Source organism: Mesorhizobium sp. LNHC252B00 (assembly GCF_000502955.1).
In the GTDB taxonomy this organism is placed as follows: Bacteria; Pseudomonadota; Alphaproteobacteria; order Rhizobiales; family Rhizobiaceae; genus Mesorhizobium.
This window is the reverse complement of record NZ_AYWO01000003.1, coordinates 457,007-565,370: the sequence shown is the minus strand read 5'-3', so window position 1 is coordinate 565,370 and position 108,364 is coordinate 457,007. Positions and strand designations below refer to the sequence as shown.

At 61.4% G+C, this 108,364-nt stretch carries 110 protein-coding genes, 3 tRNA genes and 9 pseudogenes (1 of these 122 only partly in view); 95 read left to right on the top strand and 27 right to left on the bottom strand.

The window, feature by feature from the left end; genetic code table 11:
* A partial coding sequence (locus X744_RS1000000174795; RefSeq protein WP_031259731.1) for a hypothetical protein occupies positions 1–418 on the bottom strand: 418 nt, incomplete at its 3' end.
* Between the two features lie 108 nt (positions 419–526).
* Here X744_RS1000000174795 and X744_RS162595 point away from each other — a divergent pair.
* On the top strand, positions 527–748 hold the full coding sequence (locus X744_RS162595; RefSeq protein ID WP_023757989.1) for a helix-turn-helix transcriptional regulator: 222 nt from the start codon (positions 527–529) through the stop codon (positions 746–748).
* A 225-nt stretch (positions 749–973) separates the two neighbouring features.
* Positions 974–4,786, top strand: coding sequence for an SIR2 family protein (locus X744_RS162600; protein WP_023757988.1), 3,813 nt, complete (start codon positions 974–976; stop codon positions 4,784–4,786).
* A 145-nt stretch (positions 4,787–4,931) separates the two neighbouring features.
* Here X744_RS162600 and X744_RS162605 read toward each other — a convergent pair.
* Positions 4,932–5,007: transfer RNA gene (locus X744_RS162605), tRNA-Thr, on the bottom strand.
* A gap of 153 nt (positions 5,008–5,160) precedes the next feature.
* On the opposite strand from X744_RS162605, the gene X744_RS1000000171630 reads away from it, so the two are divergent.
* Positions 5,161–5,328, top strand: a complete 168-nt coding sequence (locus X744_RS1000000171630) for a hypothetical protein (RefSeq protein WP_023757987.1) — start codon at positions 5,161–5,163, stop codon at positions 5,326–5,328.
* 241 nt (positions 5,329–5,569) lie between these two features.
* Positions 5,570–5,875 carry a BA14K family protein gene (locus X744_RS162610; RefSeq protein WP_023757986.1) on the top strand — a complete coding sequence of 102 codons (306 nt, stop codon included), beginning with the start codon at positions 5,570–5,572 and terminating at the stop codon, positions 5,873–5,875.
* Positions 5,876–5,946: 71 nt separating this feature from the next.
* On the opposite strand, the gene X744_RS162615 is transcribed toward X744_RS162610, so the two are convergent.
* On the bottom strand, positions 5,947–6,663 hold the full coding sequence (locus tag X744_RS162615) for an IclR family transcriptional regulator (protein WP_023757985.1): 717 nt from the start codon (positions 6,661–6,663) through the stop codon (positions 5,947–5,949).
* Positions 6,664–6,876: 213 nt separating this feature from the next.
* On the opposite strand from X744_RS162615, the pseudogene gcl reads away from it, so the two are divergent.
* From gcl to X744_RS162625, 3 genes and pseudogenes are all read left to right on the top strand, one after another.
* Positions 6,877–8,668: pseudogene (gene gcl / locus X744_RS01000000169360) on the top strand (glyoxylate carboligase).
* Positions 8,669–8,685: 17 nt separating this feature from the next.
* On the top strand, positions 8,686–9,483 hold the full coding sequence (gene otnI, locus X744_RS162620) for a 2-oxo-tetronate isomerase (protein WP_023757984.1): 798 nt from the start codon (positions 8,686–8,688) through the stop codon (positions 9,481–9,483).
* A gap of 144 nt (positions 9,484–9,627) precedes the next feature.
* Complete coding sequence (locus tag X744_RS162625; RefSeq protein ID WP_280948940.1) at positions 9,628–10,560, top strand: 2-hydroxy-3-oxopropionate reductase; 933 nt, start codon at positions 9,628–9,630, stop codon at positions 10,558–10,560.
* 119 nt (positions 10,561–10,679) lie between these two features.
* On the opposite strand, the gene rlmB is transcribed toward X744_RS162625, so the two are convergent.
* The gene (gene rlmB, locus X744_RS162630; RefSeq protein WP_023757982.1) at positions 10,680–11,528 is read right to left on the bottom strand and encodes a 23S rRNA (guanosine(2251)-2'-O)-methyltransferase RlmB; all 849 of its coding nucleotides are present in this window, start codon (positions 11,526–11,528) and stop codon (positions 10,680–10,682) included.
* A 198-nt stretch (positions 11,529–11,726) separates the two neighbouring features.
* On the opposite strand from rlmB, the gene X744_RS162635 reads away from it, so the two are divergent.
* A tRNA-Tyr gene (locus X744_RS162635) sits at positions 11,727–11,811 on the top strand.
* A gap of 88 nt (positions 11,812–11,899) precedes the next feature.
* Positions 11,900–11,973, top strand: a tRNA-Gly gene (locus tag X744_RS162640).
* A 1-nt stretch (position 11,974) separates the two neighbouring features.
* Here the strand turns inward: X744_RS162640 and X744_RS162645 are convergent.
* A complete protein-coding gene (locus X744_RS162645; RefSeq protein ID WP_156938487.1) occupies positions 11,975–12,739 on the bottom strand; it encodes a hypothetical protein in 765 nt (254 codons plus the stop codon).
* A gap of 172 nt (positions 12,740–12,911) precedes the next feature.
* On the opposite strand from X744_RS162645, the pseudogene X744_RS1000000171625 reads away from it, so the two are divergent.
* Positions 12,912–13,013, top strand: a pseudogene (locus X744_RS1000000171625) (GlsB/YeaQ/YmgE family stress response membrane protein); the annotation flags it as partial.
* An 8-nt stretch (positions 13,014–13,021) separates the two neighbouring features.
* On the opposite strand, the gene X744_RS162650 reads toward X744_RS1000000171625, so the two are convergent.
* Positions 13,022–13,909: a DMT family transporter gene (locus tag X744_RS162650; RefSeq protein WP_023757980.1), complete on the bottom strand. Its 888-nt coding sequence runs from the start codon at positions 13,907–13,909 to the stop codon at positions 13,022–13,024.
* 314 nt (positions 13,910–14,223) lie between these two features.
* On the opposite strand from X744_RS162650, the gene tuf reads away from it, so the two are divergent.
* The 31 genes and pseudogenes from tuf (at position 14,224) to X744_RS162790 (ending at position 34,398) form a co-directional block, all read left to right on the top strand.
* A complete protein-coding gene (tuf, locus tag X744_RS162655; RefSeq protein ID WP_198032182.1) occupies positions 14,224–15,579 on the top strand; it encodes an elongation factor Tu in 1,356 nt (451 codons plus the stop codon).
* 63 nt (positions 15,580–15,642) lie between these two features.
* A complete protein-coding gene (gene rpsJ, locus X744_RS162660; protein ID WP_010909272.1) occupies positions 15,643–15,951 on the top strand; it encodes a 30S ribosomal protein S10 in 309 nt (102 codons plus the stop codon).
* A gap of 61 nt (positions 15,952–16,012) precedes the next feature.
* The gene (gene rplC, locus X744_RS162665) at positions 16,013–16,735 is read left to right on the top strand and encodes a 50S ribosomal protein L3 (RefSeq protein ID WP_023757978.1); all 723 of its coding nucleotides are present in this window, start codon (positions 16,013–16,015) and stop codon (positions 16,733–16,735) included.
* Positions 16,735–17,355 (top strand): 50S ribosomal protein L4, encoded by a 621-nt coding sequence (gene rplD, locus X744_RS162670; protein WP_023757977.1) that lies wholly within the window; start codon positions 16,735–16,737, stop codon positions 17,353–17,355. The genes rplC and rplD overlap by 1 nt, the downstream gene beginning before the upstream one ends.
* Entirely contained in the window at positions 17,352–17,645 is a 294-nt protein-coding gene (locus X744_RS162675) for a 50S ribosomal protein L23 (RefSeq protein ID WP_023757976.1), read from the top strand. The genes rplD and X744_RS162675 overlap by 4 nt, the downstream gene beginning before the upstream one ends.
* A 23-nt stretch (positions 17,646–17,668) precedes the next feature.
* A pseudogene (gene rplB, locus X744_RS0136075) lies at positions 17,669–18,355 on the top strand (50S ribosomal protein L2); the annotation flags it as partial.
* Positions 18,341–18,604: a 30S ribosomal protein S19 gene (rpsS, locus tag X744_RS1000000174375; protein WP_198032189.1), complete on the top strand. Its 264-nt coding sequence runs from the start codon at positions 18,341–18,343 to the stop codon at positions 18,602–18,604. The pseudogene rplB and the gene rpsS, both read left to right, overlap by 15 nt.
* 2 nt (positions 18,605–18,606) lie before the next feature.
* Positions 18,607–18,996 carry a 50S ribosomal protein L22 gene (gene rplV, locus X744_RS162680; protein WP_006205462.1) on the top strand — a complete coding sequence of 130 codons (390 nt, stop codon included), beginning with the start codon at positions 18,607–18,609 and terminating at the stop codon, positions 18,994–18,996.
* Entirely contained in the window at positions 18,996–19,721 is a 726-nt protein-coding gene (rpsC, locus tag X744_RS162685; protein ID WP_023672753.1) for a 30S ribosomal protein S3, read from the top strand. The genes rplV and rpsC overlap by 1 nt, the downstream gene beginning before the upstream one ends.
* A 27-nt stretch (positions 19,722–19,748) precedes the next feature.
* Positions 19,749–20,162 carry a 50S ribosomal protein L16 gene (rplP, locus tag X744_RS162690; protein ID WP_013531427.1) on the top strand — a complete coding sequence of 138 codons (414 nt, stop codon included), beginning with the start codon at positions 19,749–19,751 and terminating at the stop codon, positions 20,160–20,162.
* A gap of 13 nt (positions 20,163–20,175) precedes the next feature.
* On the top strand, positions 20,176–20,376 hold the full coding sequence (gene rpmC, locus X744_RS162695; protein WP_006205459.1) for a 50S ribosomal protein L29: 201 nt from the start codon (positions 20,176–20,178) through the stop codon (positions 20,374–20,376).
* An 11-nt stretch (positions 20,377–20,387) separates the two neighbouring features.
* Positions 20,388–20,627 (top strand): 30S ribosomal protein S17, encoded by a 240-nt coding sequence (gene rpsQ / locus X744_RS162700; RefSeq protein ID WP_010909280.1) that lies wholly within the window; start codon positions 20,388–20,390, stop codon positions 20,625–20,627.
* 83 nt (positions 20,628–20,710) lie between these two features.
* On the top strand, positions 20,711–21,079 hold the full coding sequence (gene rplN / locus X744_RS162705; RefSeq protein ID WP_006205457.1) for a 50S ribosomal protein L14: 369 nt from the start codon (positions 20,711–20,713) through the stop codon (positions 21,077–21,079).
* 12 nt (positions 21,080–21,091) lie between these two features.
* The gene (rplX, locus tag X744_RS162710; RefSeq protein WP_013531428.1) at positions 21,092–21,406 is read left to right on the top strand and encodes a 50S ribosomal protein L24; all 315 of its coding nucleotides are present in this window, start codon (positions 21,092–21,094) and stop codon (positions 21,404–21,406) included.
* Complete coding sequence (gene rplE, locus X744_RS162715) at positions 21,399–21,998, top strand: 50S ribosomal protein L5 (RefSeq protein WP_013531429.1); 600 nt, start codon at positions 21,399–21,401, stop codon at positions 21,996–21,998. Before rplX ends, rplE begins: the two co-directional genes overlap by 8 nt.
* 27 nt (positions 21,999–22,025) lie before the next feature.
* Entirely contained in the window at positions 22,026–22,331 is a 306-nt protein-coding gene (gene rpsN / locus X744_RS162720) for a 30S ribosomal protein S14 (RefSeq protein ID WP_010909282.1), read from the top strand.
* A 12-nt stretch (positions 22,332–22,343) separates the two neighbouring features.
* Positions 22,344–22,742: a 30S ribosomal protein S8 gene (rpsH, locus tag X744_RS162725; protein ID WP_013531431.1), complete on the top strand. Its 399-nt coding sequence runs from the start codon at positions 22,344–22,346 to the stop codon at positions 22,740–22,742.
* Positions 22,743–22,834: 92 nt separating this feature from the next.
* Complete coding sequence (rplF, locus tag X744_RS162730; protein ID WP_023757973.1) at positions 22,835–23,368, top strand: 50S ribosomal protein L6; 534 nt, start codon at positions 22,835–22,837, stop codon at positions 23,366–23,368.
* A 193-nt stretch (positions 23,369–23,561) separates the two neighbouring features.
* On the top strand, positions 23,562–23,921 hold the full coding sequence (rplR, locus tag X744_RS162735; RefSeq protein ID WP_023757972.1) for a 50S ribosomal protein L18: 360 nt from the start codon (positions 23,562–23,564) through the stop codon (positions 23,919–23,921).
* A gap of 78 nt (positions 23,922–23,999) precedes the next feature.
* On the top strand, positions 24,000–24,563 hold the full coding sequence (rpsE, locus tag X744_RS162740; RefSeq protein ID WP_006333394.1) for a 30S ribosomal protein S5: 564 nt from the start codon (positions 24,000–24,002) through the stop codon (positions 24,561–24,563).
* Positions 24,564–24,587: 24 nt separating this feature from the next.
* Positions 24,588–24,785 (top strand): 50S ribosomal protein L30, encoded by a 198-nt coding sequence (gene rpmD / locus X744_RS162745; RefSeq protein WP_006205449.1) that lies wholly within the window; start codon positions 24,588–24,590, stop codon positions 24,783–24,785.
* Positions 24,786–24,807: 22 nt separating this feature from the next.
* A complete protein-coding gene (gene rplO / locus X744_RS162750; RefSeq protein ID WP_023757971.1) occupies positions 24,808–25,281 on the top strand; it encodes a 50S ribosomal protein L15 in 474 nt (157 codons plus the stop codon).
* Positions 25,282–25,474: 193 nt separating this feature from the next.
* A complete protein-coding gene (secY, locus tag X744_RS162755) occupies positions 25,475–26,815 on the top strand; it encodes a preprotein translocase subunit SecY (protein WP_023757970.1) in 1,341 nt (446 codons plus the stop codon).
* Positions 26,812–27,408 (top strand): adenylate kinase, encoded by a 597-nt coding sequence (locus X744_RS162760; RefSeq protein ID WP_023757969.1) that lies wholly within the window; start codon positions 26,812–26,814, stop codon positions 27,406–27,408. The genes secY and X744_RS162760 overlap by 4 nt, the downstream gene beginning before the upstream one ends.
* A 207-nt stretch (positions 27,409–27,615) precedes the next feature.
* Complete coding sequence (rpsM, locus tag X744_RS162765; RefSeq protein WP_023757968.1) at positions 27,616–27,984, top strand: 30S ribosomal protein S13; 369 nt, start codon at positions 27,616–27,618, stop codon at positions 27,982–27,984.
* A gap of 132 nt (positions 27,985–28,116) precedes the next feature.
* Positions 28,117–28,506 (top strand): 30S ribosomal protein S11, encoded by a 390-nt coding sequence (rpsK, locus tag X744_RS162770; RefSeq protein WP_006205444.1) that lies wholly within the window; start codon positions 28,117–28,119, stop codon positions 28,504–28,506.
* A gap of 104 nt (positions 28,507–28,610) precedes the next feature.
* A pseudogene (locus tag X744_RS01000000169355) lies at positions 28,611–29,610 on the top strand (DNA-directed RNA polymerase subunit alpha).
* 104 nt (positions 29,611–29,714) lie between these two features.
* Entirely contained in the window at positions 29,715–30,146 is a 432-nt protein-coding gene (rplQ, locus tag X744_RS162775) for a 50S ribosomal protein L17 (RefSeq protein ID WP_023757967.1), read from the top strand.
* A 195-nt stretch (positions 30,147–30,341) separates the two neighbouring features.
* On the top strand, positions 30,342–31,829 hold the full coding sequence (locus tag X744_RS162780) for a Do family serine endopeptidase (RefSeq protein ID WP_023757966.1): 1,488 nt from the start codon (positions 30,342–30,344) through the stop codon (positions 31,827–31,829).
* Between the two features lie 47 nt (positions 31,830–31,876).
* A complete protein-coding gene (locus tag X744_RS162785; RefSeq protein ID WP_023757965.1) occupies positions 31,877–33,184 on the top strand; it encodes a replication-associated recombination protein A in 1,308 nt (435 codons plus the stop codon).
* 383 nt (positions 33,185–33,567) lie between these two features.
* Complete coding sequence (locus X744_RS162790; RefSeq protein ID WP_023757964.1) at positions 33,568–34,398, top strand: aspartyl/asparaginyl beta-hydroxylase domain-containing protein; 831 nt, start codon at positions 33,568–33,570, stop codon at positions 34,396–34,398.
* Between the two features lie 96 nt (positions 34,399–34,494).
* Here X744_RS162790 and tnpA read toward each other — a convergent pair.
* Positions 34,495–34,921, bottom strand: a pseudogene (gene tnpA / locus X744_RS01000000169350) (IS200/IS605 family transposase).
* Positions 34,922–35,240: 319 nt separating this feature from the next.
* On the opposite strand from tnpA, the gene X744_RS162795 reads away from it, so the two are divergent.
* From X744_RS162795 to X744_RS162820, 6 genes are all read left to right on the top strand, one after another.
* Positions 35,241–36,899 carry a hypothetical protein gene (locus tag X744_RS162795; protein ID WP_023757963.1) on the top strand — a complete coding sequence of 553 codons (1,659 nt, stop codon included), beginning with the start codon at positions 35,241–35,243 and terminating at the stop codon, positions 36,897–36,899.
* Between the two features lie 77 nt (positions 36,900–36,976).
* Positions 36,977–37,351 (top strand): fluoride efflux transporter CrcB, encoded by a 375-nt coding sequence (crcB, locus tag X744_RS162800; RefSeq protein ID WP_023757962.1) that lies wholly within the window; start codon positions 36,977–36,979, stop codon positions 37,349–37,351.
* Positions 37,352–37,413: 62 nt separating this feature from the next.
* Positions 37,414–38,394 (top strand): RluA family pseudouridine synthase, encoded by a 981-nt coding sequence (locus X744_RS162805; RefSeq protein ID WP_023757961.1) that lies wholly within the window; start codon positions 37,414–37,416, stop codon positions 38,392–38,394.
* A 62-nt stretch (positions 38,395–38,456) separates the two neighbouring features.
* Positions 38,457–39,329 carry a DMT family transporter gene (locus tag X744_RS162810; RefSeq protein ID WP_050589489.1) on the top strand — a complete coding sequence of 291 codons (873 nt, stop codon included), beginning with the start codon at positions 38,457–38,459 and terminating at the stop codon, positions 39,327–39,329.
* 11 nt (positions 39,330–39,340) lie between these two features.
* Positions 39,341–40,132, top strand: coding sequence for an ATP12 family chaperone protein (locus X744_RS162815; RefSeq protein ID WP_023757959.1), 792 nt, complete (start codon positions 39,341–39,343; stop codon positions 40,130–40,132).
* A gap of 195 nt (positions 40,133–40,327) precedes the next feature.
* Positions 40,328–42,217: an MFS transporter gene (locus X744_RS162820; protein WP_023757958.1), complete on the top strand. Its 1,890-nt coding sequence runs from the start codon at positions 40,328–40,330 to the stop codon at positions 42,215–42,217.
* Positions 42,218–42,297: 80 nt separating this feature from the next.
* Here the strand turns inward: X744_RS162820 and X744_RS162825 are convergent, their stop codons facing one another.
* Complete coding sequence (locus X744_RS162825; protein ID WP_023757957.1) at positions 42,298–42,495, bottom strand: DUF2735 domain-containing protein; 198 nt, start codon at positions 42,493–42,495, stop codon at positions 42,298–42,300.
* 315 nt (positions 42,496–42,810) lie between these two features.
* Here X744_RS162825 and X744_RS162830 point away from each other — a divergent pair, with 315 nt between their 5' ends.
* The gene (locus X744_RS162830) at positions 42,811–43,851 is read left to right on the top strand and encodes a glutamine synthetase beta-grasp domain-containing protein (RefSeq protein ID WP_023757956.1); all 1,041 of its coding nucleotides are present in this window, start codon (positions 42,811–42,813) and stop codon (positions 43,849–43,851) included.
* A gap of 1,063 nt (positions 43,852–44,914) precedes the next feature.
* On the opposite strand, the gene glnA is transcribed toward X744_RS162830, so the two are convergent.
* Both glnA and X744_RS162840 read right to left on the bottom strand, forming a co-directional pair.
* Positions 44,915–46,324 carry a type I glutamate--ammonia ligase gene (glnA, locus tag X744_RS162835; protein ID WP_023757955.1) on the bottom strand — a complete coding sequence of 470 codons (1,410 nt, stop codon included), beginning with the start codon at positions 46,322–46,324 and terminating at the stop codon, positions 44,915–44,917.
* A gap of 61 nt (positions 46,325–46,385) precedes the next feature.
* Positions 46,386–46,724 carry a P-II family nitrogen regulator gene (locus X744_RS162840; protein ID WP_006205430.1) on the bottom strand — a complete coding sequence of 113 codons (339 nt, stop codon included), beginning with the start codon at positions 46,722–46,724 and terminating at the stop codon, positions 46,386–46,388.
* A gap of 352 nt (positions 46,725–47,076) precedes the next feature.
* Between X744_RS162840 and X744_RS162845 the strand changes: the two genes are divergently transcribed.
* The gene (locus X744_RS162845; RefSeq protein ID WP_023757954.1) at positions 47,077–48,609 is read left to right on the top strand and encodes a bifunctional ADP-dependent NAD(P)H-hydrate dehydratase/NAD(P)H-hydrate epimerase; all 1,533 of its coding nucleotides are present in this window, start codon (positions 47,077–47,079) and stop codon (positions 48,607–48,609) included.
* 4 nt (positions 48,610–48,613) lie between these two features.
* Here X744_RS162845 and X744_RS162850 read toward each other — a convergent pair whose 3' ends face one another.
* Positions 48,614–50,146, bottom strand: coding sequence for an acyl-CoA carboxylase subunit beta (locus X744_RS162850; RefSeq protein WP_023757953.1), 1,533 nt, complete (start codon positions 50,144–50,146; stop codon positions 48,614–48,616).
* A gap of 407 nt (positions 50,147–50,553) precedes the next feature.
* Here X744_RS162850 and X744_RS162855 point away from each other — a divergent pair, with 407 nt between their 5' ends.
* Positions 50,554–51,969 (top strand): DEAD/DEAH box helicase, encoded by a 1,416-nt coding sequence (locus tag X744_RS162855; protein WP_023757951.1) that lies wholly within the window; start codon positions 50,554–50,556, stop codon positions 51,967–51,969.
* Between the two features lie 102 nt (positions 51,970–52,071).
* Here X744_RS162855 and X744_RS162860 read toward each other — a convergent pair whose 3' ends face one another.
* Positions 52,072–53,046, bottom strand: coding sequence for an alpha/beta fold hydrolase (locus tag X744_RS162860; RefSeq protein ID WP_023757950.1), 975 nt, complete (start codon positions 53,044–53,046; stop codon positions 52,072–52,074).
* Positions 53,047–53,126: 80 nt separating this feature from the next.
* On the bottom strand, positions 53,127–53,948 hold the full coding sequence (locus X744_RS162865; protein ID WP_023757949.1) for an SDR family oxidoreductase: 822 nt from the start codon (positions 53,946–53,948) through the stop codon (positions 53,127–53,129).
* A 227-nt stretch (positions 53,949–54,175) separates the two neighbouring features.
* On the opposite strand from X744_RS162865, the gene X744_RS162870 reads away from it, so the two are divergent.
* From X744_RS162870 to X744_RS1000000171620, 6 genes and pseudogenes are all read left to right on the top strand, one after another.
* On the top strand, positions 54,176–55,210 hold the full coding sequence (locus X744_RS162870; RefSeq protein ID WP_023757948.1) for a cysteine synthase A: 1,035 nt from the start codon (positions 54,176–54,178) through the stop codon (positions 55,208–55,210).
* Entirely contained in the window at positions 55,210–55,953 is a 744-nt protein-coding gene (locus tag X744_RS162875) for an alanyl-tRNA editing protein (RefSeq protein WP_023757947.1), read from the top strand. The genes X744_RS162870 and X744_RS162875 overlap by 1 nt, the downstream gene beginning before the upstream one ends.
* Positions 55,954–55,992: 39 nt before the next feature.
* Positions 55,993–56,844, top strand: a complete 852-nt coding sequence (gene sseA, locus X744_RS162880) for a 3-mercaptopyruvate sulfurtransferase (RefSeq protein ID WP_023757946.1) — start codon at positions 55,993–55,995, stop codon at positions 56,842–56,844.
* 5 nt (positions 56,845–56,849) lie between these two features.
* A pseudogene (locus X744_RS1000000176190) lies at positions 56,850–57,101 on the top strand (GNAT family N-acetyltransferase); the annotation flags it as partial.
* Positions 57,102–57,147: 46 nt separating this feature from the next.
* A complete protein-coding gene (locus tag X744_RS162890) occupies positions 57,148–57,660 on the top strand; it encodes a GNAT family N-acetyltransferase (RefSeq protein WP_198032188.1) in 513 nt (170 codons plus the stop codon).
* A gap of 282 nt (positions 57,661–57,942) precedes the next feature.
* Positions 57,943–58,233 (top strand): annotated as a pseudogene (locus tag X744_RS1000000171620) (DUF1203 domain-containing protein); the annotation flags it as partial.
* Positions 58,234–58,476: 243 nt separating this feature from the next.
* On the opposite strand, the gene ald reads toward X744_RS1000000171620, so the two are convergent.
* The gene (gene ald / locus X744_RS162900; protein ID WP_023757942.1) at positions 58,477–59,592 is read right to left on the bottom strand and encodes an alanine dehydrogenase; all 1,116 of its coding nucleotides are present in this window, start codon (positions 59,590–59,592) and stop codon (positions 58,477–58,479) included.
* Positions 59,593–59,751: 159 nt separating this feature from the next.
* On the opposite strand from ald, the gene X744_RS162905 reads away from it, so the two are divergent.
* Complete coding sequence (locus tag X744_RS162905; protein ID WP_013531467.1) at positions 59,752–60,225, top strand: Lrp/AsnC family transcriptional regulator; 474 nt, start codon at positions 59,752–59,754, stop codon at positions 60,223–60,225.
* A 140-nt stretch (positions 60,226–60,365) separates the two neighbouring features.
* Here the strand turns inward: X744_RS162905 and X744_RS162910 are convergent, their stop codons facing one another.
* A complete protein-coding gene (locus X744_RS162910; RefSeq protein WP_023757941.1) occupies positions 60,366–61,028 on the bottom strand; it encodes a 5-formyltetrahydrofolate cyclo-ligase in 663 nt (220 codons plus the stop codon).
* A gap of 166 nt (positions 61,029–61,194) precedes the next feature.
* On the opposite strand from X744_RS162910, the gene X744_RS162915 reads away from it, so the two are divergent.
* Positions 61,195–62,460 carry an NAD(P)/FAD-dependent oxidoreductase gene (locus tag X744_RS162915; protein ID WP_023757940.1) on the top strand — a complete coding sequence of 422 codons (1,266 nt, stop codon included), beginning with the start codon at positions 61,195–61,197 and terminating at the stop codon, positions 62,458–62,460.
* 210 nt (positions 62,461–62,670) lie between these two features.
* Positions 62,671–64,650, top strand: a complete 1,980-nt coding sequence (locus tag X744_RS162920) for a bifunctional 2',3'-cyclic-nucleotide 2'-phosphodiesterase/3'-nucleotidase (RefSeq protein ID WP_023757939.1) — start codon at positions 62,671–62,673, stop codon at positions 64,648–64,650.
* Positions 64,651–64,697: 47 nt separating this feature from the next.
* Here X744_RS162920 and X744_RS162925 read toward each other — a convergent pair whose 3' ends face one another.
* Positions 64,698–65,954 carry a cyclopropane-fatty-acyl-phospholipid synthase family protein gene (locus X744_RS162925; RefSeq protein ID WP_023757938.1) on the bottom strand — a complete coding sequence of 419 codons (1,257 nt, stop codon included), beginning with the start codon at positions 65,952–65,954 and terminating at the stop codon, positions 64,698–64,700.
* Positions 65,955–66,014: 60 nt separating this feature from the next.
* A complete protein-coding gene (locus X744_RS162930) occupies positions 66,015–66,263 on the bottom strand; it encodes a DUF1365 family protein (RefSeq protein WP_023757937.1) in 249 nt (82 codons plus the stop codon).
* A gap of 42 nt (positions 66,264–66,305) precedes the next feature.
* On the opposite strand from X744_RS162930, the gene X744_RS1000000175935 reads away from it, so the two are divergent.
* The 6 genes from X744_RS1000000175935 to X744_RS162955 all read left to right on the top strand — a co-directional run bounded on the left by X744_RS1000000175935 (position 66,306) and on the right by X744_RS162955 (position 69,385).
* Positions 66,306–66,440: a hypothetical protein gene (locus tag X744_RS1000000175935; RefSeq protein WP_023757936.1), complete on the top strand. Its 135-nt coding sequence runs from the start codon at positions 66,306–66,308 to the stop codon at positions 66,438–66,440.
* Positions 66,441–66,539: 99 nt separating this feature from the next.
* A complete protein-coding gene (locus X744_RS162935; protein ID WP_023757935.1) occupies positions 66,540–66,830 on the top strand; it encodes a Dabb family protein in 291 nt (96 codons plus the stop codon).
* A gap of 73 nt (positions 66,831–66,903) precedes the next feature.
* The gene (locus X744_RS162940; protein WP_023757934.1) at positions 66,904–67,794 is read left to right on the top strand and encodes a VOC family protein; all 891 of its coding nucleotides are present in this window, start codon (positions 66,904–66,906) and stop codon (positions 67,792–67,794) included.
* Complete coding sequence (gene kdsA, locus X744_RS162945; protein ID WP_031259712.1) at positions 67,791–68,636, top strand: 3-deoxy-8-phosphooctulonate synthase; 846 nt, start codon at positions 67,791–67,793, stop codon at positions 68,634–68,636. Before X744_RS162940 ends, kdsA begins: the two co-directional genes overlap by 4 nt.
* A 95-nt stretch (positions 68,637–68,731) precedes the next feature.
* Complete coding sequence (locus X744_RS162950) at positions 68,732–68,935, top strand: dodecin family protein (protein WP_023757932.1); 204 nt, start codon at positions 68,732–68,734, stop codon at positions 68,933–68,935.
* Between the two features lie 84 nt (positions 68,936–69,019).
* The gene (locus X744_RS162955) at positions 69,020–69,385 is read left to right on the top strand and encodes a PRC-barrel domain-containing protein (protein ID WP_023757931.1); all 366 of its coding nucleotides are present in this window, start codon (positions 69,020–69,022) and stop codon (positions 69,383–69,385) included.
* Between the two features lie 54 nt (positions 69,386–69,439).
* Here X744_RS162955 and X744_RS1000000174370 read toward each other — a convergent pair whose 3' ends face one another.
* Positions 69,440–69,769 (bottom strand): hypothetical protein, encoded by a 330-nt coding sequence (locus tag X744_RS1000000174370; RefSeq protein ID WP_198032190.1) that lies wholly within the window; start codon positions 69,767–69,769, stop codon positions 69,440–69,442.
* Between X744_RS1000000174370 and eno the strand changes: the two genes are divergently transcribed.
* From eno to X744_RS163000, 10 genes and pseudogenes are all read left to right on the top strand, one after another.
* Positions 69,759–71,033, top strand: a complete 1,275-nt coding sequence (eno, locus tag X744_RS162960; protein ID WP_023757929.1) for a phosphopyruvate hydratase — start codon at positions 69,759–69,761, stop codon at positions 71,031–71,033. The two genes, X744_RS1000000174370 and eno, sit on opposite strands and share 11 nt — an antisense overlap.
* Before the next feature lie 163 nt (positions 71,034–71,196).
* On the top strand, positions 71,197–71,520 hold the full coding sequence (locus X744_RS162965; RefSeq protein WP_023757928.1) for a septum formation initiator family protein: 324 nt from the start codon (positions 71,197–71,199) through the stop codon (positions 71,518–71,520).
* A gap of 194 nt (positions 71,521–71,714) precedes the next feature.
* A complete protein-coding gene (pdhA, locus tag X744_RS162970) occupies positions 71,715–72,752 on the top strand; it encodes a pyruvate dehydrogenase (acetyl-transferring) E1 component subunit alpha (protein ID WP_023757927.1) in 1,038 nt (345 codons plus the stop codon).
* A 15-nt stretch (positions 72,753–72,767) separates the two neighbouring features.
* Entirely contained in the window at positions 72,768–74,168 is a 1,401-nt protein-coding gene (locus tag X744_RS162975) for a pyruvate dehydrogenase complex E1 component subunit beta (protein ID WP_023757926.1), read from the top strand.
* Between the two features lie 18 nt (positions 74,169–74,186).
* Positions 74,187–75,356 (top strand): annotated as a pseudogene (locus X744_RS01000000169345) (biotin/lipoyl-containing protein).
* A gap of 137 nt (positions 75,357–75,493) precedes the next feature.
* The gene (locus X744_RS162980; RefSeq protein ID WP_023757925.1) at positions 75,494–76,129 is read left to right on the top strand and encodes an SGNH/GDSL hydrolase family protein; all 636 of its coding nucleotides are present in this window, start codon (positions 75,494–75,496) and stop codon (positions 76,127–76,129) included.
* Positions 76,130–76,144: 15 nt separating this feature from the next.
* Positions 76,145–77,608: a dihydrolipoyl dehydrogenase gene (gene lpdA, locus X744_RS162985; protein ID WP_023757924.1), complete on the top strand. Its 1,464-nt coding sequence runs from the start codon at positions 76,145–76,147 to the stop codon at positions 77,606–77,608.
* Between the two features lie 99 nt (positions 77,609–77,707).
* A complete protein-coding gene (locus X744_RS162990) occupies positions 77,708–77,965 on the top strand; it encodes a GlsB/YeaQ/YmgE family stress response membrane protein (protein WP_023757923.1) in 258 nt (85 codons plus the stop codon).
* Positions 77,966–78,103: 138 nt separating this feature from the next.
* On the top strand, positions 78,104–79,069 hold the full coding sequence (lipA, locus tag X744_RS162995; protein ID WP_023757922.1) for a lipoyl synthase: 966 nt from the start codon (positions 78,104–78,106) through the stop codon (positions 79,067–79,069).
* A gap of 113 nt (positions 79,070–79,182) precedes the next feature.
* A complete protein-coding gene (locus X744_RS163000) occupies positions 79,183–79,644 on the top strand; it encodes a type II toxin-antitoxin system RatA family toxin (RefSeq protein WP_023757921.1) in 462 nt (153 codons plus the stop codon).
* On the opposite strand, the gene X744_RS163005 is transcribed toward X744_RS163000, so the two are convergent.
* On the bottom strand, positions 79,620–80,129 hold the full coding sequence (locus tag X744_RS163005) for a CinA family protein (RefSeq protein ID WP_023757920.1): 510 nt from the start codon (positions 80,127–80,129) through the stop codon (positions 79,620–79,622). The two genes, X744_RS163000 and X744_RS163005, sit on opposite strands and share 25 nt — an antisense overlap.
* The gene (locus tag X744_RS163010; protein WP_023757919.1) at positions 80,126–81,355 is read right to left on the bottom strand and encodes a bifunctional 2-C-methyl-D-erythritol 4-phosphate cytidylyltransferase/2-C-methyl-D-erythritol 2,4-cyclodiphosphate synthase; all 1,230 of its coding nucleotides are present in this window, start codon (positions 81,353–81,355) and stop codon (positions 80,126–80,128) included. Before X744_RS163010 ends, X744_RS163005 begins: the two co-directional genes overlap by 4 nt.
* Before the next feature lie 245 nt (positions 81,356–81,600).
* On the opposite strand from X744_RS163010, the gene dusB reads away from it, so the two are divergent.
* The 8 genes and pseudogenes from dusB to hflX all read left to right on the top strand — a co-directional run bounded on the left by dusB (position 81,601) and on the right by hflX (position 91,813).
* A complete protein-coding gene (gene dusB, locus X744_RS163015) occupies positions 81,601–82,632 on the top strand; it encodes a tRNA dihydrouridine synthase DusB (protein ID WP_023757918.1) in 1,032 nt (343 codons plus the stop codon).
* Positions 82,629–83,771 carry a nitrogen regulation protein NR(II) gene (locus X744_RS163020; RefSeq protein WP_023757917.1) on the top strand — a complete coding sequence of 381 codons (1,143 nt, stop codon included), beginning with the start codon at positions 82,629–82,631 and terminating at the stop codon, positions 83,769–83,771. Before dusB ends, X744_RS163020 begins: the two co-directional genes overlap by 4 nt.
* Positions 83,768–85,228, top strand: coding sequence for a nitrogen regulation protein NR(I) (gene ntrC, locus X744_RS163025; protein WP_023757916.1), 1,461 nt, complete (start codon positions 83,768–83,770; stop codon positions 85,226–85,228). The genes X744_RS163020 and ntrC overlap by 4 nt, the downstream gene beginning before the upstream one ends.
* Positions 85,229–85,355: 127 nt before the next feature.
* Positions 85,356–87,717, top strand: a pseudogene (locus X744_RS01000000169340) (PAS domain-containing sensor histidine kinase).
* Entirely contained in the window at positions 87,707–89,068 is a 1,362-nt protein-coding gene (locus tag X744_RS163030) for a sigma-54 dependent transcriptional regulator (RefSeq protein ID WP_013895628.1), read from the top strand. Before X744_RS01000000169340 ends, X744_RS163030 begins: the two are co-directional and overlap by 11 nt.
* 98 nt (positions 89,069–89,166) lie before the next feature.
* Positions 89,167–90,030, top strand: coding sequence for a D-amino-acid transaminase (locus X744_RS163035; RefSeq protein ID WP_023757915.1), 864 nt, complete (start codon positions 89,167–89,169; stop codon positions 90,028–90,030).
* 145 nt (positions 90,031–90,175) lie between these two features.
* Positions 90,176–90,421, top strand: coding sequence for an RNA chaperone Hfq (gene hfq / locus X744_RS163040; protein WP_006202172.1), 246 nt, complete (start codon positions 90,176–90,178; stop codon positions 90,419–90,421).
* Positions 90,422–91,813, top strand: a complete 1,392-nt coding sequence (gene hflX / locus X744_RS163045; RefSeq protein WP_023757914.1) for a GTPase HflX — start codon at positions 90,422–90,424, stop codon at positions 91,811–91,813.
* 6 nt (positions 91,814–91,819) lie between these two features.
* On the opposite strand, the gene mazG is transcribed toward hflX, so the two are convergent.
* Positions 91,820–92,644, bottom strand: coding sequence for a nucleoside triphosphate pyrophosphohydrolase (gene mazG, locus X744_RS163050; RefSeq protein ID WP_023757913.1), 825 nt, complete (start codon positions 92,642–92,644; stop codon positions 91,820–91,822).
* A gap of 135 nt (positions 92,645–92,779) precedes the next feature.
* The gene (locus tag X744_RS163055; RefSeq protein ID WP_023757912.1) at positions 92,780–93,964 is read right to left on the bottom strand and encodes an amino acid aminotransferase; all 1,185 of its coding nucleotides are present in this window, start codon (positions 93,962–93,964) and stop codon (positions 92,780–92,782) included.
* Positions 93,965–94,150: 186 nt separating this feature from the next.
* Here X744_RS163055 and X744_RS163060 point away from each other — a divergent pair, with 186 nt between their 5' ends.
* The 11 genes from X744_RS163060 to X744_RS163110 all read left to right on the top strand — a co-directional run bounded on the left by X744_RS163060 (position 94,151) and on the right by X744_RS163110 (position 104,878).
* Entirely contained in the window at positions 94,151–94,672 is a 522-nt protein-coding gene (locus X744_RS163060; protein ID WP_245266452.1) for a sigma-70 family RNA polymerase sigma factor, read from the top strand.
* The gene (locus tag X744_RS163065) at positions 94,669–95,442 is read left to right on the top strand and encodes an anti-sigma factor (protein ID WP_023757910.1); all 774 of its coding nucleotides are present in this window, start codon (positions 94,669–94,671) and stop codon (positions 95,440–95,442) included. Before X744_RS163060 ends, X744_RS163065 begins: the two co-directional genes overlap by 4 nt.
* A 41-nt stretch (positions 95,443–95,483) precedes the next feature.
* Complete coding sequence (locus X744_RS163070) at positions 95,484–96,200, top strand: Bax inhibitor-1/YccA family protein (protein ID WP_023757909.1); 717 nt, start codon at positions 95,484–95,486, stop codon at positions 96,198–96,200.
* Positions 96,201–96,574: 374 nt separating this feature from the next.
* Positions 96,575–97,219 carry an AraC family transcriptional regulator gene (locus tag X744_RS163075; RefSeq protein WP_245266448.1) on the top strand — a complete coding sequence of 215 codons (645 nt, stop codon included), beginning with the start codon at positions 96,575–96,577 and terminating at the stop codon, positions 97,217–97,219.
* A 137-nt stretch (positions 97,220–97,356) separates the two neighbouring features.
* Positions 97,357–98,013, top strand: a complete 657-nt coding sequence (locus X744_RS163080) for a 2Fe-2S iron-sulfur cluster-binding protein (protein ID WP_023757907.1) — start codon at positions 97,357–97,359, stop codon at positions 98,011–98,013.
* 3 nt (positions 98,014–98,016) lie between these two features.
* Positions 98,017–99,006, top strand: coding sequence for a xanthine dehydrogenase family protein subunit M (locus X744_RS163085; protein WP_023757906.1), 990 nt, complete (start codon positions 98,017–98,019; stop codon positions 99,004–99,006).
* Between the two features lie 82 nt (positions 99,007–99,088).
* The gene (locus X744_RS163090; protein ID WP_023757905.1) at positions 99,089–99,559 is read left to right on the top strand and encodes a nuclear transport factor 2 family protein; all 471 of its coding nucleotides are present in this window, start codon (positions 99,089–99,091) and stop codon (positions 99,557–99,559) included.
* Between the two features lie 79 nt (positions 99,560–99,638).
* The gene (locus X744_RS163095; RefSeq protein ID WP_084025192.1) at positions 99,639–101,966 is read left to right on the top strand and encodes a xanthine dehydrogenase family protein molybdopterin-binding subunit; all 2,328 of its coding nucleotides are present in this window, start codon (positions 99,639–99,641) and stop codon (positions 101,964–101,966) included.
* Between the two features lie 98 nt (positions 101,967–102,064).
* The gene (locus X744_RS163100; RefSeq protein WP_023757903.1) at positions 102,065–102,937 is read left to right on the top strand and encodes an aldose 1-epimerase family protein; all 873 of its coding nucleotides are present in this window, start codon (positions 102,065–102,067) and stop codon (positions 102,935–102,937) included.
* A 389-nt stretch (positions 102,938–103,326) separates the two neighbouring features.
* Positions 103,327–104,136 (top strand): nucleotidyltransferase family protein, encoded by an 810-nt coding sequence (locus X744_RS163105; RefSeq protein WP_023757902.1) that lies wholly within the window; start codon positions 103,327–103,329, stop codon positions 104,134–104,136.
* Positions 104,129–104,878 carry a metallophosphoesterase gene (locus X744_RS163110; protein ID WP_023757901.1) on the top strand — a complete coding sequence of 250 codons (750 nt, stop codon included), beginning with the start codon at positions 104,129–104,131 and terminating at the stop codon, positions 104,876–104,878. Before X744_RS163105 ends, X744_RS163110 begins: the two co-directional genes overlap by 8 nt.
* 42 nt (positions 104,879–104,920) lie before the next feature.
* Here the strand turns inward: X744_RS163110 and X744_RS163115 are convergent, their stop codons facing one another.
* Positions 104,921–105,106: a hypothetical protein gene (locus X744_RS163115; RefSeq protein WP_023757900.1), complete on the bottom strand. Its 186-nt coding sequence runs from the start codon at positions 105,104–105,106 to the stop codon at positions 104,921–104,923.
* Between the two features lie 522 nt (positions 105,107–105,628).
* Here X744_RS163115 and X744_RS163120 point away from each other — a divergent pair.
* Positions 105,629–106,384, top strand: a complete 756-nt coding sequence (locus tag X744_RS163120; protein WP_023757899.1) for an NYN domain-containing protein — start codon at positions 105,629–105,631, stop codon at positions 106,382–106,384.
* A 50-nt stretch (positions 106,385–106,434) separates the two neighbouring features.
* On the opposite strand, the gene X744_RS163125 is transcribed toward X744_RS163120, so the two are convergent.
* The 4 genes from X744_RS163125 to X744_RS163140 all read right to left on the bottom strand — a co-directional run.
* Positions 106,435–106,641 carry a hypothetical protein gene (locus tag X744_RS163125; RefSeq protein WP_023757898.1) on the bottom strand — a complete coding sequence of 69 codons (207 nt, stop codon included), beginning with the start codon at positions 106,639–106,641 and terminating at the stop codon, positions 106,435–106,437.
* Between the two features lie 62 nt (positions 106,642–106,703).
* The gene (locus tag X744_RS163130) at positions 106,704–107,009 is read right to left on the bottom strand and encodes a DUF1236 domain-containing protein (RefSeq protein ID WP_023757897.1); all 306 of its coding nucleotides are present in this window, start codon (positions 107,007–107,009) and stop codon (positions 106,704–106,706) included.
* A 257-nt stretch (positions 107,010–107,266) separates the two neighbouring features.
* Complete coding sequence (locus X744_RS163135; protein WP_245266444.1) at positions 107,267–107,689, bottom strand: sarcosine oxidase subunit gamma family protein; 423 nt, start codon at positions 107,687–107,689, stop codon at positions 107,267–107,269.
* Positions 107,690–107,750: 61 nt separating this feature from the next.
* Positions 107,751–108,364, bottom strand: the end of a protein-coding gene (locus X744_RS163140; RefSeq protein WP_023757895.1) for a sarcosine oxidase subunit alpha family protein. The gene runs 2,341 nt beyond the window's last position; 614 of the gene's 2,955 nt are visible here — the last part of the coding sequence; its start codon lies beyond the right edge, outside the window; its stop codon occupies positions 107,751–107,753.

Sequence of the window (108,364 nt, the reverse complement as noted above, 5' to 3'; positions counted from 1 at the left end):
GTAAGGACGACCTTAAGAGCGCAGCCTCGCTACCGTGCCATGCTCGCGCAAGGCGGCCCTCGCCGGAGGCGTACAAAGCTGCGACAAAAAACAAACCAATTTGGGCCTGGTGCGAGAGAGACCAACCAAAAAGATACGAAACGGCGAGCACAAAGGCTGTCGCGACTATTACTCTTGGCGAGTGCTGTATGAGCGTTACGGGGAGCCTCAATAGGTCGATGACCAAATATGCTGCCCGAAAGACAAAGATCAAGAGGCTGGTGGTCGCCCCCGATCTTTCGCGTTGCCCTTGCGCCCACAGGGCAAACATCACTGCCTCAATGGCCGCCTTCTCGTCTGGCGTCTGCCTAGCGATGCCACTTGCCTGGAGGGCACCAATCAAGTTGCCGGACCGCATCTTTTCCGCGAATTCACTCATTCGACCACAAGCGACCCTTTGGGTGAGCCCCGGTTTCGAGCGGCTCAATCGCCCATTTTGTTCAGTATATCGAGGTGTATATTTTGATCAACTGGGTTCGTTTCCCGCATGGACCTGCGGGAAGTTCTTGCTGCAAATTTGCGCCGTCTTAGACATGCGAAAGGGCTGTCTCAGGACGATCTCGCCTATGAAGCGGAAGTTAGCCGGAGCTACCTGAGTCAGATCGAAAAAGGTAAGTACTACGCGAGCCTCAAGATCATTGAAAAGCTTGCATCGGTGCTCCAGGTCGAGGCCTGGGAACTTCTAAAAGCGCCAGTCAGAGAAAAATAGACGGGCCGAGTCGGCCGTGGCTGCGCGCGACGAAAGCTCTTAGGGCCGGAACTACTGCCGCCAAGGTGAGCGAGTCGGGCACTGTGCCGGATAGAGGCAGCTCCTTTCATGCTGGAGGAGTCGGGATAGTCCAGCGTCCCGCCGAGTCAGCTGTCGTCCAAATGGACTTTCTGTCTCCCGGCGAGTGCAGTATTGGTAGGCCACCTCACCTGAAGTTTGGACCCAATGCGCTTTATTGAAAATGGACCTAGTATCCCAGATTTGCTCCTTGAACGTCGTGATCAAGGACGAGTCGTATTCCTTTGTGGCGCCGGTGTTTCTTTTAATGCGGGGATGCCCACATTTGTCGGGTTAACTAAGCACGTAATCGATACGTTTGATCCGCCAAAAGGCTCCACTATTGCAAGTTCTTTCGAGCCTTGGGAGAATCTCGAATACCACGGCTCGAAGACCCCGCTCGATCAAATATTCCATCTCCTCCATCAAGAATATGGGCGGGAGGACGTCAATGCTTTGGTGGCCAAACGTCTTGCACAGGAGGCGCTTGGGGAGATTGAAAGTGTAGAACACAAGCTGATTGCTAGGATTTCATCCGATCAGGAAGGCAATCCTCAGATAGTGACAACCAATTTTGACCGGCTCTTCGAACGTGCAGCGGGCGTCGAAGTTAGAAAAATCTACGAACCGCCGGCCTTCCCTGACATCCGTATGGGCGTCCCGATCACAGGTGTGACCTACCTCCATGGGCGCCTTCAAGAACCAGGCGCTACGCACCATCCCTACGTGTTGAGTAGCGCCGATTTCGGGAGAGCATATCTATCGGAAGGGTGGGCGACGAGCTTTGTGCGTTCCCTGCTCGAAAGCTACACCGTCGTCCTCGTTGGTTACCAAGCCGAGGATCCGCCGGTTAAGTATCTACTTCAAGGACTGAACCACGATGGAATGTCCGACCGCTCCAACCTGTACGCGTTCGATAAAGGTTTAGCTGAAGAGATCGAAGCGAAATGGCGGGACCGGGGCGTTACTGCGATTGCTTACAACGATCACTCCGACCTCTGGAAATGCCTTGGGGCCTGGGCCGACCGGGCCAATGACCCCAGAGTGTGGCGTTCCAAGGTAGTTGATCTGGCAAGAAGAGGACCGAGAGAGGTTGCGTCCTACGAACGCGGTCAAGTTGCCCATCTGGTCCGAACCACGCCAGGTGCCCGCCTATTCGCCAGTGCAGACCCCTCTCCGCCAGCAGAGTGGCTCTGCGTTTTCGACGCCTTCCGTCGAACAGCGAGGAAAAGCAGCGGCTACGGTGATAGTGCAGAGACCTTTGACCCACTCGAAACGTATGGACTAGATGATGATCCGCCGCGACCGCCTGAGTCAGATCGGCAAGCTCATCAGTTGCATGATCACCTTCTGGAATGGCGTCGTGGCGATACCAATCCGCCAACCTTTCATCGACTTGCGGGCCGACAGATAGAAGGGTTCGAGGACATTCCTCCTCGGCTACTCCATCTTATGCGATGGATCATAAAACACTTGGACAGTCCCGTTACGGCTTGGTGGGCCGTGCGCCAGAACGGCCTACACCCCCGCTTTGCGGAGCAAATTCGCCGAGAGTTGCGACAACGAACGAATCTTCATCACGATGCCAGGAACAGCTGGAACCTCATAGTGGAATTTCAATCCGATCATCGAAACTTCGGGTGGGATGACGCCTGGTTTGAGCTGAAAGATCGCATCAACAATGAGGGTTGGAGCCCAAGCGTATTGCGGCAATTCGAAACATTAAGCGCACCTGTCCTTTCACGCGACTTGCCTTTTGGCATCGCTTTATCGAAGCCTCCGTTTGGCAATTGGGATGAAATTGGATCAACAGAGCTGACGAACTGGGCAGTCAAGTTTGCCGACACCCACGGAGAGCAGATCAAAATGCCGGACGAGGTGCTGTATCCAGTATTCCGGATTGCAGAAGGCCACCTCTTTCGAGCTTCGAGACTGTTGGAAGAGCTCGCCCGGACCTATTTCACCACTCCAACGTGTTACCCAAACCGAGAGATCGATGGCGAAGACCGGGACCGAGACGGTGACGCAAACTTCCGCCAGTTTCTTAGCTTGTTTGCTCGAATGCTTGAACATAGTCCGGGCTTGCTCCGAGCTCACGCCTTAAGCTGGCCAGTTAGCGACAAATCTCACTTCCGAAAGCTGAAGCTGTTCGCGTTGAATAATGTTGGTCTTTTCGGTGCAGACGAGGCTGCGGACGTCGTGCTCGGGCTCGAACAGGACCAGTTCTGGGACTTCGAAGTTCGTCGGGAACTCTTGTTTCTGATCCATGACCGATGGAAGGAATTCTCTTCAGTGAGCCGGCTAGCGTTGGCCGACCGCCTGCTTGAAGGACCGAACAAGGCGGCTCACTGGTCTGATAAAGAGTACCCAGAGATCAGAGATGAAATTGCTGCCCGCTACGCCAGGTGGTTGACTCTTCAAGGGCGGCAACTGTCCGTGCGACAGAACGAACGCCTTGACGAAATCATCTTGGCATTGCCTGATTGGCGCGAAGGGTCTGCATCGAGCATCGTAGCCGAAAACGGGGTCCATGCCGGCTTGGTTGGTACTGATGAGTCGCCCGATGCCGTGATCGACCTGCCGCTCAGCGAAATTGTGGAAAAGGCCGAGGCCGCTGTTCGACGCGATTTCGGGAGCTTTACGGAGAAACGCCCATTTACCGGTCTCGTAAAAACCAAGCCTAGAAAAGCGTTGGCGTCACTGTCCTTTACGGCGCGAAATGGTGTCTACCCAGAGACCTTGTGGTCCGCTCTGATCGGCGACTGGCCCGAAGATATCAGGCCTCGGCTCTATCGTATGTTCTTGAACCGACTAGGCCGGTTGCCGGAGGTGAGTATACGAGAGCTTCGGCACACTCTTGGCAGATGGCTTGAAGATAAGTTCATTAAGGCGTTTGAGTTTGATGCCGATCTCGCCTGGAAGATTTTTGATCATATCGTTGATGGCCTTGTTTCTGACGGAGGCCTAGCCACAGCGAGCGGGATGGGAGCGACGCGTGTTGGAAACGAAATCATCCACAATTCCCGACGGACATACAGCCATGCCTTAAACGGGCCGATTGGCAAGGCATCTCAAGGGCTGTTTCGCGCCTTAAACTCGCTGAAGCGTTTGCAAGGACAAGGATTGCCGGACGAGTTCAAGTCGCGGATCGAACGCTTGCTTGTCGCACCTAGAGAGGGAAGTGATCATGCTGTTGCCATGGTGGCTTACCGGATAGGCTGGCTTCACTATCTCGACCCGGCTTGGGTCATGGGCCGGATAATACCCTGGTTCAAGCTCGAACATCCTTCAGCGGAGCCAGCGTGGAATGCGTTTCTGTCTGCGGCACGATTTCCACCCTCGGAAATTGGGGTGCAGTTGAAACCAATGCTCCTTCAACTATTTCCGACCATCTATCAATGGAGTTGGGATACGCATCTTGCCGAAATCGCTGCGCAGATGGTGGTAGAACTAGGTGTATTCCAACGTCACGAGCCCTATGGACTGGATCAACGCGAAGCTCGCCATTGCATACGAAACATGGACGACCGTAGTCGTCAGCATTCAGTTTTCCGACTTAGACAAATCGGCAAGCGGGACGAGGGAGGATGGCAAAACCACGTCATACCGTTTGTCGAAGAAGTTTGGCCACGTGAGCGAAAATTCCGGACTTCATCGTTGGTTTCGTCATGGATAAGTTTACTCGATGGCTCTGGAGATGATTTCCCAAAGATCTTGAAATCGGTGAGGCGCTTTTTGGTGCCTGTGGAGAACGATTTTCACCGGCTGTATCAATTTGCAAAGAAGGTAGGGGGCGAAGAGCCTCTGACGGTTAAGCATCCCGAGGCCGTTCTGGAGATGCTCGACGCCATCATTCCAAACAGCCCGGAAGCCGCTCCCAACGAGCTATCGCAGATACTTGATCTAATAGAGGACAAGGACTCTGCCCTTACCCGCGATCGCAGGTTCATGCGCCTGCTCGATCTGGTTGAAATGAAATAGCACCCCAAAAACAGCCGCAAGAAATATACGCCGTCGAGCGCTAGATATGCAGGAAATGACGCAATGGGTGTTCCCCTATCGCCTCCCGAACGCACGGGCTTCACCCAAGAATCAACGAATGTGCCTTCTAAATTATTGATTTTGCTGGTGCCCCCGGACGGAATCGAACCGCCGACCTTCGGTTTACAAAACCGCTGCTCTACCAGCTGAGCTACAAGGGCACGGCGCTCCGGTTAACATATTTGTTGCGCCAGTAAAGACAAAACTCCGTTTGCCCGGCATGTGATGTGGGCCGTCGGGGAGGGCATCGTGAAAACCGCCGGATTGTTTCCTACATATGGAAACGTTGCAATCGCTTCGAGCAGGGGTGTGGCATGATCAGATTTGTCATCATTCTCCCGATCATCTTCGTAGCCTGGATGCTGCTGGTGAAGATCATCAACGATGTGAAGAAGGCCAATGTCGACTGGGTTGGCGTCACCACCATCATCGGCTTCATCGCGCTCGCCTTCTGGCTTCGCCACGTCACGGGCATGGGGTGAGTAGGGATTAGCCACGAATAGGCACCGCCGGCGAAGCTACCGATCTCCCTAGCAAAGAGCACCATCGTCAACGTCCTCGCCGATCTCTGCGGGCCGAACTGGCTGCCAGCACGACCACGGCCCAAGCGAACCAAGCCGTTCCAGAAAAATCGAAAAAAGATTCGAACCTTTTTCCTTGCCGCAGCGACAGATGATCAAGAGGCGGATGGATCGCCTCGGTCAACGAAGCAAGGAGATCGTCATGTTCACGCGCACACTCGTTTCCGGCGTCATCGCCACCGCCGTCGCCGCCAGCACGCTGCTCGGCACCGTTCAGCCCTCGGCGGCCCACAACCATCACAACCGCGACATCGGTATCGGCATCGCCGCAGGCGTTGGCGGTTTCGTGCTGGGCAGCCTGCTCTCCCAGCAGCCCCGTACCGTTTATGTCGACGAAGACGGCGGCTCATGGCATGTCCGCCGCTGCTACGATCGTTACGCAAGCTACGACGTCGACTCCGACACCTATATCGGCCACGACGGCTATCGTCACTACTGCCGGCTCTGAGAGGAGGTGGCGTTCCAATCAGCTGAAAAGAGGGGCGCCCCACCGCCTCTCTTTTCGCTGTTCGTATGATCTCAGGCCGAGCTGACGCCGCCGATCATCCTGGTCACCTCGGCCGCGGCATCGCGCACCAGCGGGCCGATTTCGGCCAGCCGCTCCGGCGTCACCCGCACGGTCGGCCCGGAGACCGAAACGCCGCCGATCGGCTCGCCGAATTCGTTGAAGATGGCGGCCGCCACGCAGCGCATGCCGGGGTGCCGCTCCTCGTCGTCGACCGACCAGCCGCGCAGCTTGATTCGTGCCAGATCGTGGGCGAGGGCGGAGATGTCGGACAGCGTCTTGTCGGTGAAGCGCTGCAGCCCTGCCTTGCGCAGGATAGTTCCGACGCGCTCCGGCTCGAGATGCGCCAGCACCGCNTCCTCGGCGACGCCGAGATTGGCGGTCTCGCCGGTTCTCTCCATCAGCTCCTGCATGACGATACGGGCGCGGTCGACCAGCTTGCGACGGCGCAGGAAGGCCGCGCCCATGCGATAGGTCTCGACGCCGATCGACCACAACTGGTCGCTTGTATCGAATTCGACCATGCCGTGGTTTTGCAGCGTCGTCAGCATGCGGTAGGCGGTCGACGCGGCCAAGCCGCTCTGCGCCGATATCTCGCTCAACGACAGGCCGCTGCCCTCCGCGACGATGGCCAGGATACGCAACGCCCGATCGAGCGACTGCACCGAAGCCTCCGATGGTCCGTTGAAAGCGCGCGGGCGGCCGCGCTGGCGTTTCTCTGTTGTTTCCATGTCGCCATTCTCGCCGATTTCGCCAAACACACAATGAAAAACTTTTTCACTCGGTCGGATGGATGCGTTTCTGGAAAACAGAAAATCCAATAAAATCAAGATATAGTCGCAGTTTTCTAGAAATGAAAAAATATTCTGAAAAAATTGAAAAATAGCTGGCTTGCTGGCATCCTTGGCCAATCCAACAATGACAAACCCTGTGGAGGGCTGGAAATGGCCAGGATGCGCGCTGTCGATGCCGCGGTTCTCGTTCTCGAAAAGGAAGGTATTTCCTGCGCTTTCGGCGTGCCGGGCGCGGCGATCAATCCGTTCTATTCGGCGATGAAGGCGAGGGGCACCATCCGCCATGTGCTTGCCCGTCACGTCGAGGCCGCCTCGCACATGGCGGAGGGCTATACCCGCGCCAAGGCTGGCAATATCGGCCTGTGCATTGGCACCTCGGGCCCGGCCGGCACCGACATGATCACCGGGCTCTATTCGGCCGCGGCTGATTCCATTCCGATCCTGTGTATTACCGGTCAGGCGCCACGCGCGCGCCTGAACAAGGAGGATTTCCAGGCAGTCGACATATCAGCCATCGCCGCACCGGTCGCGAAATGGGCGGTCACCGTCATGGAGCCCTATCTGGTGCCCATGGTGCTGCAGAAGGCCTTCCACCTGATGCGCTCGTCGCGACCGGGCCCGGTGCTGATCGACCTGCCGGTCGATGTTCAGCTGGCCGAGATAGAGTTCGACATCGATGCCTATGAGCCGTTGACGCCGTTCAAACCGGTCATGACGCGCGCGCAGGCCGAAAAGGCGCTGACGATGCTCAACGCGGCCGAGAGGCCGCTGATCGTCGCCGGCGGTGGGATCATCAACGCCGATGCGTCTGATCTGCTCATCGAATTCGCCGAAATCTCGGGCGTTCCGGTCATCCCGACGCTGATGGGCTGGGGCGCGATCCCGGACGACCACCGGCTGATGGCCGGCATGTGCGGCCTGCAGACCTCGCACCGTTATGGCAATGCGACGATGCTGGAGGCCGACTTCGTCTTCGGCATCGGCAACCGCTGGGCCAACCGTCACACCGGCTCGGTCGATGTCTACACCAAGGGAAAAAAGTTCATCCATGTCGATATCGAGCCGACGCAGATCGGCCGAGTCTTCGCGCCGGACCTCGGCGTCGTGTCGGATGCAGGTGCGGCTCTGAAGATGCTGCTTGACGTTGCCACCGAGTGGAAGACGGCAGGCAGACTGCGCGACTGGTCCGGCTGGGCCAAGGAATGCCAGGCCCGNCCAGGCCCGCAAGAAGACGATGAAGCGCAAGACGCATTTCGACCAAGTGCCGCTGAAGCCGCAGCGCGTCTACGAGGAGATGAACAAGGCGTTTGGCCGCGACGTCACCTATGTCACCACGATCGGCCTGTCGCAGATCGCCGGCGCGCAGTTCCTGCATGTCTACAAGCCGCGCAACTGGATCAATTGCGGCCAGGCCGGCCCGCTCGGCTGGACCTTGCCGGCAGCCCTTGGCGTTCGCGCCGCCGATCCCGACCGCACCATCGTCGCGCTGTCTGGCGACTATGATTTCCAGTTCATGATCGAGGAACTGGCGGTCGGCGCGCAGCACAAATTGCCCTATCTCCATGTCGTCGTGAACAACGCCTATCTCGGCTTGATCCGCCAGGCGCAGCGCGGTTTTTCGATGGATTTCGAGGTCAGTCTCGCCTTCGAGAACATCAACCGATCAGGTGATCCGGAAGCTGGCTATGGCGTCGACCACGTTGCGGTTGCAGAGGCGATGGGCTGCAAGGCGGTCAGGGTGCGCAAGCCCGAGGAATTTGCCGCCGCCTTCAAGGAGGCGCAGCGGCTGATGAAAGAACACCAGGTTCCGGTCGTGCTCGAATTCATCCTCGAACGCGTCACGAACGTCTCCATGGGCACCGAGATCGACAAGATCACCGAATTCGAGGACCTTGCCGAGCATCAGGAAGATGCGCCCACGGCGATCGTGATGTTGGATTGAGAAGAAGGACAAGACGAATGCCACGGTTTTCAGCCAATCTGTCGATGCTCTTTGGCGAACATGACTTCCTCGACCGTTTCGATGCGGCCGCCCGCGCCGGCTTCAAGGGCGTCGAATATATCGGCCCGTATGACCATGCGCCCGAAATCGTCGCTGCCCGGCTGAAGAAGAACGGCCTGACCCAGGTGCTGTTCAACCTGCCGGCGGGCGACTGGGGCAAGGGCGAGCGCGGCATTGCCGCATTGCCGGACCGCGTGCCGGAATTCCGCCAGGGCATCGCCAAGGCGGTCGCCTATGCGCAAGCGCTTGGCTGCCAGCAGGTCAACTGCCTGGCAGGCATCGCGCCGGCGGGCGCCGACCGCAAGGTGCTGGAGGATGTCTTTGCCGAAAATCTCGCCTTCGCGGCGGAGAAGCTGGAACAGGCTGGCATCAGGCTGCTGATCGAGCCGATCAACACGCGCGACATTCCGGGTTTCTTCCTCACACACTCGGAACAGGCGCTGGCGCTGATCGATCGTATCGGGTCGAAGAACCTGTTCCTGCAATACGACATCTATCACATGCAGATCATGGAGGGGGATCTCGCCCGTACAATCGAGGCTAATCTCAGCCGCATCGCGCATATCCAGCTTGCGGACAATCCCGGCCGTCACGAGCCGGGGACGGGCGAGATCAACTATCCCTTCCTCTACGAGCACATCGACCGCATCGGCTATTCCGGCTGGATCGGGGCGGAATACAAGCCGAAGGCCGGCACGGAAGCTGGGTTGGGATGGTTCAGGGAATTGAGCGGGAAGGGGAGCGCGGCGGCGTAAGCACTAGAGGCCCCCTCATCCGGCCGCTGCGCGGCCACCTTCTCCCCGGTGGGGAGAAGAGACAGGCACCGCCGTTGGCGACCTCTTCTCCCCTCGGGGAGAAGGTGGCCCGAAGGGCCGGATGAGGGGGCGTTTCACACAGTCATTTGGAGAACCACAATGGAAACCATCGGTTTCATCGGCCTCGGCATCATGGGCGCGCCGATGGCTGGGCATCTGCTGGACGCCGGCTACGAGGTGATCGCCAGCGACCATCGCTCCAAGCCGCCTGCCGATCTCGTCGCCAAGGGCCTGAAGTCGGTCTCCGGCCATGCGGCCGTGGCCAAGGCTGCCGACATCATTATCCTGATGGTGCCCGACACCCCGCAGGTGGCCGACGTGCTGTTCGGCGACAATGGCGTCGCGTCGGGCCTGACGAAGGGCAAGCTGGTCATCGACATGAGCTCGATCTCGCCGATCGAGACCAAGGTTTTTGCCAAGAAGATCAACGGGCTGGGTTGCGACTATCTCGACGCGCCGGTCTCGGGCGGCGAGGTCGGGGCCAAGGCTGCGTCGCTGACCATTATGGTTGGTGGCGAGGAAAAGCCGTTCGAGCGCGCCAAACCAATCTTCGAGAAGATGGGCAAGAACATCACTTTGGTCGGCCCCAACGGCGTTGGCCAGACCACCAAGGTCGCCAACCAGATCGTCGTCGCGCTGACCATTGAAGCCGTCGCCGAAGCGCTTGTTTTTGCTTCAAAAGCCGGCGCCGATCCGGCCAAGGTCAGGCAGGCGCTGATGGGCGGGCTGGCGGCTTCGCGCATTCTGGAAGTGCATGGCGAGCGCATGGTCAAGCGCACCTTCGCGCCGGGCTTCCGCATCGAACTGCACCAGAAGGATTTGAACCTGGCGCTGGAGGGTGCGAAAGCGCTCGGCGTGTCGCTGCCCAACACCTCGACCACGCAGCAGCTGTTCAATTCCTGCGCGGCCAATGGCGGCGCCAGGGAAGATCATTCGGCCCTGGTCAGGGCGCTGGAGCGGATGGCGAATTTCGAGGTCGGCAGCGGAGCAGCCGAAACCAAGGGCAAAGCGGCATAGGTCAGGCGAGGGGCGGCGTAACGTTCCCAAGCCGCCAACTCTTTCCCGTCGAAGAGCGGGTTCCGGCGTCTGTCGCGAAAACCCGTTTCTTCGTTTCGAGATGTTTCTGCTGTTCTGGCTCAGGCGCGCTTCAAGAATGTCCGCGCCACGTAAAGGCTGATCGCCGCGGCATTGGATACGTTGAGCGAATGGATCGCGCCGGGCATGTCGAGCCGCGCCAGCGTCGTCACCGTCTCGCGCGTCTTCTGGCGCAGGCCCTTGCCCTCCGCACCCAGCACCAACGCTATCTTGTCACCGGCAAAGCTGGTTTCGAGTTCCGCCGGCCCGTCCGAATCGAGGCCGATGGTCTGAAAGCCGGCCTCGTGCAGTTGGCCGAGCGCGTCGGCGAGATTCTTCACCTCGATCTGGTCGATATGCTCCAGCGCGCCGGAGGCGGATTTCGCCAGCACGCCGGATTCCTGCGGGCTGTGACGAGCCGTGGTGATCAGCGCGCCGGCGCCGAAGGCGACTGCCGAGCGCATGATGGCGCCGACATTGTGCGGATCGGTGATCTGGTCGAGCACCAGCACCAGCTTGGCATCGCCAAGTGCATCAAGCCGCTTCGGTTTCAGCGGCTCGGCCTCGATCACCACGCCCTGGTGCACGGCGTCCGAGCCGGTGACCTTGTCGATGTCCCTGGGTTCGACCAGTTCCGTCTTGAAGGGCAGGGCGGCGAGATCGGCGATTTCGAGGCGCTCGGCCGCATTGCGCGTCACCAGCATCTTCCTGATCTTGCGGCGCGGGTTGTCGAGTGCCGCCCGCACCGTATGCAGGCCATAGAGCCGCACCAGGCCGTCCGCGGCATTTTCGCCCGGCGGAACCGGCTGTTTGGGCCTGAATGCCGGCGCGCCGCCGCTTTTCTCGTCGCGATAGGCGCGGCGCAGCTTGGCGTAATGGGTGTCTTTCGGGGTGTTGGTTTTATCGCTCATGGCTGGCTTCTATAGCGGTCTCCTCCGGTCAAGGATATGGCCCGTCGCCGCAGCCGGCGAACAGAAACGAAAAACCCTGGTTGCGCGGTTGACACCCAATGGGCTTGCCGCCATAAGGCGCTGCGCTGGTTTCGGAGAAGACATATCTCGGGTCCGGATTGGCGTGAATGCCTCGTTGCATGGCTCCGGCGGCAGACTGGAGAGGTGCCCGAGTGGTTAAAGGGGACGGACTGTAAATCCGTTAGCTTAGCTTACGTTGGTTCGAATCCAACCCTCTCCACCACTGCCGGCCCGGAAGCCCTGAAACGCGAAAGAATCGGACTGAAAAGTGCATGGCGCTTTTCGAGTGAATCCGGTACTTCAGGTAAGGCGCGGGTATAGCTCAGTGGTAGAGCAGCAGCCTTCCAAGCTGAATATGCGGGTTCGATTCCCGCTACCCGCTCCAGCTAGATTCCTGATGCCAACAACATCACGGCGGTTCCTACTTTGTAGAAGCCGTGCCAAAGCCCCACCACGCCGCCCCCAACGATCAGAATGAAGCCGAAATAGGCGTGCCATCTGTTAACTCGCTTCGGCGTCGCGATGGGTGGGTACTTTGCCCGTATCTCCAGGATTTCTTCCCGCAATTGCGGATCTAAGGGTAGATCATCGTATTGAATACGAAACTTCAGTCTCTTCATGCTACCAAGGATCACAGCCAGGGCTATCCAGGTCAGCACGGCAAGCCAGAGGCTGATGACGTAAAGCTGCGGATAAAGAACGTAAGGGCTGTTCAGGCAGGCTTCCGGAAAAGGCGTGCGGCGAATGAATGATCGTCTGCCCAAGCTTGCCAGCCACCATCCGTGATCAGTCGTTGCAAGGCCAACGAGGAATCCGGCCAAGAGCAACGAACCTCCGGCGATCCATAAGAATGATTTTCGGTTTTCATCATCCGTAATCGCCGCGAATGCGCACTTCCCTGCGATAGGCATCAGCAGCAGGGTAAAGACGATGGAATAAACCATCTGAGACATCACAATAGCGGAAAATGACGCCGAGCATCTTCCGAGATCTGCTGTAAGGCCGAATGATCGAGAAAACAACGTTGCGAATACGGGATCCGCCTGGGATAAAAATGCGTAGATGAAGGCGTGCAACATCAGGACCGTGGTGCCGGAAATGACAGAAGCCCGATGATTATCTCTAAACCTTAGTTCCCACACCGATTTCACGATTCATCACCACCTAAGTTGCCTTAAAGTGATGACATAAAACGGGTTAATCTAGTATTGCGCGACCAACGGTTGTCTTGCGCAACCAAGATTGCCGTTGCAAAGTGGATCTTGTGCGAGGCCGATCCCCCCATAGGAATAGGACGCATAAAAGTTGTCCCCCTATAGGTCAGGCGTCACCGGCCTCAACATCTACAGCCTGATCGTCGCAGTGATCGGAGCTGTGGTCGTTCTGTGGGCCTATCACCAGTTCAGCGCAAGGCGGACGCTTTAGGCGTCAGCCTACGCGACGACGGCCAGCCGGCGCTGGCGCTGATCCAGCGAGACGATGGTCAGTCCGCTGCCGACAACCAGCAGGATGCCGCAGATCGCCAGCGCGTTGGGGAATTGCCCGAACACCAGCAGGCCTGAAATCACCGCCCAGACGGTGAAGCAATAGTAGAACGGCGCCACGGCACTGGTCGGTCCGACGCGATAGGCCATGAAGATGAAGAAGTGGCCGAAGATCAGGAAAAATCCAGCACCTGCCATCAGCAGCAGGTGGTGCATCCCGGGCATCACCCAGCGCTCGGAAACCAGATGCGCGGCACCGGCGCCGATCAGCACCACCACGACGGCGGAAATCGCCACGATCATGCCCGGCACCTCGGCCGAGACCCGCCTGCCGGCAAGGTCGCGCGCGGCTGCCAACGCGGCGTTGCCGAGCGCCAGCAGGGCGTAGACCGAAATGCCTTGCATTGTCGGCTGCGCCACCATCAGCGCGCCGATGAAGCCGAGCCCGATCAGCGCCATGCGCCGGCCGCCGATCCGCTCGCCAAACAGGATCGAGGAGCCGACCAGCATCAAGAGCGGCGTGATCTGTCCAAGCGCGGTGGAATCGGCGATCTGCATGTTGGCGAGCGCCACGACATAGCAGAGGATCGCCGCCAGCTCGAGCAGGTTCCTGCGCAGCACATGGCCGTCGAAGATCAGCGGAATCTGCTTGCCGTAGCCCAGCGCGAACAACAGCGGGAAGCCCCAGAGCGCTGCCGCCGCACCGCGCAGAAACAGCACTTCATAGGACGGCAGGCCTGCCGTCGCGAGCTTCATCATCGTGTCGTTGACGAGATAAGATCCCGTCGAAACGATCATGAACAGCGGGCCACGGATGGAGGGCGGGATGAAATGCATCCGGTCAGGAGATCAGACCTCGATGACTTCAGCAATGGTCCATGGCCTGGCCATGAATCAGACAGGGATTGGGCAGGCAAGACAACGCTATCGCGGCATCGATCGATCGGCCCGCCACCCATTTCATTTCGCGGTGCGCCTTCCTATATCAGCGCCACATCCCCGCAATCGGATCGATGGTTCGGACTGAGTGAGACGGCACCCAGCCAAAAGACGCTTGTGTTTTTTGGCCTTTGTCGCTAATCGCCCCGCATTCGACTGAACTGAAGGTCTTCGACCGAACTGAAGATCCGGGCCGTCCAAGGAAAGAGACTATGGCAAAAGGTAAATTCGAGCGTAACAAGCCTCACGTGAACATCGGCACGATTGGCCACGTCGACCATGGCAAGACGTCGCTGACGGCNTTCGAGCGTAACAAGCCTCACGTGAACATCGGCACGATTGGCCACGTCGACCATGGCAAGACGTCGCTGACGGCTGCGATCACCAAGTATTTTGGTGAATACAAGCGCTACGACCAGATCGACGCTGCCCCTGAAGAAAAGGCGCGCGGCATCACGATCTCGACGGCGCACGTCGAATACGAGACGGCCAACCGCCACTATGCTCACGTCGACTGCCCCGGCCACGCCGACTATGTGAAGAACATGATCACCGGTGCCGCGCAGATGGACGGCGCGATCCTGGTCGTGTCGGCTGCCGACGGCCCGATGCCGCAGACCCGCGAGCACATCCTGCTCGCCCGTCAGGTCGGCGTGCCGTCGATCGTGGTGTTTTTGAACAAGGTCGACCAGGTCGACGACGCCGAGCTGCTCGAACTGGTCGAGCTCGAGGTTCGCGAGCTTCTGACCAAGAACGAGTTCCCCGGCGACGACATTCCGATCGTCAAGGGTTCGGCGCTTGCTGCTTTGGAAGATTCGGACAAGAAGATCGGCGAGGACGCGATCCGCGAGCTGATGGCTGCGGTCGATGCCTACATCCCGACCCCGGTTCGTCCGCTCGACAAGCCGTTCCTGATGCCGATCGAAGACGTGTTCTCGATCTCGGGCCGTGGCACGGTTGTCACCGGCCGCGTCGAGCGCGGCGTGGTCAAGGTCGGCGAGGAGCTCGAGATCATCGGCATCCGTCCGACGACCAAGACGACCTGCACGGGCGTCGAAATGTTCCGCAAGCTGCTCGATCAGGGCCAGGCTGGCGACAACATCGGCGCGCTGCTGCGCGGCGTTGATCGTGAAGGTGTCGAGCGCGGCCAGGTCCTGGCCAAGCCGGGTACGGTCAAGCCGCACAAGAAGTTCGTGGCCGAAGCCTACATCCTGACCAAGGACGAAGGTGGCCGTCACACGCCGTTCTTCACCAACTACCGTCCGCAGTTCTACTTCCGCACGACCGACGTGACCGGCATCGTGTCGCTGCCGGAAGGCACCGAGATGGTGATGCCGGGCGACAACATCACCGTCGATGTCGAGCTGATCGTGCCGATCGCCATGGAAGAGAAGCTGCGCTTCGCCATCCGTGAAGGCGGCCGCACCGTCGGTGCCGGCATCGTCGTCACCATCAANGTCGATGTCGAGCTGATCGTGCCGATCGCCATGGAAGAGAAGCTGCGCTTCGCCATCCGTGAAGGCGGCCGCACCGTCGGTGCCGGCATCGTCGTCACCATCAAAGAGTAATTTGGACTTAAACCGATCTGTCGCGGGCGCTGCCCGCGCCGCGCCAGAACAAGGAAGTGACGCATGAACGGACAGAATATCCGCATCCGCCTGAAGGCGTTTGACCACCGCGTGCTCGACGCCTCGACGAAGGAAATCGTGTCGACGGCCAAGCGCACCGGTGCCAACGTCCGCGGCCCCATTCCGCTGCCGACGCGGATCGAAAAGTTTACGGTCAACCGGTCGCCTCACGTCGACAAGAAGAGCCGCGAGCAGTTCGAGATGCGCACGCACAAGCGTCTGCTCGACATCGTCGATCCGACCCCGCAGACGGTCGATGCTTTGATGAAGCTCGATCTGGCCGCCGGTGTCGACGTCGAGATCAAGCTCTAAGGGAATGAGAGCGCGGTAAGGGGCGGTGCCCCTGGCCCGGAACTCTAAAGGAATTGAACCGATGCGTTCAGGTGTGATTGCAAAGAAGGTGGGAATGACCCGCATCTACAACGATGCCGGGGAACATGTTCCCGTCACCGTTCTCCAGATGGAGAACTGCCAGGTCGTGGCCCAGCGCACGCAAGAGAAGAATGGCTACACCGCCGTTCAGCTCGGCGTTGGCCTTGCCAAGGTGAAGAACACGTCGAAGGCGATGCGCGGCCATTTCGCGACCGCTTCCGTCGAGCCGAAGGCGAAGGTCGCCGAGTTCCGCGTCTCCGCCGACAACATGATCGACGTCGGGGCCGAGATCACCGTCGAGCACTTCGTCGCCGGCCAGAAGGTCGATGTGACGGGCACGACGATCGGCAAGGGTTTCCAGGGCGTCATCAAGCGCCACCACATGGGTGGTGGCCGCGCGACGCACGGTAACTCGGTCTCGCACCGTACGCACGGTTCGACCGGCCAGCGCCAGGACCCGGGCAAGGTGTTCAAGGGCAAGCATATGGCTGGCCACATGGGCGACACCCGCGTCACCACGCAGAATGTCGAGATCGTCTCGACCGACGCCGACCGCGGCCTGATCCTGATCCGCGGTGCGGTTCCCGGATCGAAGGGCGCCTGGATCCTGGTCCGCGATGCGGCCAAGGTGGCACTGCCGGCCAATGCGCCGAAGCCTGCCGCGATCCGCGCCGTTGCGGCAGCTGCTAAGAACGAGGCTCCGGCCACAGAGGGAGCGGAATAATGGATCTCAAGATCACAACGCTTGGCGGCAAGGACGCCGGCAAGGTGAAACTCTCCGAGGAGATTTTCGGCCTTGATCCGCGCGAGGACATCCTGCAGCGCGTCGTGCGCTGGCAGCTCGCCAAGAAGCAGCAGGGCACGCACAAGGCCAAGGGCCGCGCCGAGATCGCGCGTACCGGCGCCAAGATGTACAAGCAGAAGGGTACGGGCCGCGCCCGCCACCATTCGGCACGCGCTCCGCAATTCCGCGGCGGCGGCAAGGCCCACGGCCCGGTCGTTCGCAGCCACGAGCACGAACTGCCGAAGAAGGTTCGCGCTCTCGGGCTGAAGCATGCCCTCTCGGCCAAGGCCAAGAGCGCGTCGATCATCATCATCGACGAGCTGAAGCTGACCGAGGCCAAGACGAAGGCGCTGATCGCGAATTTCGCGACGCTGGGCCTGACCAACGCCCTGCTGATCGGCGGTGCCGAGCTTGACAAGAATTTCAAGCTCGCAGCGACGAACATCCCCAACATCGACGTGCTGCCCATCCAGGGCATCAACGTCTACGACATTCTGCGCCGCGGCACGCTGGTCCTTTCGAAGGCCGCCGTCGAGGCTCTCGAGGAGCGCTTTAAATGACCGACCTTCGTCATTATGACGTGATCGTCTCGCCGGCGATCACCGAAAAGTCGACCATGGCCTCCGAGCAGAACCAGGTCGTCTTCAACGTCGCCAAGAAGGCGTCGAAGCCGGAAATCAAGGCCGCCGTCGAAGCGCTGTTCGGCGTCAAGGTGATGGCCGTGAACACGCTTGTCCGCAAGGGCAAGATCAAGCGCTTCCGTGGCACGGTTGGCCGCCAGAGCGACGTCAAGAAGGCGATCGTGACGCTGGCAGATGGCCAGTCGATCGACGTCGCGACGGGTCTCTGAGCAAGGCGGCGAGGACAACAAACATGGCACTGAAAAAATTCAACCCGGTAACGCCCAGCACCCGTCAGCTGGTCATCGTCGACCGCTCCGGCCTCTACAAGGGCAAGCCCGTCAAGGGTCTGACCGAAGGCCTGACCAAGTCGGGCGGCCGCAACAACCACGGCCGCATCACCGCCCGCTTCATCGGCGGTGGCCACAAGCGTTCGTACCGCATCATCGACTTCAAGCGCCGCAAGTTCGACGTTGTCGGCACGGTCGAGCGCATTGAATACGATCCGAACCGCACCGCCTTCATCGCGCTGATCAAGTATGACGATGGCGAGCTGTCCTACATCATCGCTCCGCAGCGTCTGGCTCCCGGCGACAAGATCGTCTCCGGCGAAGCGGTCGACGTGAAGCCGGGCAATGCGATGCCGCTGGCCTCGATGCCGGTCGGCACCATTGTCCACAACATCGAGTTGAAGCCGGGCAAGGGCGCTCAGGTCGCCCGTTCGGCCGGTGGTTATGGTCAGCTGGTCGGTCGTGACCAGGGCATGGCGATCCTGCGCCTCAACTCGGGCGAGCAGCGTGTCGTTCACGGCTCTTGCATGGCTACTGTCGGCGCCGTGTCCAATCCGGACCACGGCAACATCAATGACGGCAAGGCCGGTCGCACGGTCTGGCGTGGCAAGCGTCCGCACAATCGCGGCGTGACCATGAACCCGGTCGACCANGACGGCTACCTTCTCAAGAAGGTGGACAAGGTTCGTGAAGGTGGTCGCAATGAGGTGATCAAGATGTGGAGCCGTCGCTCCACCATCCTGCCGCAGTTCGTCGGCTTCACCTTCGGTGTCTACAACGGCCAGAAGCATGTTCCCGTCTCGGTGAACGAGGACATGGTCGGTCACAAGTTCGGTGAATTCGCTCCGACCCGGACCTATTACGGTCACGGCGCGGATAAGAAGGCGAAGAGGAAATAATCATGGGCAAGGCCAAAGCTCCGCGCAGGCTTGCTGATAACGAAGCGCGCGCCGTGTTGCGCACGATCCGTATCAGCCCGCAGAAGCTGAACCTGGTTGCCGCGCTGATCCGCGGCAAGAAGGTCGCGACAGCGCTTTCCGATCTCGAATTTTCGGCCAAGCGGATTTCCGGCACGGTCAAGAAGACGCTGGAATCGGCAATCGCCAACGCGGAAAACAACCACGACTTGGATGTCGATGCACTGATCGTGGCGGAAGCCTATGTCGGCAAGTCGATCGTCATGAAGCGGTTCCATGCCCGTGGCCGTGGTCGCGCCAGCCGTATCGAGAAGCCGTTCTCGCACCTCACGATCGTCGTTCGTGAAGTCGAAGAAAAAGGGGAGGCCGCATAATGGGCCAGAAAGTCAATCCGATCGGTCTTCGCCTCGGCATCAACCGCACCTGGGACTCGCGCTGGTTCGCGAACACCGGCGAGTACGGCAAGCTGCTGCATGAGGACATCAAGATCCGCAAGTATCTCGAGAAGGAGCTCAAGCAGGCTGCCATCTCGAAGGTCGTGATCGAGCGTCCGCACAAGAAGTGCCGCGTCACCATCCACGCCGCGCGCCCGGGTCTGATCATCGGCAAGAAGGGCGCCGACATCGAGAAGCTTCGCAAGAAGTTGATGGAGATGACGAAGTCCGAAACGCACCTCAACATCGTTGAAGTGCGCAAGCCGGAAATCGACGCGACCCTGGTCGCCCAGTCGATCGCTCAGCAGCTTGAGCGTCGTATCGCGTTCCGCCGCGCCATGAAGCGCGCCGTTCAGTCGGCCATGCGCCTCGGTGCCGAAGGCATTCGCATCAACTGTGCCGGCCGTCTCGGCGGCGCCGAGATTGCGCGCATGGAATGGTATCGCGAAGGCCGCGTGCCGCTGCATACGCTGCGTGCTGACGTCGACTACGGCACTGCCGAAGCGCACACCGCTTATGGCATCTGCGGCGTCAAGGTCTGGGTGTTCAAGGGCGAGATCCTCGAGCACGACCCGATGGCTTCGGAGCGTCGTGCGACCGAGGGCGATGCTGCGCATGGCGGTGGTGGTGATCGCGAACGCGGTCGTCGTCGCGAAAACGCCTGAGACATTTAGGAATTTGGAGTTAGAACGATGCTGCAGCCAAAGCGCACAAAGTTCCGCAAGCAGTTCAAGGGCCGTATCCATGGTACCGCAAAGGGCGGCACCAATCTGGATTTCGGTGGTTTCGGGCTGAAGGCGCTTGAGCCGAACCGCGTTACCGCGCGCGAGATCGAGGCGGCACGCCGCGCGATCACGCGTGAAATGAAGCGCGCTGGTCGCGTCTGGATCCGTATTTTCCCGGACGTGCCGGTCACTTCGAAGCCGACCGAAGTCCGCATGGGTAAGGGCAAGGGCGCGGTCGACTACTGGGCGGCGCGCGTCAAGCCGGGCCGCATCATGTTCGAGATCGACGGCGTCAATGAAGAAACCGCCCGTGAGGCACTGCGTCTCGGCGCGGCCAAGCTCTCGGTCAAGACGCGCTTCGTGCAGCGCATCGCAGAATAAGGACGGGCTGATCATGAAAGCCGAAGACATCCGGACCAAGACCCAGGACCAGCTGACCGACGACCTGGCCAGCCTGAAGAAGGAGCAGTTCAACCTGCGCTTCCAGAAGGCCACCGGCCAGCTTGAGAAGACCGCGCGCGTGAGACAGGTCCGTAAGGACATTGCGCGTATCAAGACCATCGCTGCGGAAAAGTCCGCGGCTAAGAAGGCTTAAGGACGAAAACCATGCCAAAGCGCATTCTGCAGGGCACCGTCGTCAGCGACAAGAACGAGAAGACGGTTGTCGTCAAGGTCGAACGGCGCTTCACGCATCCCGTGATGAAGAAGACCGTGCGCATGACCAAGAAGTACAAGGCGCACGACGAGAACAACGCCCACAAGGTTGGCGATCAGGTGTTCATCCAGGAATCGAAGCCGATTTCCAAGGACAAGCGCTGGATCGTCGTGTCTTCGGACCAAGCCTGACCTCGGGCGTAAACAACGAATTTTGGACAGACCGGGGAGGGGCTTTGAGCCCATCCCGTTAGAAAAGAAGAAGGCGGCCAGTCATGATTCAGATGCAAACAAACCTCGACGTCGCGGATAATTCCGGCGCCCGTCGTGTCATGTGCATCAAGGTGCTGGGCGGCTCGAAGCGGAAATACGCTTCCGTGGGCGACATCATCGTGGTGTCGATCAAGGAAGCCATCCCGCGCGGCCGCGTGAAGAAGGGCGATGTGATGAAGGCGGTCGTGGTTCGCACGGCCAAGGACATCCGCCGCCCGGACGGCAGCGTGATCCGTTTCGACAAGAACGCGGCCGTTCTCGTCGACAACAAGAAAGAGCCGATCGGCACGCGTATCTTCGGACCGGTTCCGCGCGAACTCCGCGCCAAGAACCACATGAAGATCATCTCGCTCGCGCCTGAAGTGCTGTAAGGAGCCGGACCAATGCAAAAGATTAGAAAAGGCGACAAGGTCGTCGTGCTGGCCGGCAAGGACAAGGGCCGTTCGGGCGAAGTCCTCTCGGTACAGCCGAAGGAAGACACCGCGCTGGTGCGCGGCGTCAACATGATCCGTCGTCACCAGAAGCAGTCCCAGTCCCAAGAGGGCGGGATCATCACCAAGGAAGCGCCGATCCAGCTGTCGAACATCGCGCTGGCCGACCCCAAGGATGGCAAGCCGACCCGCGTCGGTTTCATCTTCCAGAAGGACGGCAAGAAGGTGCGCGTCGCCAAGCGCTCGGGAGAAGTCATCAATGGCTAAGGCTCAAACCACGAAGCCCAAGGCTGAAAGCAAACAGTCCAAGGCCCAGAACACGCCGCGCCTCAAGCAGGTCTACAACGAGACCATCCGCAAGGCGCTGCAGGAACAGTTCGGCTACGACAACGAGATGCAGGTTCCGCGCATCGACAAGATCGTGCTGAACATGGGCGTTGGCGAAGCGACCGCCGATTCGAAGAAGCCTTCGATCGCGGCCGAAGACCTGGCGATGATCGCCGGCCAGAAGGCCGTCGTCACCCGCGCCCGCAATTCGATCGCCGGCTTCAAGGTCCGCGAGAAGATGCCGATCGGCGCCAAGGTCACGCTGCGCAAGGAACGCATGTACGAGTTCCTCGACCGCCTCGTGAACATCGCACTGCCGCGCGTCCGCGACTTCCGCGGACTGAATCCGAAGAGCTTCGATGGCCGTGGCAACTACGCCATGGGTATCAAGGAACACATCGTGTTCCCGGAGATCAACTACGACAAGGTTGATCAGATCTGGGGCATGGACGTCATCGTTTGTACGACTGCGAAGACGGACGACGAAGCCAGGGCATTGCTCAAGGCCTTCAACTTCCCCTTCCGCCAGTAACGGCAGCGAGAAAAGGAAAAATCTGAAATGGCAAAGACCAGCTCAGTCGAGAAGAACAACAGGCGCCGCAAGCTTGCCGACCAGTACGGTCCCAAGCGGGCTGCCCTCAAGGCGATCATCATGGATCAGTCCAAGCCGATGGAGGAGCGCTTCCGCGCTCAGCTGAAGCTTGCTGCCCTGCCGCGCAACTCGGCCAAGATCCGCATCCGCAACCGCTGCGAAGTCACCGGTCGTCCGCGTGCCTACTATCGCAAGCTCAAAGTATCGCGCATCGCGCTTCGTGATCTCGGCAACAACGGCCAGATCCCGGGCCTGGTCAAGTCGAGCTGGTAAGGAGGACATAACATGTCATTGAGCGATCCTCTCGGCGATATGCTGACCCGCATCCGCAACGCGTATGGCCGCAAGAAGTCGAGCGTTTCGACGCCGGCTTCGCGCCTGCGCACCCGCGTCCTCGACGTGCTGAAGGCTGAAGGCTATATCCGCGATTACAGCCAGACCGACTTCGACAACGGCAAGTCCGAAATCGAGATCGAGCTGAAGTATTTCGACGGCGCGCCGGTCGTGCGCGAAATCGCCCGCGTCTCGAAGCCAGGCCGCCGCGTCTATGTTTCGGCCAAGTCGATTCCGCAGGTCGCCAACGGCCTCGGCATCGCCATCCTTTCGACACCGAAGGGCGTGATGGCCGACCACGAAGCGCGTGAACAGAACGTCGGCGGTGAAATCCTCTGCCAGATCTTCTGATCTGGCGTGTGATCGGAAAAAGTGGAATCCGGTCTTCGGGATCATCCCCGAAGACCGAGACCTGAAACAAGAGAAGTGACGAGGACAACAAAATGTCTCGTATTGGAAAGAAACCCGTTTCGCTGCCGCAGGGCGTGACCGCGACCGTCAACGGCCAGACCGTGACGGCGAAGGGCCCCAAGGGTGAGCTGAAGTTCGTGGTGAACGACGAAGTTCTGGTCAAGATGGAAGGCAGCGAGATCTCTGTCCAGCCGCGCGACCAGACCAAGACCGCCCGCTCCAAGTGGGGCATGTCGCGCACGCAGATCGTCAACATCCTGCAGGGCGTCAAGGACGGTTTCGAGAAGAAGCTCGAGATCACCGGCGTCGGCTATCGCGCGGCACTTCAGGGCAAGAACCTGCAGCTGGCACTTGGCTTCAGCCATGACGTCGTCTACGAGACGCCGCAGGGCATCACGATCACCGTGCCGAAGCCGACCGAAATCACCGTGGCAGGCATCGACAAGCAGCAGGTCGGCCAGGTTGCGGCCGAAATTCGCGAATACCGCGGCCCCGAGCCTTACAAGGGCAAGGGCGTCCGTTACGCTGGCGAGAAGATCGTCCGCAAGGAAGGCAAGAAGAAATAGTCGTGAATGGTGAATGGTGAATGGTGAAATGGCAGTAGGGTAGAGCAGGGGCCGGGTGGCACTCCGCTTCTACCGTTCACCATTTTTCCATTCACCATTCACTGCAAATCAACGCCGCGGGGAGCGGTCGCGGGAGGCGCTTTCGCCTACCGCACATGACGGCCCCCGTTTTTTGAAGGCAAGGAAGACTATCATGGGTACTAAGGAATCCACGCAGCGCCGTGCGCAGCGCGTCCGCCGCCAGATCAAGAAGGTCGCCGGCGAGCGTCCGCGTCTGTCTGTTCACCGCACGTCGAAGAACATCTATGTGCAGGTCATCGACGACGCCAAGGGCCACACCATCGTCGCTGCTTCGACGCTCGAGAAGGACCTCAAGGGTTCGCTCAAGACCGGCGCCGACACCGCCGCCGCCGCCGCGATCGGCAAGCTGATCGCCGAGCGCGCCACCAAGGCTGGCGTCAAGGAAGTCGTCTTCGACCGCGGTGCTTACATCTATCACGGCCGCGTCAAGGCGCTCGCCGAGGCTGCCCGCGAAGGTGGTCTGAGCTTCTAAAATTTCGCCCCCGGTGACCCACAGAGGCACCGGATCTTATCAGCAACCGTGCTTCCGGAAAAAAACAAGGAACAGGATATGGCACAGGAACGTAGGGATGGCGGCCGTGGCCGCGATCGTGAAGAACGCGATGACGGCATGGTGGACAAGCTTGTCCACATCAACCGCGTCGCCAAGGTCGTCAAGGGCGGCCGTCGCTTCGGTTTTGCAGCACTCGTCGTCGTCGGCGACCAGAAGGGCCGCGTCGGCTTTGGTCACGGCAAGGCGCGCGAAGTGCCGGAAGCTATCCGCAAGGCAACTGAATCGGCCAAGCGCGACATGATCTTCGTGCCGCTGCGCTCGGGCCGTACGCTGCACCACGACGTCGAAGGACGCTGGGGCGCCGGACGCGTGCTGCTGCGCGCTGCCAAGCAGGGTACCGGCATCATCGCCGGTGGCCCGATGCGCGCTGTCTTCGAGACGCTCGGCATGCATGACGTGGTCGCCAAGTCGATGGGTTCGTCGAACCCTTACAACATGGTTCGCGCCACTTTCGACGCGCTGAAGAGCCAGATGCATCCCAAGGATGTGGCTGCTGCTCGCGGCATCAAGTATTCGACCCTTCAGGCCCGCCGCGGCACCGCCGTTGCGGCTGAAGAATAGTCGATCTGACCAGGGATTTTGACCATGGCCAAGAAAGCAACCAAGACCATCACCGTTGAGCAGATCGGTTCGCCGATCCGCCGTCCGAAGGAACAGCGCGCGACGCTGGTCGGCCTCGGCCTCAACAAGATGCACAAGCAGCGCACGCTGGAAGATACGCCCTCCGTGCGCGGCATGATCGCTGCCGTCCAGCATCTCGTCCGCGTTGTGGACGAGGGCTGAGCCAGAGCGCAGGAGAACTCAGATGAAACTCACCGATCTGCGTGACAATGACGGCGCGACGCACTCCAAGAAGCGTCTCGGCCGTGGTATCGGCTCAGGCTCCGGCAAGACCGGCGGTCGCGGCGTCAAGGGCCAGAAGGCGCGCTCCGGCGTCGCCATCAACGGCTTCGAGGGTGGCCAGATGCCACTCTACCGGCGCCTGCCGAAGCGTGGCTTCAACAACATCTTCGCCAAGAGCTTCACCGTCGTCTCGCTAGCCCGCATCCAGGTGGCCATCGACGCCAAGAAGCTCGACGCCAAGGCAACCGTGACGGCCGAATCGCTGGTTGCCGCCGGCGTCATCCGCCGCGTCAAGGACGGCGTGCGCATCCTCTCGGACGGCGAGATCAAGGCGAAGCTCGCCTTTGACGTTGCCGGCGCCTCCAAGGCCGCGATCGAGAAGATCGAAAAGGCCGGCGGCTCGGTCAAACTGCCGGAAAAGGCAGCTGCCGAATAACGGCAATTTGATGCGCGATCGGCAGGAGTGGGATCGGTTTTTGCTCACGATTGCGCTTTGATCTGCCTAATCAAGCGGCCGCATCCACGCGGCCGCTTGCATGTTTAGAGCCCGGAGCTTATCTCGTGAGCTTCGGTGAAACGCACCGCCTGACCTCAAGGGCCATCAAGCGTTACCAAGCGGAGAATCAGGCATGGCTTCGGCTGCTGAACAATTAGCCTCGAATCTGAATTTCTCGGCCTTCGCCAAAGCGGAGGATCTGAAGAAACGCATCTGGTTCACGATCGGCGCGCTGCTGGTCTATCGCCTCGGCACCTATATTCCGCTTCCCGGCATCAACCCCGACGCCTTCGCCCAGGCCTTCTCCTCGCAGAGCAAGGGCGTGCTGGGCATGTTCAACATGTTCGCCGGCGGCGCCGTACAGCGCATGGCGATCTTTGCACTCGGCATCATGCCTTACATCTCCGCCTCCATCATCATGCAGCTGATGACCTCGGTCATCCCTTCGCTGGAATCGCTGAAGAAGGAAGGCGAACAGGGCCGCAAGGTCATCAACCAATACACGCGCTACGGCACCGTGCTGCTTGCGCTGGTTCAGGCCTATGGCATTTCGGTGGGCCTGGAGAACGGCAACGGCATCGTCAGCGATCCCGGCATGTTCTTCCGCATCTCGACCGTCGTCACGCTGGTCGGCGGCACCATGTTCCTGATGTGGCTCGGCGAGCAGATCACCGCTCGCGGCATCGGTAACGGCATTTCGCTCATCATTTTCTCCGGCATCGTCGCCGGCCTGCCGCATGCCATCTCCGGCACGCTTGAGCTTGGCCGCACCGGCGCGCTGTCGACCGGCCTGATCCTGGCGATCATCGTGCTCGCCATCGTCGTCATCGCCTTGATCGTGTTCTTCGAGCGCGCCCAGCGCCGCTTGCTGATCCAGTATCCGAAGCGCCAGGTCGGCAACCGGATGTTCCAGGGCGATACCTCGCACTTGCCGCTGAAGCTCAACACGTCGGGCGTCATTCCGCCGATTTTCGCCTCGTCGCTGCTGCTGCTGCCGGCCACGGTCGCCGGCTTCTCGCAGACGACGAACATGCCGGCCTGGGCAAGCACGATTCTGGCCTCGCTCGGCCACGGCCAGCCGCTCTACATGGCGTTCTACGCGGCGATGATCGTGTTCTTCGCCTTCTTCTACACTGCGATTGTCTTCAACCCGAAGGACACCGCCGACCAGCTCAAGAAGCATTCCGGCTTCATCCCGGGCTATCGTCCGGGCGAGCGCACCGCCGATTATATCGACTACGTTCTCACCCGCATCACCGTCGTCGGCGCCATCTATCTGGTGCTGGTGTGCCTGCTGCCGGAGTTCCTTATCTCGGCGACTGGCGTACCATTCTACCTTGGTGGCACATCGCTTCTGATCGTGGTCAGTGTCACGCTCGATACGGTTGCGCAGATTCAGGGTCACCTGATTGCGCATCAGTATGAAGGCCTGATCAAGAAGTCGAAGCTGCGCGGGGGGAAGAAAGCCAGATGAGGTTGATATTGCTTGGGCCGCCAGGGGCGGGCAAGGGGACACAAGCACAAAGACTGGTAGAAAAACACGGCATACCCCAGCTTTCGACGGGCGACATGCTGCGTGCTGCCGTCCAGGCTGGCACCGAAGTCGGCAAGCGCGCCAAGGCGGTAATGGATGCCGGTGAGCTGGTGTCCGACGCCATCGTCAACGCGATCGTCGCCGAGCGTATCGATCAGGCCGACTGTGCCAATGGGTTCATCCTCGACGGATATCCGCGGACGCTGGTGCAAGCGGACGCGGTCGAGCAGATGCTTTCGAATCGCTCCCAGGGGCTCGATGCCGTCATTGAGCTTGTCGTTGACGATAAGGCGCTGATCGGCCGCATCGTCAAGCGCGCCGACGAGGCACAGGCAGCTGGTCTGCCTGTTCGCAAGGACGACAATCCGGCCGTGTTCGAGGAGCGTCTGCGAGAGTACTACAAGAAGACGTCGCCTCTGATTGGCTACTACTATGCCAAGGGCAAGCTCCGGAGCGTCGACGGCATGGCCGATATCGATGCGGTGACGGAGCAGATCCAAGCGGTGCTCAGGAACGCAACGCGGGGAAATTAACGATTGCACTTGACGGAGGCGGTTCGCTGCGGTATGGCGGCCCGTCTTCCTATCAGGCATGGACTTTGCTTGTCCGCAAGGGCAAGGCAGTCGCTTTGAACTGGAAACTCCCGCATGGGCCGGCCTCCACCGGACGCGGGGCAACTTAAGATAGCGCCGGACCCGCCTTTCTGAAGGTTGGCCGGCCCAAATGGAGAAGAGAAGAACATGGCTCGTATAGCCGGCGTCAACATTCCGACCAACAAGCGCGTCGTCATCGCGCTTCAGTACATTCACGGCATTGGCAAGAAGTTCGCCCAGGAGATCGTCGACAAGGTCGGCATCCCGGCCGAACGTCGCGTCAACCAGCTCACCGACGCGGAAGTGCTGCAGATCCGCGAAGCCATCGACCGTGATTATCAGGTCGAGGGCGACCTGCGTCGCGAAGTCTCGATGAACATCAAGCGGCTCATGGACCTCGGCTGCTACCGTGGCCTGCGTCACCGCCGCTCGCTGCCGGTCCGCGGCCAGCGCACGCATACCAATGCGCGCACCCGCAAGGGCCCGGCCAAGTCGATCGCCGGCAAGAAGAAGTAAGCGAGCGAATAGCGAGTAGCCAATAGCGAGTAGGAATCCCTATTCGCTATTCCCTACTCACTACTCACTACTCGCTCTCCAGGTGGAGCCGCTGGCATTACGGCGGTGTAGAGATCAACTGAAAGGACCATCATGGCCAAGGAAGCCGCCCGTGTTCGCCGTCGCGAACGCAAGAACATTTCGTCGGGCGTTGCCCACGTCAATTCGACCTTCAACAACACGATGATCACCATCACCGACGCGCAGGGCAATTCGATCGCCTGGTCGTCGGCCGGTGCCCAGGGCTTCAAGGGTTCGCGCAAGTCGACCCCGTTCGCTGCCCAGATGGCTGCGGAAGATGTTGCCAAGAAGGCCCAGGAACACGGCATGCGCATGCTCGAGGTCGAGGTCTGCGGACCTGGCTCGGGTCGTGAATCGGCACTGCGCGCCCTGCAAGCGGCCGGCTTCACCATCACCTCGATCCGTGATGTGACGCCGATCCCGCACAATGGCTGCCGCCCGCGCAAGAAGCGCCGCGTCTAAGCAATTTACCGAACGTCGCGCGAGCGCCCTTGGGGCGCTCCTCCACGGCATTCCAGGTCGCCCGCCACGATTGGATGGTGGCGGGTCAACGGAAGGAAAGCATCATGATCCAGAAAAATTGGCAGGAACTGATCAAGCCGAACAAGATCGAGTTCTCGTCGAAGAAGAAGACNGGTCGCCGAGCCGCTCGAGCGTGGCTTTGGCCTGACGCTGGGCAACGCGCTGCGTCGCGTGCTTTTGTCTTCGCTGCGCGGTGCGGCCGTTACCGCCGTGCAGATCGACGGCGTTCTGCATGAATTCTCGTCCATCGCCGGCGTGCGCGAGGACGTGACCGACATCGTCTTGAATATCAAGGAAATCGCTATCCGCATGGAAGGCGATGGCCCCAAGCGCATGGTCGTTCGCAAGCAGGGACCGGGTGCGGTTCTCGCCGGCGACATCCAGACGGTTGGCGACGTCGAGATCCTCAACCCCGACCACGTCATCTGCACGCTGGACGAGGGCGCTGAAATCCGCATGGAATTCACCGTCGACACCGGCAAGGGTTACGTGCCGGCCGACCGCAACCGTGCCGAAGACGCGCCGATCGGCCTGATCCCGGTCGACAGCCTCTATTCGCCGGTCAAGAAGGTCTCCTACAAGGTCGAGAACACCCGTGAGGGCCAGGTTCTCGACTATGACAAGCTCACCATGACCATCGAGACCGACGGTTCGATTACCGGCGAGGACGCGGTGGCTTTCGCCGCCCGCATCCTGCAGGACCAGCTTGGCCTGTTCGTCAACTTCGACGAGCCGCAGAAGGAAGTCGCCACCGAGGCCGTCACCGAGCTCGCCTTCAACCCGGCGCTGCTCAAGAAGGTCGACGAGCTCGAGCTTTCGGTGCGTTCGGCCAACTGCCTGAAGAACGACAACATCGTCTATATCGGCGACCTGATCCAGAAGACCGAAGCCGAGATGCTGCGCACCCCGAACTTCGGCCGCAAGTCGCTGAACGAGATCAAGGAAGTCCTGGCAGCGATGGGCCTGCACCTCGGCATGGAAGTGCCGGACTGGCCGCCGGAAAACATCGAAGACCTCGCCAAGCGTTACGAAGATCAATATTGAGCATGAATTCCAAGGATCGGCGGCGTGGGCCGCTCGATCCGACGGTCATGCGGAAAACCATCAGGGGCCTCGGCCTCTTGAACAACTGAAGAAGGAAAAGAGCCATGCGCCACGGTTTCAAAGGCCGTCGCTTCGCCCGAAGCATTAGCCATCGCAAGTCGATGTTCGCCAACCTCGCCGTGTCGCTGCTCGAGCATGAGCAGATCGTCACCACCCTGCCGAAGGCGAAGGATTTGCGTCCGATCGTCGAGAAGCTGGTGACGCTCGGCAAGCGCGGCGACCTGCACGCCCGCCGCCAGGTGATCGCGCAGATCGGCAATGAAGGCGTCGTCAAGCGCCTGTTCGACACCATCGCACCGCGCTACGCCACCCGCAACGGCGGCTATTTGCGCATCATGAAGGCGGGCTTCCGCCACGGCGACAACGCCGCCATGGCCGTCATCGAGTTCGTCGATCGCGACAGCTCGGCCAAGGGCGCTGGCGACCGCGCCCGCATCGAAGCCGAAGGCACCGAAGCGGACGCCGCAGCCGCATAAGGCTCGGTCTATCCTGGAATTCAAAGGGGCCTGCGGGCCCCTTTTTGTTTCTGAAAGCAGAAACTTGCGGCCAGAGCCGATTTCTGGCCGGAACCAAGGGTCTTTGGCCGAAATAATCGGATTTCGGCGGCTTAGCCTTTCATTTTGCACAATCGTCGGGACAATGGCCCCGAACTCGCCTTGGAGGATTCGTGAATGCGCGCCACCCGACTGTCCCTTGTCCTGCTCTTCGCCATGACGGCGTTTGCGGCCGCACCGGTGGTCAGGCAGGCATTGGCCGAGGAGACCAAGACCGATCCCGGCCTGTCGGACGTGCTGACCGATCTGCTGCACGGCGTCGAAGGCGAAAACGCTACCTCTGGTCCGGACAAGCGCGTGCCGTTCGGTCGTGAGGAGGTGCAGCTGTCGTTCGCTCCGCTGGTCAAGCAGACGGCGCCGGCCGTGGTCAATGTCTATGCCTCGCAGACCGCCAAGGTGACATCGCCCTTCGATGGCGATCCGTTCTTCGAGGAATTCTTCGGCCGCTCGCAGCCGCGCGCCCAGTCGTCGCTCGGCTCCGGCGTGCTGGTCGACACAACCGGCGTCGTGGTCACCAATTACCACGTCATCAAGGATGCCGATCAGGTCAAGGTGGCGACCGCGGACGGGCGTGAATTCGACAGCAAGGTGCTGCTCAAGGACGAGACGTTCGATCTTGCCGTGCTCAAGATCGCCTCCGACAAGCCGTTTCCGGTGATTGCGATCGGCGATTCCGACGCGCTTGAGGTCGGCGATCTGCTGCTGGCCATCGGCAACCCCTTCGGTGTCGGCCAGACCACCACCAGCGGCATCGTCTCGGCACTTGCCCGCAGCCATATCGGCGTGTCGGATTCCAGCTTCTTCATCCAGACCGATGCCGCCATCAACCCCGGCAATTCCGGCGGCGCGCTGATCAACATGGGCGGCCAACTGGTCGGCATCAACACGGCCATCTATAGCCGCGGCGGTGGTTCGATCGGCATTGGTTTCGCCATTCCCTCGAACATGGTTCGCGCCTTCGCCGACGCCGCCAAGGCCGGGCTCGACTTCTTCGAGCGGCCCTATATCGGCGCCGAGTTCGAAGCGGTGACGCCGCAGATCGCCGAATCGCTCGGCATGGAAAAGCCGACCGGTGCATTGGTCTCGTCGGTCGAGGCGACCGGACCGGCCGCCAAGGCGGGGCTCAAGCCCGGCGACGTCGTGCTGCAGCTCAATGGCAAACCGGTCGAGAGCATCGAAGCGCTGGACTACCGGATGGCGACGTTGTCGATCGGCACCACCGCCAATTTCGCGGTTCTGACCAAGGGCCAGCAGGCGGCGATGGACATCGCGCTGGAGCGCGCTCCGGAGGGCATGAAGGCTGCCGAAGTGACCCTGCATGGTCGCAGCCCTTTTTCGGGCGCCAAGGTCGCGGAACTGTCGCCCCGGCTCGCCCAGCGGCTCGGCCTGCGCACTGATATCAAAGGTGTCACTGTGGTGGATATCAACCGCGATTCGCCGGCCGCCGATTTCGGCTTCCAGCCGGGCGATATCGTGCGCGAGGTGAATGGCACCACCATCGACACCGCGGCGACCCTGGAACTGGCGGCCAAGACTGATACGCGCTGGTGGCGCTTTACGGTCGAACGCGGCGGGCAGATACTGCGTCAGGTGTTGCGTTATTAGGGCACAGCCCCGAGCATCAGGGTTCATGCTCCAACGAAAAGAAGTGCATGGCCGATCTGTTCAGCGTCGATGAACCGGAAAAAGCGTCGCCCGGGCGGCCGCTGGCCGACAGGCTGCGGCCAAGAAACCTTGGTGAGGTCGTCGGCCAGGAGCATCTGACCGGCCCTGACGGCGCGCTGACCCGGCTGATCGGTTCCGGCTCGCTTGGCTCGATGATCTTCTGGGGACCGCCCGGCACCGGCAAGACGACGGTGGCGCGGTTGCTGGCCGGCGAAACCAGCCTGGCCTTCGAGCAGATATCGGCGGTGTTTTCCGGCGTCGCCGATCTGAAAAAAGTGTTCGAGGCAGCCAAGCTGCGCCGCGCCAAGGGCCGCCAGACCTTGCTGTTCGTCGACGAGATACATCGCTTCAACCGCGCCCAGCAGGACAGTTTTCTCCCTGTCATGGAGGACGGAACCGTCGTGCTGGTTGGCGCCACGACCGAGAATCCGTCCTTCGAGCTGAATGCCGCTCTGCTGTCGCGCGCGCGCGTCCTGGTCTTCCATTCGCTTGGCGAGGAGAGCATCGCCAAGCTGATGGCGCGGGCCGAGGAGGCCGAGGGCAGGGCGCTGCCGCTCAACGACGAGGCGCGGACCATGCTGATCCGTATGAGTGATGGCGACGGCCGTGCCTCGCTGACGCTCGCCGAAGAAGTCTGGCGGGCAGCCAAACACGGCGAGGTCTTCGATCCCGAAGGATTGCAGCGCATCGTTCAGCGCCGTGCACCGATCTACGACAAGGGCCAGGACGGCCACTACAATCTGATCTCGGCGCTGCACAAATCGGTGCGTGGTTCGGACCCTGACGCGGCCCTCTATTATCTTGCTCGCATGTTCGATGCCGGAGAGGATCCGCTCTATCTTGGCCGCCGGCTGGTGCGCATGGCCATGGAAGATATCGGCCTTGCCGATCCGCAGGCGCTGGCCGTCGCCAACGCCGCCAAGGACGCCTACGACTATCTAGGCTCGCCCGAGGGCGAACTGGCTTTTGCCGAGGCCGCCGTCTATCTCGCAACCGCGCCCAAATCCAACGCCGTCTACAACGCGTTCAAGGCAGCCACGCGGGCCGCGAAGGAACACGGCTCGCTGCTGCCGCCCAAGCACATCCTCAACGCACCGACGAAGCTGATGAAGGAGGAGGACTACGGTGCCGGCTACCGGTATGATCATGACGAGCCGGACGCCTTTTCGGGCCAGGACTATTTTCCGGAGAAGATGGGCCGCCAGACCTTTTATGATCCGCCCGAGCGCGGCTTCGAGCGCGACATCAGGAAGCGGCTCGATTATTGGGCGAAGCTGCGCAAGGAGCGGGGATAGCAGGCTTGCGTGCCCGGTCTCGTCACGCGTCGAAACGAGGTCTCGCCATGGGGCGTTTCCGCGGCGGTCGTTCTCGCCGCGACGCTGGCTTGATGCCGTTGCCGAAGCGGCCATGGACCAGCTACGCCGCTGGCGGGCGGATAATCAGCCGGAGCGGATCGTGCCCGACGCAATCTGGTCCCCGGGGAAATGGCACGAGCTTGGCCTGCCGGTGGTGCATTGACCGAAACTGGTGGGCTTCACCAGGCAGCCAGCCGGCCGCGATAGCAGGGGCCGTTGTGTGGTAACCCAAAAAACCTTATCAAGGCGCACGACCGGGCGGTGGTCGTTGCCGTGATTTGGGCACCTCATTCGCAACAGGATCGCGCGTCGCGCGTGGAAAAATGACAAAAACCCTTCGCAAAACCCTTCGCAAATTCGCCATTGCCATCCCGCTTCTCGCCCTTGGCTTCTATTTCATTCCCATCCTGACGACCATCTTCATCGTTTGCGGCCTGATCGACGTGCTGCGCAACGATCGCAAGGATCTATCGCTGTTCAGCGGCTACTTCCTCGGCAACGGCCTGTTCACTTGGCTGCTTTCGCCGTTCAATCTGCTGGTCGACCTTGTGTGCTACAGAAATCCGGGCGTCTGGAAGCTCGAGCAGTTTCCCGCCGACTATCAGCGCGAGGTCAATGAGGTCCTGGACATCTTCAAGGCGCGCAAGGACGAGATCATCGCCGACATCGACGCCAATTTCGGCGCCGGCCGGCGCGGCATGTATGTCTACCAGTGGTACGGCAAGCACAAAATCGACAACGTCGCCGAGTTCAATAAGGATTTCAAATACATCAAGACCATCGCCGTTTCCGTCTTCAGCAAGCGCGAATCGACCTCCTGGCACTTCGGCCCGCTGCGGCTCAGCTTGCGCATCCTATACAATCTGGTCCCGGTGAAATCGGAGATCTTCGTCGAGTGCGGCAACGTCAAGAATTATTGGTACGACAATCCGCTGTTCATCTTCGACGACACGCTGCTGCATCGCTCGGTCAATGAGTATGACGGCCGCCGCTACTGCGTGTTCATGGACATCATCCGTCCGTCCCCTGTTCCCGGCCTGATCGCGGCCATGCTCGCCATCGTCTCGGTGAGCGTCGAGCGCATCAATTCCATGTTCTACAAGAACTGGAAGATGATCGGTTCGACCAAGGCGAAGAAGACCGAGACGACCTGAGCTTAAATTTGTGAATACTCCACCGCCTAAAGGCGGTGGCTTCAAGTTACGGCTTAAAGCCGGATCGGTCCGCCGTCCGGCGGACAGGGCGCGAACTCACGTCACGTTGAAGTTGTCGTCGGGCTCGGGCGGCTCCTGGTTCATGATGTATTCGGCCCACATCTCGTCGGTCACATTCCCGCTGCTCACCACCCAGTAGCCTCTCGCCCACAGGTGCTGGCCCCAGTAGCGCTTGCGCAGTATTGCGAATTCGCTCAGCAGCTTGTGCGAGCTGCGCCCCTTCAGGTGCTGCACCGCGCGCGACACCGACAGCCGCGGCGGGATCGACACCAGCATATGCACATGGTCGCGGTTGATCGAGCCGGCATGCACAACCATCTCATGCGCGCGCCGTCTCGCGCAGCAACTCCCGGCACCGGTTTCCAACGTCGCCGCCAAGCACCGCGTAACGGTACTTCGTCACCCAAACCAGGTGATACTTGCAGTCCCAAACCGTGTGGCTGCCACGCTTGTACGCTTCCATCCAGCCAGTCTACACGGCAAGCGCCGCGATCCCAGCCGCCTAAAGGCGTGGGGTTTCCTGATCCCCTATCGGGACTCTAAATGCTGCTGGCTTCGCTGGCGGCATTTAGGCACATTTATAATATAATCGATTGCTACTTTAGTGTGATCGTAAGTATTGCTATTATTTGCGCTTGCGACGGCCGCCGGTTCAAGTGTACATCCCCCCTCAACTTGATGATTATTGTTCCGAATCGCGTGGGGCTCCGTTCCTGTCTGTATCGGTAGGAGTCCCGGTTTGACCTCGACAATCCTGCACTTGTTTTCTTTGGCGGCCCCAAGTGACGAAGAACGAGACTTTCCGATTCTGGATAAAGACCTACCTATGTACAATCTTGCTTGGTGTTGCTTTTGTAGCCATATACGTAGCGCTTGAAGAGCCAATATATTATTGGGATTTCGCTGCCTATTTCGATATATTCAACCAGCAGGGCGTGTTGTTGGTCGAAGATCCTGTTCGGTGGCTGCGCCTGCTGAGGGGCTCTATCGCCACGGACGATTACAGCACGGCAATTTTGGCGCCCCTGATGCCGTTTTACTTACTATTTGGCGGATCGAGGCTTTCATATGTCGCCGGAGTGGTCGCGGTCTACCTGGTCCCGACCGCTCTTTTCATGGGCAGAATGAGCTACATGGAGGCGGTCTCCGAGACGTCTCCATCCTGGGGCTGGCCTGCCGTATGGATTGCGGCCTTTCTTTACACGCCGTTCTGGGCGGCAACGCTTCGCGGATGGCCGGATATCGGCGGTTGCCTGGCGCTTTCTGCAGCGACCTATTTTCTCTGGAAATCGAACTTTCTGACCCGTGAACCGGTGATCAGCGGAATACGTGTCGGTGGGTACCTGTGGTTGGCGTTCATGCTGCGCCGCTGGTATGCCTATGCCGGTATAGGCGGCGGAATTTCGGCGGCCTTTTTCTGTTTGTTTCAGGCGGCAAAAGACCGGGACTTTCCGGTTCTCCTGAAAGCCGCGTTAGGCGGCGTGTGCGCGCTTCTCGTCGTCGCCGGAGCCGCACTGGCCTTCCAGCAACCTCTGATCCTCAGGATTCTGTGGACCAACTATGGTGATATCTACAGCGGATACAAGACGACCTTGGCATCCCAGCTCGATCAGGTAGTGTCCCGGCTCAGCTATGTGAACTGGCTGTTGATAATATTTGGCCTTTACATCTCTTTTTTACGTCGCAATCGCTTTTCTTTATTCTGTGCCGTCGCTTCGATAACCACCTTTTTTCTATTCACTCGGACACAAGATCCGGACCTTCATCATTCGATGCCAATGTTTCTTTGGCTCTTTCCCGCATACGCCCAGGCAATCGTTGCGATCGTTTCTATGCCGGCGCTGAGATCGCGATTGTCGGCCGCCATCATAGTCGTTGTCGCCGGACTTGCTTTTTTGGGAACCTTTTTCCCGATCGGCCGCCAGTTGCTGTCGCCGATCAATTATGTTTATGCCAGCCAAGGTATTCTCCCTCTTCATCTTGACAGTATGTCTGAATACAAACGCCTTACTGATGACCTTACCAGGGAAATGCGTCCTGAGGACCGTTTTGCGGTATTTGCTTCAGGCTCTGTCATGAACAGCTGGCTGTTGTTCGCCCTGAAAAGAAGCCTATATCCTCACATTGAATGGCCTTGCCAAGTGGACAGTCGCGATGGATTCGTACCTGACACATTGAAGTCAAGATATGCTGTCGTAACCGACCCGCCCGTTACCCATTTGCAATCGGGTGCGCAGCTCTGCGTTACGCTTTCCAACCAGTATATTCTCGACGGGAAGGGCATCGGTACCGCCTACAGACGCCTCGCGGAATACAAGTTGTCCGGTGGCGTTACCGGTTATCTCTACGAACAGACGCGCCCGGTCAGCAAAGCTGAAGTGGACGCCCTCTACACCGACTTCAGGAAGAAATATCCAAGCTGGATAACACCTGAGTGGTGACCAGTTCGACTGGTCTGCGCAGTTCTGCCCAACGCAGGGATTGACCAGGCTGCCCCTGTAGGGGCAGTAAAACGGTCATGTTGAATCTGCTTCTCGTTGTGGTCGGTGGCGGCATCGGTGCCGGCATTCGTCATCTCACCAGCATGGGCGCGCTGCGCCTTGTCGGCCCCAACTATCCCTGGGGCACGATGGCCATCAACATCGTCGGCTCCTTCGCCATGGGCCTGTTCATCGCCATCCTGGCGCGTCGCGGCGGATCGAACGAACTTAGGCTGTTCGTTGCCACCGGCATGCTCGGCGGCTTCACCACTTTCTCAGCCTTTTCGCTCGATTTCGCGACGCTGTGGGAGCGGGGAGCGACGCTGCCGGCGTTCGGATATGCGCTTGCCAGCGTCATTGGCGCCATTATCGCCCTGTTTCTGGGACTTTGGCTCGCAAGAACCGTTTCATAATGCTATTGCCGCGCCGAGAGCAGGGCCGAGCCCTGCCGGGAAACGGATAAGCGAAGAAGAATATGGCAGGCGTTGAACAGATCACGGTGGAGGCCGGCGAGGCGGGCATGCGGCTCGATCGCTGGTTCAAGACCCATTTCCCGGGCCTTGGTTTCGGCCATCTGCAAAAGCTGCTTCGCTCCGGCCAAATTCGTGTCGATGGCGGTCGGGTCAAGGCCGACACGCGTGTCGAGCCTGGCCAGATGGTGCGTGTCCCGCCGCTCGAGGTCGACAAGAAGGGCGAGAGCGCGCTGACCGGCCATTCGATCCGCAACCAGGGCGATGCCGATGTTCTCGCCAAGATGCTGATCCATGAGGATCCCAAGGTTTTCGTTTTCAACAAACCGGCAGGCCTTGCCGTGCAGGGTGGCTCCGGCGTCACCCGCAATGTCGACGACATGCTGGAAGCCTGGCGCAACCAGAAGGGCGAGAAGCCGCGCCTAGTGCACAGGCTCGACCGTGACACATCGGGTGTGCTGGTCGTCGCCCGAACGCGCCTTGCCGCCATGAAGCTCGCCGAAGCGTTTCGCGCCCGCGAGACCAAGAAGACGTATTGGGCGCTGGTCAAGGGCGTGCCGCCAAAGCGCGAGGACAAGATCTCGACCTGGCTGATCAAGGAGCCGACGCCGGATGGTGACCGCGTCCGCGTCGCCGCGCACGGCGAAAAGGGCGCCGACCACGCCGTGTCCTACTATCGCATCATCGAGCAGGCGGCGCAGACGATGACCTGGCTGGAGATGGAGCCCTATACGGGCCGCACCCACCAGCTTCGTGTCCATGCCGCTTACATCGGCTGCCCGATCCTGGGCGATCCGAAATATTTCGAGGCCGACACCAATTGGGATTTTCCGGGCGGCATTCAAAACCGCCTGCACCTGCATGCGCGGCGCATCATCATTCCGCATCCGGACAAGGGCGTCATCGATGTCACCGCGCCGATGCCGCCGCACATGCGCCAGAGCTGGAACCTGATCGGCTTCGACGACGCCAGCGCTGAGGACTGATCGTGAGCGGGGCCACCGACGCGCTCGCCACCGATACGCTTGATCGCCGCGATACGGTCGACATGGCCGCCGCCGCCATCATGGTCGGCCTGACTTTTTCCTGGGGGCTGAACTACGTCGCCGCCAAGATTTCCTATGCCGGTTACGACCCGGTCTTCCTGTCGATCGCGCGCTCGATCATCGGCGGCTTCTGCGTCTTCCTCTGGTGCCGTTGGCGCGGCATAGCGCTTTTCACGCGCGACGGGACATTGCGCGCCGGCATAGCCGTGGGCGCGCTGTTCGGCATCGAGTTCCTCTGCCTCTATGTCGGCCTGGAGCACACGACCGTCGCCCGCAACACGCTGCTGGTCAACACAATGCCGTTCTGGATGCTGCTCGGCGGCCATTTCCTGCTTGGCGAACAGATCACCTTGAGGAAATTCCTCGGTCTGTTGCTGGCCTTTGCCGGCCTTGCCGCAGTGTTTTCCGACAAGCTTGGCGGTGGCGGAGACATGCTGTTCGGCGATCTCCTGAGCCTCGGCTCCGGATTTTTCTGGGCCCTGACCAACATCCTCATCAAGCGGTCGAAGCTGGTCGAGGCGACTGCCGAAAAGCTTCTGCTTTACCAGCTCGCCGGTGCTGCAATCGTCGGCATATTGGTGCTGCCTCTCGCCGGTCCGCCCGTTCGCGATCCGACCGTGCTGCCGACTTTGGCGCTGCTTTTCCAGGCTGTCTACATCGTCGCCTTCACCTATGTGCTGTGGTTCTGGCTGCTGCGGCGCTATCCGGCATCTGGCCTGTCCAGTTTTACCGTCCTGTCGCCGGTTTTCGGCGTTTTGTGCGGCGCCGTGTTCTTGAATGAGCCGCTGACCATGCGCATTTTCCTGGCACTTGGCCTGATTGCCGCCGGACTGATCATCGTCAACCGGCCTACGCGCAAGATCGTGCCGGTGTGAGAGAGACCTCTATGCGTGATATCCTCAACGACCTCGAAGCGGGCAAGCATCTTTCCGACCCCGATCCGGTGCGCCGCGCCCAGATCCAGATGAAGACGCATCTGCCGAAGCGCTTCTACAAGACCGTCTCGGTCGCGCCGGTGGAAGACGGCTTTGCCGTGCATCTCGACGGCAAGCCGGTGCGGACGCCGGGCAAGGCGCTCCTGGCGCTGCCGACCGAGGCGGCGGCTGCGCTCGTCGCCAACGAGTTCGCCGCCCAGGGCGAGACCATCGATCCGGTGACCATGCCGGTGATGCGCCTCGTCAACACCGCCATCGACGGCGTTGCCAGCGATCCACAGGCGGTGCTGGAGGACATCCTGCGCTTTGCCTCGTCCGATCTGCTTTGCTATCGCGCCGACGCGCCGCAGGGGCTGGTGGAGCGGCAGAACCAACATTGGGATCCGGTTCTGGATTGGGCGAGGGAGACGCTCGGGGCAAGGTTCAACCTCGCCGAAGGAATCATCCATGTCGAGCAGCCGCGCGAAGCCATCGCCGTGCTGGGCAGCCATCTTGCCCGGCGCACCGATCCGCTGCGGCTCGCCGCCATCCATGTGATGACGTCGCTGACCGGCTCGGCGCTGCTGGCGCTGGCCGTCGATTTCGGCGAACTCGACGCCGAGGGCGCCTGGGCTGCCGGGCATGTCGACGAGGACTGGCAGATCGAGCATTGGGGGCAGGATGCGGAGGCCGTCGCGCGCCGCTCGGCCCGCAAGCGCGACATGTTGGCTGCCACCGGACTGCTCGAGGCGCTCAGGGGCTGACGGGTTCCGCCGCTCGCTCGGATTCATCCCGCAGCGCACCTAATACCAAAGTCATAATCCCAAAGACGCGCTGCCTTTGGCCAGCGCTTTCTGTCATTTTTCCCGTTGATGGCTGCCCTGAGTCCGCGTTCGGAGGAGAACACGGATGTTGCCGCGCAGCTTCGAGGTCAACGAGTCTCACGGGAGGAAAACACAATGGCAATGGCATCGACCGCCGGTGGAACGAGCCGCGGCATGACGCGGGAAGAGAAGAAGGTCATCTTCGCTTCCTCGCTCGGCACCGTTTTCGAATGGTACGATTTCTATCTCTACGGCTCGCTCGCAGTGTTCATCGGCTCGACGTTTTTCAGTCCGACCATTCCGGAAGCGACGCGTAATATCTTCGCGCTGTTGGCTTTCGCGGCCGGCTTCCTGGTGCGCCCGTTCGGCGCTCTGCTGTTCGGCCGCATCGGCGACCTTGTAGGCCGTAAATATACGTTCCTTGTCACCATGACGATCATGGGCCTGTCGACCTTCCTGGTCGGTCTGCTGCCTGGTTATGCGACCTTGGGTATCGCCGCCCCGATGATCCTGATCATCCTGCGCATGCTGCAGGGCCTGGCGCTGGGCGGCGAGTATGGCGGCGCGGCCACTTACGTCGCTGAGCACGCCCCGGACAATCGGCGAGGCTACTACACTTCCTGGATCCAGACGACGGCGACGCTCGGCCTGTTCCTGTCGCTGATTGTGATCCTGATCGTACAGGCTTCATTGAGCAAGGAAAGCTATGCCGCCTGGGGCTGGCGTATTCCGTTCATCGTATCCTTTCTGCTGCTGGGCATCTCGATCTGGATCCGGCTTTCGCTTTCCGAATCGCCGACCTTCCAGCGCATGAAGGATGAGGGCAAGGGCTCCAAGGCGCCGCTGACGGAAGCCTTCGGTCAATGGAAGAATGCCAAGATTGCCCTGCTGGCGCTGCTCGGTCTCACCGCCGGCCAGGCCGTGGTGTGGTACAATGGCCAGTTCTACGCGCTGTTCTTCCTGACCAACGTGCTCAAGGTCGACGCGCAGTCGGTTAACATCATGATCGCCATCGCATTGGCGATCGGCTCGATCTTCTTCGTCGTCTTCGGCTGGCTCTCTGACAAGATCGGCCGCAAGCCGATCATCATGGCGGGCCTTGCCTTGGCGATTGTCTGTACCTTCCCGCTGTTCAAGGCACTGACCTGGGCTGCCAATCCGGCGCTTGCCACGGCTCAGCAGAACACGCGGGCGACGGTGACGGCTGCACCCGGCGACTGCAGGTTCCAGTTCAATCCGGTTGGCAATGCGAAGTTCACAACGTCCTGCGATATCGCGACAGCCTTCTTGACCAGAAACTCGGTTCCTTATGACGTGGTGTCGACAGCTGCGGCCGGAACAGCCGCGTCGGTCAAGATCGGCAACGAAACGGTGGCTTCCTTTGACGCTGTCGCCGCTGGCGATCAGGCCAAGGCCAAGGAGGCGGCCTTCGTGAAAGCCGTCAACATGGCTCTGAAAGACGGAGGCTATCCGCTGAAGCGCGCGGCGATCAAGGTTGCGGACCAGAAGCTCGACGCGTTTGTCGCCGCCAACCCGGAACTGAAGCTGGACGGTGCCGCGATCCGCGCCGGTGAAAAGGCTACTGTGCCGGTCGACCAGGCGGTGAAGGACAAGTTGCTGACCACCGATGAAGCAGCGGGTGCGCCTGAAGTCACCGTCTACAACATCCCGGCTGGCGGCGCCTTCGCCATGTTTGCCGACCCGGCGGCCGTCAACTGGCCAATGACCATCGGTATCCTGTTCATCCTGGTCCTGTTCGTGACCATGGTCTACGGGCCGATCGCGGCGATCCTGGTCGAGATGTTCCCGACTCGCATTCGCTACACCGGTATGTCGCTGCCCTACCACATCGGCAATGGCTGGTTCGGAGGCCTGCTGCCGGCAACGGTGTTCGCGCTGAGCGCTTACAAGGGCGACATATATTATGGCCTCTGGTATCCGGTGGTGATCGCGGCGATGTCGCTGGTCATCGGCATGATCTTCGTGAAGGATACGCTCGGCACCGATCTGCACGCCAAGGAGTAGGCGGGCTGAAGCGGCTAAAGAAAAACCCGGCGTGAGCAATCGCGCCGGGTTTTTCTGTTGTATGGTCTGGAGACGTCTAGCTAGCTCTTGCGAGGTAGTTCGGCTTCCGCGATGGCAGCCTCATGGTACCAGGCCTCGCCATGATCGAGCGGGTGATCGCGCAAAGAGGCAAGCTCTGCCGCGAACTTAGCCTTTACGCCTAAATTTGAGGCAGTCATGCGCGATGCCACCGGGAACATCAGGATTTTTGCCGACGGACGGGCTGACGTGATCTCCATTGGCTGTCTCCTTCCTTCTGCGGACCCTTGTCGATTCATCTTTGCATGAAGGTAAGTCCTGCGAACCATTTAGGCAAGATGCCTAAGGAAAGATCAATAGTTGCCTGTTATTGATGCAGATTTTGTCTTTGGTCGATCTTGGCGCATTGCTTAGGCGGCTTGGTTGCATCTCAGATGTGAACTGGCATTTTTGACGCACCCAGCGCAGCGGAAATGGCACACGAATTGCATTTTATCGACTTGGCAGCTGGGCTGCTGGATGGCTCGGCGCGCCTGCGTCATCCAGGTTCGGTGATTAAGCAACGAGAGGCTAGAATGACGAAATACAAGCTCGAGTACATTTGGCTCGATGGATACACGCCGGTTCCCAACCTTCGCGGCAAAACGCAGATCAAGGAATTTGCCGAATTCCCGACGCTTGAGCAGCTGCCGCTATGGGGCTTTGATGGTTCCTCGACCCAGCAGGCCGAGGGGCACAGCTCCGACTGTGTGCTGAAGCCCGTCGCCGTCTATCCGGACCCCGCCCGCACCAACGGCGTGCTGGTTATGTGCGAAGTCATGATGCCCGATGGCGTCACGCCGCACGCTTCCAACAAGCGCGCCACCATCCTCGACGACGAGGGCGCCTGGTTCGGCTTCGAGCAGGAGTATTTCTTCTACAAGGATGGCCGCCCGCTCGGCTTCCCCGAGAGCGGCTATCCCGCACCGCAGGGCCCGTACTACACCGGCGTCGGTTATTCCAATGTCGGCTCCGTCGCGCGCCAGATCGTCGAGGAACATCTCGACCTCTGCCTCGCCGCCGGCATCAACCATGAAGGCATCAACGCCGAAGTGGCCAAGGGCCAGTGGGAATTCCAGATTTTCGGCAAGGGCTCCAAGAAAGCCGCCGATCAGATGTGGATGGCTCGCTATTTGATGCAGCGCCTGACCGAGAAATACGGCATCGACATCGAATACCATTGCAAGCCGCTCGGCGACACCGACTGGAACGGCTCGGGCATGCACGCCAACTTCTCGACGGCCTATATGCGCGAAGTCGGCGGCAAGGCCTATTTCGAAGCGCTGATGGCGGCTTTCGACAAGAACCTGATGGACCACATCGCCGTTTACGGACCGGACAACGACAAGCGCTTGACCGGCAAGCATGAGACCGCGCCGTGGAACAGATTCAGCTATGGCATAGCCGATCGCGGCGCCTCGATCCGCGTGCCGCATTCCTTCATCAACAACGACTACAAGGGCTATCTGGAAGACCGCCGCCCGAACTCCCAGGGCGACCCCTACCAGATCGCCTCGCAGATCCTGAAGACGATCGCCTCGGTGCCGGCAAGCGCCCAGGTCTCGGCCGCGGCTTGAGCCTTCGTCACGGCGGAAACCTGCCGTGACCGTCTCAGGCCCATCCTACGGTCTTCCCAAGCAAGAACCCCGGCGAAAGCTGGGGTTCTTTTTGTAATGGAACTTTGGCGCGCCGCTCGCTCTACCGAAAGGCCTGAAGCGCGGCCTTCACATTGTCACAGAAATCGAAGCACCATTTTCTGGCGTAGTCCGGATCTATTCCCACCAGGCTGGCCTGCTCGAATGCATTCCTCTGGGGCGGATCGTTGTGCCCGCCGGCTGAGCCGCGCAGTATTGCTTGCCATGAGGTTTGCTGTCCGGGCGGCGGCTTGCCGCTGCGATCCAGAATGCAGCGTGCGTCCGGCCCGCACGCAAGAACCCCAGCCAAGGACCCGGGTTCTTTTCCCATTAACCGGCAGATCGCATCCCGGCCGGAACATACCCAGAAAAAGTCAGGCAATTCGGGCGATCGCAATCCCTGCGACGTTCCGGTCGCCGACTTGGCAGTTCCGGCGATTACCTGTCAAAAAAGCCCGGAAAACAGCGCTTTCCAGCACTTATTTGTGGCAAAGACCCTCCCATAAGCACCTGTTCACGTTGCGAAATCGGCTATCCGCAGCCCTCATGGCGGCGTTGACAGGTTGCAGCGCAGCATGCGAATTCGCAGTTCTTGGGGTTACGTCACGCAATGCTGTTCGGACGGGCGGGGTTTTCTTGAACGGCGGCATTGGCGGGGGGCGCCGGACGAGCGGTCACTGTAGCCTGAGACAGTGCGCCGCTCGCTCCTGGCTCCATGTTCGGGCTCGAACAGTGATCCGCTTGTCACTCACCAGATCTTGCTGACCTGAGACGGCGTCACCGGATTGACGTGCCGTGCTTGCCGATGGATCCAGCGCCCGTGGACCACGGCACACACACGATCGTCAAAAAACAAAACGCAAAAAGCGTTGCCCATCTGCAGCGGGCGACAGCGAGAGCGGGCCGACGGCAGGCACGACTATCGGAGTGCAGCAAAGAGCCCTTGAAAGAGAAAATCTTTCAAGGGCTTGAACATTACGCTGAACCTTTAGTCTGAGAGTCAATCTCAGACGGAGTAGTACATGTCGTATTCGACCGGATGCGGGGTCATTTCGAAGCGCATCACCTCGGCCATCTTCAGCTCGATGTAGCTGTCGATCTGGTCGTCGTCGAAGACGCCGCCGGCCTTCAGGAAGCCGCGGTCCTTGTCGAGGCTCTGCAGCGCTTCACGCAGCGAACCGCAGACGGTCGGGATCTTCTTCAACTCCTTCGGCGGCAGGTCGTAAAGGTCCTTGTCCATCGGTTGGCCGGGATGGATCTTGTTCTTGATGCCATCGAGCCCGGCCATCAGCATGGCGGCGAAAGCGAGGTAGGGGTTCGCGCCTGGATCGGGGAAACGGACCTCGACGCGCTTGGACTTGGGCGACGAGCCGAACGGGATGCGGCAGGAGGCCGAGCGATTGCGCGCCGAATAGGCGAGCAGCACCGGCGCTTCATAACCCGGAACCAGGCGCTTGTAGGAGTTGGTCAGCGGATTGGTGAAGGCGTTGATCGCCTTGGCGTGCTTGATGATGCCGCCGATGTAGAACAGGCAGCTCTCCGAAAGGCCGGCATATTCGTTGCCGGCGAAGGTCGGCTTGCCGCCCTTCCAGATCGACTGGTGGACGTGCATGCCCGAGCCGTTGTCGCCGAAGATCGGCTTCGGCATGAAGGTGGCCGTCTTGCCATAGGCGTTGGCGACCTGGTGCACGACATATTTGTAGATCAGCATCTTGTCGGCGTTGCGGACCAGCGTGTCGAACTTGATGCCGAGTTCGTGTTGCGCAGCCGCCACCTCATGGTGGTGCTTTTCGACGCGAACGCCCATCTCGGCCAGCACGGTCAGCATCTCGGAACGCATGTCCTGCGCGCTGTCGATCGGCGGCACCGGGAAATAACCGCCCTTGATGCGCGGACGGTGGCCGAGATTGCCGGTCTCGTAGTCGGTGTCGTCATTCGACGGCAGTTCGGTCGAGTCGAGCTTGAAACCGGTGTTGTACGGGTCGGCCTTGTACTTCACGTCGTCGAACACGAAGAACTCGGCTTCCGGGCCGACATAAATGGTGTCGCCGATGCCTTCCGATTTCATGTAGGCCTCGGCCTTCTTGGCCGTACCGCGCGGATCGCGGTTGTAGGATTCACCCGAAACCGGATCGAGGATGTCACACAGGATGACCATGGTCGACTGGGCGAAGAACGGGTCCATGTGGACGGTGTCCGGATCAGGCATCAGCACCATGTCGGACTCGTTGATGGCCTTCCAGCCGGCAATCGACGATCCGTCGAACATGACGCCATCGGCGAACATGTCTTCCTCGACCTCGATGACATCCATCGTCACGTGTTGCAGCTTGCCCTTCGGGTCTGTGAAGCGCAGGTCGACGAATTTTACGTCGTTGTCCTTGATCTGCTTCATGATGTCTTTGGCTGTCGTCATGTCATGTATCCCTGTGTGATGACGTTTTTTTATGATGACGTTAGGAGAATGCCGGGTCGGGTCAGACCGCGTCCATGCCTGTTTCGCCGGTACGGATTCGCACGACTTCCTCGATATTGGAAACGAAGATTTTGCCGTCGCCAATACGGCCGGTCTGGGCGGCCTTGCGGATGGCCTCGATCGCGCCTTCGACCGCATCGTCGCCAAGCACCACCTCGATTTTCACCTTGGGCAGGAAATCGACGACATATTCGGCGCCGCGGTAGAGCTCGGTATGACCCTTCTGACGACCGAAGCCCTTTGCCTCGGTAACAGTAATGCCCTGCAGTCCGGCCTCCTGAAGCGCTTCCTTCACTTCGTCCAGCTTGAATGGCTTGATGATCGCTTCGATCTTTTTCATGTAAAAAGTGGCCTCCACTGCCAAAAAAAACGGGTTGTGAACCCCCCGCTTGCGCTTCGATCTAGCACGAACTGTGCCAATTGGACGGATTCGAAGCAGTATCACACGATTTCAAAGTCGCACCGCACCTGGATACAAATTCACGTCATTCCCTGTACCGGAAGCGGCACGGGCTGCCGGAGACTACACGGCAACGCCAACTGCATCTGCCCAAAAACTAGGCATATCGCCTATCCTTCAGGCAATCCTGTGCCTTCGTGCCAACAATGTGGCCGCAGATCTCGGCAACTCCCCCTTGTTTGCTTCGGATCGAAAATTGGACAATGCTTGATCGAATGCGGATCGGCAATCCATGAGCAACGAACTTCTTGTTCCTTCAGAAATGAACGAGGCAGATCGGCTGACGGTTGCCGCTGGTCCCGCCGACGGTATCGGCCTGATGCGCAGAGCCGGCCAGGCGGTCGCGGCCGAGGTTCTCAAGCGCTATCCCTCGGCGACGCATGTCCATGTGCTGTGCGGCCCAGGCAACAATGGCGGTGATGGCTACGTCGTCGCGCGTATCCTGGCCGGCAGCGGTGTGCGCACCACAATCTGGGCATCCGGAGCGCCGAGGCCGGAAAGCGATGCGGCGCAAGCCGCCGCGCAATGCCCGATCAAGCCGCGGCCGCTCTCTGGATTTGATGCCGAGACCGGCTCGATCGTGGTCGACGCGCTCTTTGGGGCAGGGCTGTCCAAGCCGCCGTCCGGCGACGCAGCGAAGGCCATCGACACCGCTACCGCCCTGGGCTTGCCTGTGATCGCAGTCGATCTGCCGTCTGGCGTCTCGGGAGCCAGCGGCGAAATATTGGGCACGGCGTTTCGCGCCGAGATCACAGTCACCTTCGCGCGGAAAAAGCCTGGCCACCTGCTGCTCCCGGGACGCGGACAATGCGGTGAAATCGTGCTTGCCGATATCGGCATCGGCGACGACATCATCGCCCAACTCGCTGTCTCGACTTTCGAGAATGTGCCAAACCTGTGGTTGCAGGAATTTCCCGTGCCGGCGGTCGACGCCCACAAATACAAGCGCGGCCATGTCGGCGTCTTTTCCGGTGGCCCCAGCGCCACGGGCGCCGCGCGGCTGTCGGCGCTCGCCGCGGCGAGAAGCGGAGCAGGGGCGGTCACCGTGCTGTCGCCAGCCAATGCCATGCAGGTCAATGCGACACACCTGACCTCCATCATGCTGCGGCAAGCGGGCTCGCTCGGAGAGGTGCAGGAATTCCTGATGGCGCGCCATCCCGAAGCACTGGTGTTCGGACCGGGGCTCGGCCCAAAACCCAAGGTCGGCGATTTTGCCCTGCAACTGATCAAGGCTTTGGCGGATGGTGCGCGCGCATCGGCGACCGCAAGCCACGCAGATGCGATCGTCCTGGATGCCGACGCCATCACGTCGCTGGCTCACCAGCCCCAGGCACTGTTCGAAGTCGCCCGTCAGCCGAACGCGCCGGCATTGGTGATAACGCCGCATGAGGGTGAATTCGGCCGATTGTTTCCTGACATCGCCGGCGTCATGACCCTGTCGAAACTGGCCAAGGCGCGAGCGGCCGCAGCACGGGCCAATGCCGTCATCGTCTACAAGGGCGCTGACACGGTGATTGCTGCTCCCGATGGCAGGGCAGCGATCAATTCCAACGGCGCTCCATGGCTGGCCACTGCCGGGTCAGGCGACGTGTTGTCCGGCATCATTGCCGGTCTCCTGGCGCAAGCCATGCCGCCCTTCGAGGGGACTTGCGCTGCGGTGTGGCTGCATGCCGAAGCCGGCAGCCGTTTCGGACCCGGTCTGATCGCCGAGGATCTGCCGCTAGCGCTGGTGCCGGTGCTGCGCGAACTCTTCGAAGCGCGGTAGTTACTCACAGCGGAATGTTGTCGTGCTTCTTCCAGGGGTTCTGCATGTCCTTGTTGCGCAGCATGCGCAGCGCCCGTGCGATGCGGCGGCGGGTCGAGTGCGGCATGATCACCTCGTCGACATAGCCGCGCTCGGCGGCGACGAAAGGCGACAGGAAGCGATCCTCGTAAGTCTTTGTATGCGCTGCGATCTTTTCGGCATCGCCGATGTCCTTGCGATAGATGATCTCGACCGCGCCCCGTGCACCCATCACCGCGATCTGCGCCGTCGGCCAGGCATAGTTCATGTCGCCGCGCAGATGCTTTGACGCCATCACGTCATAGGCGCCACCATAGGCTTTTCTGGTGATGACGGTGATCTTCGGCACGGTGGCCTCGGCATAGGCGAAGAGAAGCTTGGCGCCATGCTTGATTAGCCCGCCATACTCCTGCGCCGTGCCGGGCAGGAAGCCGGGCACGTCGACGAAGGTGACGATCGGGATCGAAAAACAATCGCAGAAGCGCACGAAGCGCGCGGCCTTGCGGCTGGCATCGGAATCGAGCACGCCGGCCAGCACCATCGGCTGGTTGGCGACGAAGCCGACCGTGCGGCCCTCGATACGGCCGAGACCGGTGACGATGTTTTTCGCGAAATTCTGCTGGATCTCGAAGAAGTCGCCTTCATCGGCGACTTTCAGGATCAGTTCCTTGATGTCGTAGGGCTTGTTGGTGTTGTCGGGGATCAGCCGGTCGAGCGACAAATCATGGTCGGTCACCGACTGATAGCATTCGATTTCGGGAAGCTCCGATGTGTTGGAGGCCGGCAGCAGGTCGATCAGCCGGCGCATCTGCAGCAGCGCCTCGACGTCATTGTCGTAGGCGCCGTCGGCGATCGAGGATTTCGTCGTGTGGACAGAGGCGCCGCCGAGACTCTCGGCCGTCACCGTCTCGTTGGTGACGGTCTTCACCACATCCGGCCCGGTGACGAACATGTAGGAGGTGTCGCGCACCATGAAGATGAAGTCGGTCATGGCAGGCGAATAGACGTCGCCACCGGCGCATGGGCCCATGATGACGGAGATCTGCGGAATGACGCCGGAAGCGAGCACATTGCGTTGAAAGATCTCGGCATAGCCGCCGAGTGCCGCCACGCCTTCCTGGATGCGCGCGCCGCCGGCATCGTATAGCCCGATGATCGGCGCGCGGTTGCGCAGCGCCATCTCCTGCACCTTGATGACTTTCTCGGCATGGGCTTCCGACAGCGAGCCGCCGAACACGGTAAAATCCTTGGCGAAGAGGTAAACCGGGCGGCCGTTGACGGTGCCCCAGCCGGTGACCACGCCGTCGCCGGCGATCTTGGTCTTTTCCATGCCGAAATCGGTCGAACGATGCTCGACATACATGTCGAATTCCTCGAACGAGCCCTCGTCGAGAAAAACCTCGATGCGTTCGCGCGCGGTGAGCTTGCCCTTCTTGTGCTGGGCATCGATGCGCGCCTGGCCGCCACCCATGCGAGCGATCTCGCGCCGGCGCTCGAGTTCCTTCAGCACGTCCTTCATCGATCACCTCCCAGGCCAGCGGCATTTCGTGGTAATCGTGCCTGCAGGCGAGCGCAAGCGCCGCTTGCGCCGTGGGTTTTGTTGCACTGCAGCATGACGCCCCTTGCATTTGACAGCGAACTGGGCCATATGCGCCGACATAGGCGCTTGGGCCGGGACAATCCGGCCTTCTCGACGAATGAGACTGGTTGCGTCTGTTTTCCCTCTTTCCGGTATATCGGCCCCTCTTTCCGGTACATCACAAAGTGGCGAAAAAGCCCCGTGGCATGATGCCTGCGGGCACGACAGCGCAGCCGCGCGGACGGAAACGTCCGCCGCCTTGTCGTTCCATGACAATTTGTTCGACGGCAGGTTGCGCCCTGCCGCCATCGATGTTTGCGGCCAGAGCCGCGTGAAAGAAGATTATTTTGACCAACGAAAACACTTTGCCCGGTAGCAACACTGCGGAACTTACCGGTTTCGCCGCACTGGGTATTTCGGGTGCGCTGCTCAAGGCCACCCATAACGCCGGTTTCACCGAACCGAAGCCGATCCAGGCGCAGGCGATCCCGCCGCAGATGGAAGGCCGCGACATTTTCGGCATCGCCCAGACCGGCTCCGGCAAGACCGCAGCCTTCGCGCTGCCGATCCTGTCGAAGATCATTGCACTTGGCACCAAGCGCCGGCCTAAGACGGCGCGTGCGCTGATTCTGGCACCAACGCGCGAACTCGCCGTGCAGATCGAGGATACGATCAAGATCCTCGCCAAGGGCGCGCATGTCTCGACCGCGCTCGTGCTGGGCGGCGTCTCCCGCTTCAGCCAGGTGAAGAAGGTTGCGCCCGGCGTCGACATCCTGATCGCAACGCCCGGCCGGTTGACCGATCTGGTGCGTGAAGGCGACCTCATGCTTGCCGACACCAAATGGCTGGTGCTCGACGAAGGCGACCGCATGCTCGACATGGGCTTCATCAATGACGTCAAGCGCATCGCCAAGGCGACCGCGCCCGACCGTCAGACGGTGCTGTTCTCGGCGACCATGCCCAATGAGATCGCCGAACTGGCGAAGGGCCTGCTGAAAAACCCGATCCGTGTCGAAGTCGCGCCGCAAAGCACGGCAGCGGCCGAAATCGTGCAAGGCGTCGTCTTTGCCCGTACCAAGCAGAAGCGCCAGGTGCTGTCGACGATGCTCGCCGACGAGGCGATGAAGTCCGTCATTATCTTTTCGCGCACCAAGCATGGTGCCGACAGGGTGACGAAGGACCTCGAGCGCGACGGCTTCAAGGCCGCCGTCATCCACGGCAACAAGTCGCAGAATGCCCGCCAGAAGGCGCTCAACGATTTCCGCGAGGGTTCGGTGCGCATTCTGGTGGCGACCGACATCGCTGCGCGCGGCATCGACGTGCCCGGCATCAGCCATGTCGTGAATTTCGACCTGCCGGACGAAGCGGAAAGCTATGTCCACCGCATCGGCCGTACCGGCCGCAACGGCATGGACGGCATTGCGATTACGCTTTGCGATCCTTCCGAGAACAGCAAGCTGCGCCAGGTCGAGCGCATCATCCGCACCAAACTGCCGATCGTTGCCGACCATCTCGGCAGCCCCGATCCGCTGCGCAATCCGGCTGAAAAGAACGAACGATTCGAGCCGGCCAACGACCGCAATGGTCGTCGCGACGGCAGGCGGCCCGGTGGCGAGAACAAAGGCAACGGTTTTGGCAAAAAGCGCTTCGGCGACAAGCCGGCCTTCGCCGGCGAGCGCAAGCCGGAAGGCGCCAAGCCGGCCTTTAAAGGCAACAACAAGCGCCGCTTCGGCGGCAAGCGTCCGGCGGCGCGGGCTGCGTAAGCCAGGCCGCGTTTTAATCAGTCAAGCGTAGCCTGGCTGATTGCCGAGACCGACCGGGAAAGGGCGGCTGAAGCGATGCTTCGGTCGCCCTTTTTCGTAAGCTTACTTCACCACCGCCTCGATCCAGACGGCGATCCTTTGCGCCAGAAAGGTCGTGGTCGATGGCGAAAGCGCGTCGCCGGCGATAACGTGATTGTTTATGTCGCCCGTATCATCGACCGGGACCAGTTCACACGGAGCGCCCCAGCGCCCGGCGATCTCGCGGGTGCGGTCGGGCCGCACCACTTTGTCCGAATCCGAAAAGATGAACAAAGCGGGGATGGTCGCCTTTTCCACCGGGGCGCCATAGGCAAGCTCGGTCAGCGCCTGCATCGGCAAGGTCGCTTCGATCGGGTAGCGGGTGGTCCAGAATTTTTCATGCAGCGCGTTGCGCGGCAAAAAGCTGTGTTCCTTGCCGGCGACCAGCCTGGCGATCTGTTTTCCCCATGGCATGGTCAGTATCTCGGCGCCGGACGCCTTCACGCCGAAGTTTGGCGAGATGAACGCGATCGCGGCAACCCCGTCCGATGCGCCCGGCTGCGTTGCCGCCCATGTCGCCAGCGAGCCGCCGGTCGAGGTCGAGATGACGATCACCTTGTCGCCGATCGCCCGGCCGATGGCGAGCGCCTCCTCATAATCGTTGACCCAGGCATTGATGCTGCCTTGCGTCATCGCCGCGCCATCCTGCCCGTGTCCGGTAAGGCGGGTGTAGAACAGGTTGGCGTCGAGCTGGTCGGCCACTTCATCGGGCAGCGGGCGGACCTCGCCCTTCGATGCGGAAAAGCCGTGGATATAGACGATCGACAGCGGCGTCCTGGCATGCACCATCGGATTGGCCCAGACGATCTCTTTCTCCAGCCCGTCGCGGATTCCCGGTGTGGCGGCTTCCACCTTTGCCACATAGGCCTGCGGATCGTCGCCGATGACCAAGGGATCGAAACGAATCGTGGTGTCGACGGGAACGCGCGGACCGAGCACGAAGGCCAGTGCGAGAATGGCGACAAGGCCCAGCACAGCAAGCACGATCCGTCGCCCCATCTCTGGCTCCACGCAACAATCTCTCAACCCATGGCTGTCACCCGCCCGAAGCGGGTGCTTGCCAACTTCGAACGGCTTACCTATTCGATTGGCGGCTTGCGGTCGTAATGCAGCGGCCGCGCCTTCCAACTGGTCATCAGGCTGATAAACCCTCTGCAAAGCGGCCTCGGCAACACGCTAAGCAGTTTCAGGGGCCAGCTTGTCCGGCGCGGGAAGGTGACTTCGAAACCGCCGGACTTGATGCCCCGCGCCATGCGGCGCGACGCGCGGCTGACCGGCATCAGTCCCGGCATCGGCAGCATGTTCTTCTCGGTCAGCGGGGTATCGATGAAGCCAGGATTGAACACCTGGATGCGCACGTTCATCTTGTCGAAATCATACTTCAGCGATTCGGCCAGGATGTTGATTGCCGCCTTGGTGCCGCCATAGGCGGCCGTTGTCGGCCAACCGAAATAGGACGTGACGGAGCCGACCAGTACGACATGGCCGCGCGCCCGCACGCGCATGCGTTCGATGACAGGCACCAGGCCATTGATGATGCCGAAATAGTTGACCTCAAAGGACCGGCGAAAGTCGTTGACGACAAGATTTTCACCCGGCGTCGAAATGTAGTTTCCGGCATTGAAGATGGCGAGCACGATGGGACCGAGCTCCTTCTCGATCGCGGCGACGGTTCTTGCCATGCGCGGTTCGTCGGTGACGTCGCAGGGAAAGGCGGTCACACTGCCCGGCATCTGCGCCGTCTCGACGACAAGCGTGTCGATCGGATCGTCGTCGAGCGCCGTCACCGCCACGGCATAACCCTGGGAAGCAAGATCCCTGGCCAGCGAACGGCCGATACCGCTGCTGCCGCCCGTGATCCAGGCGACGCCGTGCTTCGGGTTGGCCCGGTAAAGTGTCATGCTGCGCCCTGTCGACTTGTTGGTGCTTTGCTCTAGCGATGAAGAAATCGAATGAAAAGCTGCTTTTCAACGTCAACCGGAAAATGAACAGTGGCGATAGAGGCTGGTCTTGGAAAGCGTCGACGCAACAACAGTACCGCAATTGCGACTGGACCAGACACATTCTTGCCTTGAAACCGAGGCCTCGGGTTTCTAGGGTTTCGGCGCACCTACACAAGGAATCCTGAATGCTCCGTTCTGTGATCGACGCGATCGGCAACACGCCTCTGATCCGCCTCAACAAGGCTTCTGAACAAACAGGCTGCGAGATCCTGGGCAAGGCCGAATTCATGAATCCGGGCCAGTCGGTCAAGGATCGCGCGGGCCTGTTCATCATCCGCGACGCCGAGCAGCGCGGGCTGCTGAAGCCCGGCGGCGTCATCGTCGAGGGAACGGCCGGCAACACCGGCATCGGACTGACGCTGGTTGCCAAGGCGCTCGGCTACCGCACCGTCATCGTCATTCCCGACACGCAGAGCCAGGAAAAGAAAGACACGATCAAACTGCTCGGCGCCGAGCTGATCGAAGTGCCCGCGGTGCCGTACAAGAACCCCAACAACTATGTGAAGCTGTCCGGCCGCTTGGCAGAGCAGATGGCGCGGACGGAACCGAATGGCGCCATCTGGGCAAACCAGTTCGACAATGTGGCGAATCGCGACGGCCATATCCGCACCACGGCCGAGGAAATCTGGAACCAGACCGGCGGCAAGGTCGACGGCTTTGTCTCGGCGGTCGGCTCGGGCGGAACGCTGGCCGGCGTCGCCTTCGGGCTAAGGGCGAAAAGCAAGGACGTGAAGATCGCGCTCGCCGATCCGCTGGGCGCCGCGCTCTACTCCTTTTATACCAGCGGCGAGCTGAAGGCCGAAGGCAGCTCGATCACCGAAGGCATCGGGCAGGGGCGCATCACCGCCAATCTCGAAGGGTTCACGCCGGATTTTTCCTTCCAGATCCCTGACGAGGATGCGCTGCCGATCGTCTTCGACCTGATCCAGGAAGAAGGTCTCTGCGTCGGCGGCTCGACCGGCATCAACATTGCCGGCGCGATCCGTCTGGCGCGCGAACTTGGCCCCGGCCACACGATCGTGACCATTCTTTGCGACTACGGCTCACGCTACCAGTCGAAGCTGTTCAACCCGGAATTCCTGCGCGAGAAGCAGCTGCCGGTGCCGGGCTGGATGGAGCTGAAGAGCAAGATTTCGGTGCCGTTCGAAAAGGTCGCGTGATGGCGCACAAGACGGACGCGCTGTTTCGCGACGACGCCTATCTGCGCAGGGCGGATGCAACGGTCGTTGCCGTCAACGATCGCGGCGCGATCATTCTCGATCGCTCGATCTTCTACGCCACATCGGGCGGCCAACCGGGCGATACCGGTCATATCGAGCGCGGCGACGGCAGCCGCATCGCCATCGCCGCCGCAATTACCGGCGAGACCAAGGACGAGATCATCCATGTGCCGGCGCCGGAGCAAGTGGCGCCACGGATCGGCGAGAAGGTGAGGCTGGCGATCGACTGGGACCGGCGGCATCTTTTGATGCGTATGCATTCGGCCTGCCATCTGCTCTCGGTCGTCTGTCCGTTTCCGATTACGGGTGCCGCGGTTTCCGAGGATGACAGCCGTGTCGACTTCGACATGCCGGATGCCAGCTTCTCCAAGGAGGAGGTGACAGCGAGCCTGATGGACCTGGTGCGGGCCGACCACCCGATCTTCACCAGGTTGATCAGCGACGAGGACCTGGCCGCAAATCCTGGCCTGGTCAAATCCAAGAACGTCCGGCCCCCGGTCGGCACCGGCAATATCCGTCTCGTGTGCATCGGCGATAACGCTTCGGTGGACAGCCAACCCTGCGGCGGCACCCATGTGAAGAGCACGGGCGAAGTCGGTGAAATCCACATCGGCAAGATCGAGAAGAAAGGCCGCGAAAACAGGCGTTTCCGCATCCGCTTCGGTCCGATGCCGGCGAACTGATATGCTAGCCGTTCGCGAGGCGAAACAAGGAGGATAAAGATGGCCGAGGACAGCCCTTTCACCGTCGATGCGGACTGGCTGCAACAACGTCTCGGCGAGCCGGGCCTGACGATTGTCGATGCGTCCTGGTATCTACCAGCGCAAAAGCGCGATGCGCGCCGCGAATACGATGCGGCGCACATTCCGGGCGCGCGGTTCCTGGATCAGGACGCGGTTTCCGACCCGGACTCGCCACTGCCGCACATGTTGCCGTCGCCGCAGGACTTCGCCCAGTATGTCGGCGCCATGGGCGTTTCGGCGGACGACACCATCGTCGTCTATGACGGCCCGGGTTTCTTCTCCGCGCCTCGGGCATGGTGGATGTTCCGGGTAATGGGCGTCTTCCAGACCTATATTCTGGACGGCGGCTTCGATGGGTGGAAGGCGGCCGGCCGACCGGTGACGGCCGAACCGACGAAGATCGCGCCATGCGTGTTCCATGCCGATTTCGACGCCGGTCGCGTCGCCAGCCTCGCCGACATGCGCCGGATCGTCGACACTGGAGAAAGCCAAATCGCCGACGCCCGTGGGGCGGGCCGCTTCACTGGTGCGGAGCCTGAACCGCGCGCTGGCATCCGCTCCGGTCATATGCCTGGCGCGCGAAATTTGCCCTATTCGGCGCTGTCGGAAAATGGCGAGCTGTTGTCGAAGGACCGGCTGCGCAAGGTGATAGAGCAGGCCGGCATCGATCTGTCGAAACCTGTCGTCACCTCATGCGGCTCCGGTATTACAGCAGCGGTGGTGACGCTGGCGCTGGAAACACTTGGCCATACCGACAACAGGCTTTACGACGGCTCATGGACGGAGTGGGGTGGGCTTTCCGACACGCCCGTCGTGACCGGCAAGGAATGACGACGATGGAAAACGGCGTGCTGGAAGACATCGAGGTCACAGTGACGTTCCTCGAAATGCATGTGCCTCCGGCCTATACGCCGCCTGTGCCCTATAATCGTCAGGTTGCGCTGCTGAAGACCAAAGACATCCCGCTGCATTTCTACCGCTATTTGATGGACCGGGTCGGGCGCAAATGGCACTGGGTCAATGTTCTCAGGCTCGATGATGACGAGCTTTCCGCCGGCATCCACCGCGAGGATCGCGACATCAGAGTGCNACGGCGTGCTGCAGGACATTGAGGTCACTGTGACTTTTCTCGAAATGCATGCCCCACCGCCCGTCTCGCCACCGGTACCCTACAACCGCCAGGTAGCGCTGCTGAAGACCAGGGACATTCCCTTGCATTTTTATCGCTACCTCATGGACCGGGTGGGACGCAAATGGCAGTGGGTGAATGTTCTGAGGCTGAATGACGATGAGTTGTCGGCCGGAATCCACCGCGAGGATCGCGATATCAGGGTGCTCTATCTCGACGGTGCGCCAGCCGGCTTCTTCGATCTCAAGCCGCATCTGCCGGAAGAAGTCGAGCTCGCTTATTTCGGCATGATGGAACACGCAACCGGGCAAGGCATCGGTCGCTGGTTCCTGGGCTCCGCGATCGCAGCCGCATGGTCGTATGGGCCGAAGCGAGTGACGGTGCAGACCTGCACGCTCGATCATCCGGCGGCGCTGCCACTTTATCAGAAGCTCGGCTTTGCACCTGTGGCGCAGAAGAAGGAGACGGTGCATCCGATGCCTTTCGCCGAGCGTTCGGCCAGCGTCATGCGGCCGTGACGCCAGCCGCAATCTGACCCGTCGTTCGTCGGCGCTTCGGGCCGGTTTTAGCATGTTGTCCGCACCATCAATGCGGCCGAGGCCGAAGAGACGAAGATATGCTGACCCGGCGATTTTATTTAGCCGGCGCAATATGCCGGATGGACGAAACCCGGATCCGAACAGAACTGGTCGCAGGACTGATTGCTGAGAATCGATCGGTCCCGCACCTTGTCAGGAATCGGGTGGGAAGCGCGGAGTTGGCGGCATAATTTCCGGTCAACGACACCGGAGAGTTTCACCATGACCATCCAGTTCAAAGCCTTGCCGACCGACGATGTCAGGGGCCTGCAGCGCGGCGGTCCCGATGCTTACGGCAACACGCCCGAGCGAAAGATCTCCGACGGCGACGGCGTGCCTTGCCGGCACTGTCTGAAGAACATCGCTGCTGGAGACGCTTACCTCGTCCTGGCGTACCGGCCATTCGCGGAGCTTCAGCCCTATGCCGAAACCGGGCCGATCTTCCTGCATGCCGAAGAATGCGACCGCGCCACCGAGACCGAAGCGCTGCCCGAGGTTCTCGAGAGCCCCGACGCATCGAGCGCGCATGAGGCGCTGAGATTGCAGACAGGAGACACCGTCGTACTCCCGTCGCAAAGTCGCGATAAAAAGCGATTGTCGATCGATTTGCCGACCGCGGATGAACCGGCGGCAAATCTCGATATCGAGGAAGCGGGGCTTTGGCTCCGCTTTTTTGTTGCCTGCGTGTATCTCCAAAGAAAAACCCGCCGGTATGAACCGGCGGGCGAGACTGGAGGAAGCAGTCTTTTTGTGAAATCAGGCGGCCAGAACGGCTTTCGGCTCGACCAGTTCGTAGCCGAGAGCCTCGGCGACAGCGCGGTTTGTGATCTTGCCCTTGTGGACATTGAGCCCGTTGCGCAAATGGTGATCGTCGACCAGCGCCTTCAGGCCCTTGTCGGCAAGCTGCAGGCCATAGTGCAGCGTCGCGTTGTTGAGCGCATGGGCCGAGGTGACCGGCACCGCGCCGGGCATGTTGGCGACGCAATAGTGGATGACGCCGTCAACCTCATAGGTCGGCTCGGCATGGGTGGTGGCGTGCGAGGTCTCGAAGCAGCCGCCCTGATCGATGGCGACGTCGACCAGCACCGAGCCCTTCTTCATGCCTGACAGCATTTCGCGCGAAACCAGCTTCGGCGCCGCGGCACCGGGGATCAGCACGGCGCCGACGACGATATCGGCTGAAAAGCATTCTTCTTCGAGCGCTTCGACGGTCGAGTAACGGGTGTGGACGCGGCCGGCGAAGAGGTCGTCAAGCTGGCGCAGGCGCGGGATCGAGCGGTCGATGATGGTGACATCGGCGCCAAGCCCCGCCGCCATCCTGGCAGCGTGCAGGCCGACGACGCCGCCGCCGAGCACGGCAACCTTGCCGGGCAGCACGCCGGGCACGCCGCCGAGCAGCACGCCGCGGCCGCCATTGGCCTTCTGCAGCGCCGTGGCGCCGGCCTGGATCGACAGGCGTCCGGCGACTTCAGACATCGGCGCCAGCAGCGGCAGGCCGCCACGATCATCGGTCACGGTTTCGTAGGCGATCGCGGTGACGCCCGAGGCGAGCAGGCCCTTGGTCTGCTCCGGATCCGGAGCAAGATGAAGATAGGTGTACAGGATCTGGCCTTCGCGAAGCTGCGCCCATTCGGTGGGCTGCGGCTCCTTGACCTTGACGATCATGTCCGACTTGGCAAACACGTCGGCAGCCGTCTTGGCAATCGTGGCACCGGCGGCGCGATAGGCGTTGTCATCGGCCCCGATGCCGGCTCCGGCGCCGGTCTCGACCAGCACTTCGTGGCCATGGGCGACATACTCGCGGACCGAGCCGGGTGTGAGGCCGACGCGATATTCGTGGTTCTTGATTTCCTTGGGGCAGCCGACGCGCATTTTTCTTCTCCCTGATCCGGCCCTATTGGGCTCCTTCCCTGTGTTGGTGGAGTGAACCACGAATCGGTGCGCAGGTGTTTGCGAATGCGCTTGCGTCAGCGGGCGCGTTTCGATAATTGTTGCGCCAAACAGCCATATTTTCGCAGGATTCACGAAAAAATGCCGCTCGACAGGATTGATATCGCCATTCTCGAGGCTTTGCAGAAGGATGGCCGGATACCCAATGCTGCGCTCGCCGAGAAGGTTGGCCTGTCGCAGTCGGCTTGTTCGCGCCGGCTCGACAACCTGGAGAAATCCGGAACCATCCGCGGCTACCATGCCCGGCTTTCCAATGCGGCGCTTGGCCACCAGATGACGGCGATCGTGCACATATCCTTGTCGGGACAATTCGAGAAGACGCTGTCGGATTTCGAGGCGGCGATCAAGCGCTGCCCGAACGTGCTGTCCTGCCATCTGATGTCTGGCGAATACGATTATATTCTCAGGATCGCGGCAAAGGATCTCGTCGACTATGAGCGCATCCACAAGGAATGGCTGTCGGCGATGCCGCATGTGACCAAGATCAACTCGTCATTTGCGCTACGCGAAATCGTTGACCGGACGGCGATGGGCATGAAGCCGGAAATGGCCTGAGCTGTGTCGATATTCAGGTGATGCCGGCCTGCGAACGGCAGTTTCCTGTGCTTCCGGTACTCACGGACTCAAACGCCCGCTCCGTTCCGGTTCTCGGAACCCGCCATTCTCGACTCGGCCTGACCTGAATCTCAACGCAGCTAACCGATCTTGAATGCCTCGATCACGATCCGATCCATCGGGATATCGTGCGGCTGCGGGTAGATGGTGGCGATGCGCTGCAACTCGTAGCCGACGCCGATGACCAGCGGCTTGAACGGCATCGCGGCCAGCGTGCGGTCGAAGAAGCCGCCGCCATAGCCCAGGCGGTAGTTTTGGGGATCGATGCCGACGATCGGCGAGATGACGATGTCCGGCAGCACCGGATTGCCCTCGGCTGGGATCGGGATGTTCCAGACGCCTTTCTCCAGCCGGTCGCCCGGCTTGTAGGCGCGAAAGATCAGGGGATGCGCTTTCTCGACAACGATGGGCAGGGCGGTGCGGCCGCCGCGCGCATTGATGGACGCCATCCATGGCCGTAAATCCGGCTCGCCGCGAAACGGCCAGTAGAGACTGACCATGCGGCCGGCGATCTCGCCGATGATCGCGTCAAGACCTTCGGCGATGCGCTGCGACATTGCCGTTCGCGCGTCGGCCGAAACGGCAAGGCGGGCCGCGATCAGGCGTTCGCGCTCGGTCTTGCGCCAGCGTCTCACATCAGTCCAGTCGTTCAGAGGCACACGGAATTCCGGATCGAGTTCATGCATGAAGCAGGGCGACGAAGAATACAGCGTCGGAGCGTCGTCGTCTTGATCATTGGCCATGCCTCAGCTCGTGGTGCTTTTTGAAGAACGCTATACCGGGCCACGATCGTCGACATGTGCATTCACGACATTCGAAGGCGACTCCCAGGCAATCATCAAAGGACGGAGCGTTGTTGCGGTGCACAAAAATACCTACATCGGGTTGGATGCATTGGGGTGAATTGAGATGAATCAAGCCAGCCATCATGTCGTCGTCGTTGGCGCGGGTTTCGGCGGTCTCGAATTCACACGTGCGCTTGGCGGTGCACCGGTGCGCATCACCATGATCGACAAACGCAACCATCACCTCTTCCAGCCGCTGCTGTACCAAGTGGCGACCACGGCGCTGGCGACGTCCGAGATTGCCTGGCCGGTCCGCCACCTGCTGCACAAGCGCAAGAACGTGACGACGTTGTTAGCCAATGTCGTCGGCGTCGATCGCGCCGGCAAACGCGTGCTGCTCGAAGATGGCAGCGCGGTCGCCTACGACACGCTGCTGCTCGCCACCGGTGCCCGCCATGCCTATTTCGGCCATGACGAATGGGAGCCTTTCGCGCCTGGCCTGAAGACACTGGAGGACGCCACCACTGTTCGACGGCGCATTCTTCTGGCTTTCGAGCAGGCCGAGCGGGAGGCCGATCCCGCCCAACGCCAGGCTCTGCTGACCATTGCGATCGTCGGCGGCGGGCCGACCGGCGTTGAGCTTGCCGGCACCATCGTCGAACTGGCGCATGACACGCTGCACGGCGAGTTCCGCAACATCGACACACGGCAGACGCGCGTGGTGCTGATCGAGGCCGGCGACCGGATTCTGGCCAATTTCGCACCAAAGCTTTCCGACTATGCATCGAAGGCGCTCGAGCGGCTCGGCGTGACGGTCGAACTCGGTCGGGCTGTTACGCGTTGCGACGCCGAGGGCGTCGTTTTCGGCGACAAACGTCTGGCTGCGAAGACAATCCTGTGGGCTGCAGGTGTTGCCGCTTCACCGGCCGCCGAATGGCTCGGCGCGGCGGCGGACCGGGCGGGCAGGGTGCTGGTCGAGCCTGACTTGAGCGTGCCTGGCAGTCCGGAGATTTTCGTCATCGGCGATGCCGCGCATGTCCTGCGGTCGGACGGGCGGCCCGTTCCCGGCGTGGCGCCCGCCGCCAAACAGCAGGGTCGGCATGTTGCCGCCACGCTGAAGGCACGGCTTGCCGGCGACATCAGCCCGCGGCCGTTCCGCTACCGGCATGACGGCGATCTCGCCACGATCGGCAAGCGTGCCGCCGTGATCGACTTCGGCTGGATCAAGCTGACCGGCTGGGCGGCTTGGTGGCTGTGGGGGATCGCGCACATCTATTTCCTGATCGGCTTTCGCAACCGGCTTGCGGTTTCGTTGAGCTGGCTATGGATCTACGCGACGGGCCAGCGCAGCGCGCGACTGATCACGCAAGGCGACGACGACAAGAGCTGATTTCTTCACCCGGACCATTCATCCGCTCGTCATCTGTTGCTGATCGACTGATGTTCGATCCGCGCGACTTCTTGAATGGACTCGCATGAGTTTCAGGGCGAAGTTCGCTTCGGGGCAAGGCAGGCATGATCCCGAAAAGAGGGGACCGGTTTCGGAGAAAAGATCATGCTGCAACAAACGGACTCTCGTCCCGTCGTCGAAGGAAAAAACATGTCGCAACTGCTCCATCCCGTCTCCCGCCGTGATCTGCTTGTGGGTGCCGCCGCCACAGGCGCGTTGATCGTGCTGCATCCGTTCTCGGCTCGCGCTCAAGGCAATCAGGCGCATCTGCGGATCATGGAGACCACCGATATCCATGTGAACGTGCTGCCTTACGACTACTACGCCGACAAGGCGAACGATACGCTGGGCCTGTCGCGTACGGCTTCCCTGATCGATGCGGTGCGCAAGCAAGCCAGCAATTCGATGCTGATCGACAATGGCGACCTGCTGCAGGGCAATCCGATGGGCGACTACATCGCCTATGAGAAGGGGCTGAAGGACGGCGACCTGCACCCGATCATGAAAGGCATGAACCTGCTCGGCTACGAGTGCTCGACGCTGGGCAATCACGAGTTCAACTATGGCTTGTCGTTCCTGGACAAGGTTCTGGCCGGTGCCAACTTCCCATTCGTCTGCGCCAATTTGATCCGCGGCACCGAGCTTGCCGCGAACCCGCGCGACGACAAGCTCTATCTGAAGCCCTATGTCATCCTCGACAAGAAGATCAAGGACGGCTCAGGTGCCGAACAGCCGATCAGGATCGGCATCATCGGCTTCGTGCCGCCGCAGATCATGGTCTGGGATCTCAAGAACCTGGAGGGCAGCGTCAAGACGCGCGACATCGTCGAGGCGGCCAAGGCCTGGGTGCCGCAGATGAAGGAAGAGGGCGCCGACATCGTCATTGCGCTCTCGCATTCCGGCATCGACGTTAAGCACGGCGACATGATGGAGAACGCCTCGTTCTTCGTCGCCGGTGTCGACGGCATCGATGCGGTGTTCACCGGTCACCAGCATCTGGTGTTCCCCGGCAAGAAGGACTTCCAGTCGCTTGAGGGCGTCGACACGCAGAAAGGCACGCTGCAGGGCAAGCCCGCCGTCATGGGTGGCTTCTGGGGTTCGCATATGGGACTGATCGACCTGATGCTGGAGCGCGACGGGTCGAAATGGAAGGTCGTTTCAGCCACCTCGGAGGCGCGGCCGATCTTCGAACGCGTCGACAACAAGAACAAGCCGACTGTCCCGGACGACAACCGCATCATCGCGGCACTCGAACAGGACCACCAGGCGACGCTGGCCTATGTGCGTCGGCCGGTCGGCAAGACCTCCGCGCCGCTCTATTCCTATTTCGCGCTGGTCGCCGACGATCCGTCGGTGCAGGTCGTCAGCCAGGCGCAGACCTGGTATCTCAGGGATATTCTCAAGAACACGCAATGGAAGGACCTGCCGCTGCTGTCGGCCGCAGCTCCCTTCAAGGCCGGCGGACGCAACGGCGCCGACTACTATACCGACGTGCCTGCAGGCGACATCGCCATCAAGAACGTTGCCGACCTCTATCTCTATCCCAACACCGTGCGCGCGGTCGAAATCACCGGGGCTGAGGTCAAGGAATGGCTGGAAATGTCGGCCGGCATCTTCAACCGGATCGAGCCAGGGAGAGCCGACCAGGCCCTCATCAACACCGACTTCCCGTCCTACAACTTCGACGTCATCGATGGCGTCACCTACAGGATAGACCTGTCGCAGCCGCCGAAATATGATGCCAAGGGCGGGCTGGCGAATGCTGGCGCCAATCGTATCGTCGACTTGATGTTCGACAGAAAACCAATTGATCCCAAACAGAAATTCGTCGTCGCGACCAACAATTATCGTGCCGGCGGCGGTGGCAATTTCCCTGACATCGATGCTTCGAAGATCATCTACGAAGCGCCGGACACCAATCGCGACGTCATCGTTCGTTACATCGTCAGCGAGGGCACGATCAACCCGTCTGCGGACGATAACTGGTCGTTCGTGCCGATGCCTGGAACCAGCGTGGTGTTCGAAACCGGCGCCAAGGCGAAGGATTTCATTGCGCAGGTGAAATCGCTGAAGATCGAAGCGGCGGGCGAGGGCGAGGCAGGCTTCGCGAAATACCGCATCCTGCTCTGACCACTGCTGTTCGAAGCTCGATTCCATGCCGTCACGGCGGCGTCGACCTACGCCTTGTAGACCACCTGGCGCACGTCGATGTAGCTGGCGCGGAATCCGGCCTCGCAATAATGCAAGTAGAACTCCCAGAGCTTCTTGAAGCGATCGTCGAAGCCGAGCGGGACGATCTTCTCCCATGAGGCCCAGAACCTGAGACGCCATTCGGCGAGCGTGCGCGCGTAGTCGTCCGGAAAGATGCGCTCGCGCAGATGGGCAAGACCGTGATCTTTGCCGAGTGATTTCAGGATCGATGGCGTAGGCAGCATGCCACCTGGGAACACGTAGCGCTGGATGAAATCCGGCCTGGCGCGATAGGTGTCGTAGGAAGCTTCGTTGATGGTGATGATCTGCAGGCCTGCCGTGCCGCCGGGCTTCAGGCATGCCTTCATCTTGCTGAAGAACACCGGCCAGTATTTCTCGCCGACGGCCTCGAACATCTCGATCGAGGCAATGCGGTCATAGGTGCCGGTTTCGTCGCGATAATCCTGCAGCTTGATGTCGACCTTATCGTCAAGCCCGGCCTTGGCGATGCGCGCCGTAGCGAAGTCATGCTGCTCGCGGCTGATCGTCAGCCCGGTCACCCGACAACCGATCTCGCGCGCCGCGAATTCGGCGAAGCCACCCCAACCGCAGCCGATTTCCAGCACGTGGTCCTTCGGGCCGATGCCTATGTCCTTCGCCAGCGCGCGATATTTGGCGGCCTGGGCGCCTTCGAGGTCGTTGGCACCGGTCGTGTAGAGTGCTGAGGAATAGGTCATGCTCGGATCGAGCCATTGCTTATAGAAGGCGTTGCCAAGGTCGTAATGCGCCGAGATGTTGCGCGCCGAGCCGGTGCGTGTGTTCTGGTTGAACCAGTGGCGAATGCGCTGGACGGTGTTGATCAGCCAGTTGGCGCCACCCGCGATACGCTCGCCGATGGTCGAATTGATCACGAACAGCTCCAGGAAACTGGTCACATCGGGGCTATCCCAATCACCATCCATGTAGGATTCGGCCACGCCGATCGTGCCGCCGGAAAAGGCGCGGCCGGGCAGTCGCCAATTCTTGAGCACCAGTTCGGCGTCCGGGCCGGGTCCCTTGCCGCCGACGAGGACGGCGCGACCGTCGGGCATTCTGACCTTTAGCGAACCGCGCGGCAGGTTCATCGCCGCCGACAGCACCATGCGCGCCTTGGCCGGTAGACCCTTGACGATCTCGGCGAAATTGAATTCGTCGAGCCTGACCGCGTCGCTCAACGCAATGCCATGATGTTCTTGGTGTGCCATCTCACGCGTCCCTGACCTCCGCGGTATCGGCGCAAATTGCCGAGCACCGGTTCTCGCGGTTCATTCGCCAGGTTCGAACGCTGTTGCCTGATCCCGGTAGCTGACCGGTTCCGCGATCGGCGGTTTCGAACGAAAGCGCGCGCCCTTTTTTCGCCTGAGCTTCAGCGCTTCCCAGTGAACCCCTGCGGCAATCTTCCACGTCATGAGGGAGAACTTCAAGAGGCAGGCTGCAAGCCGGGCTGTGCCAAGTGATTGGCGCTTGTCGGCGGTGTATCTGACTTTTTGCGCAGCAAAGGCCGAACGCGCCAAAAACACTATGGCTGCGGCATGACCTATGCGATAGATTTAGCCATGCGTTATGTAGCCGTCATTGCCGCCGTCGCGTTTTTCCTGATCTGGGATGGCATATACAATCAGGGCCGGTATCTCGACTCCACGGTGAGGGGTGCCACGCACGTCGTGCGGTCCGTCACCAGCAATATCTAGCGTCCATGCGAATCACCGGCAGCCGCGACATCCTTGTCGATTGACGCCACCGTCATGCCGTCACAAAAGACCTCCGGCATTTAGATCGAGGAGGCGGCGTTGATCCGGCATATCGTTTTCTTCAGCGCGCGGCGCAAAGAGGATGTGGAGGCGGTGCGCGCGGGCCTGCTTGCGCTCGGCGACATTCCTCATTCCAGCCTCTTTGAAGTGACGCTGAACACCAAGGTGGATCCACTGTCGGACGAGGTCGATGTGGTCGTTTATGCGGAATTCGCCGATGCCGCCGCGCTGGCCGCCTACAAGGCGCACCCGCTCTATGCGCGGACCACCAGCAAGGTCAAACCAATGCGAGAACTTCGTTATTCGGCCGATGTCATCGCCGGGAGCTGATCGAGACTACGCTCCGGCCGCGATTGCGATCAAGCCTTGAACCGCCTTGCAGAATGATGCACATCGCGCCTGCATGACCCGAAACACAGCTGCCGGCACCCATCCGCTCGATCACCTGGTGCTGCCCACGCAGAAGCTTGATGTGGCGCGCGCCCGGCTTACCTCGCTCGGCTTCGTTGTTGCTCCGACCGGGATACATCCCTTCGGGACCGAAAACTGTTGTGTGTTCCTCGCCGACGGCACCTATCTCGAACCGCTCGCAATTGGCGATGGACAAGTGGCGACGACAGCCATTGCCGATGGCAATGTGTTCGTCGCGCGCGACCGGCTCTATCGCAACAACCATGGCGGCGAGGGATTTTCCGCCGTGGTCCTGGGTACCGGCAACGCGGATGAAGACCATGCGCGCTACCTCGCGGCCGGCATCTCGGCGGGACACATGCTGAGCTTTTCGCGCGCCTTCATGGACTCGGCGGGGAAAAGCGACATCGCATCGTTCAAGCTCGCCTTTGCAGCGGGAGCCAAGGCCACGGACGCCTTCCTGTTTGCCTGCGAGCGGGTCAACGCGCCTGATGTGGACCGTTCAGCTTCGCAGGCGCACGCCAACGGCGCCACTGGAATTGTCGAGATCGTGGCGGTCAGCGATCAACCTGCCGAACAGCATGGATTGATTTCGGTGGCGGTGGGCGATCCGACCGCCGATGGCCAGGGCGGCGCATTTCACTTGCCGAATGCAGGTTTGAGCGTGCTCGACCCAGCATCTTTCACCGCGCGTTACGGCCTGCCTGCCGGCCGGCCGACGAACCTTCGCTTCGCCGCGGTCGTCTTTTCGGTCCGGAGCGCCGATGTGACATCGAGGCTGCTTGCAGCCAATTCCATCCAACACGATATAGCCGGCCATGATATCGTCGTGCAGCCTGCACCCGGACAGGGCGCGGCCTTCGTCTTCCGGGAGATCCCATGAGCAAACCCCTGGCGCCCAATTCGTCGGTAACCGTCGGCAATGTCGTGTTCGACAACAACGCGGCTTTGTCGCTGATAGCCGGCCCTTGCCAGTTTGAATCGCGCCAGCATGCCTTCGACATGGCCGGCGCGCTGAAGGAGCTGACCGGCAAGCTCGGCATAGGCCTCGTCTACAAGACCAGCTACGACAAGGCCAACCGCACCTCGCTGTCGGCGACGCGGGGTGCCGGCATGGATGCAGCCCTTCCCGTTTTCGACGAACTGCGCAAGGAATTTTCGCTTTCCGTGCTGACCGATGTCCACACAGAGGAGCAGTGCGCCATCGTCGCGCCGCATGTCGACGTCCTGCAAATTCCGGCTTTCCTGTCACGCCAGACCGACATGCTGGTCGCCGCCGCCAGGACCGGCAAGGTCATCAACGTGAAGAAGGGACAGTTCCTAGCCCCTTGGGACATGAAGAACGTCGTCGCCAAGATCACCGGTTCCGGCAATGCCAATGTGCTGACCACCGAGCGCGGCGCTTCCTTCGGCTACAATACGCTGGTGTCCGACATGCGCGCTTTGCCTGTCATGGCCGAGATCGGCGCGCCGGTGATCTTCGACGCCACGCATTCGGTACAGCAGCCGGGCGGGCAGGGTGGTTCCTCGGGCGGCGAGCGCCGCTTTGTCGAGACTCTGGCCCGCGCCGCCGTCGCTGTCGGCGTTGCCGGCGTGTTCATCGAAACCCACCAGGATCCGGACAATTCGACCTCATCCGACGGCCCGAACATGCTGCCGCTGAAGGACATGCCGGCCCTGCTCGAACGGCTGATGGCATTCGATCGCATCGCCAAGGGTCACTAAGCCAGACGCATCCTCTCCGACTGCCGGCGCTTGTGGAAGGCATGGGCCGGCTGTACGCTTTGCCTGGCAAATGAGCGCTTTGGCAGGAGGAAGCCATGTCCGTCGCCCGCGTCACCGAAATCACGTCGTCGTCGAAGAAGAGCTTTCAAGACGCCATCGAACAGGGGATTGCGCGAGCATCGAAAACCCTGAAGAACGTCGAAGGTGCTTGGATCCAGGATCAGAAGATCGTCGTCCAGGACGGCAAGATCACCGCCTATCGCGTTAACATGAAGGTCACTTTCATCCTCGCGGAGTGACCGGCGGCCGCCGAAAAAGTCGGGAACCTTCGCCCGCAGCCCTCATTGTCCAAGCAGAGTTCAACGACAATGAGGAGCAAGACCATGACAACCCAGACTGGCCACACCGAAGCTATCGCGGCTTCGCGAGTCATCGGCACGTCGGTCTACAACACCGAAGGCAGAAGTATCGGCACCATTCAGGACGTCATGCTCGACAAGATGTCGAACGGCATCATGTTCGCGGTGATCGGTTTTGGCGGCTTCCTCGGCATCGGCGAGAAGTATCACGCGATACCGTGGGCGAGCCTCGACTATGACGAGGACAAGGGCGGCTATGTCGTACCGTTCTCCAAGGAGCAGTTGAAGGCCGCACCTGCCTATTCGATCAATGAACTGGCCGGCGCGGATGGCGAGATCGCTCGCGACGCATCCTACGACTACTACAAGGTCACGCCCTACTGGCATTGACGGCTCAAACAAAATGGCCCCGTCTCGACGGGGCCATTTTGTTTGATGCAGCAGCTATTTGCTGATCTGCAAGGGGGCCATCGCCTTGGGCGGCGACTGCTGGTTGTCGCACGACGTCAGGAACGCAGCCGCGATCAGGAACAGACACACGATACCACTCAACTGAGACATGGCGAAACTCCTCCTGTTTCGCCCCGCGCACCCGCACCATAGCCGGAAGCGGCCCTGCCGCACATGACTTATGATGACAGCGATTTGCGCTTCGTGAATCGTGGTGCATGTCGCCCAAAAATTGCGCGCCGGCCGATTGCCTTTTGCAGCACTTTGGCTAAGACGGGCGCGACGCTTCTTCAGATCAATCGAGGACATTGCAATGACCGCCATCGTCGACATTGTCGGGCGTGAAATCCTGGACAGCCGTGGAAATCCGACCGTCGAGGTCGATGTCATTCTCGAAGACGGCTCGATGGGCCGCGCGGCGGTGCCATCGGGCGCTTCGACCGGCGCTCACGAGGCCGTCGAACTGCGTGACGGCGGCGCCCGCTATCTCGGCAAGGGCGTGCTCAAGGCCGTTGAAGCGGTCAACGGCGAGCTGTTCGAGGCGATCGGCGGCATGGAAGCCGAAAACCAGATCCATATCGACCAGACCATGATCGAGCTTGACGGCACGCCCAACAAGAGCCGCCTCGGCGCCAATGCCATTCTCGGCGTGTCGCTGGCGGTGGCCAAGGCAGCGGCCGAAGCCGCTGGCCTGCCGCTCTACCGCTATGTCGGCGGCACCAAGGCGCATGTCCTGCCGGTGCCGATGATGAACATCATCAATGGTGGCGCCCATGCCGACAATCCGATCGACTTTCAGGAATTCATGATCCTGCCGATCGGCGCGCCGACGCTGCGCGAAGGTGTTCGCTGGGGATCGGAGATATTCCACACGCTGCGCAAGAAGCTGAAGGACGCCGGTCACAACACCAATGTCGGCGACGAGGGCGGCTTTGCCCCGAACCTGAAGAGTGCGCCAGTGGCGCTCGATTTCATCATGGAATCGATCGAGCAGGCCGGCTTCAAGCCAGGCGAAGAGATTGCGCTCGGTCTCGATTGCGCCGCGACCGAGTTCTTCAAGGACAGCAATTATGTCTATGAAGGCGAGAAGAAGACGCGCGACCCCAAGGCCCAGGCCAAATACCTGGCCAAGCTCGCCGCCGACTATCCTATCATCTCGATCGAGGATGGCCTGGCCGAGGACGACTGGGAAGGCTGGAAGTACCTCACCGACCTGATCGGCAAGAAGACCCAGCTGGTCGGCGACGATTTGTTCGTCACCAACACCGCACGGCTGCGCGACGGCATCCGCATGGGTGTTGCCAATTCGATCCTGGTCAAGGTCAATCAGATCGGCTCGCTGACGGAAACGCTCGACGCCGTCGAGACCGCGCACAAGGCCGGCTACACCGCCGTCATGTCGCACCGTTCGGGCGAAACCGAGGATTCGACGATCGCCGATCTCGCCGTTGCCACCAATTGCGGACAGATCAAGACCGGCTCGCTGTCGCGCTCGGACCGCATGGCCAAATACAACCAGCTGATCCGCATCGAGGAACAGCTTGGCAAGCAGGCAAGCTATGCCGGCAAGTCGGTAGTCAAGGGCTGATCCCGAACACCTGGAATCCCTGTATATTGGATGAAAGGGCGGGGCATTCCTGCCCTTTTTCATTTCGGCGGTCGCTAAGCCCGTCATCCGTAACCGTCCGTTAAGCACAATCGGGCGAAAAGATCCTGAGCCGCCTGAGTTCGCGGCTGCGAGGATTCGAGCGATGTGGACGCGTCAGCACAAGCAGAGAAACACCGGCCGGCTGATCATCCCCTCGCTCTGCGCGGCGTTCCTGGCCTATTTCGGCTTTCATGCCTATCATGGCGAATTCGGCATCAACTCGAAATACCAGCTGGAAGCCCAAACGGTTGCGCTGCAAAGCCAGCTCGATGCGATCAAAGCGCGTCGGATGGAACTCGAGCGGCGTGTTCGGCTCATGCATGAAGGCACGCTTGAGAAGGACATGCTCGACGAGCAGGCGCGCAAGGCGCTCAATTTGTCCCAGGCTGATGAAATCACCATCATGTTGCCGGCCTCAGGGAAATAACCGATATTGAGTTAATCGCCAATATTTTCAATGATTTTAATCGCTTAGGCGCATGCCAGCTATGCAATTTCGGCATGGCGCAACGCGCTGACGCGTGTTAGCCTCCCGCAAATCGGTGGGGAGGAGCTGATCTCCCCGGGGCAGATTTCATCTTGCTCAAATGTCCACAAAGAGACGCCAATAGGGAGTGATGCATGGCTACCGCCGCCAGAAAAGCGCCTGCCAAATCCAAATCCGACGGTAAATCGGGGCTTTCGGCTCCCAAGCCTTCCGAATTCACCAAGGACGAAGAGCTCGCCGCCTACCGACACATGCTGCTCATCCGTCGTTTCGAGGAAAAGGCCGGCCAGCTTTACGGCATGGGTTTCATTGGCGGCTTCTGCCACCTCTACATCGGCCAGGAAGCGGTCGTGACCGGCATGAAGATGGCGCTTATCGACGGCGATCAGATGATCACCGCCTATCGCGACCATGGCCACATGCTGGCTATGGAACTGTCGCCACGCGGCGTCATGGCCGAGCTGACCGGACGTCGCGGCGGCCTGTCACGGGGCAAGGGCGGCTCCATGCACATGTTCTCCAAGGAAAAGCATTTTTACGGTGGCCACGGCATCGTCGGCGCGCAGGTGTCGCTCGGCACCGGGCTGGCCTTCGCCAACCGCTACCGCGACAACAACAATGTCTCGCTGACCTATTTCGGCGACGGTGCGGCCAATCAGGGCCAGGTCTATGAAAGCTTCAACATGGCCTCGCTGTGGAAGCTGCCGGTGATCTACATCATCGAGAACAATCGCTACGCCATGGGCACCTCGGTTTCGCGCTCCTCGGCGGAAACCAATTTTTCGCATCGCGGCGCCTCCTTCAAGATTCCAGGCATCCAGGTCGACGGCATGGATGTGCGCGCCGTGAAGGCAGCGGGCGATCAGGCGACGGAATGGTGTCGCGCCGGCAACGGGCCGATCATTCTCGAAATGCAGACCTACCGCTACCGCGGTCACTCGATGTCCGACCCGGCGAAATACCGCTCCAAGGAAGAGGTGCAGAAGATGCGCTCGGACCATGACCCGATCGAGCAGGTCAAGGCGCGGTTGACCGAGAAGAAGTGGGCGACCGAGGATGAGCTGAAGGCCATCGACAAGGAGGTTCGCGACATCGTTGCGGATGCCGCCGAATTTGCCCAGCACGACGCGGAGCCGGATCCGTCCGAGCTCTGGACCGACATTGTATTGTAACGGGAGGGCAAGGACATGCCGATAGAAATTCTCATGCCCGCTCTCTCGCCGACCATGGAAGAGGGCAATCTTTCCAAGTGGTTGAAGAACGAGGGCGACAAGGTCGTCGCCGGCGACGTCATCGCCGAGATCGAGACTGACAAGGCGACGATGGAAGTCGAAGCCGTTGACGAAGGCACGCTGGGCAAGATCCTGATTGCCGCCGGCACCGAAGGCGTCAAGGTCAACACCCCGATCGCAGTGCTGCTGCAGGATGGCGAAAGCGCCGGAGATATCGGCAAGTCCGCGGCTCCCGCCAAGGCGGAAGCGCCTGATAAAGCCGAGGCTCCAGTCGCCAAGGACAAGGCGGAGGCCGCAAAGCCCGCCGCCGCACCGGTCGCTGCCGCTCCGAAGACCGAGATCGCCGCCGATCCGGATATTCCCGCCGGCACGGAAATGGTCTCCACCACGGTGCGCGAAGCACTGCGCGATGCGATGGCCGAGGAAATGCGCCGCGACGCCGATGTTTTTGTCATGGGCGAGGAGGTCGCCGAGTACCAAGGCGCCTACAAGATCACGCAAGGCCTGCTGCAGGAATTCGGACCACGCCGTGTCGTCGACACACCGATCACCGAGCACGGCTTTGCCGGCGTCGGCGTCGGTGCGGCGATGGCCGGCCTGAAGCCGATCGTCGAGTTCATGACCTTCAACTTCGCCATGCAGGCGATCGACCAGATCATCAACTCCGCCGCCAAGACGCTCTATATGTCGGGCGGCCAGATGGGCGCGCCGATCGTGTTCCGTGGACCGAACGGCGCTGCTGCCAGGGTCGCTGCCCAGCACTCGCAGTGCTACGCCGCTTGGTACAGCCACATTCCAGGCCTGAAAGTGGTGATGCCTTACACCGCCGCCGACGCCAAGGGCTTGCTCAAGGCGGCGATCCGCGACCCGAACCCGATTATCTTCCTCGAGAACGAAATCCTTTACGGGCAGTCCTTCGACGTCCCTAAGCTGGACGATTTCGTGTTGCCGATCGGCAAGGCGCGCATCCACAAGACTGGCAAGGACGTCACTATCGTCTCTTTCGGCATCGGCATGACCTATGCGTTGAAGGCAGAGGCCGAACTGCGCGGCCTGGGCATCGACGTCGAGATCATCGATCTCAGGACCATCCGGCCGCTCGACCTCGACACCATCATCGCCTCGGTCAAGAAGACCAACCGGTTGGTTGTGGTGGAGGAAGGCTACCCGCAGAGTTCGGTCGGCGACCATATCGCCAACCAGGTGTCGCAGCGCGCCTTCGACTTCCTCGACGCTCCGGTGATCACCATTGCCGGCAAGGATGTGCCGATGCCCTATGCGGCCAACCTCGAAAAGCTGGCTTTGCCGAATGTCGGCGAGGTCATCGAGGCGGTCAAAGCCGTCACGTATCGCTGAATCGGGCGGGAGGACAAAATGCCAATCAACATCACCATGCCGGCCCTGTCGCCCACGATGGAAGAGGGCAATCTCTCCAAATGGCTCGTCAAGGAAGGCGACAAGGTTTCGCCGGGCGATGTCATAGCCGAGATCGAGACCGACAAGGCGACGATGGAAGTCGAGGCCGTCGATGAAGGCACCGTTGCAAAGCTCGTCGTTCCCGCCGGCACCGAAGGCGTGAAAGTCAATGCGCTGATTGCCGTCCTCGCCGCCGAAGGCGAGGACGCAGCGGCTGCTGCGAAGAACGGTGGAGCTGCCGAACCAGCGAAAGCGGAGGCGCCGAAAGCAGAGGCTCCCAAGGCTGAAGCACCGAAGGCCGGGACACCAAAGGCCGAGCCTGCTGCAACCGCCCCCAAGGCAGAGTCGGCTCCGGTTGCCAACGGCCATGCAACTGGCGAGCGTACCTTCGCCTCGCCGCTCGCACGCCGCATCGCCAGGGATGCCGGCGTCGACGTGTCTGCCGTGACGGGCACCGGCCCCCATGGCCGCGTGGTCAAGGCCGATGTCGACGCGGCGATTGCCGGTGGCGGTGCCAAGGCGCCTGCCGCCAAGGCCGCGCCCGCCGGCGCGCCGGCTGCTGCCCCTGCGGTGAAAGCGATGTCGGACGATCAGGTGCTGAAGCTGTTCGAGCAGGGCTCCTACGAACTCGTCCCGCATGACAACATGCGCAAGACCATCGCCCGGCGTCTGGTCGAGGCCAAGACCACCATCCCGCATTTCTACCTGACGCTCGACTGCGAACTCGATGCACTGCTGGCTCTGCGTACGCAGATCAATGCGGCAGCGCCGGTGAAGAAGACCGACAAGGGTGACGCTCCTGCCTACAAGCTGTCGGTCAACGACATGGTCATCAAGGCGATGGCGATGGCGCTGAAGGCGGTGCCGGATGCCAATGCCTCNCGGAAGAGTACCAGGGCGGCACCACGGCGGTGTCCAATCTCGGCATGTTCGGCATCAAGGACTTTGCCGCCGTCATCAACCCGCCGCACGCAACCATCCTGGCGGTCGGCGCCGGCGAGGAGCGGGCAGTGGTCAAGAACGGCGAGATCAAAATCGCCACCGTGATGTCGGTGACGCTATCGACCGACCATCGTGCCGTCGACGGTGCGCTGGGTGCCGAATTGCTGGTCGCGTTCAAGCGATTGATCGAGAACCCGATGGGCATGCTTGTCTAGGAAGGGAGAGGGCGGTGCGGATAGTCTTCACCGGCCTTTCCGCCTTCGTGATTGGCTGTTCGTGCGCTGGCGGTTGAGACGCGGTTTGATTAACGCACAGGTGAGCGCATGAAGACGGTTCTTTGCTACGGCGACTCGCTGACCTGGGGCTACAACGCCGAAGGTGGCCGCCACCCGCTTGAAGACCGCTGGCCAAGCGTGCTGCAGGCGGGGCTCGGCGATGCCGCCGAAGTCGTTGCCGAAGGCCTCAATGGCCGCACCACGGCTTTCGACGATCATCTGGCCGGTGCCGATCGCAACGGCGCCAGGCTGCTGCCAACGGTCCTGACAACGCATGCGCCGATTGATCTTATCGTCTTCATGCTCGGCGCCAACGACATGAAGCCATGGATCCATGGCAACCCGGTAGCGGCCAAGCAAGGCATCCAGCGGCTGATCGACATCGTGCGCGGCCACGACTATCCATTCGACTGGTCGGCGCCGCAGATCCTGATCGTTTCGCCGCCTGTGGTCAGCCGCACCGACAATGCCGAATTCAAGGAAATGTTTGCCGGCGGTGACGACGCTTCGACCCGGCTGGCGCCGCTCTACGCTGCCCTTGCCGATGAGGCCGGTTGCGGCTTCTTCGACGCTGGCACCGTGGCGCAAACCACCCCGCTCGACGGCGTCCACCTCGATGCAGAAAACACGCGGAACATCGGCAAGGCACTGACGCCGCTCGTGCGCGTCATGCTGGAACTGTGAATCAAGGAGAAAACCGTGGCTGAGAACTATGACGTCATCATCATCGGCTCCGGCCCCGGCGGCTATGTCACGGCGGTGCGTTCCGCCCAGCTCGGTTTCAAGACGGCGATCATCGAGCGCGAGCATCTCGGCGGCATCTGCCTAAATTGGGGCTGCATACCGACCAAGGCGCTCCTGCGCTCGGCCGAGATCATGCATTATTCGGATCATCTGAAGGATTACGGACTGAAGCTAGACGGCAAGGTCAGCGTCGACACGTCGGCCGTGGTCGACCGATCGCGGAAAGTGTCGCTGCGGCTCAATGGCGGCGTAGCCTTCCTGATGAAGAAGAACAAGGTCGACGTCATCTGGGGCGAGGCCAAGCTGTCCAAGGCTCCTTCAGGCGACAAATTGGGTGAGATCGTCGTGTCCAAGACGGCCAAGAAGCCGATGGAGCCGCAGCCGCCGATGCCGAAAGGCGTCAAGGCTGAGGGCACCTATGGCGCCAAGCACATCATCCTGGCCACCGGCGCCCGGCCACGTGCGCTGCCCGGCATCGAGCCCGACGGCAAGCTGATCTGGACCTATTTTGAGGCCATGGTGCCGAAGGAGATGCCGAAGTCGCTGCTGGTCATGGGCTCCGGCGCCATCGGCATTGAATTCGCCTCGTTCTACCGCACCATGGGTGCCGATGTGACAGTCGTCGAACTGTTGCCTGCAGTGATGCCGGTCGAGGACGCCGAAGTCTCGAAATTCGCGCAAAAGCAGTTCGAGAAGCAAGGCATGAAGATCATCCTAGAAGCCAAGGTGACCAAGGTCGAGAAGGGTGCCAACTCGGTCACCGCGCATGTCGAGATGAAGGACGGCAAGGTCGAGAAGATCACCGCCGACCGCATGATCTCGGCGGTTGGCGTGCAGGGCAACATCGAGAATCTTGGCCTTGAGGCGCTCGGCGTGAAGACCGAGCGCGGCTGCATCGTCATCGACGGTTACGGCAACACCAATGTGCCCGGCATCTATGCCATCGGCGATGTCGCCGGCCCGCCGATGCTTGCCCACAAGGCCGAGCATGAGGGCGTGGTGTGCGTTGAAAAGATTGCCAATTTCCCTGGCGTGCATGCCACCGACAAGCTCAAGATTCCAGGCTGCACCTATTGCAATCCGCAGGTCGCCTCCGTCGGCCTGACGGAAGCGAAGGCCAAGGCCGAGGGCAAGGACATCCGCGTCGGACGCTTTCAGTTCGCCGCCAATGGCAAGGCCATCGCGCTCGGCGAGGACCAGGGGTTCATCAAGACCATCTTCGACAAGAAGACCGGTCAGTTGCTTGGTGCGCATATGGTCGGCGCCGAAGTGACCGAGCTGATCCAGGGCTTTGTCGTGGCGATGAACCTCGAAACGACCGAGGAAGAGTTGATGCACACCATCTTCCCCCACCCGACGCTGTCGGAAATGATGAAGGAAAGCGTGCTCGACGCCTATGGTCGCGCGCTGAACGCATGATAGATTGGCCGCACGAGACTCAATCGCTCAAGCTGCGGGATCTCGACGGCAAAGCAGTTCGTTTCCGGATGCATTTTCACTCGTGCAAGGAGAGGACGTATGGACGTGAATGGCGTGGGCTGGATCGCAGCCATCATCATCGGCGGGCTGGCGGGTTGGTTTGCCGAGATGGTCATGAAGAGCAACACCGGCATCTTCATGAACATTATTTTGGGTATCGTCGGCGCGATCGTACTGAACGCCATTCTGCAGGCACTCAATCTCGGTCCGTTCGGCGTCGGCTGGACTGCCTACCTGATCACCGGCTTTATCGGTGCCTGCCTGCTGATCTGGGCAGGGCGCCTGGTGCGCCGTTAACCCCGCTGAATATCTGCTATGCGAAAAAGGCTGTTGCGGCATGCACCGCCGCGGCCTTTTTCTTTGGGCTGAAAAGTCTTAGATGACGTCATGACAGCGAACGCCCGACAGGCGATCGCGAACGAACCAGGTTTCCCGATGGTCACTGTCCTCGATACGATTGCCAACGCTCCGCGCTTGCGGCATCCGGAAAAGGCGCACAAGCCGGACCAGGACGTGCTGCGCAAGCCGGACTGGATCCGCGTCAAGGCGCCGATGTCGAAGGGCTATGCCGAAACGCGCGAAATCGTGAAGTCGAACAAGCTGGTGACAGTCTGCGAAGAAGCCGGCTGCCCCAACATCGGCGAGTGCTGGGAGAAGAAGCACGCCACCTTCATGATCATGGGCGAAATCTGCACGCGCGCCTGTGCCTTCTGCAACGTCGCCACCGGAATTCCGACAGCACTCGATCCCGATGAGCCGGCCCGCGTCGCGCACGCCGTCAAGCAGATGGGGCTGACGCATGTCGTGATCACCTCGGTCGACCGTGACGATCTCGCCGATGGCGGTGCGCGGCATTTCGCCGAGGTCATCCGCGCCATCAGGGCCGCGACGCCGTCGACGACGATCGAAATCCTGACGCCCGACTTCCTGCGCAAGGATGGCGCGCTGGAGATCGTCGTGGCGGCCAAGCCCGACGTCTTCAACCACAATCTCGAAACCGTGCCGTCGAACTACCTGACGGTTCGTCCGGGCGCCCGCTACTTCCATTCGATCAGGCTGTTGCAGCGGGTCAAGGAACTCGACCCGTCGATCTTCACCAAGTCCGGCATCATGGTGGGTCTCGGCGAGGAGCGGAACGAAATCCTGCAACTGATGGACGATCTGCGTTCGGCCAATGTCGACTTCATGACCATTGGCCAGTATCTGCAGCCGTCGAAGAAGCATCATCCGGTGATCCGCTTCGTCACGCCGGAGGAGTTCAAATCGTTCGAGACGATCGGCCGGACCAAGGGTTTCCTGCTGGTGGCGTCAAGCCCGCTGACGCGCTCGTCGCATCATGCCGGCGACGATTTCGCCCGGCTGCGCGCCGCCCGGGAAGCGGCTCTCAGGAAATCGCTTTAGTGCATGTCGCCCAAAGTGACCTCGGTTTTGGGAGAACGACATGCATAAAAACAACGAATCCAAAGCGCGTCGCATGAATCTGCGTCGCCGCGACGGGCTTTGGAGCCGGTTTCGTGCCAAAGTTTGAAGCCACCCGCCGCGTATCCCATACGCCGGACCAGATGTTCGCGCTGGTCGCCGATGTAGAATCCTATCCGCAATTCCTGCCGCTTTGCGAGGCGCTGACGGTTCGCTCGCGCAAGGAGCGTGACGGGCGCACGGTTCTCCTCGCCGACATGACCATCGGCTACAAGGCGATCCGCGAAACCTTCACGACGCAGGTGCTGTTGAAGCCCGACGAGAACACCATCGACGTGAAATACATCGATGGCCCGTTCAAATATCTGAGCAATGTCTGGCGTTTCGAGCCCGACGGCGGCGCCGGCTGCACGGTCCGCTTCTTCATCGACTACGAGTTCAAGAGCCGCATTCTGGGCGCCGTGATGGGAACCATGTTCGACCGTGCTTTCCGCATGTTCGCCGAGGCTTTCGAGAAGCGCGCCGACGTCATCTACGGTGCAGCACCTTCGGCCTGACTCTGGCCAAGCGCGCGCAGACCCAGTTCCAACGCGTGCCGGACCGTTTCGCGGCGGATGAAATCGCGACCTTTGTCGGCAAATATCTTGCGTTCGACGGTCACGGCCTGACCGCCCAGCCCGACACAGAACCAGACCAGGCCGACCGGTTTTTCCGTGGAACCGCCGCCGGGCCCGGCAATGCCGGTGACCGCCAGAGTAAGCCCGGCGCGCGAACGGTCTAGCGCGCCTTTCGCCATTTCAATCGCCGTCTCGCGCGAAACCGCGCCGTACGTCTCAAGCGTGGTGGCGGAGACGCCGAGCATGTCGATCTTGGCTTCGTTGGAATAGGTGATGAAGCCGCGCTCGACGACGGCGGAGGAGCCGGCGATGTCGGTCAACGCGGCGATGATCATGCCGCCGGTGCAGCTTTCCGCCGTTGCCAGCATGATGCCGCGCTTCTGGCAGGCTTGCAGCAAGGCATTTGCCAGCTCGCTGCTACTCATTCCGGCACCTCGCCTGGAAACACCACGCTGGCGGTTGCGATCGCCGCTATGCCTTCCTCGCGCCCGATAAAGCCGAGCTTCTCGTTGGTTGTCGCCTTGATCGAGATGCGGTCCGGTGAAATTGCCAGCATCCGCGACAGGGCTGCGGTCATCGCATCACGATGCGGGCCGACACGCGGCGCCTCGCAGATCAGCGTGATGTCGGCATTGGCGATGCGTCCGCCGCGCTCGCGCACCAGCCTTGCCGCGTGCTCGACGAATATCCGGGACGCAGCGCCTTTCCACTGCGGGTCGGTCGGCGGAAAATGCGTGCCGATGTCGCCGGCGCCGCAGGTCGCCAGCAGCGCATCGGTCAACGCGTGCAGGCCGACATCGGCGTCGGAATGGCCGGACAGTTTCTTGTCGTGCGCAATGGCGACGCCGCACAGGGTGACATGGTCGCCGGGTTCGAACGCATGCACGTCGTAACCATTGCCGGTACGGATGTCGGGAAAGCGCACGCGTTCGCCGGAGAGCCGCTGGTCCGCCATCGCAATATCCCTTGCCCAGGTGAGTTTGACGTTATCAGGGGAGCCTGGAACGATGTTGACCGGAATATTCGCCCATTCGGCGATCGCGGCGTCGTCGGTGAAATCCAGTCTTCCAAGATGATGGGCTTTCTCGTGCGCGGCAAGAATCGGCCAGAATGGAAAGCCCTGTGGCGTTTGCGCCGTGTGAAGTCCGCTGCGGGAAACGGTTTCGCCAACCACGCCAGAGGCCGACTCACGCTTCAGCGTGTCGGCAACGGGCAGGGCAGGCAACGCCCCCTCGCGCTCGCCAATGGCAGCGATCGTGCGATCGATCAGGTCCGCGTCGACGAATGGACGGACGGCATCGTGGATCAGGACTCGCCCCGGCGCGTGGCTTCTCAGCGCAAGCAGTCCCAGTCGGACCGATGCCTGCCTTGTCGCCCCGCCCATGACGAGGATGACCCGTTCGGCGTTGGCACCCGCCGCCTCCCGGAACAGCTCGTGGTCGTCGGCATGGATGGCGACGACGACCTCGCTGGTTCTCGGGTGGGACAGAAAAATTTCCAGCGTGTGTGCGATGACGGCATAGCCGCCAATATGTTGATATTGCTTCGGCCCATTGGCCTGTCCGGCGCGCGCGCCGCGGCCAGCCGCAACGATCACCACGGCGACCTTGCCATCCTCACTTGAAACGCGATTTTCACTTGCGTCAGTCATGCCGACTGGTCCTAGCGCACGATCCCGAAAAGTGTAATCGGTTTTAGGAAAGATCGTGCGCTAAGTATGAAATTCCCAAGCGTGCCATTGCCCGTGCTGAGGGACGCACGGCGCCTTGGTCGCCAGCCAAAGCCGAAGCCCGGCATTTTCCCAATTGCGCCTTAATGTGGCGTCATTCCGCGTTGCACTTTGCTGCAGTTCTGGCTAGAGAATGTGCAACGAATGAACATGCTTGGTTTTTGTGCATGGTTAACTTGACCAAATTGGCAACGTCGCTTGACGTTGGCGGCGTGAGAATCCGCAATCGCGTGTTTCTCGCGCCAATGTCGGGAATATCAGACGAGCCGTTCCGGCAACGCGCCCACGCGCATGGCGCCGGCCTGGTCGTGTCCGAAATGGTGGCGAGCGGCGAGCTGGCCAAGGGCAGGGCCGGTTTTAACCTGCGCATACGCCACTCCGGCCTGCCGGTCCATATGGTCCAGCTTGCCGGCCGCGAGGCGGCGCACATGGCCGAAGGTGCCAGAATCGCTGCCGGCGAGGGCGCCGACATCATCGACATCAACATGGGCTGCCCGGCCAAGAAGGTCACCGGGGGTTACGCCGGCTCGGCATTGATGCTGGATCTCGACCATGCGCTGTCGCTGATCGACGCCGTTGTCGGCGCGGTCGACGTGCCGGTGACGGTCAAGATGCGGCTCGGCTGGGACGAAGGCGCGCTCAACGCGCCGATGCTGGCGCGTCGCGCCGAACAGGCCGGCGTCAAGATGGTGACCGTACATGGCCGCACGCGCTGCCAATTCTATCAAGGCAAGGCCGATTGGCGCGCTATCGCCCGCGTCAAGGAAGCCGTGTCTATTCCTGTCGTCGCCAATGGCGATGTCTGCTCCCCGGCAGAAGCTGCCGACATTCTCGATCAATCCGGCGCTGACGCCGTCATGGTTGGGCGTGCGCACTATGGCGCGCCCTGGATCGCAGGCGGCATTGCTGCGGCCGCACGGAACGAGACTGTGCCCGGCATGCCCGACAGTCGGCAAGCCTTGGCCGCTTACATCGTCTCGCATTATGAGGACATACTGGCGCTCTATGGCATCGAAAGCGGCCTGCGCCAGGCGCGCAAGCATCTTGGATGGTATCTTGATCGTCATGCCAACGGTGTCGCTGACGACGACAGCCGAAAAGCTATTTTGACCGCATTGGAGCCCGCGCGCGTCATTGCCTTGCTGCGCGATGTGTTTTCGCGCGATCCGCAACCCCTGAACCTGCGGAGCGCCGCATGAATGCCGCCGCTGCCCAAAGCGCTGAAATGGCGGATGCCGCCCAGATCGTGCTCAACACCATCCGTCGCCCGGTGATCATGATCAGCGAGGAAGGGTTCATCACCTTCGCCAACGCCGACGCGGAAGACTTCTTTCGCTCCAGCGCAACCATGCTGGCGCGCAACACACTGTCTAAACTCATTCCATTCGGCAGCCCGCTGCTGACGCTGGTCGATCAGGTGCGCGAGCGCCGGGCTCCCGTCAACGAGTACCGGGTCGACGTGTCGTCGCCGCGCCTCGGAATCGAGAAGGTCGTCGATCTCTACGTCGCGCCGGTGTCGGAATATCCTGGCTCCGTCGTGGTGATGTTCCAGGAACGGTCGATGGCCGACAAGATCGACCGGCAGATGACGCATCGCGGCGCGGCCCGCTCGGTCACCGGCCTGGCGGCGATGCTTGCCCATGAGATCAAGAACCCGCTTTCCGGCATCCGCGGCGCTGCCCAGTTGCTCGAACTGTCGGCTTCCGACGAGGATCGCGCGCTCACGCGGCTGATCACCGACGAGACCGACCGCATCGTGTCGCTGGTCGATCGCATGGAAGTGTTTTCCGATGAGCGGCCGATCGATCGCTATCCCGTCAACATCCATGTCGTGCTCGATCATGTGAAGGCAATTGCCAAGAACGGTTTTGCCAAGAGAATCAAGATAATGGAGGATTACGATCCTTCATTGCCTCCGGTGTTTGCCAACCGTGACCAACTCATCCAGGTGTTCCTCAACCTGGTCAAGAATGCTGCTGAGGCGATCGGCAGCGATCCTCAGGGCGAGATCGTGCTGTCGACCGCCTTCCGGCCGGGCATCCGCGTTTCCGTTCCGGGCACGCAGGACCGCGTATCGCTGCCGCTGGAATTCTGCGTGCGCGACAATGGCTCCGGCGTCTCGGAAGATATTTTGCCGATCCTGTTCGACCCGTTCATCACCACCAAGCCGAACGGCTCGGGGTTGGGGCTGGCGCTGGTCGCCAAGATCGTCGGCGAGCATGGCGGCATCATCGAATGCGAATCGACGCCGCGCGGGACCACATTCCGCATCCTGATGCCAGCTTGGAAAGAAACGTCATACGGCGCCGATGAAGACGGTGAAGGAGACCGCAAATGACCGTTCGCGGCAATATTCTCGTCGCCGACGACGATGCGGCGATCCGCACCGTCCTCAACCAGGCGCTTTCACGCGTCGGTCACGAGGTGCGCGTCACGTCCAACGCCTCGACATTGTGGCGCTGGGTGGCGGCTGGCGAAGGCGATCTGGTCATCACCGATGTGGTGATGCCGGACGAAAACGCGTTCGACATGTTGCCGCGCATCAAGAAGGCGCGGCCGGAACTGCCGGTTATCGTCATGAGCGCCCAGAACACGTTCATGACGGCGATCCGCGCATCCGAAACCGGCGCCTATGAATATCTGCCGAAGCCGTTCGACCTGACCGAACTGCTCAACATCGTCAACCGGGCGCTTTCCGAGCCGCGGCGGCCGAAGATCGATGCGCGGCCGGAAGAACAGCCAGACGCCATGCCGCTGGTCGGCCGCTCGGCCGCCATGCAGGACATCTACCGCATGCTGGCGCGCATGATGCAGACCGACCTGACGGTGATGATTTCGGGCGAGTCCGGCACCGGCAAGGAACTGGTGGCGCGCGCGCTGCATGAATATGGCCGCCGTCGCGGCGGCCCATTCGTTGCCATCAACATGGCCGCGATCCCGCGCGATCTGATCGAATCGGAACTGTTCGGTCACGAGAAGGGCGCTTTCACCGGCGCGCAGAACCGCTCCACCGGTCGCTTCGAGCAGGCCGAGGGCGGCACGCTGTTTCTCGACGAGATCGGCGACATGCCGATGGAAGCGCAGACGCGCCTGCTGCGCGTCCTGCAGCAGGGCGAATACACGACGGTTGGCGGACGCACACCGATCAAGACCGACGTGCGCATCGTTGCCGCCACCAACAAGGATCTGCGCACGCTGATCAACCAGGGGCTTTTCCGCGAGGATCTCTTCTATCGCCTCAACGTCGTGCCGCTCAGGTTGCCGGCGCTGCGCGAGCGCTCCGAGGATGTGCCGGATCTTGTCCGCCACTTCTTCAAGCTCGGCGAGATGGAAGGTCTGCAGACCAAGCGCATCTCCTCGGGCGGCATCGAACTGATGAAGCGCTATCCCTGGCCTGGCAATGTGCGCGAACTGGAAAACCTCGTTCGCAGGCTCGCCGCGCTCTATTCGCAGGACGAGATTTCCGCCGAGATCATCGAGGCCGAGCTCAAGACCGGCGAACGTCCGGTCGTACCGGGCGGCGGCAACCTCATTCCCGACGACCTGTCGATCGGCCAGGCGGCCGAGCATTTCCTGCAGCGCTATTTCGCCTCCTTTGCCGGCGATTTGCCACCCGCCGGCCTCTACCAGCGCATTCTGGCCGAGGTCGAGTACCCGCTGGTCCTGGCCTCTATGACGGCCACCCGCGGCAATCAGATCAAGGCCGCCGAATTGCTGGGCTTGAACCGCAACACGCTGCGCAAGAAGATCCGCGAGCTCGGCGTCAACGTCTACAAATCGTCGCGGCAGGGCTGAGCCCATCCGAGCCCGCTCTCTTTTCAGGGGACCGGCTCGCGAAAGATTTCCGTCTCGGTCACACTTGTTGCATAATCGCCACAATGCGTTGCATACATCCGACGCAATCATGGCTCTAGACGGCGACATGGCTTCGCAGGCACCGACAAAGAAACAACCGCTGTTCAGCGAACCCGGCACGCGTGACGGTCGCCGGCTGCTGGCATTGCCCGGCGTCGTCGCGGTCGTCGGCGCGCTGGTGACGGCGGCGATCTCGTTCACCATCCTCGTCGGCGCCACGCCGATCACGCCGAACGAATCGACGACGCTGGCGCTGATTGCCCTCAATGCCGCTTTCGTCCTGTTCCTCATTGCGCTGGTCGGGCGTGAAGTCCACCGCATCCTGATGGCGCGCCGGCATGGCAANCGCTTTCGTCCTGTTCCTCATTGCGCTGGTCGGGCGTGAAGTCCACCGCATCCTGATGGCGCGCCGGCATGGCAAGGCCGCCTCGCGGCTGCATGTGCGCATCGTCGCCATGTTTGCTCTGGTCGCCGCCATTCCCGCAATCATGGTTGCCATCATCGCATCGATCACGCTCGATATCGGCCTCGACCGCTGGTTCGAGATCCGCACCAAGACGATCGTCAATTCGTCGCTGTCGATCGCCGACGCCTATGTCCAGGAGAATGCCCGCAACCTGCAGGGAACGACGTTGTCGATGGCCTACGATCTCGATTCGTCGCGCTCGCTCTACGGTCTCGATCGCACTGGTTTTCTCGATCTGATGAACAAGGAAGCAGTGGGCCGGTCACTGGCCCATGCGGCACTGATCAAGCCCGACGGCTCGTTTGTCATGAGCGCCAAGACCGATACGGATTTCGCGATGCCCGAGCCGCCCGAAGGGGCGGTTGCCAGCGCTTCCGACGGCAAGCCGGTGCTGATCGAGCCCAAAACGCGCAACATCATGGGCGCCATCGTCAAGCTGCGCGAGATCGAAGGGCTCTATCTCTACACCATTCGCCTCGTCGATCCGGAAGTGATCAAGGCGCGGCAGATCGTCAGGTCAAACACCGACGAATATCGCGGGCTGGAAGACAACCGTCGCACCTCGCAGGTGGCCTTCGCGCTGCCCTATCTGTCGCTGACGTTGATCATCATCCTGTCCGCCATCTGGACCGGTATCGCTGTCGCCGACCGTCTGGTGCGCCCCATTCGCCAGCTTATCGGAGCCGCCGACGAGGTGGCGACCGGCAATCTCGATGTCGCGGTTCCGGTCAGGCCGTCGGATGGCGATGTCGCCTCGCTCGGCGATACGTTCAACAAGATGCTGCTCGAGCTGAAATCGCAGCGCAACGAGATCCTGTCCGCAAAGGACCTGATCGACGAGCGCCGCCGCTTCTCGGAAGCCGTGCTTGCCGGCGTCACCGCCGGCGTCATCGGCGTCGATCCCTACGGCATCGTCACCATCGTCAACCGCTCGGCCGAGGCGATGCTGGCCATTTCAGCCAGCGCCGCCCTTGGGCAGAACCTGTCCGCCGTGCTGCCGCATGTTGGCCGCGTCTTCGAGATCGGCCGCAAGTCTGGCAAGCCTGTTTACCGCGAGCAGGTGACCTTCTACCGCGCCGGCGCCGAACGGACCTTCAACGTGCAGATCACCATCGAAGCCGGCGACGACGGCTCGGAGGAAAAATCCTATGTCGTGACGGTCGACGACATCACCGACCTGGTTCAGGCGCAGCGTTCCTCCGCTTGGGCCGATGTGGCGCGGCGCATCGCACACGAGATCAAGAATCCGCTGACGCCGATCCAGCTCTCGGCCGAACGCATAAAACGCCGCTACGGCAAGGTGATTACCGAGGACCGCGAGGTTTTCGACCAGTGCACCGACACCATCATCCGTCAGGTTGAGGATATCGGCCGTATGGTCGACGAATTCTCGGCTTTCGCCCGCATGCCAAAGCCCGAGATGAAGGCTATCGACCTGCGCGAATCGTTGCGCGAGGCCTCGTTCCTGGTCGAGGTCAGCCGCGCCGACATCACTTTCGAGCGGATATTCGGCACCGAGCCGCTCAAGGGCACCTTCGACAGCCGCCTGATGGCGCAGGCTTTCGGCAATGTGATCAAGAACGCCGCCGAGGCGATCGACGGATTGGAACAGAAGAATGGTTCGCACGGCATAATCCGGATTCAAGCCGGGCGCCAGAATGGTGCGATTCGCATCGACGTTATCGACAATGGCAAAGGCCTGCCCCGCGAAAATCGCCAGCGGTTGCTCGAGCCCTATACGACAACCCGCGAGAAGGGCACCGGGCTCGGCCTCGCTATCGTCAAGAAGATCGTGGAGGACCATGGTGGCAGGCTGGAACTTCACGATGCGCCCCCAGATTTCCACGACGGACGCGGCGCGATGATCAGCATCATCCTGCCGCCTGCGGCTGCCGGGTCTCCGCGCGGCGATAGCAGGACGGAAAACGAACGAGAAACTGAAAAGGTCGGTAATGGCGTCTGATATTCTCATCGTCGATGACGAGGAAGACATCCGTGAACTGGTCGCGGGCATCCTGAGCGACGAAGGTCACGAAACCCGCACCGCATTCGATGCCGACAGCGCGCTGGCGGCGATCGCCGATCGGGCACCGCGGCTGATTTTCCTCGACATCTGGCTGCAGGGCTCGCGTTTGGACGGGCTGGCACTGCTCGACGAGATCAAGACGATGCACCCGACCTTGCCGGTGGTGATGATCTCAGGCCACGGCAACATCGAAACGGCGGTCTCCGCCATCCGCCGCGGTGCCTATGATTTCATCGAAAAACCATTCAAGGCCGACAGGCTGATCCTGATTGCCGAGCGTGCGCTCGAGACCTCGAAACTGCGGCGCGAGGTTTCCGACCTCAAGCTGCGCAGTGGCGAAACCTTCGATCTGATCGGCATGTCGTCGGCGATGAGCCAACTGCGCCAGACTATCGAGCGCGTTGCCCCGACCAACAGCCGCGTGATGATCATCGGCCCGTCAGGGTCGGGCAAGGAACTGGCCGCGCGCGCCATCCACACGCTGTCGGCGCGTAAGGGCGCGCCGTTCGTAACGCTGAGCGCCGCCAACATTACGCCCGAGCGCATGGAGATCGAGCTGTTCGGCACCGAATCGAACGGCGTCGAGCGCAAGGTCGGCGCGCTCGAGGAGGCCCATCGCGGCATCCTCTACATCGATGAAGTTGCCGACATGCCGCGCGAGACGCAGAACAAGATCCTGCGCGTGCTGGTGGAGCAGCAGTTCGAGCGGGTAGGGGGCACCAAGCGGGTCAAGGTCGATGTCCGCATCATCTCCTCGACCTCGCAGAATCTCGAAGCGATGATCGCCGACGGGCGTTTCCGCGAAGATCTCTATCACCGCCTGGCGGTGGTTCCGGTCATGGTGCCGGGACTGGCCGAGCGGCGCGAGGATATTCCCTATCTCGTCGACAATTTCATGAAGCAGATCGCGCGTCAGGCCGGCATTAAGCCGCGCCGTATTGGCGATGACGCGCTGGCGGTGCTTCAAGCGCATAACTGGCCTGGCAACGTCCGCCAGCTGCGCAACAATGTCGAGCGCCTCATGATCCTGGCGCGCGGCGACAACATCGATGCGCCGATCACCGCGGACCTGTTGCCGGCCGAGATCGGCGATGTCATGCCGCGTACGCCGAATCAATCCGACCAGCACATCATGGCGCTGCCGCTGCGCGAGGCGCGTGAACAGTTCGAGAAGGACTATCTGATCGCCCAGATCAACCGGTTCGGCGGCAACATCTCGAAAACCGCCGAGTTCATCGGCATGGAGCGCTCCGCCCTGCACCGCAAGCTGAAGTCGCTGGGCGTCTGAACGCGACGTCCGGCCAGCCGCGCCTGGGCCAACCATTTGCCGGTTACGGCGGCGGCGGAATCGCATAAGAAAGCGGGAAAATTCCTGAGGGGTTGCCAATGCCGCGTATTGCCTATGTCAACGGCCGCTACGTCACTCACGCGGATGCTGCCGTGCATATCGAGGATCGCGGTTATCAGTTCGCCGACGGCGTCTATGAGGTCTGCGAGGTGGCGCGCGGCTTCATCGTCGACATGCCGCGCCATCTGGCCCGGCTGAACCGCTCCTTGACCGAATTGTCGATCGCCTGGCCGGTCACCTCTCACGTGCTGCCGCTGATCCTGCGCGAGGTGGTTAACCGCAACCATGTCGCCAACGGCCTGGTCTATGTCCAGGTGACGCGCGGCGTTGCCAGCCGCGACTTTGTCTTCCCGTCCGCCGACACCAAGCCGTCCCTGGTGGTCACCGCTAGGAAGGCCGATCCCGCCTCTGGTGCAAAACGCGCTGAAACCGGCATTGCGGTCATCACAGTGCCGGAGAACCGTTGGGACCGCGTCGACATCAAGAGCGTCGGGTTGCTGCCCAATGTATTGGCCAAGCAGAAGGCCAAGGAAGCCGGCGCCCAGGAAGCGTGGTTCGTCGACACCGACGGCAACGTCAAGGAAGGCGGCTCGTCCAATGCCTGGATCGTCACCCGGGATGGCGTCCTGGTTACCAGGCCGGCCGAGCATGGCATCCTGCGCGGCATCACCCGCACGACCATGTTTGAAGTGGCGGCCAAGCTCGGCGTGAAGATAGAGGAGCGCGGCTTTTCTGTCGCCGAGGCCAAGGCGGCACGCGAGGCGTTCATCAGCTCCGCAACGACAATCGCCATGCCGGTTGTGGCCATCGACGGCGATACAATCGCCAATGGGCACCCCGGCTCGATAACACTTTCGTTGCGACAAGCCTTTTTTGACATTGCGGAAAAAAGTCCAGCCTGATAACCGCACAGGTGGAATGAACATCAATTTATCTCGTTCTGCTTGTCGTTGCTGACGACAAGACGGTGTTTGTGAGCTTGACATGCGCCTGTTAATTTGGCGCATTGGCTTGCAAACCGAAGGGGATCGGCGAAAGACAAGAACAATGGCGGAACGATCGCAAAACCTTCAGGACCTGTTCCTGAATTCAGTTCGCAAGAGCAAGAATCCGCTCACCATCTTCCTCATCAACGGCGTGAAGCTGACCGGCGTGGTCACTTCGTTCGACAATTTCTGTGTCCTATTGCGCCGTGATGGTCACTCCCAGCTCGTCTACAAGCACGCCATTTCCACGATCATGCCGAGCCAGCCGGTTCAAATGTTCGATGGCGAGGAAAGCCAGGGCGCCTGATTGGCACGTGAGAAAGACGCGGACGATACCGTTCGCGGAAAACCAGCGCATCATCCAGGGACGGAAGCCGAGGGCCCGACCCGGGCCGTTGTCATTGTGCCCGTCCTTACCCGCCACCAGCGCAACGAGGACGAGACCAACCGTCCACGGCTGATGCGTTCGGCCGACGCTCGCCACGACGAGGCCGTAGGCCTTGCCCGCGCCATCGACCTTGATCTGATCCATACCGCGGTGGTGACCGTCAACGATCCGCGCCCCGCGACGTTGCTCGGCAGCGGCAAGGTCGCCGAATTCGCAGAAATCGTCAAAGAGGGACATGCGGAAGTGGTCGTCGTCGACCATCCGCTGACTCCGGTGCAGCAGCGCAATCTGGAGAAAGAGTTGAACGCCAAGGTGCTGGATCGCACCGGGCTGATCCTCGAGATATTCGGCGAGCGCGCGCGCACCAAGGAAGGCACCTTGCAGGTCGAGCTCGCCCATCTCAACTACCAGAAGGGTCGCCTCGTGCGCAGCTGGACCCACCTCGAACGCCAGCGCGGCGGTGCCGGCTTCCTCGGCGGCCCCGGCGAAACGCAGATCGAATCCGACCGGCGGCAGCTGCAGGAAAAGATCATCAAGCTGAAGCAGGAGCTGGAAACGGTGCGCCGCACGCGCGACCTTCACCGCGCCAAGCGCAAGAAGGTGCCGTTCCCGGTGGTGGCGATCGTCGGCTATACCAATGCCGGGAAGTCGACGCTGTTCAATCGGCTGACCGGAGCAGACGTGTTGGCGCAGGACATGCTGTTCGCCACGCTCGATCCAACGCTTCGGCGTGTGCGCCTCCCGCACGGCACGCCGATCATCCTTTCGGACACGGTCGGCTTCATTTCGGACCTGCCGACGCATCTGATCGCGGCTTTCCGCGCTACCCTGGAAGAGGTTGTCGAGGCCGATCTCGTCATCCATCTGCGCGACATTTCCGATCCGGACACGGCGGCCCAAGCCGAGGATGTCGAGCGCATCCTCGCCGACCTCGGCGTCGACGCCGGTGATGCCAAGCGGATCATCGAGGTCTGGAACAAGATCGACCTGCTTGACGAGGGCAACCGCAGCCGGCTGCTTGCCGACAGCGCCGACGCCAGCAAAGCCCCGCCGATCGCCATTTCGGCGGTGACCGGCGAGGGTATCGATGCGCTGAAGGCGATCATCGAAACGCGGATGGCGGGCGAGCTCGAAGACCTGACGGTGACGATCGAGCCGGCGCAGTTCGGCCTTGTCGACTGGATCTATCGCAATGGCGATATCGTTTCGCGAAGCGACAATGACGACGGCAGCGCCACCATCTCGCTCAGGGCCACGCAAAGCGCCCGCGAAGAGATCGAAAGCAAATTGCGTCGCAAAAATAACGGGTAAGGGAACCTACTTCGCGGTTTTTGCTTCCTGCCAGAGCGCTTCCATTTCGGGCAAGGTCGCCTTCTCCAGCGTGCTACCGGATTTCTCAAGGGCCTGTTCGACATAATGGAAGCGCGAGCGGAATTTTTCGTTGGTGCCGCTCAGCGCCGCTTCGGAATCGACCTTCAAATGGCGGCCGAGATTGACGACGGCAAACAGCATGTCGCCGAACTCGTCCTTGATCGGGGCCGTTTCGCCCTTGGCCAGCGCCTCGCGCAATTCGCCGATCTCTTCCTCGATCTTGTCGAGGATGGGCGCTGCCTCGCTCCAGTCGAAGCCGACGCGGGCGGCCTTCTCCTGAAGTTTCAACGCCCGCGTCAGCGCGGGCAAGGCGACCGGCACGCTGTCCAGAAACCCCTTGCCGTTATCGTCCGGGTCGAGGCCGCGGGCGAGGCGGGCTTGTCGTTTCTCGGCCTTCTCCTCGGCCTTGATCTTTTCCCACATGCCCTTCGCCATGCCGGCGCTGCGGGCCTTTTCGTCCCCGAAGACGTGCGGGTGGCGGCGGATCATCTTGGCGGTGATTGCCTTGACCACATCGCCGAAGGCGAATTCACCCGCCTCTTCAGCCATTTGCGCGTGGTAGACGACCTGCAGCAGGAGGTCGCCGAGTTCGTCGCGCAGGTCATCGAGGTCGCCGCGCGCGATGGCGTCCGCCACCTCATAGGCCTCCTCGATCGTATAGGGGGCGATAGTCGAGAAATCCTGTTCGATGTCCCAGGGACACCCGGTCTTTGGGGCTCGCAGCGCCGCCATGATCTCGATCAGGCGCGAAATGTCTTTCGATGGCGTCATCTAGAGCTATTCCAGGAAAAGTGTGAAACGGTTTTCTGTCCGGAATTGCGTCAGTCTATCGAATGCTATCCCGCGGCCGGCCGCGCGGCCAACGCTGTCAGCCGGCGCGGGAACCTTGTCCACAGGTGAGCCGCCTCAGTCGAGGACAGAGACGATCGCCTTGGCGAGTTCGTCCATTCCATCCTCGGGCAGGCCGGCAACATTGATGCGGCTGTCGCCGACCATGTAGATGCCGTGCTCGGAACGCAGCCGTTCGACCTGCGCTTCCGTGAGGCCAAGGCGGGAGAACATGCCGCGATGATTGGCGATGAAATCGAAACGGTCGGAGTTGGACTGACGCCGTAGTGCCTCGGCGAACTGGACACGAAGTCTGAGCATGCGCAGGCGCATCTCTTCGAGTTCAGCCTCCCAGTCCGCACGCAAGGTGGCGTCTTCGAGCACGATGCGTACGGCGGCGGCACCGTGGTCCGGTGGCATCGAATACATGGCGCGCGCCGCCGACAGCATCTGGCTCATCGCCACATCGGCCTGGGCGCCGTCCCTGGCCAGGATCATCGCCGCGCCGACGCGGTCGCGGTAGACAGCAAAATTCTTCGAGCAGCTCGAGGCGACGACCATTTCGGGAACTTTCGTGGCCAGCAGGCGCAAACCGAGGGCATCGGCCTCGAGGCCATCGCCAAAGCCCTGATAGGCGATGTCGACAAATGGCAGCAACTCGCACTCGACGACCAGCTCGGTTACGGCCGCCCACTGTGCCGCGTCCAGATTGGCGCCGGTCGGGTTGTGGCAGCAGCCGTGCAGCAACACCACGTCACCCTTTCTTGCCGTTCGCAACGCCGCCAGCATGTCGTCGAAGCGCACTGTGCCCGAGGCGGCATCGAAATAGGGGTATTCACGGATCTGCAGGCCGGCAGCACGCATCACCGGCATGTGGTTCGGCCAGGTCGGGTCCGACAGCCAGATGGTCGCGTCCGAGCGTGTCCGCTTGAGCAATTCCGCCGCCAGCCGCAGCGCGCCGGAGCCGCCGGGCGCCTGTGCCGCGCGGATGCGCGTCATGTCGGCGCCGGGGCCGAAGGCGAGCTTGGCCATTACCGTGTTGAAACCGATATCGCCGGCAAGGCCGAGATAGGTCTTGGTGTCCTGCCCCTGCAGCAGCCGCTTTTCGGCTTCGCGCACCGCCCGCATGACCGGCGTCTTGCCGTCGCGATCCTTGTAGACGCCGACACCGAGGTCGACCTTGTCGGGCCGCGGGTCGGCGCGATAAAGGCCGATCAGGGCCAGGATCTTGTCGGCGGGGGCGGGCTGCAGGGCTTCAAACATCGATACGGCTCCAATGGGCGGCGGATTGATACGCAAATCGGTTGCGTTTCGCCAGCGCTTTTCCCGCCGCTTCAGGCTGCACAAGCTTTCTGGGGCGAACGATGTCCTCAAGCCAACCCGGTAAAAAATTGGCGGGGCAGGGATTAAATTCCCCACATGCTCCGTAAACAGGACATGAAACCGTCGATGCCACGCTTTGACGTCTTAGGACAGCTCGGTTCGCTACGCCGTTACGCGCGCTCGCTGACGCGCGACAGCACGGATGCCGAGGATCTCGTCCACGACGCGCTGGTGCGTGCCTATGAGCGGCGCGGCACCTTCCGCTCCGGTGGAAACCTGCGCGCTTGGCTGCTGTCGATCGTCCACAACACTTTCATCGACAGAATGCGATCGCGCGGGTCGGAAGCCACGCGCCTCCAACAGGCCGGATATCTTGTCGATGGCAGCACGCCGGCGCCGCAGGAACATTCGGTGCGCCTGGCTCAAGTGCGCGAAGCCTTTTTCAGCCTGCCGGAAGAACAGCGCTCAGCGCTGCATCTCGTCGCCATCGAGGGGCTGTCCTACCAGCAGGCCGCCGATGCCAGCAGCGTGCCGCTGGGAACGTTGATGTCACGCATCGGCAGGGCGCGCGCCGCATTGCGCGAGATGGAGGCGGCGGCACCCGCGAAGGCGAAAAACCACCTTAGGATCGTTGGAGGCCCGTCATGACAGCAGCTGTCGATCCCGTGACCGATATCGACCTCGACGCCTATGTCGACGACCAGATCGATGTCACCCGCCGCATCGAGGTCGAGGCATTTCTGTCGGCCCGGCCGGAAGCAGCGGCGCGCGTGATGTCCGATCTCCGCACCCGCGATGAACTGCGCGTGGCGCTTGCCGGCCCCAAGGGCATGGCGCGGCCAGCGACCGCCGATGCCGCGCGGCGGCTGGAGAGGGGGCTTGCCCGCGGCCGCATCTTCGGTGTGTTGCAGCGCGCGGCGGTGGTTGCCGTCTTCGTCGCCGCCGGCTGGCTGGCGAATGGCATCATCGGGCCGATGTCGGTGACCAAGGTCGTCGCCTCGCCACAGCCGCCTGCCTACGTCGATGAGGCGGTGCGGGCCCATAGAACGACGCTGGTGCGCGAAAGCATGCCGTCGCAGCCGGAAGCGCCCGATTACGACGCTGGCGAGATCCGTGCCGCGACCGCCATCGTCATGCCGTCGCTGCCGACGGACTGGAAGGTCCGCGACGTGCAGATCTACCCGTCGCGCTTTGGGCCGAGCGTCGAGATGGCGGTCGAGACGAAAGACATGGGGCTGGTGTCGCTGTTCGCGATCCGGCCTGGAACCTTCGACGTCGTCAAGCCGACCATCGCGCCCTTGGGCGACATTTCGTCGGCCTACTTCCAGATCGGCGAGGTCGCCTATGCGGTGGTCGGACAAAGCGAGGTCCGCGACCTCGACCGCGCCGCCGAGACGCTCGCCAAGACGCTTTACTGATCGATCCACCCTTACCGACCGATCTTGAAAGGAGAATGCAAATGAACACGCCCAACCTGGGATACCGCGTCGGCACCGGCGCCCAAACCAGAGCCATTTTTGACGAGGGGCTGCGTCAGCATATGCTGCGCGTCTATAACTACATGGGCGTCGGCCTTGTGGTCACCGGCCTCGTTGCCTTGATGATCTCGTCGACGCCGGCGCTCTATGTGCCGATCTTCTCCAGCCCGCTGAAATGGGTGGTGATGCTGGCTCCGCTGGCCTTCGTCTTGCTGTTCTCGTTCAAGATGCAGACAATGTCGGCGGCCAGCGCCCAGGCGATGTTCTGGGCCTTCTGCGCGGTCATGGGCCTGTCGCTCGCTTCCGTATTCCTGGTCTTCACCGGAACCAGCATCGCGCGCACTTTTTTCATCGCCGCGACCATGTTCGGCGCCACCAGCCTCTACGGCTACACGACCAGGCGCGACCTGACCCAGTTCTCGTCGTTCCTGATCATGGGCCTGATCGGCGTGGTGATCGCCAGCATCGTCAACATCTTCCTTGGCTCGACCGCGCTGCAGTTCGCCATCTCGGTTATCGGCATTGCCGTGTTCATCGGCCTGACCGCCTGGGACACCCAGACGATCAAGGAGCAGTATGCCGAGAATTTCGACGGCGAATCGCGCCAGAAGCTGGCCGTCTTCGGCGCCTTGTCGCTCTATCTGAATTTCATCAACATCTTCCAGCTGCTGTTGAATTTCACCGGCGAGCGCGAGTAATCCCGTTCCAACGGGCCTGCCCGGTCGGCCAGATCGGGCAGGCCTGGGCTTCCGTGCTGATCATCTTCCCATCGGAAGCCAGGCGAATAATCCCAAACCGAGCGTTCTGTTGCTCAAAAGTGGATCAGTAAAATATCGCGATGTCATTCAGACCCTTGCTTGGTCACGGACGGATTCGGAGCCGGGAGGAGAAGTCGGAAGCCCTGCAAACGGCAGCCTGGGTCGACTCTTCGGTCGTTTTCGACAATCGGCGCTGGGTGTGCCGGGACGCAGAGCTCCGCTGGACAGCTCCCCACCATCTGATCGTACTGACTGAGGAAGGGGGGACGTCGCATACATCGATCCGCTCCGGGGAAAAGTCCGTCTACGACGGGATGGATCGTCCGGGAGACCTCACCTTCGTCCCCGCCGGCGCGGAGCGGCTCGGCGTCTACCGGGACGTCAATCTTTCCTATTCGGCCCTGTGGATCGATCCCGAATTTCCAGGAAGCGAAAGGCTTGCGGATACGCCGATCCTGGTGAACAGGAGCGATAATGTCATCGCAACGCTTTTGAGTTCGCTCCGGGTCGAGATGGCGCTCGGTCACAGGCCGGACACCGGCTATGTCGAGCATCTGGCTGCGCTCGTGAGCATGCGCGTGGCGATGCTGGCCGGCAAGCAGCTCCCGGCCCCGCGTTACGGCCGTCTCAGCCGCCGCACGTTTGCCCGCATCCGGGAATACATCGAGGCACGCATCAACTCCGACATTTCGCTGCGCGAGCTGGCGGCTGTCGCAGAGATGGGAGTCGACACGTTTGCGCGCCGCTTCAAGGCGACGACCGGTCTTGCACCCTACGCCTACGTGATCGAGGAACGGGTCCGGCGGGCGGAAGTCGTGTTGCGTGAAACCGGGTCGTCCATCGGCACCATTGCCTTTCGCTTCGGCTTCTCTAGCCAGAGCCACTTCACCGCGACGTTCAGGCGCCTCAGGGGCATGACTCCTCGGGCCTACCGGGTGCAGTTTTCTCCGGAATCCTGATAGTGCCGCCGATTTCCTGAAAGAAATGCCGAGCCTGCCGGACCACGTCCATAAGCGTCAATGAGCGCACCCGACGCGCCCGCTGTCGGGCCGGGGTCGCTGTCGAGCCCTTATCACTGCGCCCCGGGAGATCACGCATGGCTGAGACAGACAACAGGAACGGACCTACGCGTCGAGCGGTGCTGGAGGGAGGGGCCGCGACCGGTCTGCTGCTGGCAACCGGGCTATCGGTAGAAGCCCAGCAAATGGAGCCCGCCGTCGCAGCGTCCACCACGCCGGGACCAACGATGCCGGTGTCGCTGCGCATCAACGCCAGGGACTTTGCCGTCGAGCTCGATCCGCGGACAACGCTGCTCGACACGTTCCGCAATCATCTCGGCCTTACCGGTTCGAAAAAAGGCTGTGATCACGGCCAGTGCGGCGCCTGCACCGTCCTCGTCAACGGGCGTCGGATCAATTCTTGCCTGACGCTCGCTGTCATGCATGAGGGCGACGAGATCACCACAGTCGAAGGGCTCGCCGACGGCGACCGGCTTCATCCCGTTCAGGCCGCCTTCATTGCACGCGATGGCTTCCAGTGCGGATATTGCACGCCCGGCCAGATCTGCTCCGCGGTTGGCATGCTGGGCGAGGCCAGGGAGGGTTGGCCGAGCCATGCCAGCGACGAAGTGGCGGCAGCCTCGGTCGCGCTCGACGATGCCGAGATCCGCGAGCGGATGAGCGGCAATATCTGCCGTTGTGCTGCCTATCCGAACATCGTCGCCGCCATCCGCGACGCGGCAGGGGAGGCGTGAGCGATGCGGGCTTTCACCTATGAGCGCGCCGGGAGTGCGGAAGAGGCGGCCGCCGCGGTTGCCAATCGGCCGGATGCCAAATTCATCAGCGGCGGCACCAATCTCCTCGACCTGATGAAGCTCGATATCGAGCAGCCGGCGCATCTCGTCGACGTCAGCCGCCTGCCGCTCGACCGGATCGAGGAAACGGAGGAGGGCGGCCTGCGCATCGGCGCGCAGGTCCGCAATAGCGATCTTGCCGCCGAGCCGCGGGTGAGGTCGCAATACCCGATGCTCTCACAAGCGCTGCTGGCGGGGGCTTCCGGTCAGATCCGCAACAAGGCCTCGACCGCCGGCAATCTCCTGCAGCGCACGCGCTGCTTCTATTTCTACGACCGCAACATGCCGTGCAACAAGCGCGAGCCGGGTTCCGGTTGTGCCGCGCTGCAAGGCTTCAACCGCATGCATGCGATCCTCGGTGCAAACGACGCCTGCATTGCTGTTCATCCCTCCGACATGGCGGTTGCCATGGCCGGGCTCGACGCCAGGATCGAGACCTTGTCGCCAGGTGGCGAAGCTCGCACCATTCCGATCGGCGATCTCCATCGCCTGCCCGGGACAACGCCCGACGTGGAGACCACGCTCGGTCATGGGGAGATGATCACCGCGGTCACCTTGCCGCCCCCTCCGCCCGGTCGGCAACTCTACCGCAAGGTGCGCGACCGCGCCTCCTATGCTTTCGCGATGGTGTCGGTGGCGGCGATCGTCGAGAAAAGTGGCGATCGCATACGCAGCGCCCGCATCGCCATGGGCGGGGTCGCGGCCAAGCCCTGGCGCGCGACCGCGGCTGAGCAAACGCTCGCCGGCTCGGTGGCGTCCGATGGCGCTTTTACCGAAGCCGCCGAAGCCGCGCTGGCCGAGGCAGTCGGGCATGGCGACAATGATTTCAAGATCCCGCTGGCCAAACGGACGCTGCGGCACACGCTTGCCGCAGCCGCGGTCGAGCGCGCGTAAGGTCATGCAGAGACGATGGCCCCGAACGGCCGTCCCTAGATGTTTGTCCCGCAGTCGACGGGCCGGTGGCAAGGAGATAGACATGAAACTCACGCGACGCGCCGTTACAGCCGCCAGTGGCGGCCTTCTCGTCGCGCCCGCCACCGCTTGGGGCGCCGCGTCAGATACTGAGCTTCGTCGCGAACTTGAAGCGGCCGTGGAAGCCTTCTTTGCCGGCTGGGCTTCCGGCGACTGGTCGGCTTTCCTCGATCGTTGCGACGAGACGATGACCTTCCAATTTCCGGTTGGTGAGCAACGGGGTAGACACGAACCGCCGAACGGCAAGCGCGCGCTCGCAGCGTGGACCGCCGCACATAAAGCGCAGGGTAACAGGATCACGGAATCGATCGTTGATCTTAAGCTCTTCGCCTCCGATTGGATCATCATTTGCGATCGCGGGAGTGGGACGATCGGCGGCGGGCCCTATACGGGCCTGCACGCGCTTTTCATGCGGGCCGGCCCGACGGGGCGGCTGATCGAGTTTCGAGAGTATTTCGGCGATATTGCTACGTGAACAGCAGCTGCGCGGCGATCACAAAGAGCCGTGCTGCGGCTATGTGAGTTTCCGAGAACTAAACATTCCAGGTGAGCCCATGCACAAGACCACGACGCTTCGCGGACAGTCCGCCGATTCGACCGGCTTTGTTTCCCGTTCAACGGTGAAATCTTCCCCTCATGTCGAATTCATCGGTCGTCCCGTCGACCGCATCGACGGGCCGTTCAAGGTGACGGGCCGCGCGACATACGCCTATGAACATCCAATCGACGGCGTAGCTTATGGCTATGTCCTCGGCGCTGCCATCGCCAAAGGTCGCATCGCGGAGATCGATATCTCGGACGCCGAAAGGGCACCGGGCGTAGTCGGCGTCATGACGCACCGAAATGCTCCGCCACAACCGGATTTTGGCCCGGCGGTGACACCGACCGTACCGGAGGTTTTCACGCGCGCCCGACCGGCGCTCAACAGTGACCGCGTACGCTACTATGACGAGCCGGTGGCGCTGGTCGTCGCGGAGACGTTCGAGGCGGCGCGCGCCGCCGCGGGACTCATCAAGGTGCGCTACGATGAGGAGGTGGGCACCTACGATCTACAAGCGCATCTCAGCGATGCCTATGCACCCAGGCGAACAAATGCCGGCCTGGCGACGGACAGCGTTGTCGGCGACTTCGAGAGCGCCTTCGCACAAGCTCCGGTCAAGGTCGATGCCACGTATCGGACGCCCTTCGAGCACCATAACCCAATGGAACCGCATGCGACGATCGCCGTCTGGTCAGGAGACGAGTTGACGATCCATACATCGGCGCAAACGCTTGCGAATTACAGGGCAGGCATTGCCACCACGCTCGGCATGCCGCCGGAGCGCGTGCGCATCGTCAGCCCCTTCGTCGGCGGAGGCTTCGGTTCCAAGTTGATTATCCATGCCGACACGGTGCTGGCAGCGCTTGCAGCGCGGGTCTTGCAGCGTCCGGTAAAGATCGCGCTTACGCGCCAGCAGATGTTCGCTAACACCGGCCATCGCGCCGAGATGATCCACCAGCTGCGTTTCGGTGCGGATAGTGACGGACGGCTCACCGGGATCTCGCATGACGTCTGGTCGGCGACGTCGAGCTTCGAGGAGTATTGCGAGCAGACGGCAGCCTTTGCCCGCTCGCTCTACGCGGCGCCGAACCGCCTCACCCGCCATCGCCTGGTTCGACTCGATATCAACCGCGGCGAATGGATGCGCTCGCCTGGCGAAGCGCCGGGCATGCTAGCCTTCGAATGCGCCATGGACGAACTCGCCGAGCGTCTCGGGCTGGATCCGATCGAGCTCAGGATCCGCAACGAGCCGACACAGGATCCGGAGCGCGGTGTGCCGTTTTCGACCCGCAACCTCGTGGCCTGCATGGAGGAGGGTGCGCGTCGCTTCGGCTGGCAGGGGCGGGATCCGGTGCCCGGCCGTACCCGGGAGGGCCGCAAGCTCATTGGCTACGGCATGGCGGCGGCGATCCGTCCGAACTACATCGGCGCGACGACGGCGCGGGTCGCGATCGACCGGGACGGCCAGGTCACGGCACGGCTCGACATGACAGATATCGGCACCGGCACCTATACGATCTTGACTCAGATCGTCGCGCAAAACCTTGGCTTGCCGCTCTCATCTGTCAAGGTGGAGCTCGGCGACAGCCTTTTCCCGCGCACTGCCGGCTCCGGCGGCTCCTGGGGCGCGACGAGTTCGGGTTCCGCGCTGCATCAGGCGTGCAGCATCCTCAAGCAGCGGATCCTGGAAGTGGCACGGTCGAGCGAAGCTTCGCCGTTCCGTGGCGTCAATGTCAGCGAGGCGAACTTCGCCCACGGCGAAGTCAGGATCGGCGAGCGTTCGGCAAGGCTGAGCGATCTCATTCGCGATATTGCCCCGGACGGGTTCGAGGCCGAAGGCTCGGTTGCCGCCGCCAATGCCACCGAAACCTACAAGGCTTATTCCCAGCACTCGCACGGCGCACATTTCGCCGAGGTCGCGGTCGATTGCGATACCGGCGAGATCCGGATGCGTCGCTTTCTGGCAGTGATTGGCGCCGGCCGCATCCTCAACCCGAAAACCGCGCGCTCGCAAATCATCGGCGGCATGAGCTGGGGCATCGGCGCCGCGCTGATGGAGGAGACAGTGCTCGATCGGCGCTACGGCCACTTCGTCAACCACGACCTTGCCGAGTATCACGTCCCGGTCAATGCCGACATCGGCGCGATGGAGGTCGTCTTCCTCGAGGAACACGATGACAAGGCCAATCCACTCGGCGCCAAGGGATTAGGCGAACTTGGTGTCTGCGGGGCGGGGGCTGCTGTCGCAAACGCCGTCTACAACGCCACCGGCGTCAGGGTGCGCGAATTTCCGATCACCCTTGACAAGGTGCTGCCTGGCTTGCCCTTGACCGCCATCTGATCAGGCAAGCACCAGAACGAAGGCGCCGACACGCTCGCCCTTGAGTCCGCGAAGGCTTTTGCTAACCTGGCTGTCCCGCCAGCAAACCGCGAGGACATATGGAACAGGACAGCCAGACGCTTCACGGCGACGGCATCTCGGCGACTGTCGTCGGGCAGGGCGCCGAACTGGTCTCTCTGCGCGATGCCGACAGCACGGAGCTTCTGTGGCAGGCCGGCCCGGAATGGCGGCGTCACTCGCCGGTGCTGTTCCCGATCGTCGGGCGGCTCAAGGGCGACCAGTTGCGCCATCGCGGCCGAACCTATCCGATGACGCAGCATGGGTTCGCGCGCGACAAGCCGTTTGCCTGGGCGCAGAGGCGGCCAGGGTCCTGCACGCTGGTTCTCACCGACGACGCCGATACCCGCGCGCACTACCCATTCGCCTTTCGCCTGGCGGTGACCTACACGTTGGACCGCCGGCAGCTCGGCGTGACCTTCGACATCACCAACACCGGCGACGAGCCGCTTCCGGCGTCGGTTGGGGCGCACCCGGCATTCAATTGGCCATTGCTGCCAGGGCTGGCCAAGACGGATTACCGGCTGACCTTTGCCGAGGACGAGACTGCGCCGATCCGCCGCCTGAAGGACGGTTTGCTGTTGCCGACGCCGCAGCCGACGCCTGTCGAGGGCAATATCCTGGCGCTCTCCGAGCGGCTGTTCGACAAGGACGCGGTCATTCTCGATCGACCTGCCAGCACCAGCGTGCGCTACGCCGCCGAGCGCGGTCCGGCGATCGAGATGTCGTGGCAAGGGGTTCAGGAGTTGGGCATCTGGTCAAAGCCGAGCGGCGCGCCGTTCCTGTGCATCGAACCCTGGCACGGTATCGCCAGCCCGGCGGACTTCGACGGCGACTTCGTCGACAAGCCGGGCCTGATGCTGATCGCGCCCGGTGGGAAGCGCGTGCTGAGCTATCAGATACGGCTGCTGTGACGTGCCGGCAGATCCAGCCACACCGGCGGTGCCCAATGCCTGACGACAGCCCCAGTTCGGCGGTGTTGGCAGCTTTTGTGCCGGCAACTTTTCACCGATAGGAATTTTTTCTTGATTCCGTGACCTCAGCTATGGTACATATTTACCTATGGTGCCGATTCGCGCCAGTGACCCGCCTTACAGGCGGGTTTTTCGTTTGATGCTCCGTCGGCCAACGCACCGGCGAAGGCTGCGAAGGAACCCGGTCACATTGAGGAGAAGGCGCGCGGCGGTCAGCGCCGACAGGACGAGAACGAATCCACTCGACTGCCCCGCCGGCGGAACCGGGTGCGGTTCACGTTGTTACTCCAGCGGGCGGTCGTTGGCCGTCGGATTGGAGTCATCATATCATGACCAATGGTCGTTCACCTGAAAACGTTCTGGTTACGCTTCCCACGATTGATGCAAAGGCCGCGCCGACACTCAACAACACCGAGGCCGAGGTGTTCTATTCGGAGGCGATCCGCGAACTCACCGGCACGGACATTCCTTTTCTTGTCGCTGGAACATACGCCTTAAGCGCCTACACGGGAGTCACCCGCCAGACCAAGGATCTCGATATCTTCTGTAAGGCGGGCGACTATGCGCGCATCCTCGCCCATTTCAAACAGCTTGGATACGCGGTCGAAATCGAAGACGATCGGTGGCTTGGAAAAGTGTTCAAGGGCACGCATTTCTTCGATGTCATATTCGGCTCCGCCAATGGCATGATGCCTGTTGGCGATCTGTGGCTGGAACACGCCCGGCAGACCGAGCTGCTGGGCAACCGGGTGAGAATTATCGGGCCGACCGAGCTCGTCTGGTCCAAATGCTTCATCCAGGACAGGGGGCGTCACGACGGAGCCGATATCGCTCATACGATTCTCAAGGCGCATGACCAGATCGACTGGCACAGGCTGCTTTCCTATCTGGAGGTTCACTGGGAGGTGCTGCTGATGCATCTGCTCAATTTCAGGTGGATCTATCCGAGCGAGCGCGATCATGTTCCGGCTTGGCTGCTCGATGAATTGCTGGACCGTCTCGCCAAGCAGCGACAATTGCCGTCTCCCAGAATGAAGATCTGCCGCGGGCGCCTGCTTTCGCAAGTCGACTACGAAATCGATGTCAAGGAATGGGGCTTTGCCGGCGTCGGCGGCGCGGGAGAATTTCGCGATGGCTGATCGCAACAGGAAGGCCACGCCGGCGGACGGCAAACGCATGCTCAAGATTGCCGCGCTAGGCGACCTGCATGTCAGGGAAGATGGCCATGCCTCTTATCGCGATCTTTTCGGCGAGATATCGCGCGAAGCCGATGTCCTCGTACTCGCGGGCGATCTCACCAATCTCGGTAAGCCTAGTGAAGCGGAGCTCCTCGCCGAGGATCTGCGCAACTGCTCGATCCCGGTGGTGGCCGTGCTCGGTAATCATGACTATGAGTCCGATGCGGCAGAAGATGTCACCAAGATCCTGCGCCAGGCGGACGTTCACCTCCTCGACGGGCAGGCGATCGAAATTGGGGATGTCGGTTTTGTCGGTGTGAAGGGGTTCGTAGGCGGTTTCGGGTCGCGCATGCTTGGCTCCTTCGGCGAACCGGCGATCAAAGCGATGGTCGCGGAAAGCGTCAGCGAAGCAATGCGGCTCGAAAATGCGATGCGGCAGGTCCGCGCGAAACGCACGATCGTGGTCCTTCACTACGCGCCGGTCGTGGAGACCGTTGCAGGAGAGCCGCCGGAGATATTCCCGTTTCTAGGCTCCTCACGTCTGGCGGAAACGATCGATCGGTTCCAGGTCAGCGCCGTCGTGCATGGCCATGCTCATCGCGGCTCCTACAAAGGTCAAACGCCTGGCGGAGCCAAGGTCTACAACGTCGCCATGCATGTGGCCAAGCCGAGCGGCCGTCCCTATGCCTTGCTCGACATCTAATGCGCGTCGGCATGTAGCCTGACCAGGTTCAATCGACCTGGTTCAATTCGCTGCGTTGATCGACTTCGCCAGCTCTTCCAGCTTCTTGGGGTCGTTGCCGTGGCGACGCACCAGTTCGCGGGCTTGCTTGGAGGGCAAATCGGTTGCGACGGCAAGCTGCCGCACCTGGAGATCGTCGATGGCAACCTGCGGCAAGGTGTTTTCGAAATCTGCTGCCTTGTCCTTCATGGCGGTTCTCCTCGCTGTCTTTCCAAGACAACGGCTTGAGAATCGGACCGGTTCCGAAAGATATGCAAAACCCGAAGGCCAAGGCCTCGTCGCGACCACCAGCATGTGCGATTCCACTGCGCAATGATCAGAGCGGTAAGGGGTTTAGCCAGGAACCATGGCGTGGTGGATGAGTTGTCCAGGCTGAACGGAGATGACCTCGATGCCCCAGCCAAGAGAACCCGATCCAAATCGCGATGTACCCATGCCGGCTCCGACGTGGAAGCCTGAGCCGATCGAGGAGCCTGAACCCGAAGGGCTGCCGGACGAAACTCCGCTGCCCAATCCGGACGAGAATGAAGAGCCTCCAGTCCAGGCGACATCTGTTCGCAAGCGCGAGACCGCAAGTCGAAGCAAGCGGACAATTGACGACAACCGCGTTCGTCTCGTACTCGGCGTCTAGGAGCCCGAAAAGAAGCAAGACCAGGCACGCAGCCGTGGTGACGCTTCAAAGCTCGGCTGATTCTTCCAAGGGGAAATTCAATGCCTGAGATCCGTTCTCCTCGTCTCGCTGTTCTTATTGATGCCGACAACGCGTCGTCCAAGATCGCTGATGGCCTGTTCGAAGAGATCGCCAAGCTCGGCGAGGCAAGTGTCCGCCGCATTTACGGCGACTTCTCCGGCGTCCGCTCCAAAGGCTGGGCCGACATCCTCTCGAAGCATGCCATCATCCCACAACAACAGTTTGCCTACACGACGGGGAAGAATGCGTCGGACATCACCCTGGTGATCGATGCAATGGACCTGCTTCACAGCGGCCGCTTCGACGGTTTCTGCCTGGTTTCGTCGGACAGCGATTTCACTCGTCTCGCGGCACGTATCCGCGAGCAGGGGATCGATGTATTTGGCTTCGGCGAACAGAAGACCCCGGAGAGTTTTCGCCAGGCTTGCCGCAAATTCGTCTACACGGAGAACCTGCTTGCAACGACGCAGACAAATAGTGAGGACACAAGCCGGGCCACAAACCCGCTTCAGTCTCCCAGCGCCGCCACGCCAATCATTTCGAAAGTCATCGCGCAGATGGAGAGCGAGGACGGTTGGGTCCCACTCGGTGCTGTCGGCACTCAACTCGCCAATTTGGCGTCGGACTTTGATCCGCGGACCTTTGGGTTCCGGAAACTAAGTGATCTCGTGCGGAAAACGAATTCTTTCGAGATCGACCATCCCGAAGGTGGATCGTTGCGAATCCGCATTAAGCCGGCGGCAGCCAGGCAGGCAAGGTCGAAAGCTCGCCGATGAGCGGGTGTCGACGTAAAGGCCTCTCGATCATGCTGGGAGCGCTTTCGCCTTCAGTCCCTGTCGGACAGCACCGCGACGCCGAAGAGCGCCGCCTTCTTGGTGATCAGTCCTTCCAGGTCCGCGTCCGACCGCTCCGTCCCCGTGCGTTCCCGCAGCGCGGCGATTGCTGCCTTCATCGATAGCAACGCGTTGCATCGCTCGTTCAGCAGTTCGTCGACAGCGGCGGCCACATCGCACGTCTCAACATGCGGCAACATTGAACTGGCTCCTTTCCTATCGGACGGCACGCCTGCTGTCGCTTGGAACGGCGGGCTTGCCGTCAGTCAATAACCTTCACAATCTTGCGTGTGCCCGGGTCGACCAGCACTGTGTGATTGCCGACGACGACATATTTGTATTTGACATCGGGAACATCGATCGACCGAAGTTCGACCGTGTCGGGCAAAGCGGAACCGACACTGAGTTCCACCCCAAGAAGATTGATCGATGCCAGCGGATGCTTATGCACATATTCGCGGATGACCGTCTGCTGTTCGGGCGTGACAATCACCTCGTCCGCGGTGGCCACGCCGATGCCGGCGAGCAGAATAAGCCCGGTGGCGGCAGGAATCAGATGACTTCTCATCGTCTTCTCCTATTCCTGGAAGGGGAGATCCGCCTTTCACTGCTTCGCAAACGGCGAACCCGTCTTTCTAACGTTCACCGAGACCCCTTGTTCCGTGAGCGACGACTAATTGATCGTGCTGTTGAGGTACCGTAGCGGCCCCTCAGCAGCCGCCATGAATCGCTCTGTGACGCGTGAAATTCGCGTGACCAAACGGCGCGGCGGCGTCGGATTCGCACAATGGGATTCTGGGGCGGGATTCTGGGGCGGTATTCAGGCTAGCCGTCGGCGAGCCAATCTTGGAGGCTGCGGGCGAAGCTTCGCGGCGCGACGAGATCGCACGAGGTCTCACTGGTGCGAATCAGGAGTACCGGCACATGGTGGAAGGAAGTCTGCACGGCCCGGCCCGGAGCGGTGGTCGGCGCGTGCCAGTCGACGGCTATGCAGGTTGAGAGAATGCTCGCGATGTCGGCCCCCGCCAGGCTGAAACGCATGCGGCCTTCGCCAAGGCAAACCGAACAGCCGAGATCGGGATCGATGGCAAGGGACGACCCTTGCGTCCCGTCGTCGAGGGCCAGCCAGAGACGGCGCGGTGCAACGCGAATGATGACAAAGTTCTTGTGACGCACCGTCTCTCCGACCGAGGCGGGAAGTTTTGTGCCGAGCGCCGCCGAGAGGCTCGATTCGAATTGCCCCAGCATTCCATCCCACCCCTCGACCTGGATGAGCGGGCAATCGGCAACGGACAGGCTGAAATCTGGGCTAGCCATGCAGCCGTTCTCCTTGCGGATCGAGGAATACCGGCGAGACGATGCGGGCACGCACCGTTTCGGCTTTCATAGGATAGACGGCCACGACCTCGCTTCCCTCCGTCGCGACATCGCCGGCAAGCAGTGCCAGCCCGACATAGTGGCCGCGTTCGGGGCTGAAGGTGACGGAGGTGATGCGCCCGCGTCCGTGGCCGTGAGCTTTCTCGCCTGGCAGGAACAGGATGGCGCCACCGCGCAGGCGCTTTCCGTCCTCGATGCATTCCAGACCGACCAGGCGTTGCCGGTCAGGCGCCAGCAGGGCAGGGCGCCGCCGCAGCACATCGCCGACAAAGCTGCTGCGCTTGCCGACCATGCGGCCAAGGCCGAGATCGTCGAGCGTCGTGCGCCCATCGATTTCAGGCCCTGCGACATGGCCTTTCTCGACACGGAGCGCACCAAGCGCCTCGACGCCGTAGGGCTTCAGGTCGAACGGCCTGCCGGCTTCGAGCAAGCGGCTCCAGAGCTGTTCACCGGCAGTTGCGCCGACGTAGATTTCATAGGCACGCTCGCCGGAATAGCTGAGGCGCACGATGCGCAGCGCGCAGCCTTCCCATTGGCTTTCGTGCA

Coding starts and splice junctions, on each gene's coding strand:
- X744_RS162600 (WP_023757988.1), top strand. CDS start 974: ATGCGCTTTATTGAAAATGGACCTAGTATCCCAGATTTGCTCCTTGAA.
- ald (WP_023757942.1), bottom strand. CDS start 59,592: ATGCGCGTCGGCTGCCCCAAGGAAATCAAGAACCACGAATATCGCGTC.
- lipA (WP_023757922.1), top strand. CDS start 78,104: ATGGTCACTGTCCTCGATACGATTGCCAACGCTCCGCGCTTGCGGCAT.
- X744_RS163095 (WP_084025192.1), top strand. CDS start 99,639: ATGCACAAGACCACGACGCTTCGCGGACAGTCCGCCGATTCGACCGGC.
- X744_RS162910 (WP_023757941.1), bottom strand. CDS start 61,028: ATGGCCAATGATCAAGACGACGACGCTCCGACGCTGTATTCTTCGTCG.
- X744_RS162915 (WP_023757940.1), top strand. CDS start 61,195: ATGAATCAAGCCAGCCATCATGTCGTCGTCGTTGGCGCGGGTTTCGGC.
- X744_RS163135 (WP_245266444.1), bottom strand. CDS start 107,689: ATGCTGGGGCAATTCGAATCGAGCCTCTCGGCGGCGCTCGGCACAAAA.
- X744_RS162920 (WP_023757939.1), top strand. CDS start 62,671: ATGTCGCAACTGCTCCATCCCGTCTCCCGCCGTGATCTGCTTGTGGGT.
- rpsK (WP_006205444.1), top strand. CDS start 28,117: ATGGCCAAGGAAGCCGCCCGTGTTCGCCGTCGCGAACGCAAGAACATT.
- X744_RS163065 (WP_023757910.1), top strand. CDS start 94,669: ATGACAGCAGCTGTCGATCCCGTGACCGATATCGACCTCGACGCCTAT.
- X744_RS163100 (WP_023757903.1), top strand. CDS start 102,065: ATGGAACAGGACAGCCAGACGCTTCACGGCGACGGCATCTCGGCGACT.
- X744_RS163075 (WP_245266448.1), top strand. CDS start 96,575: ATGGATCGTCCGGGAGACCTCACCTTCGTCCCCGCCGGCGCGGAGCGG.
- hfq (WP_006202172.1), top strand. CDS start 90,176: ATGGCGGAACGATCGCAAAACCTTCAGGACCTGTTCCTGAATTCAGTT.
- X744_RS163035 (WP_023757915.1), top strand. CDS start 89,167: ATGCCGCGTATTGCCTATGTCAACGGCCGCTACGTCACTCACGCGGAT.
- X744_RS163080 (WP_023757907.1), top strand. CDS start 97,357: ATGGCTGAGACAGACAACAGGAACGGACCTACGCGTCGAGCGGTGCTG.
- X744_RS163055 (WP_023757912.1), bottom strand. CDS start 93,964: ATGTTTGAAGCCCTGCAGCCCGCCCCCGCCGACAAGATCCTGGCCCTG.
- dusB (WP_023757918.1), top strand. CDS start 81,601: ATGGTTAACTTGACCAAATTGGCAACGTCGCTTGACGTTGGCGGCGTG.
- X744_RS162825 (WP_023757957.1), bottom strand. CDS start 42,495: ATGGAGATCACGTCAGCCCGTCCGTCGGCAAAAATCCTGATGTTCCCG.
- X744_RS163005 (WP_023757920.1), bottom strand. CDS start 80,129: ATGAGTAGCAGCGAGCTGGCAAATGCCTTGCTGCAAGCCTGCCAGAAG.
- X744_RS162760 (WP_023757969.1), top strand. CDS start 26,812: ATGAGGTTGATATTGCTTGGGCCGCCAGGGGCGGGCAAGGGGACACAA.
- otnI (WP_023757984.1), top strand. CDS start 8,686: ATGCCACGGTTTTCAGCCAATCTGTCGATGCTCTTTGGCGAACATGAC.
- X744_RS163090 (WP_023757905.1), top strand. CDS start 99,089: ATGAAACTCACGCGACGCGCCGTTACAGCCGCCAGTGGCGGCCTTCTC.
- X744_RS163105 (WP_023757902.1), top strand. CDS start 103,327: ATGACCAATGGTCGTTCACCTGAAAACGTTCTGGTTACGCTTCCCACG.
- X744_RS163070 (WP_023757909.1), top strand. CDS start 95,484: ATGAACACGCCCAACCTGGGATACCGCGTCGGCACCGGCGCCCAAACC.
- X744_RS162815 (WP_023757959.1), top strand. CDS start 39,341: ATGCGTGATATCCTCAACGACCTCGAAGCGGGCAAGCATCTTTCCGAC.
- X744_RS163060 (WP_245266452.1), top strand. CDS start 94,151: ATGCCACGCTTTGACGTCTTAGGACAGCTCGGTTCGCTACGCCGTTAC.
- rpsC (WP_023672753.1), top strand. CDS start 18,996: ATGGGCCAGAAAGTCAATCCGATCGGTCTTCGCCTCGGCATCAACCGC.
- rplE (WP_013531429.1), top strand. CDS start 21,399: ATGGCTAAGGCTCAAACCACGAAGCCCAAGGCTGAAAGCAAACAGTCC.
- rplD (WP_023757977.1), top strand. CDS start 16,735: ATGGATCTCAAGATCACAACGCTTGGCGGCAAGGACGCCGGCAAGGTG.
- X744_RS163030 (WP_013895628.1), top strand. CDS start 87,707: ATGGCGTCTGATATTCTCATCGTCGATGACGAGGAAGACATCCGTGAA.
- X744_RS1000000171630 (WP_023757987.1), top strand. CDS start 5,161: ATGATCAGATTTGTCATCATTCTCCCGATCATCTTCGTAGCCTGGATG.
- X744_RS162820 (WP_023757958.1), top strand. CDS start 40,328: ATGGCAATGGCATCGACCGCCGGTGGAACGAGCCGCGGCATGACGCGG.
- rplF (WP_023757973.1), top strand. CDS start 22,835: ATGTCTCGTATTGGAAAGAAACCCGTTTCGCTGCCGCAGGGCGTGACC.
- X744_RS162975 (WP_023757926.1), top strand. CDS start 72,768: ATGCCGATAGAAATTCTCATGCCCGCTCTCTCGCCGACCATGGAAGAG.
- X744_RS1000000174370 (WP_198032190.1), bottom strand. CDS start 69,769: ATGGCGGTCATTGCAATGTCCTCGATTGATCTGAAGAAGCGTCGCGCC.
- glnA (WP_023757955.1), bottom strand. CDS start 46,324: ATGACGACAGCCAAAGACATCATGAAGCAGATCAAGGACAACGACGTA.
- X744_RS162965 (WP_023757928.1), top strand. CDS start 71,197: ATGTGGACGCGTCAGCACAAGCAGAGAAACACCGGCCGGCTGATCATC.
- X744_RS162865 (WP_023757949.1), bottom strand. CDS start 53,948: ATGACACTTTACCGGGCCAACCCGAAGCACGGCGTCGCCTGGATCACG.
- rpmC (WP_006205459.1), top strand. CDS start 20,176: ATGAAAGCCGAAGACATCCGGACCAAGACCCAGGACCAGCTGACCGAC.
- X744_RS163020 (WP_023757917.1), top strand. CDS start 82,629: ATGAATGCCGCCGCTGCCCAAAGCGCTGAAATGGCGGATGCCGCCCAG.
- X744_RS163130 (WP_023757897.1), bottom strand. CDS start 107,009: ATGAGAAGTCATCTGATTCCTGCCGCCACCGGGCTTATTCTGCTCGCC.
- X744_RS163110 (WP_023757901.1), top strand. CDS start 104,129: ATGGCTGATCGCAACAGGAAGGCCACGCCGGCGGACGGCAAACGCATG.
- X744_RS162790 (WP_023757964.1), top strand. CDS start 33,568: ATGACAAAAACCCTTCGCAAAACCCTTCGCAAATTCGCCATTGCCATC.
- X744_RS162875 (WP_023757947.1), top strand. CDS start 55,210: ATGGCGCACAAGACGGACGCGCTGTTTCGCGACGACGCCTATCTGCGC.
- pdhA (WP_023757927.1), top strand. CDS start 71,715: ATGGCTACCGCCGCCAGAAAAGCGCCTGCCAAATCCAAATCCGACGGT.
- X744_RS162805 (WP_023757961.1), top strand. CDS start 37,414: ATGGCAGGCGTTGAACAGATCACGGTGGAGGCCGGCGAGGCGGGCATG.
- rpsM (WP_023757968.1), top strand. CDS start 27,616: ATGGCTCGTATAGCCGGCGTCAACATTCCGACCAACAAGCGCGTCGTC.
- ntrC (WP_023757916.1), top strand. CDS start 83,768: ATGACCGTTCGCGGCAATATTCTCGTCGCCGACGACGATGCGGCGATC.
- rplC (WP_023757978.1), top strand. CDS start 16,013: ATGCGTTCAGGTGTGATTGCAAAGAAGGTGGGAATGACCCGCATCTAC.
- X744_RS162890 (WP_198032188.1), top strand. CDS start 57,148: ATGCATGCCCCACCGCCCGTCTCGCCACCGGTACCCTACAACCGCCAG.
- X744_RS162990 (WP_023757923.1), top strand. CDS start 77,708: ATGGACGTGAATGGCGTGGGCTGGATCGCAGCCATCATCATCGGCGGG.
- kdsA (WP_031259712.1), top strand. CDS start 67,791: ATGAGCAAACCCCTGGCGCCCAATTCGTCGGTAACCGTCGGCAATGTC.
- X744_RS163010 (WP_023757919.1), bottom strand. CDS start 81,355: ATGACTGACGCAAGTGAAAATCGCGTTTCAAGTGAGGATGGCAAGGTC.
- sseA (WP_023757946.1), top strand. CDS start 55,993: ATGGCCGAGGACAGCCCTTTCACCGTCGATGCGGACTGGCTGCAACAA.
- X744_RS162780 (WP_023757966.1), top strand. CDS start 30,342: ATGCGCGCCACCCGACTGTCCCTTGTCCTGCTCTTCGCCATGACGGCG.
- rpmD (WP_006205449.1), top strand. CDS start 24,588: ATGGCCAAGAAAGCAACCAAGACCATCACCGTTGAGCAGATCGGTTCG.
- X744_RS162870 (WP_023757948.1), top strand. CDS start 54,176: ATGCTCCGTTCTGTGATCGACGCGATCGGCAACACGCCTCTGATCCGC.
- rplV (WP_006205462.1), top strand. CDS start 18,607: ATGGGCAAGGCCAAAGCTCCGCGCAGGCTTGCTGATAACGAAGCGCGC.
- X744_RS163120 (WP_023757899.1), top strand. CDS start 105,629: ATGCCTGAGATCCGTTCTCCTCGTCTCGCTGTTCTTATTGATGCCGAC.
- rpsE (WP_006333394.1), top strand. CDS start 24,000: ATGGCACAGGAACGTAGGGATGGCGGCCGTGGCCGCGATCGTGAAGAA.
- rpsJ (WP_010909272.1), top strand. CDS start 15,643: ATGAACGGACAGAATATCCGCATCCGCCTGAAGGCGTTTGACCACCGC.
- X744_RS162925 (WP_023757938.1), bottom strand. CDS start 65,954: ATGGCACACCAAGAACATCATGGCATTGCGTTGAGCGACGCGGTCAGG.
- X744_RS162610 (WP_023757986.1), top strand. CDS start 5,570: ATGTTCACGCGCACACTCGTTTCCGGCGTCATCGCCACCGCCGTCGCC.
- eno (WP_023757929.1), top strand. CDS start 69,759: ATGACCGCCATCGTCGACATTGTCGGGCGTGAAATCCTGGACAGCCGT.
- rplO (WP_023757971.1), top strand. CDS start 24,808: ATGAAACTCACCGATCTGCGTGACAATGACGGCGCGACGCACTCCAAG.
- X744_RS162860 (WP_023757950.1), bottom strand. CDS start 53,046: ATGGGGCGACGGATCGTGCTTGCTGTGCTGGGCCTTGTCGCCATTCTC.
- X744_RS1000000175935 (WP_023757936.1), top strand. CDS start 66,306: ATGCGTTATGTAGCCGTCATTGCCGCCGTCGCGTTTTTCCTGATCTGG.
- mazG (WP_023757913.1), bottom strand. CDS start 92,644: ATGACGCCATCGAAAGACATTTCGCGCCTGATCGAGATCATGGCGGCG.
- rpsH (WP_013531431.1), top strand. CDS start 22,344: ATGTCATTGAGCGATCCTCTCGGCGATATGCTGACCCGCATCCGCAAC.
- X744_RS162675 (WP_023757976.1), top strand. CDS start 17,352: ATGACCGACCTTCGTCATTATGACGTGATCGTCTCGCCGGCGATCACC.
- rpsN (WP_010909282.1), top strand. CDS start 22,026: ATGGCAAAGACCAGCTCAGTCGAGAAGAACAACAGGCGCCGCAAGCTT.
- X744_RS162940 (WP_023757934.1), top strand. CDS start 66,904: ATGACCCGAAACACAGCTGCCGGCACCCATCCGCTCGATCACCTGGTG.
- X744_RS162845 (WP_023757954.1), top strand. CDS start 47,077: ATGAGCAACGAACTTCTTGTTCCTTCAGAAATGAACGAGGCAGATCGG.
- rlmB (WP_023757982.1), bottom strand. CDS start 11,528: ATGAGCGATAAAACCAACACCCCGAAAGACACCCATTACGCCAAGCTG.
- X744_RS163125 (WP_023757898.1), bottom strand. CDS start 106,641: ATGTTGCCGCATGTTGAGACGTGCGATGTGGCCGCCGCTGTCGACGAA.
- X744_RS163115 (WP_023757900.1), bottom strand. CDS start 105,106: ATGAAGGACAAGGCAGCAGATTTCGAAAACACCTTGCCGCAGGTTGCC.
- X744_RS162905 (WP_013531467.1), top strand. CDS start 59,752: ATGCCGCTCGACAGGATTGATATCGCCATTCTCGAGGCTTTGCAGAAG.
- X744_RS162850 (WP_023757953.1), bottom strand. CDS start 50,146: ATGAAGGACGTGCTGAAGGAACTCGAGCGCCGGCGCGAGATCGCTCGC.
- X744_RS162810 (WP_050589489.1), top strand. CDS start 38,457: ATGGCCGCCGCCGCCATCATGGTCGGCCTGACTTTTTCCTGGGGGCTG.
- X744_RS162980 (WP_023757925.1), top strand. CDS start 75,494: ATGAAGACGGTTCTTTGCTACGGCGACTCGCTGACCTGGGGCTACAAC.
- secY (WP_023757970.1), top strand. CDS start 25,475: ATGGCTTCGGCTGCTGAACAATTAGCCTCGAATCTGAATTTCTCGGCC.
- X744_RS162785 (WP_023757965.1), top strand. CDS start 31,877: ATGGCCGATCTGTTCAGCGTCGATGAACCGGAAAAAGCGTCGCCCGGG.
- X744_RS163085 (WP_023757906.1), top strand. CDS start 98,017: ATGCGGGCTTTCACCTATGAGCGCGCCGGGAGTGCGGAAGAGGCGGCC.
- crcB (WP_023757962.1), top strand. CDS start 36,977: ATGTTGAATCTGCTTCTCGTTGTGGTCGGTGGCGGCATCGGTGCCGGC.
- rplQ (WP_023757967.1), top strand. CDS start 29,715: ATGCGCCACGGTTTCAAAGGCCGTCGCTTCGCCCGAAGCATTAGCCAT.
- X744_RS162830 (WP_023757956.1), top strand. CDS start 42,811: ATGACGAAATACAAGCTCGAGTACATTTGGCTCGATGGATACACGCCG.
- X744_RS162840 (WP_006205430.1), bottom strand. CDS start 46,724: ATGAAAAAGATCGAAGCGATCATCAAGCCATTCAAGCTGGACGAAGTG.
- rplR (WP_023757972.1), top strand. CDS start 23,562: ATGGGTACTAAGGAATCCACGCAGCGCCGTGCGCAGCGCGTCCGCCGC.
- rpsQ (WP_010909280.1), top strand. CDS start 20,388: ATGCCAAAGCGCATTCTGCAGGGCACCGTCGTCAGCGACAAGAACGAG.
- X744_RS162595 (WP_023757989.1), top strand. CDS start 527: ATGGACCTGCGGGAAGTTCTTGCTGCAAATTTGCGCCGTCTTAGACAT.
- X744_RS162950 (WP_023757932.1), top strand. CDS start 68,732: ATGTCCGTCGCCCGCGTCACCGAAATCACGTCGTCGTCGAAGAAGAGC.
- X744_RS162650 (WP_023757980.1), bottom strand. CDS start 13,909: ATGCATTTCATCCCGCCCTCCATCCGTGGCCCGCTGTTCATGATCGTT.
- rplP (WP_013531427.1), top strand. CDS start 19,749: ATGCTGCAGCCAAAGCGCACAAAGTTCCGCAAGCAGTTCAAGGGCCGT.
- rplX (WP_013531428.1), top strand. CDS start 21,092: ATGCAAAAGATTAGAAAAGGCGACAAGGTCGTCGTGCTGGCCGGCAAG.
- X744_RS162955 (WP_023757931.1), top strand. CDS start 69,020: ATGACAACCCAGACTGGCCACACCGAAGCTATCGCGGCTTCGCGAGTC.
- rplN (WP_006205457.1), top strand. CDS start 20,711: ATGATTCAGATGCAAACAAACCTCGACGTCGCGGATAATTCCGGCGCC.